This window comes from Amycolatopsis sp. NPDC003676, assembly GCF_053587275.1.
Genome location: NZ_JBSFNS010000024.1, coordinates 1 through 95,589, shown reverse-complemented (window position 1 = coordinate 95,589; position 95,589 = coordinate 1). Strand labels below are relative to the sequence as shown.

Here is a 95,589-nt window from a genome sequence, read left to right as displayed (position 1 = left end):
GTCGGCATGCAGGGCGCGGCCGAGCGCGAGAAGCTGCCGCAGGTCGGTGACCTGGCCGAGGCGTTCGGCGAACGGCGCGACCCTGGCCTGCGTCGCGGCGAGGCACGCGGCCTGCAGCAGGTCGTGGACGGTGCCGAAGTGGTAGAAGACCAGCGCCTGGTTGACCCCGGCGGCGGCCGCGATGCTCCGCGCCGTGGTTCCGGTGAGTCCGTGCGTGCGGATCGTCTCGATCGTGCCGTCGATCAGGCGTTGTCGGGTGTCGGCCACGGCTTCACCGTAGAGGCCCCGACAGCCGGCGACGGACGGCGCCCGGGTGCGGCAGCCGCTCCGGCGGGCCGGCGGGCAGGTACTCGAAATGCCACCACTCGTTGTCGTACACCCGATACAGGTGATGGCGCGCGCCATGCCGCTCCAGCCAGCGCGACCCCTCGAAAGGCCGCACGTCCAAGGCGGTCCCCGCGACGTGCCGGGACTCGTCCGGCGGCAGCGCCCGCAGCCGGGCCGCCGCCGGCGACCCGCTCCGGCGGACCTCCGCGGCGAACAAGCGTTCCTGTTCCCCGGCGTCCCGGTGTCCAGAGGTGAGTCCGATGAGTTCCCCGTCGTGCCATAACGCCTGCGTGCGCGCCGCGATGAACGCGGCACGGGTTGACGGCGTCAGGCCGGTGAGATCCTCGGCGGGAAAACGGACCGCCAAGGCCCATTGGCAGGCCGTACGCCGAGCCCGCCGCGGCGTGAGCACGAACGCCACCGGCAGCAGCGCCACGGCCAGCATCCGGGTAATCACCTTGTACCAACGATCACGGCGGTGTGCCCAACCGCGATCAGGACAGACGCTGGCCATTGCTACCCCCACTCCGGTCGCGCACCCGACCGCCAGCCCGCTTTTGAGCAGTTGCTCAAACCAGAGCATAGACGAGATTTGAGCAACTGCTCAAGCGGTCTTGTCGCTTGACTGTGAGGCCCGTCCGATGGGGCGCAACGCCGCCCCGGTTATGGCGTGATGAGACGTTCGGCGGGGTTACGAGTGGTGTGCATGTCCCAGCAGAGCTGAGCGACGTCGTCCGGTTCCATCGGTGACGCGTCCTCGGGCATGCCTGGCGTGCCGAGGAGCCATGCGCCGAGGGCGACGCAGCCGACGTAGATGCCTTTGTCGGCCAGCGTGCCGTTGAGGTTGAGCGCCCAGTTGCGGAGGGCGGCACCCGCGGCGCCCGAGCTGGCGGCCCACGCTGTCGGCGTGACCGCGCTGGCACCGATGGTGTACAGCACCGTGCCGGTTCCGGCCGCCAGCATCGCAGGCAGCACGGCACGGGTCGCGGTGATCGCGCCGTAGCAGCAGGCCTCGATCTGCGGCCGCAGATTCTCCGCGGTCACGTCCAGCACTCCGGTCATCCCGCCGTCGCCGACCCGTACGTACGGCGCGGAGTACTGCAACACGTCGATTCCGCCGAACTGTGTCGCAGCACTGTTCAGGGCGTCGGTCAACACGGAGCGATCGGTGACGTCGGCGGGAAACCCGGCCGCGGCGACCCCCTCGGCCGCCAGTTTCCGGGTGAGATCGCCGAGGTGTTCCCCGGAGCGGGCGATCAGCGCGACGTCGAAGCCGCGACCGCCGAACACCCTGCCGAGCGACAGGCCAAGGCGTGTTCCGGCCGCGACAAGAGCGATGGTGGGCATTTCGTTTCTCCTTGCCTCTGTGTTCGTCCGCCGACCAGGCGAGCGGAACGACGTTCACCCCAGCACCGCCGGGCGGGGCACGTCCAAGACCGACCGGGCCGGGATCGATAACCTGAAGAAATGGACGCGCTGGAAACGCGGGAACTGGCGTACTTCTCGACGGTGGCCGACGAGTTGCATTTCGGCCGCGCCGCCGTCCGCCTCGGCATCACGCAGCCCGCGCTGTCGAAGGCGATCCGGCAACTCGAACGCCGCCTTGGCGTCAGCCTGTTCGACCGCACCAGTCGCGCGGTCACGCTGACCGAGGCCGGTCAGGTGCTCGCCCGCGAGGCGCCCGCGGCGCTGGAGGCGGTCATCGCCGCGACCGTGCGGACGCAGCGGGCCGGCACCCCTCGCCTGGTCCTGGCCATGAAACCCGGCGGCGACGCCGGCCTGCTTCCGGCCCTCATCACGGCCTATGAACGCGAACGAGGCGTGCTGCCGATCGAGGTGGTCTTCGGCGCCGACCGCGCACGCATGCTGCGCGAAGGCCAGGCCGACGCGGCGCTCCTGTACACGCCACCCGACGACCTGCGCGGTCTGGACACCGAAACGTTGCTGTGCGAAGCAGCGGTCGCCGTGCTGCCCGCGTCTCACCCAAGCGCACACCGGGCAGAACTGTGCATGGCCGATCTCGCGGGCGAAAACCTGCACCAGCATCCCTCCGGCACCGGCGCGCAGAGCAGCATCAGCGAACTGATGCACCTCATCGCACTGGGCCGCAAGGTCGCCGTGCTGCCCGAGTCGCTGACCAAACCCCTCCGCGACGACCTGGCCGCCATTCCCGTGACTGACCTCCCGTCAAGCGTTCTCGCGCTCGCTTGGCCCGCGCACAGCACATCCCCTTCTGTCGCAGCTCTCGCCCGAGCTGCCGGAAGCGTTGCGCAGCAACAGGTCCGCTACGAAATCTAGGCCACGCCCATCGACTCGCCCTCGAACAGCGACCGCGAACCCACGCCCCGGTGTCGCCTGCACCTGGTCCCGCACTTCAGAACAAGCACGGCCTGATGGCTCGCGACCGGCGATCTTCCGCCGGGGCGCGGAGCAGCTCTAGGCTTGGCCGAGGTAGCGTGGCGGGTCGGCACTATTGGGGCGGGTCGGCATGAAAAGCGTTGGCCAAGAAGAGTTGGGGACCGTGCGCCTGCGGTGGGCGGGCGTGCTTGTGTGCGTCACCGGCGTCGCGCTGTTGAGAGCCGCTGACACCGCGCCCGTCCGACCCTCTCCGCGCCCGGCTCCCGCAGCGGCTGTCTCGTCGGGTATGCGACTAGGGACGGCCTGCACAACGACCCGTTGAAGCCATCCATCCGCAGCGAGCTCAAGCGGACTGCCGTCCCAGTACGTTCTCCGGCACCGGCAACGCCGCATGTGACGGGTACGAGGCGACTGTCAAGTCCTGCCTACGTGTTCGCCCTTGACGGCAATGCTCCAGCAAGCACGATCGACGCTCAGGCGTGCGGGCACTCGCAGCAGCTGACTTGGCGAAGCGGACCGACGTCATCGCCGCGTTCGCGGCGCTCCTCGGGGCCATGGTTGCGGCAGGCGGGGGAGGGGCGTGGCCTGGTGCGCGTATGCAGCCGAGTCGGGCCAGCTCAAGGAGCTGAAGAATCGTGTCGGAGAGTGGACCGGCCAGGCATCGAAATCTCTTGATCTGCATGACGTCGAGAAGCTTCTTGCCATCCTGGTCGACATCGAGTACGCGGCAGCATCATTGCGACGGTCTTCAGGGCCAGGAATGTGGCCCAGTCTGGGACTCCGCGCTTTCCTTCAATCCGTGACGGTGAGTCATTCGATGGCGTGAGCCGTGCTTCCTGGATTTGCTTGGCCTGATCAGCGTGGCGTTCTTCGGTTGATTTGTAAAGTGTCTCGGACGAGCCTTTGCGGCACGTCTTGACAGTCCGCCGCTCAGCGCGGACGGTGAGGTTGGCCGACTATCGGCCGGAATCCCGTTCCTCGTGTGGGATAATTCGGAGGTCAACGAATGCAGTCGAGAGATCTGGCCATGCCCGCCTTTCGCGGTGCGCCTGTCTCCGGGGTGACGCACCAGCGGTCGGCCGCAGTCACCGTGCGGCTGGTCGCGATAAACCCGGAGCGCTTCAGCATGGCGCTCGCCTACCTGGCAGCCACTGTGGATCGGCACTTCCGGGGCGCCGCGATTGTGGAGCAGTTCGTCTACGACAGCGAGGACATGCGGCACCGCGGATTCGATGTCGCGCTGGCTGTCTCGGACATTCTCCAGGATTCCCCGGACTTCGTCGGGTTGTCCTGGTACTCCTGGAACGACAGCCTGGTCCGGCACATCGCCCGGCTGGTCAGGGAATTGCTGCCGGACACCACGTTGATCATCGGCGGTCCTCAGACCAGGACCGTGTTCGAGGCCGATCTCGCCGCGTTGCCCGTGGGCACGGTATTGGTGTTCGGCGAGGGCGAACACACCATCTGCCAGGTCATCGACGGCGTCCTGGAGCACGGCGGCGAGGTCGGTGAGCTGCCGGTGGGCAGCGGCCTGGTCACCGCGGGCGGCATCCGCCGAGGCGGCTCTCGCACGGCGGCGCTGCATCCGCGGACGCTGCCGTCACCCATTCTCACCGGTCATCTCCGGGAGCCGTCCGGAAATCGGCTTCCGTCTTATTCTACTACCCGCGGGTGTGTTTTCCGTTGTTCGTTCTGCGCGTGGCACGACGGCCTCGGCGAACGGTTGTTCCCGCTCGACCAGGTGCTGGCCGAACTGGACTTGATCGCTGCCAGAAATTACGAGATGGTGTGGTTCACCGACACTATCTTCGGCCGAGATGCAGAACGCGGCCGAGCCATCCTGGAGCATTTGTCCGGCTGGGGCGGACGGACGAAGTTCGGCTTCGAGATGCATGCCCAGTTCCTCGATCCGGACCTTGTGGACGACCTGGCGAAACTGCCGATCGACTTCGCCGCGATCGGTGTGCAGTCACTCGCTCCGGGAGTGCTGAGATTGTCCAAACGCAGCCCGAAGACACAGAAGCTGCACGACGCGATCGAGCTGATGTACACGCGAATGCCCGACCGGAGCGTGATTCACATCGATCTGATCTTCGGGATGCCGGAACAGACCCTGGACGACTGTGTGCAATCCGTCGCCGAATTGCTGGCGCGGTACCCGGACGCGACGTTGTTCTGCTCGATGCTCCAGCTCATCCCGGGCACGGCTTTCGAGCACTACCGCAGGGAACCGGGCTGGATCTGTCTCCCTCCGGAAGGCGACTACGAGGTCGTCAAGACCCCGACGTTGAGCGATGAGGACCTGCTCCGGATACGGGATCTCCTGGTCGGCTTGGACGCGATGTGGCTCGGCCGCCGGGATGACAACGCCGGTCTGCGGCTGAGCGCGGAACAAGCCGAATCCGTTGGGCACGCGTTGCGGGGCACCCGGTTCCACTCCTGCCCGACCGCGTACCGGCAGGGCCTGATGTCCTGGAAGGACGTGGAAAAGCCCGGGCAGGACCTGATCCGGTCCTACACCTGACCGAGACCGGCCGGCAGGATCGGCAGCACGAGGTGGGACGGGTGCGTCCGGCTGTGGTGCACCTGGTTCACCGCTCGGCCCCGAGGGTTCAGGTCGAACCGGGGGAAGTTGCTGCCGGCCACTTCCAGCCGGATCCGGTGACCGCGGCGGAACACCGCCGCGGTCGGCCCCACGTCGATCCGGACCTCGTGGACACGGCCTGGCGTCAGCGGGCGCGGGTCGGTCAGCGAGTCGCGGAACCGGGCTCGGACGATGCCGTCGCAAAGGATCTCGGCGCGGCCATCCGGCCAGACGTCCACGAGCTTGGCGGTGAAGTCAGTGTCCACAATGGACGAGGAAGCGTACAGCACCAGTGTCACCGGGCCGATCACCGTCACCGGTTCGACCAGCCTGGCCGTCGTGTAGCAGAGGACGTCCGGGCGCGCTTCGATCACGCGCTGGTCCATCGGCCCGCAGTCGGCGCCGGTGAGCATTCCGGCCGTCAGCGTGGATCCGCCGCACGTGGGAACCGGGTCGCCGGGATCGTGCCGGAACGTGTCAGCGGGTTCGTCCGAAGGCGCCGCGGTGGTCAGCCCGCCCTCCGCGAGTCCCGCGGAACCCTTGCTGTGCAAGAAGAACCGGGCGGGCGTGCTCTCCGGCGGCGGCCAGTCGGCGAAGCCGTGCCACTGGTCGATGCCCATGACGAACAGCAGCACGGGCGGGCCGCCGGACGGCGGGCCGTACCGCAGGTGCTCGTCGAACCAGCCAAGGTGCAGGCCGGTGAGATCGACGGCTTCCTCTCCCGCCCGCGGGCCGTAGCTCCGTTGCGGGAAAGAACCGGACATCATGCAGTGGGACCACGGGCCGACGACCAGCTTCTGCGGAACTCCTTGCCGGCGCATCCCCGCGTAATTGGCGATCGTGCCGGCGACGAAGATGTCGTACCAGCCGCTGATGTTCAATGCCGGCGCCCGGACGTCGGTGTAGCGGTCGCGGACCGAGGTTGCCCGCCAATAGCTGTCGTAGGACGGATGGGCCGACCACTCGCGGTAAAAGGGCGCGACGCGATCGAGCAGGTCCGACAATGGCCCGGGATCCCGGTAGGCGTCGTCGATCCGCGCCACGGCCCGCTCGACGGCAGCTCGAAGGCCGGGGTCGGACAGCGGCGGCAGCGCGAGGTCCGCGAGCACCCAGCGCAGGCAGAAGCCGAGCTGGAAAGCGCCGCCCTGATAGGTCCAGCCCTCGTAGAAGTCGCTGGACGTCGCGTGCGGGGCGATCGCGCGCAGACCGGTCGAACCGCTCGCCGCGGCCTGCCACTGCACGGCCCCTTCGTACGAACTGCCGACCATCCCGACCGCGTCGCCAGCCCACGACTGCTTGCCGATCCACTCCACTGTGTCGTGCCCGTCGGCGGCCTCGTCCCGGTAGGGCCGGAACACGCCGGGCGAGTCCCAGCGCCCGCGGACGTCCTGCACGAGGAGGTTGTAGCCGGCGTCGACGATCCGTCCGAGATCGGCCGGACTGCCCGGCGGGTACACGGACTTGCCGTAGGGCGTGCGCCGCAGCAGGGTGGGCAGCGGCCCGCGACTGTCCATTCGGTACAGATCGGCGCGCAGGGCAGTACCGTCCCGCATGGGTATGCGCAGGTCGCGCTCGACGCGCATGAGTTCCTCCGGAAGTCCCCCGCGGAGCCCGTCGTCCGCTGACGTCCGAACGTAACATCGCTGCCGGGATGCCGCCCAGAGGCGAACATGCCTTGACACGTCGTTGAATCCGGCGTTGTGACAGGTGCCGGAGCAGTCGTTTTCCATGCTTGGCTGCCCGGCTGAGGGCGAACCAGGAGCGGAGGTTCGCGCCAGTAGGAACAACCGGGTGCGATCGACGCTTCAGAGTCGGCTGACGAGGTGCGATCCCTTGGCGCTGGACACGAAGCGGGCACCGGCTCGGCTGCGCCGATCGCGCCAGGCCGTCCTGCCGGGCGGACCGTTGATCCGGCCAGGCGCGGCCGGAGACGGAGCATCGGCGGGGAGCGCGGTGAATGCGATGTGCAGGGGCAAGCTTTCGGCCCGGCTGGTCAAAGCTCTGCCTCGATCCGGATCATCCCCGACGGTTCATGCCCGAAAGGCCGCGGAGATTCTCAGACCTCCGAATCCAGGCCGCAGCGGACCGCCATTCGTCCCGCGCGGCCCAGGTTTCCCGTTCGCGTCGGCGAAGACGATCGTTGGCGAGTGGTTGCGCGGATCGCCGTTGTGCGGTCGGCGAAAAGCGGGACAGGCCAGTCGCTCCGGCTGCGCCGTATCGGTGTCCGCCGCAGCGACGATGGCGGCTCTCGCGGCTCCGGTCGCGAGGACTGCGGAGATGACCACCCGCGCCGATGACCCGCGAGCACGCTAGCCGCGTGGCCGGATCGACTGATAACGTTCGTTTTTCCGGGCTAGAACGCGAAACAGGGGATTTGCATGCGCTCGTTTCTCGGACGGATCAGTTTCTTCTGCGCGGCGATGATGGGCGCGGCTGTGGTTTCCGCGGTGCCCGCGGGAACCACCGAGGGAGCGGTGCAGGGATTGGGCGACCTGATTCACGGCTGGGAAGTCCAGTCGAGCGCGGTCGCGACCGAACCCGGGGAAACAGTGTCGCGGCCGGAATACTCCACTGCCGGATGGCTGCCGATTTCTCAGCCGGAGACGGTGATGGCGGCCCTGCTGGAAAACGGCAAGTATCCGGACATTTTCAAGTCCGCCAATCTCGCGAAGGTTCCCGCCGGGCAATTCCAGGCGAACTGGTGGTATCGCGACGAGGTGACCGTGCACCCCGCACCGGGCACGCACCAGTTCCTGGTGATGCACGGGGTGCTCGGCCGGGCCAACCTGTGGGTCAACGGCAGGAAAGTAGCGGACCAGACCCAATTGCAGGGTGCGTACTCACGACTCGAGTACGACCTCACGCCATTGCTGCGCGACGGCCGGAACGTCATCGCACTCGACGTTTTCCGCAATGACAGCGAAAGCGAGTTCGACGAGTCGTCGAGTGGCGAAAACCGGCCGCGTCAGCTGACGCTCGACATGGTCGACTGGAATCCGCGCGCACCGGACTACTGGACTGGAATGCAGTTCGCGCCCGAGTTGGTGGAAGACGGCGCCGTGTCGGTACGCAATGCGCATGTGTTGCAGAACAACGCGTCCGACCTGCGCTGGTCGGACCTGACCGTCAAGGTGGACCTGCGCAACAACACCGGTGCCGACCAGACGATCAACCTGTCCGCCGCCATCTCCGGGCCGGGCGCACTCCTGCTGAGCCGTCGGGAGGTGACGATACCCGCGCACACCACGCGGGCGGTATCTCTCCCGACCAGCCGGCTGCAGCATCCCAAGGTGTGGTGGCCGTACCAGATGGGTGCGCAACCCATGTACCGCATGGAGGTTCTCGCGCGCTCCGGTTCGTCGATCGCCGACAGGCAATCGGAAGATTTCGCCGTTCGCACGGTCACCTCCGCCCTGACGCCCGTCGTCGCGGGCAAGACGCTGGCACCGCGGGGGTATCGCCAGTTCGCGGTCAACGGCGTGCCGTTCGTGGTCCGCGGCGGCGGCTGGTCGCAGGACATGTTCCTGCGCTACTCCGCGAAGAACACCCAGGACCAGCTGGGCTACATCACGGCCATGGGGCTGAACGCCATTCGATTCGAAGGCAACTTCCCGCCGGACGACATGTTCCGGCAGATGGACCGCATGGGCATACTGGCCATGCCGGGCTGGCAGTGCTGTGACAAGTGGGAGCATCCGGGCTGGGACGACGTCATCCGGGCCAGCGCCGCCAATCAGGCGGCGAACGTGGCCGCCCGGCTGCGGGACCACCCGAGCGTTCTCGCGTTCCTCCAGGGGAGCGACAACGAGCCCGACCCCGGCAAGGAAGCGATCTTCCTCGACGGATTCAGGGCGGCGGACTGGTCTGTTCCCCAGATCGCGTCGGCCGAGTACAAGGCTTCCGCCCAGCTCGGGCAGGCCGGTGCGAAGGAGGGGCCGTACAACTTCGCGCCGCCTTCGTACTGGTGGAACAGCGGTCCTGTGATGAACAAGGGCGACGACTACACCAACGCCGGAGGCGCGTTCGGGTTCAATACCGAGTCCAGTCCCGGATCGACGATCCCCACACTCGACTCCCTCAACCGGTTCCTCGCCCCGGCCGAGCAGAAAGACGTGTGGGACACCAGTTCGACGAACGGGCGGACCAGCGGACCGGACATCTTCCACACGAGCCGATTCAACCCTTACACGGCTGTCGGCCGGCTGGGAAAGTACAACACCGCGCTGTGGAACCGTTACGGGCACTGGACGGACATGGCCTCGTATCAGCGGATCGCCCAAGCCGGCGGATACGAGGTGACCCGCGCGCAATTCGAGGCATACCTGGGCCACTCGAAGGACCCGGCCAATCCCAGCACGGGGTTGATCTACTGGCAGATGAACAAGGCCTGGCCGTCTTTGCAATGGGAACTCTACGGATACGACTTCGACCAGCCCGGCGTGTATTTCGGTGCGCAGAAGGCGAACGAACCCGTGCACGTCATGTACGCCTATGACGACGGTTCGGTGAAGGTGGCGAACCTGACCGGGCAGACGCAGACCGGGCTGCGGGCCACCGCGGAGGTCATCGACGTCAACGGCACGGTGCGGGATTCCCGGCAGGCCGTGGTCCCCGCCGTGTCGACGCAGGACGTGCTGACTGTGCTCAAGCCGACGGTGCCCGCGGACGTGTCGTCCACGTACTTTCTCAGACTGGTGCTGAGCCAGGGCGACCGCGTGGTGAGCCGGAACGTGTACTGGCTGTCGGCCAAGCCCGACCAGGTCGACTACGCCAAGACGATCGGCGACCCGGGAGGCGCCGAGTTCCAGCCCGGCGGCTACGCCGACCTGACCGGGTTGCGGGATCTGAGACCGGCGCAGGTCAACGTCGGCGCACAGACCCGGGAGGACGGTGCTGACCTCGTGACGACTGTGACGGTGCGCAACGTGTCGGGCCGGGCGAGCGTGGGATTCATGCTGCGGGCGGATGTCCGCCGAGGCGCCGGCGGCCGCCTCCAGACCGGCGACAACCAGGTCCTGCCGATCCAATGGAGCCAGAACGACCTGACTCTGTGGCCAGGCGAGGTCCAGACGATCACCGCCCGGTATTCGGCCAGGCAACTGCGGGGTGCGCGGCCCGTGGTGACTTTGGCCGGGTGGAACGTCGCCGAAGTCGTGGTCGCGGGATGACGCGGCGCCGATAGGCACCGGCCGCGTTTGTGCAACTGCGGAGAGGCCGCAGTTGCACAAACGGGAGCCGAGCAGTCACGACGATCCGGCTGGGCCGCGCCGGGTCTCCGAACGGAGGGGTCTGAAGTGGACGAGCGGAAAGCCGTGCCGATCGGGATCCGGATAGGCGTTCTCGCCGGCAGGCATCCCGAATCCCCGGCGGTCATCAGCGTCGCCCGTGATGGCACGGAACAGGTCCTGGCCTGGTCGATGCTCGAGCGGCGGAGCAACGTCGCGGCGAGACTGCTGGCGCGGCAGGGGGTGGACGGCCGATCCCTGGTCGCGCTTCTGCTGCCGGCGGGCCTGAACCACGTGATCGCCACCGTCGCGGTGTGGAAACTGGGCGGTGTCGTGCTGTCGTTGGACCCGGACGCCACCGACACCGAAATCGCCGCCCTGCTCGAGACGGCGAGACCCGCGTTCGTCGTCTCCGATTCGGCGACCGACGCGTTTCAGGGCGTGCACGTCATCCGGCCGGACCAGCTGCGATCGGAGGCGGCTTCGGCGGATCCGTTGCCAGACCAGGGAATCCCGCGCTCGGCGCACGCGACCGGAGGCAGCACTGGCAGGCCGCGGATCATCCTTCGCGACTCAGCGTGGATGTACGGCCGAGAAGTGACCGCGTCGGCCCGCGAGCTCAGCACGGGCGTGCGGGTCGGCCAGACGCAACTCGTGATGCTGCCTCTGCACCACGGGGGATTCACGAAGCTGTACAACGGCCTCGCGCTCGACCACAAAATCGTCCTGATGGAACGGTTCGCACCGAAGCTGGCCGCGGAGCTGATCGTGCGGCACCGCGTGGCGTACTTCGTCACGGTGCCGGTCTGGATGCGCAGGTTGCTGGCCGTGCCTGGGTTCGACGCCATGGATCTGAGCAGCGTCACCACGGTCCACCAGAGTGCGGCCGGTTGTCCGGACGACCTCAAACTCGCCTGGTTCAAGGCTTTCCCGCCGGAGACCCTCCACGAGGGATACGGCGGTCAGGAACGGATCGGCACGGTGTGGATCCGCGGCGACGAATGGCTCAGGCACCGGGGCAGCGTGGGCAGGCCGGACGGATGCCGAGTCCGGATCTACCTCGACGACGGCGAACTGGCGGCCGCCGGCGAGACGGGCGAGATCTTCCTCAAGACACGGGGAGCCGGGCAGCCGACCTACTTCGGCCCCGGCCCGAGGCTGCCGGAACGGGACGGCTACCTGAGCCTCGGCGACGCGGGTTTCCTCGACGACGACGGATATCTGCACGTGGTCGGCCGCCGCGCGGAGATGATCAACGTCGGCGGAGTGAAGGTCTACCCGGCAGAGGTCGAGCACGTGCTGCTGGGGCACGAGGGCGTCGCGGACGCGGCGGTCGTCCACCGCGACCACGCGTACCTGGGGCAAGCGGTGCACGCAGTGGTGGTTCCCGTCCAGGAGAATCGCCCGCCGACCCCGTTGGACCTGAGCGACCACTGCCGCGGCCGGCTTTCCGCCGCGAAGGTTCCCGTCTCGTACGAATTCGTGTCCCAGCTCGGCTACAGCGATGCAGGCAAGTTGCGTCGCCAGGCGCTGTCTCCCGACGTGCGCCGCACTTGAGCTCGCCGGAACAAGCGAAGTAGCCTGACGCGCGATGCCGCCGGCCCCGCCGGTGAAGATCGCTGCGGCGCGGTATCCGAGATGTGGCGGGGTCCGGATGCGCCCGCCGCACTGCCGTCGACCGGCAGCACCGGACAGAACGTTCGTGGATCACCCGCCGAGTGCGGCTGCCGACGATTTCAAGGACGGACATGACCGAACTGACCGAGCAGCTTTCCGCCGAGCTGAGCACTGCCCTCACCACGGAGGCGATGGCGGTGCAACGGTACACATACTTCGCCCGGATCGCGGAGATCGAAGGGCACCGCGAGATAGCCCAGCTGTTCACCGAACTCGCGGAGACCACGTCGTGCGTGGCGCACGGCCACCTGGATTTGCTGCAGCCCATCGCCGATCCCGCCACCGCCCAGCCGATCGGCGACACCCGGCTGAACCTGGCGTCGGCGCTGGCCGGCGGCCTGCGAGACGCGGACGAGCACTACCCGAGACGGACCGCGGCGGCCCACGCCGCCGGGTGCGCCGATGTCGCCAGCTGGCTGACCAGCCTGGCGGCGCTGAAACACACCCACGTGGCCAGGATCAACGACGCGCTGGCGACCGTCACCGCGGTGGCCGGCCAGGGGAGCGCGACGGAATGACGACCGAGCGGGTATTCGAGCACGAGCGGGCAGCCGCTTACGACGCCTCCTCCATCGTGATCTTCTCGGGGCTGTCGGCGGTACGGCGCAATCCGTCGATGTACGTCGGCTCGACCGGCGCGGAAGGTCTGCACCAGCTCGTTTCCGAACTCGTCGACAACGCGGTCGACGAGTGCACTGCCGGCTATTGCCGGAACCTGTCGGTGATTCTGCACGAGGACGGGTCCTGCACGGTCGAGGACGACGGCAGGGGCATCCCCGTCGATTCGCATCCCCGCACCGGGAAACCCGCTTGCGAAGTCGTGCTCACCACGCTGCACAGCGGCGGGAAATTCGGCGGTGTGACGTACCGGGAGACGGCCGGCCTGCACGGCGTCGGGCTGAGCTGCGTCAACGCTCTGTCGGAGTGGTTGCGGCTCGATATCTGGCGGGACGGTGCGCATCACCGGCAACGCTTCAGCCGCGGCGAGCCGGTCCAGCCGCTGACCGTCGGCGGACCGTCGGCCAAGCGCGGCACGCGCATCCGGTTTCGGCCCGACCCGGGGATCTTCCGCGATCCGGTGCTGTCCGCCGAGGCTGTCGAGCGGAGGCTGGCGGAGATCGCCTTCCTCCACCCGGACCTCTCGGTCGGCCTCACCGACGAGCGCACCGGCGAGACACAGGTCATCCGCAACACCGGCGGCGTGCGCGGGTTCGTCGAGCACCTCAACCGGGACGAGACGACCGTGCACCCGGAACCGGTCACGGTGGCCGGCCGGAACGCGGAGTGGGAGTTCGAAGTCGCCTTCCAGTGGACCGAGGGCTACGCAGAACAGATCCGCAGCTTCGTCAACACGGTCGCGACCGATCAGGGCGGTTCGCATGTGGACGGTCTCCGGGCCGCGCTGGCGTCGGCCGTCACCGGGTTCGCCGCCGAGTGCGGGATGCTCGACACGGCATCCGGTGAGACCGTGACGACGATGGACGTCCTGGAAGGACTGTGCGCCGTGCTCGCGGTCCGGATGCGGGACCCGAAGTTCGACGGGCAGACCAAGAAACGGCTGCAGAGCCCCGAAGCGTTCCAGTTCGTGCGCGACGGCGCGCAGCGTGGCCTGGCCGCCCGGCTGGCGGCCGACGAGAGTCTCGGCAGGACGGTCGCGGGCCGGGTCCTGGACGCGACCCGTGCCCGGCTGGCCGCCCGGCTGGCCGGCCGCACCGCGCGCTTCCAGCAGCGTGAGCTGAAGATCGACTACGACGTGTACCGCAGGCAGTTCGGCATCCGCTCCCGCGACTGGCACGACTCCTGCTCGTGGATCACCGACGAAGGGCTGTTGGCGGCGCACGCGAAGTTGTACGACGTCGAACCAGACTCCCGGATGCTCGACGTGTGCTGCGGAAGCGGAGTCGTCGGGGACGCCTTCCGCGGCAAGGCGGGCGAGACGGTCGGCCTCGACATCACGCCGGAGATGGTCAAGCTGGCCGCCCAACGGCTCGACCGGGTCCGCCTGGGCACCGTGTACGACTTGCCCTTCCAGGACGGCGAATTCGACATCGTGGTCAACCGCGAGGTGCTGCACCTGCTGCCCCGGCCGGAGCAGCCCCTCGCCGAGATCCACCGGGTGCTGCGGCCGGGCGGGCAGTTCGTCGTCGGCCAGATCATGCCCTACTCCGACGTGGACGCCTTCTGGATGTACCGGATCTTCAAGAAGAAGCAGCCGCTGCTGTTCCAGATGTTCCGCGAACAGGACTTCCGGCAGCTGCTGCTGGACGCCGGGTTCGTCGACCTGCGGATGGAGGAGTACTTCCTGGTCGAGTCGATCGACAAATGGATCGACACCCACGAGACGACCGCTGCCAACCGCCTGGAGATCTACCGGTTGTTCTACGAGGCGCCCCTGGAAGTGCGGCAGGCCCATCCGTTCGAGGTGCTGCCGGACGGCTCGGTGCGCGACCAGTGGCGATGGTGCGTCTACTCCGCGAGGAAACGCGGCTGACGTGACGGTCCAACCCGGCGCCGGCCCGGCCCTCGGCGACGATCTGAGCTCCCGGCTGCGCGTGCTGCGGGCCGCGCGGGGGCCGGCGATCCCCGATTTCCGGGAGCGGGTGCAGGAGCTGATCGTCGTCGCGTCCAGTTCCCGAGGCGGGTCCAGCATGGTCGCCGAGACCCTGCGGGCGTGCCGGTCGCTCATCCACCTGCGCGCTGAGATCAACCCCTTCCTTCGGCTCGCGGGCTTGGCCTCGGCCGGCGACTCCGACCAGCTCACGGCGGCGGACTTCTGGTCGCTGTCCGACCAGGAGCGGGCCGACCTCGCCGACGGACTTGCGCTCGACGCGGGCTGCGCGTCGAGCGCGGTCGAGAGCGACGAGCGGTTCGCGTTGGACGTGGCGTGGCGGTTCGTCGTCCAATGGCCCGAACTCGCCGTCGATCCTCTGCTGGTGGCGCGGACCGCCGCGGCCGAACTGGCTGCCTGCCGCGCGCCGGACGGCGGGCACGACGACGCGAGGTTCCAGCTCCGGTTGCTCGACGCGCTCGCCCGGCAAGGCGTGACGGTGAACCCGCACTTCTACGACCTGCCGCGAGCCGCGCTGCGCGGCCGGGGATTCCCGGTGCCGTCCGGCGCGCCCGGCGGGCAGCTGATCGAAGAGCCGCCGTTCGTGCTGACCAAGCCGTGGCACTGGGCGGACGCCGCCGATGTCTCCGCGAAACCGTTGGTGATCAAGACCCCCAGCAACGCGTACCGGATGGGTTTTCTGCGAGCGTTGTTCCCGCAGGCGCGGATTCGCGTGCTGCACATCGTTCGCAACCCGGGCGCCGCGATCAACGGGCTCTACGACGGCTGGCGATACGGCGGTTTCCACGCGCATCGCATGTCCCCGCCGCTGCGCATCGGCGGATACGACGACAGCGAGTGGTGGAAGTTCGACTTGCCGCCGGGGTGGCGGGACTACACGGCCGCTCCGCTGCTCCGGGTCTGCGGGTTTCAGTGGCTCTCAGCGCACCGTGCCGTGCTGGCCGACGCCGCCGCGAACAGGCGGGACCGTCTGGTGGTGCGGTTCGAGGACCTGATCCGCGGCCCGCACAGCCGGGTCGCGGCCTTCGAGCGGATCGCCGGCTGGCTGGGGGTGCCGTTCGACACGGAGTTCCAGCGGACGGTCACAGCCGGCATCGAACCCGTGGTGGCCACCGCCCCGCCCGGTCCGAACCGGTGGCGCGCGCGGGAGGAAGCGATCACCCAGGCGATGGGGGCGGATGTGATGGCGATGGCGCACCAGCTGGATTACCTCGATGTCGGCAGCTGGATCTGAGCGACGCCGGATCGTCAGTCGACGAACTCGTTTGTCGCGTCATGGTGATGCGGCAGACAGTAAGGCGGCTCCAGCAGAGTCCGCTGGGCGGGCGTCAGCGAGGCGCGCAACTCGTCGGACCAGTCGAGGTAGACCCGGCTCCACGCCAGGTGGCCCGGCGCGTACTTGAACAGCAGGGTCCGCCGCTCGTGTTCGGCGAACCACGGGTGAGTGCCGTGCAGCAACGCGTTGTTGAACACGACGACGTCGCCGGCCCGCAATTCCACGTGGTGCACGCTTTCGTGCCGGTGGTCCCATCCGGTCGGAGCGGGGAAGTTGCTCTTGTGACTGCCGGGAACACAGACGAAACCGCCTTGTCCGGCGCCCATGTCGGTCAACGCCCAGCTGACGGTGACGATGCCGCTCGACATCCGGCCGTTCCGGAACGTGTAGAACTCGGACTGGTCGTGTGCCTCGCACGCGCCGCCGTGCAACGGCAGGCCGCTTGTGCCGGAACGCATCCTGATGCCGTAGTAGCGGTCCAGCCGCATCCGCTTCTCGAACAGATCGGTCAGCAGGGGGTGCACGGCCGGGTGGTCGAGCAGCTCGCGGAACGCCGCCGACCAGGCCAGGTAGCCGGAGAACAGCTGCCCGGCGAAGTCGTCGCCGGGCACGGGCAGCCGCTGCTCGTCGATCGCCCGGTTGAGCTCGGCGAGCGTGTCCGCGTCCAACGCTCGCCGGACGACGATGAAGCCCTGCAGATCGAACAGGTACCGCTGCTCATCGGTGAACACTGTGGACTCCGTTCTCCTGTTGTCACGCGGAAACGAGTTCTTCGGCGCACTGCTTGCCGCGCATCACCGCGTCGTCTGAGTTGATGTAGCGCCACTCGCCGAACCGGCCGGCGCACAACACTCCATAGCGTTCCAGAGTTTCGGTGATGTGCTTCCTGGCCGCCGAGGCGTTGAGCGTCTGGATCGGGTAGGCGCGGTCGACGGAGACGGTACTCCGGGCTGACGGCCGTACGCCCCGGTCGACGATTCCCATGTCGCCGACAGCGGTTCGCACTTGTTCGGCCAGGTCGGCGCCGTCGAGCGGTTTGTAGTCGGAGTAGGAGATTTCGGCCTGCACCGCGAACCGGCCGGAGGCCCGCAGGCGCGCGGACGAATTGGAATTGAGAACCAGCTTGTGGAAGCAGACATCCGGATCGGCGGAGTAGATCCGGTGGAACGTCGAGTAGTCGCCTCCGTCGAACACCAGGTTCACCAGTTTCAAGGAATTCCAGCGCAGTTCGGCCGCGGCCTGACGACAGCAGTCGGGCAGATCCGCGCACCTGCGGACGAGTTCGTCGAGCGGCATCGTCGACACCAGCCGGTCCCAGTCCAGCCGCACCCCGTTCTGGGTCACCAGGGTGCGGTGGCGCAGGTCGACGGTGCGCACCTCGTGGCCGGGACGGACCCGGTGGCCGATCTTGTCCGCGATGCCCGCGAACAACTCGAAGAAACCGCCCGCGGCCGGGTAGCGGACGGTGGCGTTGGGGAATGAGCGGAAGTCCTGCGGGCGCAACGCGCCGGCGACGATGGCGGCGGCGTCTGGCGTGACCACGCGGCCGGCCGTCCAGGCGGTGGCGATGTCGGACAGCGGGTGTGCCCAGACCTTCTCGTTGTACGGACGCAGGAAGTGCGAGGCGATGCCGGTGCCGAACGACGTCTCGATCCAGTCCAGCATGGACTGCGGCGTGCTGGGCGGCCGCCGGGCGGCCTCGAACAGCCCGGCGAGGCAGTCCTGGACCACGTCCGACGGCAGGCCGTGCAGGTGGCTCTGGAACGGATAGCGGACGAACGTGCCGTGCGAGTACACCCATGCCTGCCGCGGCTGCTGGTGGATTCCGGGGCGGCACCACTGATCCAGCAGTTCGCGGACGTACTCGTGCTTGGTGAAGAACGCGTGCCCGCCGAGGTCGAACACCGCGCCGCCGAGCTCGAACGACCGGCAGAGGCCGCCGGTCCCGGCGGCCGATTCCAGCACCAGGAATTCGCGATCGGTCCGGTCGAGGTGGAAGGCGGTGCTCAGCCCGGCCGGGCCGGCGCCCACGATGATGATCACGTGTCGGTCTCCAGACGGTGGGGCAACACGGCGCGCTCGGCGAAGAGCGGCGCTACGGCGTCGCTGATTGTGGTCGACACGGGAACCCGCTGGCTACCATCGGCGAACTTGCTTCGCACGGCTCCGCCGCGGTCGGCGGACGGAGACCACAGTGGACAATCGAGTTGGGCGAGGGGGCCGTGGTGCGGGTGCTCGTGACAGGTGCGGCGGGGTTCATCGGCAGCACGCTTGCCGACCAGTTGCTGCGTGACGGCCATGAGGTCGTCGGAGTGGACTGCTTCACCGACTACTACGACCCCGAGCGCAAACGTGCCCACATCGCCGGCGCGTTGCGCCACCGCGCGTTCGAACTCCGGGACGAGGATCTGGCCGGTTGCGGGCTGGCCGCGGCGCTGCGGGGCGTGGACGTGGTCTACCACCTGGCCGGCCAGCCGGGTGTGCACGGGTCATGGGGGAGCGGGTTCTTGTCGTACCAGCAGCGGAACATCCACGTGACCCAGCTCCTGCTGGAAGCCTCGACGGCATCGGGCGTCGAGCGTTTCGTGTACGCGTCGAGTTCTTCGGTCTACGGGGAGATCGACCTGCCTTCGGTGACCGAGAGTTCGCCGACCGTGCCACTGAGCCCTTATGGGGTAACGAAACTGGCGGCCGAACAACTTTGCCGCCTGTACGCACGGGAACGCGGCGTGCCGGTGGTGGCACTTCGCTACTTCACGGTGTACGGCCCCAGGCAACGCCCCGACATGGCCGCGTCACGGTTGATCGCGGCAGCGCTTTCCGGCGGGACGTTCCGGCTGTTCGGCGACGGCAGCCAGGTCCGCGACTTCACGTATGTCGATGACGTGGTGGCGGGCACGATCGCCGCCGGCACGGTGCCGCTCCCGGCTGGCACGGTGCTGAATCTCGCCGGCGGCGAGCCAGTTTCTCTCAATCGGGTGATCGAGGTGATCGGGACGGTCGCGGGCCGGGAACCGGCGGTGCACGCGGCCGGTGCGCGCTACGGCGACGTCACGCACACCGGAGGTGTCACCGCGCGGGCGCGGGAGCTCTTGGGCTGGTCGCCGCGAACCAGTTTGGCCCAGGGTCTGCGGAAGCAGGCCGACTGGATGTCGGAACTGCTGCGCAGTTCGCCGCCGATCGTGCGGTGACCGCGCGACGGTCGAACGGCGTCGGTTTCGACTGCCGAGGCAAGCCGCCGGTGCTTCGGGACTGCTAGGTTCGCCCCATGGATCTGCAGCGGCGGGACTACGAACGGCTCAAGCGCGCGGCGGGCGCGGATGTGGTGCGCGCGAACCTGATCACCGGTCGCGGATACACCCAGAACCGTCGGATGATCATCGAATTGGCCAGTGGCGCCACCCTGTTCGCCAAGCAGGCGACCGACGCCGCGAGCGCCGCGTGGTTGCGGACCGAGTACTCGGCGTACCGCCACCTGCGCGGCTCCTTCCTGCCGGAGCTGCTCGGCTGGGACGACGACGGCGAGTTTCCGGTTCTGCTGCTGCAAGACTTGTCCGACGCGCACTGGCCGCCGCCCTGGGACGCCGGGATGGTCGACGCGGTGCTGGCTGTGCTGGAGGAGGTGGCTGCTCATCCGGTCTTCCCCGGGCTGTCGCCGGTGCGCGAGACCGGCTTCGTACAGGCGCCCTGGGCGGAGGTCGCCGACGATCCGCGACCGCTGCTCGGCTTGGAACTCTGCAGCGAGCAGTGGCTGGAAAAGGCTTTGCCGGTGTTGCTGGACGTCGCGCATCCGGATCTGGCCGCCGGAAACGCGCTGGTGCATCTGGACGTTCGCAGCGACAACCTGTGCTTCCCGGCCGGCCGGACCGTGTTGTTCGACTGGAATCTCGCTGCGGTCGGCAATCCGGAGTTCGACGTCGCGTTCTGGCTGCCGAGCCTGAGGCTGGAGGGCGGACCGCGGCCCGAGGAGGCGGCCGCGGTGAGTCCCGGGGTGGCGGCTCTGGTGGCAGGGTTCTTCGCCAGCAAGGCCGGACTGCCCGTCATCCCGCACGCCCCCCGGGTCCGCGATATTCAGCGACGCCAGCTGGAAGTCGCGTTGCCGTGGGCGGCGCGTGCCCTCGAACTCCCTCCTCCGGACGGCGCGGCCGCCGCCGGCTGAGGCGCCGGGCGCGGGTCCGATCGCGCCGGTGCTCGCCGTGCCGGACGGCTGTCGCCGGTGCCCTCGGGCGGAAGTTCTTCCGCCGCAAGGCGAACCCGCGTGCGACTTCGCGCCGCCGGGCCGGCCGGGTGTGCGCGACCTCGGTCCGGCGGCGCGGTCGCGGTTCAGGCCGGCGATTCCCAACCGAGCGGATGCTGTGCTCTGATACCGAGAGCCGGTTTATCTGGAAGGGAACCGATCTGTGCCAACGATCCCCGTATCTCGGCTCACTGACCTGACCGTCGGCGTTCTGACCGCGTCCGGTGCGACGCGGGAATCGGCCGGAGTGGTCGCGGACTCGCTCGTCGGCGCCGATCGGGCCGGCCATGGTTCGCACGGCGTGCTGAAGCTGCCGTCCTACGTGCGGGATATCCGGGCGGGCAAGCTCGATCCCCGCGCGACGCCGACGGTCGTGGGATCGACCGCGGCGACGGCGCGGATCGACGGCGAAGGCGGGTTCGGCCACCTGGCCGCTCGGGCCGCCGCGGATCTGGCGGTGCGCAACGCCCGCGGAACCGGGCTCGGCGCGGTGGCGGTGTCGCACGCCCATCACACCGGCCGTCTCGGCGGATGGTCGGAACGCATCGCCGCACAGGGGATGATCGGCATGCTGGCGGGTGCGGAAGGGCAGCCGCCGTACAAGGTGGTGCCGCACGGCGGCCGGGCCGGCGCGCTGGCGACCAATCCGGTCAGCTGGGCGGTTCCCCGGGGACCCGGCCGGCCGCCGGTGCTGCTCGATTTCGCCACCAGCATGGTTTCCATCGGCAAACTGCAGCTCGCCCGGACCGGCGACGAGTCGGTGCCGCCCGGTTCGGTGCTGGACGCGGAGGGCAGACCGGCCGCGGACGTCGAGGCTTTCTTCGACGGCGGTTTCCTCAGCTCTTTTGGTTCCTACAAAGGGTATTCGCTCGGAGTGGTCGCCGAACTGCTCGCACTGGGGCTGAGCGACGGCCAGCGTTTCGGCGGCGCCGTCAGGTCGAGTTGCCTGTTCGTCCTGGCGATCGACCCCGCGCCCTTCCGGCCGCTGGCCGATTTTTTCGCCCACGTCGGCCGGATCGGCGACCGGATCAAGGCCACGCCCGCGGCCGATGGCTCCGAGGTGCTGTTGCCCGGCGATCCGGAGGAGCGGACCAGGGCGAAGGGCGGCGACCACGTCACGGTGGCCGACGCGACCTGGCAGGCGTTGCGGCGGCTCGGCGCGGACGTCGGCGTGAGTGCACTGGCCGACTCGTGACGACGGCGGCCCACGAGACGATCGGCCGCATCGTCCGCGAGATCGGGACCGAAGTGGTGTTCGGACTGATGGGCCGGGCGAACATGCGGATGCTGGCCGTCATGGAAGACCACGGCGTGCGGTACGTCGCGGCACGCCACGAGACGGCCGCGGTGGCCATGGCCGATGCCTACGCCAGGGCCACCGGACGGCTTGGCGTGTGTTCCGTGACGCTCGGGCCGGGCTTCACCCACTGCCTGACCGGTCTGGTCGAAGCCGCCCGTGCCGGTACGCCTTTGCTCCTCCTGGCAGGGGCCGCCCCGAGCGGGAGCGAGCACAGTGGACAGTACGTCGACCAGGGGGCGGTGTGCGCTGCCCTCGGCGTCGCCTGGCTGAACCTTGCTCGTGCGAGCGACCTTCGCGAGGTCGCGAAGAACGCGGTCCGGCAGGGCCGTCCCATCGCGGTCATGGTTGCCCCCGACCTGGAGCCGGCCGTCGACGCCGATGTCTTCGCCTCCGCCTGCGGGCCACCGGAACCCGCCGTCGCCGGCGCGGTCGGGATTGTCGCGGACATGCTCGCCGACGCGGCGCGACCGGTCGTGCTGGCGGGCAGAGGGGCGCTGGACGCCGGGCCGCAGCTGGTGACGCTCGCTGACCGGGTGGGCGCCCTGCTCGCCACCACGTTGCCCGCAGCGGGTTTGTTCGCCGGCCACCCGTTCGATCTCGGCACCATAGGAGTGCACGGCACTCCCGCGGCGGCCGAGCTGCTCGCGGAAGCCGACGTCCTGATGGCGTTCGGGACGAGTATCAGCCGTTTCACCACCTGCGGCGGCCACTTGTTCCCCGCGCTCAAGCACATCGTGCGCTGTGACACCACAGCCGCGGCACGCGTGTACGCGCCAGTGACGGAAACGATCGTGGGTGATGCGGCAGCTGTCGCGCGCGCTGTCGGAGAAGCATTGCCCGGCGGCGGAGCCTGCTCGGCCGGGTATCGGGCGGGTGGCGTCCGGGCGAGGATCGCGGCCGGTCGTGGTCCGATCGAAGGCGATCTCGGCAGCCCCGGCGTGTTCGTCGACCCGCGCAAGGCTCTCGAGTGGCTCGACCAACGGCTGCCCGAGGCGACTGCGATCGTGCCGGAGCCCAGCCATGCCAGCGGTTACGCGCTGGAGCACCTGCGCCCGCGATTCGCCCGCGGCACCGTGAGCTTGTTCGACTTCCAGTCCATCGGTCTGGGCCTGGCCGCCGCAGTCGGGGTCGCCGCGGCGTTCCCCGAGCACGTCACGGTCGCGGTGGCGGGCGACGGCGGCGTGCTGATGGCGTTGGGCGAACTGGAGACCATGGTCCGGTATCGGCTTCCGGTGCTGCTGGTCGTGCTCAACGACGCGGCCTACGGCACGGAAGTGCGGGAGCTCCAGCTGCGCGGCGAGCCGATCGCAGCCGCCACTTTCCCGGAGACGGACTTCGCCGGAACCGCGCGGGCGTTGGGCGCCTCGGGGACGACGGTTCGAGACCTGGCGGACCTCTCGGCGGTCGAACCCTGGCTGAACGATCCGGCCGGGCCGTTCGTGGTGGACTGCCGGATCGACCCGCGGCACCCGGCCGCCTGGTTCACCGCCGCGATCGGCCAGCCGGACGGATTCTTGCGAGCGCCACGGCTCGGTTTCGACCGGCCGGCGGCCGTGGGGAACGGTGGTGCGCCGTGAACATCCTGCTCGCCGGCCGGCTGGGCCGGTACGCCGACCGGGTCCTGGCCATGTCCGAGCGCGGGCACCGGCTGGTCTACTGCACGTTGCCCGCGCCGACGCAGAAGCCGCTGCCCGACGACCTGAAAGACGATTCGATCCCGCGCTACGTCCTGTCGCCGGGAACGGCGGGCAGGCGCGTGGCGCGGCTCGTGGACGAGTACGACATCGACGTGGTCTACAGCATGAAAAACGTCTGGGACGGCTCGCTCGAATTGACCGGCGAGATGCTCGACGCGGGCGTCGGAAACGTCGTACGGCACTACAAGGAGCATTTCTGCTGTCCGTCGGAACTGGAACGCCGCAGTCTCACCGAGACCGCCGGCCAGATCTACATCAACGAGGAATCGCTGGCCTACTTCCGGGACGTCTACGGCGTCGACCCCGCCACCGCGCACGTACTGGAGACCGATTTCCTGCCGGCCAGGTACGTCGGCGAAGACTTCCGGCCGAAGCTGTACGACACCGACGGCCGGCCGCATCTGCTCGTCGCGGGCGGCGTCTCGGCGACTGGCGGGCGGACCGATATCCGGGAGCTCTGCGCTACGATGATCAGGCGCGAAGTCCACGTGCACATCTACGGGGCGAAGTTCGTCGGCCCCAACGAACTCGGCGTGTGGAGCGTTGACCACGCCGAGGCGCGGGCCGCGTACGACTCGCTCACCGCTTCCGGCTACGTGCACCTGCACGGCCACGTCGATCCGCCGCGGTTCGTCGCCGAATGGTCCGGATACGATGCCGGGCTGTTGCACGTCGCCGCTTCCGGGGGGCACGAGGAACCGTTCCAGCGGATGAACCATCCGAACAGGGTTTCGCCTTATGTCGCCGCCGGTTTGCCGCTCGCCCAGCAGGACGGCAGGCAGGCGAGCGTCCGCCGCATGGTCGAGCGCGCCGGGATCGGCCTGGTCTACCGGACCTTCGACGACCTCGCCGACCAGCTGGAAGACCGGGCCGAACTGGCGAGGGCGAGCGAACGCGTCCGCGCGGCCCGGCCCGCTTTCACCTACGAGTTCCACTTGGACGAGTTGCTGGACATACTCGCGCGGTATGCCGGATAGCCCACGCAGACGGGAGGAACGCCATGGCTTCGGGCGACAGTCATTACGATCACGTCGTCTTCGTGTCCGTCGACACCATGCGCAGCGATGCCATCGGGGCCAACCCGATACCGCTGTGGCCCACGAAACACCCATCCGCCCGGCCGGTGAAAACCACGGTGCTGGACGAGCTGGCGGGCAGCGGGAGTTTCTTCCCCAACATGATCAGCGCGGCCCCGTACACGGCGGCGTCCCACGCGACGATCTTCACCGGCCAGTACCCGCTGCGCAACGGCCTGCACGAGTTCTACAACGGATCGCTGCGCGCGCCGACAGTGTTCACCTACGGCAGGCGGGCCGGCCGGCGCACGGTGATGAAAGTGGACTTCCCGATCATCCTCGGCCCGGAGCTCGGATTCACCCGCGACGTCGACGTGTACCTGAGCGAGGAGGACGACCAATTCATCGACGCCGTCGTCAGTGCGCGGTCCACCGTGGCCCTCGCGCATTTCGGCGGTGTGCACGTGCCGTACGGCTTCCACAACACCAGGTTCGGCGGCGACGCGTACCGGAAGAAGACGGCCGAGCTGGACGCGATGGTGCCCGCGGCCGTGCCGTTCGCGGATCTGCTGGTCGAAAGCTACCGCGACGCCGAGGACACCGAACTGCTCGTGCGTTACAAGCGGGCGACCCAGTACCTGCATTCGGAACAGCGGTACGACGAGCTGTTCCAGCTCTACCTCGACGGCGTGGAGCACTTCCTGACCACCCGGCTCGAGCCGTTCCTGGCGCGGCTGACCGAACGCGTGGCCGCGACCGGCCGATCCTTGCTGCTGGTGCTGTTCGCCGACCACGGCGAGGAGTTCGACGAGTATTCGAACGGGCACTTCAACTCGATGGCCGAGGGAGTCCTGCGGGTCCCGTTGATCATTTCGGGCGACGGGATCGGCCCGGCGGTGCATCTCGACCGGATCCGGACGGCCGACATCGCGCCCACCGTGATGGAGCTGGCGGGCATCACCGCTTCGGCGACGGGCTTGTTCGACGGTCAGTCCCTGGCGCCGGTGGTGCGAGGGGAAGCGGTTCTGCCCGGGGACGCCGCCGCGCTGGCCGAGGCGTACACGTCCGACCTGAACGAATTCGTGGCGTTCCAACGGGAACAGCTGAGCGGCCAGGCGCCGGGCCCGCTGGCCCATGTCCTCGTCGGGCACGCGGCATACCTGGGCGACCGGCGGGTGGTCCGGCTGACGCAGCAGTACCTGGACATGTTCCGGCAGATGAAGCCGACGAACACGGTGTGGGTGGAACAGTTCGGCGAAGGCCGGCTCCCGGTTCAGGTTCCGCACGCCGATCCGGCGCCGTTGCTGGCCATGCTCGACGATTACCGGACCGCGCTGGCGCCGCCGGCCGAGGTGCCGGTCACCGCGGGCATGCGTGACCAGCTTCGGGCGCTCGGGTACCGAGTGTGATGTCCGCCAGCACGCTGGGCGGCGACGGATGGCGGCCACGCGTCGGCGGGCACGCCGACGACGTGGCGGGCGGACGCGTCTGGGCGGCTTGCGGATACCGGTCGGAAGTGTCCCGGCTTCGCGAGGTGCTGCTCGCTCGGCCGCCGGACACCATCGAGGGCATCACCGACCCAGCCCGTTTCCTGATGGCCGAACGCGTTGACCTCATGGCGTTGCGCGCGCAGGCCGCCGGGTTGGCGGAGGTGTACACGGCGCTGGGGGTCACCGTGCACATGGCGGTCCCGTCGCCGGACGCGCCGCCGAACGTGATCTTCATGCGCGATCTGTTCCTCGCGACGCCACAGGGGGCGATCCTGGCCAGGACGGCCGCCGAGCAGCGGCGCGGCGAGGAACGCCATGCCTGCGCCGCACTCGCCGGCTTGGGTGTGCCGATCCTCCGGACGCCCACGGGCACGGCGACGTTCGAAGGGGCCGACGCGCTGTGGGCCGACGAGCGAACTGTGCTTGTCGGACACGGGTTCCGGACGAATCTCGAAGGCGTGCGGGTGGTCCGGGACGTGCTGCGCGAGCAAGGGGTCGACGTCATCGCGGTGCCGCTCGGCAAAGGCGTGCAGCACCTCCTCGGCTCCGTGGTGTTCATCGACCGGGATCTGGCCGCCGTGCACGCCGCCGCGGCCGGGCCGCGGCTGCGCGCCGAGCTGACGGCCAGGGGCTACGAGACGCTGGAGTTCCCGCCCGACGAGGAGCTGACCGCCGGGCGGGGGATGAACGTGGTGACGATCGCGCCGCGCGAGGTCCTGATGCCCGCCGGCTGCCCCGGCATCCGGGACCGGCTGGAGCGGGCCGGGATCCGGACGCACACGGCGGACGTCGGCGAGTACGTCAAGGCGGCCGGAGGGGTCGGCTGCCTCACCGGAATCCTGCGGCGAGACTGAGGTCCGTGCCGTTTTCGGCTTCGATGCCCTCGCGGGCCAGTTCGCCGAGAACGCGCCGGGCCGTGCCCTCGGCCTGCCGCGGATCGGTGATCGCCTGCGGCAGCATCGCCATCCGCTCCACCAGCTTCTCCAGCCGGAAGTTCGAACGGGGATCCCGCCACGGCACGAGCGGCGTCTCGTAGTCCTTCTGCCACAGCAGGTGGACCGCGTGGTCGCTGTTCCACCGGATGTCGTCGAGCGCTTCCCGCCAGAGCTGCCGCGCGGCTTGGATGTCCATGCCCACGTGCCGCCAGGAGTAGTCCGGGTCGTCCGGGTCGTCCACGCGCAGTTCGAGTGCTTCGGCGTCCTGCCACACCGGCATCGTCTCGTCCTGCAGCGAGAAGATGCTCAACGTGAAGTGGCCGCTGAAATCGTCACGCAGGAACGAGCGGGTGGCGTCGAAGTCCTCAGGCGTCTCGCCCGGGTAGCCGATGATGTACGAGACGCGGTACCCCAGCTCGCTGGCCGACAGCAGCTCGAACGCGCGCCGGTTGGCTTCGGCGGTGACCTGTTTCTTCATCAGCTTGAGCACTTTGTCGCTCATCGACTCGAAGCCGATCGAGAGCCACCGGCAGTGCGCGGCGAGCAACCGCTCCACCGTGCTCGCTTCCTTGATGGCATTGGCCCGGGAAAAGGCTTCCCAGCCGATCCGCACGTCCGGCAGCAGGTCGAGCAGTTCGCGCAGCCGCGTCGGCGGCACCGTGAAGGTGGAGTCCGACGCCCGGATGTGCTTGGCTCCGTTCTCGTCGCGGTATCTCGCCCAGTCGTGTGCGATCTTGTGCGCGGATTTGTAGCGCCACTTCGGCGACGCGGCGGGGAAGGAGCAGAACTTGCAGCTGAACGGACAGCCCCGCATGGACTCGTAGGGCACGATGGTGCGTGCGCCGTGCATCGCGGGCGACGGATGGCGTTCCAGGTCGATGTACCGGAACTCGTTGTGGGCGATCGCGCCGCTGTCCGTGCGGACCACGAGGTTGGGGACATCGCGCCAGTCGTACCGTCCGTCGATCGCGCGGAGCACCAAGGGAAGCGCCTCTTCGGCGTCGCCGCGCACGACGCTGTGCACCTCCGGGTGCGCGGCCATGATCGGCAGGTACTTCAGGTTGCTGTACTGCCCGCCCAGCACGATCGGCACGCCGGGGTAGCGGGCCGCGGCCCAGTTGACCGCCCGGGACATCGACCTGCGGTCCCAGATGAACGTGGTGGACAGGAGGATCAGGTTGACGTCGGACGGGCCGGAGCGCGGCTCGGCCGTACCCGCCCACACTCCCGACAGGTCGAACGACTCGTAGTCGGCGCCGGCCGCGTCCAGCACGGACTCGAGCGTGGTCGTGGTCAGGTGGGGCACCTCGGCGGCGGTGATCCCGGACAGGCCGTCGATCCGCAGCGACGTCGATCCCCTGCCGAGCGAGCGCCGCAGCAGCGGGTACGTCCGGCCGCCGTGCCGGAACCGCAGCCGCTCCAGGGTCAGGCCGCCGTAGTACCGCCCGGCGAGCGATGCCGCCGAATCCGGGGAGAACAGGGAACCGCGCAGGACGTCTTCGCTCTTGAACGCCGGTCCGAGTCCGGAAAGCAGTAATGCGGTCATCAGCTGTCTCCATATTTGATCGATTACCGTGCCGCACGGTACTGATGGGGCGAGGATTCCGGCAAGTAAACGAGGTGTGGTCCGGTGAATGTGAACGACGACGAAGAGGTGCTGGTGCTGACCAGATGGCAGGCCACGTGGCCATCCGACGATCCGCACGCGAATTTCAAATCCGAGGTGGTCGCCTACGGCCTGCTCGATCCGCTGGTCACCATTCGCGGAATGTCGCGCAATCTCGGCATACCGGTCGGGGCCATCGCTCGGTACGTGCTGGCCAGGTGGGCGACCGGAGGAAGCGGAGGCCTGCTTGAACTCGGCCCGGTGATGGTCCACCGGCTGTGGGAGCCGATCGGCCGCGCCGAGGACGCGGGCACCGACGAGCAGCGGCTGGCGGCCTACCACCAGCTTCGCCAAATGATCGCCTGGCTGAAACTGCCACTGGATGATCCCGCTATTTATCCGGCGGACCAGCGGGAGCGGTGAAACGTGGCCACGAAAACGTCGGGACCGCCCGTCGCTGACCGCGCTTCCGTTTTCCGGGCGTTGTTCGCCAGCGCAATAGGCAGCGCGATAGAATGGTATGATTTCTATCTTTATTCGACGGCGACCACGCTCGTGCTCGCGCCGCTGTTCTTTCCGATCGGTTCGTCGGGCGCGGGCGCCATGGCCTCGTTCGCGACTTACGCCGCCGGATTCGTCGCCCGGCCGCTCGGGGGCTTCCTCGCCGGGCACTTCGGCGACCGGATCGGCCGCAAGTCGATGCTCGTGCTCACGCTCATGGTGATGGGCGCCGCGACGTTCGCGGTCGGCCTGTTGCCGACGTACGACCAGATCGGCATCCTCGCGCCGGCGATCCTGGTGCTCCTGCGGGTGCTGCAGGGCATCGGCATCGGCGGCGAGTGGGGCGGCGGCGTGCTGCTGGCTGTGGAGAACGCGCCGCCCGGCCGGCGGGCGTGGTACAGCAGCTGGCCGCTGATCGGCTTTCCGCTGGGGCTCATGGCGAGCACCCTGTCCTTCGCCGCGGTCGCCACGTTGCCCGCGGCCGACCTGATGGGCTGGGGCTGGCGGATCCCGTTCCTGTTGTCGTGCCTGCTGGTCGCGCTCGGGATCTACGTGCGGGTCGGGATCGTCGAGACACCCGAGTTCACCGCCGTGAAGAACGGTTCGGGCGTGTCCCGCATTCCGTTGTGGGACGTGCTGCGGGGACACTCCCGCGCGATGGCGTGCGGGATGTTCGCCGCGCTCGGTGTCGGGAGCGTCGTGTCGTTCTTCACGGTCTTCCTGCCTTCCTCCTCCTACGCCGCTGACGCGGGCACGCGATCCTCTGTCCTCACCGGCCTGGTGATCGGCGCGGCGGTCCAGTGCGTCACGGTGCCGCTCTACACGCGGTGGTCGGATCGGCGCGGCCGCAAGCCGGTGATGGTCTGGGGCTTTCTGGTCACCGCGGTGACCGCGGTCCCGGCGGTGGGCTGGCTGGGGTCCAAGGACACCGTGCTGACCACGATCAGCTACGTGCTGGCGATGGCTGTCGGGCACGCGGCGGCGTACAGCAGCCTCGCGGCATTCCTGATCGACGTGTTCCCGGTACGGGTTCGGTATTCGGCGTTGGCGTTGACCTACCAACTTGGCGCGACCATCTCCAGCTTCCTGCCGCTGGCGGCCACTGTCGTCGCCGGCGGGCCGCGGGCGACCGGCGCGACGGTCTGGCTGTTCGCGGGCGTGGCGGCGGTGGCGTCGCTGGGCGTGGTCCTCATGCCCCGGCCAGGACGGGAGGCTCAGCCCGGCGGCCCACCGGGCTGAGCGGGGCGGCCGGCCCCGGCGCCGGCCGTCGGTTCTTGGTCCGCCGGGCAACCGGGCGCCAGGTCAGCCGCCCTGCTGGACCATCGCCACCCGTTCCAAGCCACAGCCGGTGACCAGCGTCTGTTCCCTGCGGTCGCTGAGGAGCTTCGCCGTCCAGTCCACCAGGCCCCCGTCGGCCACCTCCATCTTCTCGTCGCCGAACCCGGTGAACACCTTGTAGGACAGCCCGGTGTAGTAGGGCTCCCGGCCCTGCGGCCGCGCGTCTCCGATCACGACGGCCAGATCCGGCGCCCCGCTCACTCGCGCGGATACGCGCTCGGCCAGGACACGGGCCCCCGCGGCCGGCGGATCCAACCGGATGGTGATCGCACGCGCCCCCGCCGCTCGCAAGACGGCCACGACGAAGAGGAGGTGAGCGCATATCTGTTCGTGCCCGAACCGCGAACCGGAACCGCGGCGGCCCGCGCTGATCATGCCGAACAGCTGGAAGTGAATCGTGATCGCGCGGCCGCCGTCCACGCGGATCACCCGGGCCACCCGCTGGGAAGCGGCCAGCCGGACGACGTTCTCGTCCCGCGTTCCGGTGCGCCGGGCGGCCGCGGCCAGCGCCAGCCCCACCGTCGGGTCGGCGGACACCTCGCTGGCGCGGCTGGTGGCGACGACTCTCGACTGGCCGATCGAGGTCACCGCCGAATGCGCGCCGAACGGCAGGATCGGCGCCAGCGACAGCACTTCGAAATCCTGGGGCAGTTTGCCGAACAGCAGGTCCTCCGCCGCCCGCAGCGCGGGCAGCGGCATCCGGTCGTCGGTGGAGAACCCGCGTTCCTGGTAATCGCGCAGGACCCGGGACGCGGTGACCCTGCCGGACCTGACCCGGAGCGCCTCGGTGAGCAACGCGGTCAGATCGGTACCGGACAACTCGTGCGCCAGCAGCGAAAGAACCGTGTCGTTGCCGGATCGACGGAGAACTCGCGATACCGCAGGACCATCATTGGCCGGTGTGTTGGGCATAGTGCATTATGGCGTGACGAGCCATCGCGCCGTAGCCGTCCGGGTCGGGTTGCCGGCGGCGGCGAGACGGCCGCGGGATCGGCGAGGTCGTGCCGGGACGTTCTCGGTCGGACTGCGTTCTGGAGGAGCCATGGTTTCGTGGCCGGCGGAATTCGACAGTTTGCTCCGCAGGCACTGCCGCCACGCCGACGCGGACGTGGAAATCACCGGGGACACCACGTTGTCGATGCTGGGCATGGATTCGCTGGAAATCGTGGAATTCATCCTCGGCATCGAAGAGACATTTCAGCTGACCGTTCCGGAGGAACTGCTGACACCGGAGGTTTTCGCGACGACGGCGACCGTATGGACCGCCATCGCGCCACTGGTTCCGGCTGGAAGCGGGCCGGTTCCCGGTGTTCCGCCGGCGCCGCCGCGCGGCGGATGACTGCTCGCGGGGGACAGGCTCGGGGAGAAGAGCGGGCCCGGGCGGCGTCCGCGGCGCCCTCACTCGCCGGGGAGCCGATCGACCCGGGCGTCCGGCTCTCGGACGACCGTCGCCAGTGCGGTCCGGAAGTCGTCGGCCAGCTTGACGATGGTCTCCCGGCGGAACAGCGCGGAATTGTATTGGACGACACCGGATCCGCCGCCGCCGTTCACCTCGAAACTGGGATTCTCCCGCTGGAAGACCGCCCGCCGCAGGGGATCCGCGGCGACGCTGAACTCCTGGCTGACCAGGTCGCCGCGATCGAAGCCGAATGACCGCAGCCGGTAGGGCAGCTCGGGTCGTGGTGGTGCGGGCCGTCGTGCCACGCCGAGCGTGAGAGATGCCTGGCCGATGGCGAAGGGGGGACAGGGGCCCGCCGAAAGCCGCCCGGGCTCCAGATGTTCGACCAGCCGGTGGTAGGAGCACTGCTGCCTCGTCGCCTGGCGCAGCGCCCCGGTGGTCCGCGCGAGCAGATCGGAGCACAGTGCCGTGCCGGTCACGGTGAAATCGACGAACACCACGTTCGGGAAGTAGCCGATCATGGCCGCCGTTTCGGAGTCGGTGCGGCCGTTGAGCAACGTGCTGATCGTGAGACGGGACTGGCCGGTCCGACGGAACAGAATCGCCGCGTAGGCGCTGAGCATCACGGCGAGCACGCTCGACCTGCGCCGCAGCGCCATCGCGCGCAGTTGCGCGAGCAGTTCCGGCGGCAGCTCGAAATCGTGGACCTCGTACCGGAACCGGTTCACGCTCGTGCGCGGCTGATCGGTACGCAGGTCCAGCGGGGGCGGGGTGTCCGGTATGACGCGGCGCCAGTGCTGGAGTCTGGCCGGATCGGCCGCTTCGGCGCGCTGCCGCCGTGCCCAGCCCAGGTAGCCCAGCTCGCTGGACGGCAGCTCGGCGCGGCTGTCCTCGCGGACGCGCCGGTAGAAGTCGTGGAGTTGCGTGAAGAACGTGATGAGTGACGTGCCGTCGGTCATCAGGAAAGGAAAGGCCAGGAGGAGCACGTGGTCGTCGGGGGACAAGCGGACGAGCCGCGCTCGCGTGACCGGTCCGGTGCGCAGATCGAACGGCTCGTCGTCGTCCGCCAGCGCCAGTCGCCTGGCGGCCCGCTCCGCCTCGGCCGTCGAGTGTCCGCCGAGATCCACTGTGGTGAGCGTCGTCGCGTCGGCGGCTGGTCGTTGGCCGCTGTCCCACTCGTATCCGGTCAGGACGGAGCGCAGGACCGGGTGCAGGTGAACCACGCCGCGGAGCGCCCGATCGAGTGCGTCCGCGTCCAGTGGCCCTTCCCATCGCACCGCCGTGGTGAGGTTGAGGAAGGTGGCCCCCGGATTCTCCGGGTTGAGGAGGCGCATGTGCTCCCAGAGGTGTTCTTGGGGCGGCGCCAGCGGGAAAGTCTCCGCGGCTCTGGCCGAAGTGTGCACGATGTGTTCCTGTCGTTCGGGGTTGACGCCGGCTTTGGCGTCAATTCGCGGCTTGCGGGAAACCCGCTTCCGATCGTCGCGACCGCCGTGCCCCGCCGGGACGACTGCCGATGCGGGCGCCGGTCGTACGCTCTGATGGTGTGTGAACATTCGAAAAACGGTCTTCAGAATACGATCTTTGCTTTGCCGAGTGTGCCGCCGTCCGGTTTCCGCACCCCGGGTGCCGGTGGCCGAGGGCGGTCCGGGCTCATTCGGAGCGCGGGTCCCGGGCTGATCGGCCAGTCCGGCGGAAATCAATCGCTAATCGCCCTGAACAGTTGTCGAAGCAGCGGAGTCCGGTCAGCGGAACATTGCTTGGACTGGTTCCGCAAAACACTATCAGCGGGGATGAGAATGTCGGACGTACCGATCAATGGGACAGTCAAGGGGGGCGAGGCTATCGTCGAATAAACGACGTCTCCGGGTTGACTGCGTGATTTTCCTGCACTAAACTCTGCGGACGGGTAATTGTTGTCCGGGAGGCTTGGTCGAGACAATATCCGGGGGAGGGGATTATCGGCCTTGCGCTATCGAATCGCCGCTTTGCGGGTGTGCTCTGCTCAGTCCGAACTGAAACTGGGGATCGCATACAGTGAGTGATATTGAAATAAACGATTCCTCGCCGGAAACTTCTTTAGAAGGATCCGCTGTCGTCCTGGTTCCCGTCGACTCCCTGCTCGTCTCCGACTCGCCCCGGCTCGCCGGCGAGAATGCCGACCACATCCGTCTCCTCGCCGAGTCGGACGATCCGCTCCCGCCGATAGTGGTCCACCGGCGGACGATGCGGGTCATCGACGGGATGCACCGGCTGCGCGCCGCGGTCCTCGGCGGCAGGGACACCGTGGCGGTCAGATTCTTCGACGGCGACAGTGACGAGGCTTTCGTTCTGGCGGTTCGGGAAAACACCACCCACGGCCTGCCCCTCACCGCGGCGGACCGCGCGGCCGCGGCCGAACGCATCCTGCGGTCCCACGTGCAGTGGTCCGATCGCGCGATCGCCGCTGTGGCCGGGATTTCCGCCAAGACGGTGGCGACGATCCGGGCGCGGGAAACCGCCGGGATCCCGCAGCTGCACGCCCGGGTGGGGCGGGACGGGAAGGTCCGTCCGCTCGATCAGTCGGAGGGGCGCATCCGGGCGGTCGAATTGATCCGGCAGAACCCCGAGATCAAACTCCGCGAGCTCGCCAAAGGCGCCGGGGTGTCCGTCGGCACCGCTCGTGACGTGCGCGAACGGCTTCGCCGCGGTGACGATCCGGTGCCGCCGCGGCTGCGCGAAGGGCTGCACAAACATCTCCGGGCGGCTGAGGAGCCGGGGGCGGGCAAGGACGGCAAAGGACAGGTTTTCGATTTCGCGGCGGCCGTTTCGAATCTGCGAAACGATCCGTCGCTCCGTTTTACCGAAGGCGGTCGGGTATTGCTGCGGCTGCTCGATCTGCATACGGCGAGGGTGGCGCAGCTGTCCGAGCTCGCCAACACCGTGCCCTCGCACTGGGTGAACCTGGTCGCCGAAGTCGCGGGAGAGTGCGCTCAAGCTTGGCAGGAGTTCGCTGTTCAGCTCAAACAACGCCAGGAAGCGCTGGCGTGACTCGCTGATCGCACAAGCGTACGGAGGACCGGTGAACGTCCCCGCGGAGCTGGCTCGCACGGGCGGCCACGCCGGTGTGTACCTGTCTTTTCCCGAGTGCGTGACAGGCGACCAGGTATCCGTCGACGAGTTGCCGGACGACAGCGTCCGCCGGGAACTTCAGCTGCTGCGGGAACAGTGCGTGGGCCATTGCCGGGTCAGTGCCCGGCCGCTGCTGGAACTGGCGGCGGAAAGCGCCTCGGGGACGTGGCTGCGGGCCGGTCGTCCGCCGCTCGACTCGGTGGTGTTCTGCACGGACACCTCGTTCGACGGCGGTGTGAGCGGTGCGCTGGGCGACCTCCTCGGCCGGCTCGGCGCACCCGTCGGCTCCGCACTGGCCGTCGGCGGTTCCGGCTGCGGCAATTTGGGCCCGGGCCTGGCCACCGCGAGGAATCTCATCCAGGCGAACGGTGCTTCGGCCGTTCTGCTGGTCACTGCCGACGCGGTCGGCGACGGCGCCCGCTATCTGCCCAGTTCCACGACGGTGCTCAGCGATGGGGCGGCGGCATGCCTCGTCACGAGCGAACCGGCGGGGAAGTCGTTCAAGGTCCTCGGCCTCGCTTCTTCCTTCCACGCCGACAAAGGGGCTCCGTCCGGACTGGTCAACGCAAAGGGGATCGTGGCACTGGTCCGGCGGGCCGTGGCGGGTGCGTTCGCGGAGCTGCCGGTCAGCGCGGAGAGCTGCCGGTTCCTGCTGACCGGCCACTACGGACGGACCACGTGCGCGCTGCTGGCGCTCGCGGCGAGGGTCGATCCGAAGAACGTCTACCGCCCGCTCGCTGACGAAATGGGGCATTGCTTCGCCGCGGACGTGCTGGCCGGGCTCGGCCGGCTGGCACAGGATCCCGCGGGCGAGCCGGGTGACGTGGTGCTGCTGGTCACCACCGGCTCACGCTCCTGCACTGCGGTCGTGGCCATGCTGACCGAGGCGCCGGAGTAAAGCCCTCGACGGACTCAGCCGGCCCCGGCGGGCTGTTCCGGGGGAACGGCCGGCTTGCGGGGCGGCACCAGCGGGGTGGCGTCGCGTTCGTTCGGGTCGGCGAGCAGGTCGTAGGCATCCACCTGACTGCCGTCGACCTGCCAGACGACCTTGGTCCGGGAGTCGCCGGTGTCGAGCCGGACCGCCGCGAGCGACTCGATGTCCGGGTAGTCGCCCGCTGTCCGCCGTTCCTCCGGATAGCGGGTTTCGCAGTATGCCGGGCGGCCAGGGCTTTCCGGCGCGGCGAACAGCGAGGTCAGCGACTGGCCGTCGGAGGCGGGGGCGAGCAGGCCGGTCAGCTCGAGCACGGTGGGCATGATGTCCACCAGCCGGACCTGGCTGTGCACGTCGCCGACGGCGGGCACCCCCGGCCCGGTGAAGATCAACGGCACGTGCTGGGTGGTGTCGAAGAGCAGGCAGCCGTGTCCTTCTTCGTACGGGTGGCCGAGGCTCCCCGCGTGGTCGTTGGGATACCAGCCCGCGAGGTCCTCGCCGTGGTCGGAGAAGCACACGACAAGCATCGACTCCAGCGGATGCCCGAGTTGGCCGAGCCGGTCCAGCAGCCGCCCGGCGTAGTGGTCGGAGTACGCCACTTCTCCTTCGTACGGGTTGTCGACCTGCACGCCGACGTCCTCCGGCGGCTCGTACGGCCAGTGCGCGTCGAAGAAATGCGCGAACAGGAAGAACGGCTCGGTCTGCCGGGCCGCCCAATCGGAGGCGCGGTCGGCCACCATCGGCGCCCGTTTGAGTGCCAGGCCCCGCATCTTCACGTCGTTGACGGTGAGCGGGTCGGAGCCGTCCGGCAGCCGGGGTATCTCGTCGTCGTAGAAGCCGAATCCGCGGTCGATGCCGTACCAGGTGTTGAGGCCCGGACAGGACACCACCGCGCCGGTGGCGTACCCCGCGTCCCGCAACAGTTCCGCCAAGGTCGGGACGTCGGCGCGCAGCCGCTCCCGAAGCAGATGACGGATGCCGTGGTTCGGCGGTTGCAGTCCGGTGAACACGCTCGCGTGGCTGATCGGGGTCAGCGGCGACGAGGAGATCGCCTGGCGGAATGTCGCCCCGCCCTGTCGAAGCCGTTGCACGGTAGGCATTCGGCCGGAAAGCGCGACGTCGGCACGCACCGTGTCGAGCGAGATGAACAGGATGTTCGGAGATCGCATCCACAGCTCCCCAGAATGGCCGGACAAGCGAGGGTCACGTCGATCGTGCGGGCACGATTTCACGGCGGTGGTTCGGCGTGAAGTGCCGGCATGCCTGTGCCGCGCCAATGGATGCCGGCGTGCCCCAGCGTGTGCGGATCGAGGTGGTTGCGCGTGTCGACGAGGACACGGCCGCGCATCGCCCCGGCGAGCCGGGGCCAGTCGAGCGCGCGGAACTCGGGCCAGTCGGTCAGCAGCACGAGGACGACGGCCCCGGCGGCGGCGCGGTAGGCGTCTTCGGTGATCCGGACGACCCCGTCCAGGTCGGGCCACGGTCTGGTGAGCGCGGGGTCGTACCCGGTCAGCTCGGCTCCGGCCGCGTGCAGCAACGCCGCGATCGCCAGTGCCGGCGAGTCGCGGAGGTCGTCGGTTCCCGCTTTGAAACACAGGCCGAGCAGTCCGATCCGGGTGCCGCGCAGCGAACCGCCCGCGGCGTGGCGCACCTTGGACACGATCAGCTTCTGGTGGTGCCGGTTGATGTCGACGGTGGCGCGGAGCAACGGGAAATCGAACCCGGCCGAGGCGGACATCCGCATCAGTGCGTTGACGTCCTTGGGCAGGCACGAACCGCCGTAGCCCGGCCCCGGGCGGAGGAACTCCTGGCCGATGCGGAGGTCGAGCCCGATCCCCCTGGTGACGGCTTCGATGTTCGCGCCCATCCGCTCGCACAGCTCGGCGATGGCGTTGACGTAGGAGAGTTTCATGGCCAGGAAACAATTGGCCGCGTACTTCACCATTTCGGCGCTGGCCGGATCGGTGATCACGGTGGGGACATCCAGCGCGGCGTAGAGCACGGCGACCTTCGCGGCGGCGTCCGCGTGCTCGGCGCCGAGCACCACGCGGTCGGGGCGGAGGAAGTCCGCCACCGCGGTTCCCTCGCGCAGGAATTCGGGATTGCTCACCACCGCGAGATCGTGGCGGTTCAGCAGGCCGGCCACGCGTGCGGCGGTGCCGACCGGGACGGTGGATTTGATCGCCACCACGCAGCCGGGCGGGAGCAGCTGCCCGATCTCGCCGACTACGGATTCGATCGCACTGGTGTCGGCCGCCTTGCCGTCGGCCATGGGCGTGGGCAGGCACAGCAGAACGACGTCCACCGGGCCGGCGACGGCGGCCGCCGCGCCGGCGACGAAGGCCAACCGGTCCGCGTCCAGTCCTTCGCGGACGAGATCGGGCAGGCCGGGTTCCGCGATCGACACTTCGCCCTCGTGGAGCCGTTTGACCTTGGTCGCGTTGATGTCGGCGCAGATGACCTGGTGGCCCAGCGAGGCAAGGCAGGCGCTCGTGGTCAACCCGACGTACCCGGCCCCGATGACGGCCACTCGCCTGTGGACCACGCGCTCACCTGCCCAAGGGTCTCGGATGGAATGACGCCCGCGATGGCATGGGGTTTCGTGCGGAAAAGCGCCCGTCGGCGGCCCGCCTTGTTTCCGCGCATCGCCCGCGGGCCGCGTCATTCAGCGGGGAAGACACGACAGCGGTGAAGTTTTTCGCCGGAATGGTAACGCGGATTTCGTGGTCGAGGTCAAGGAGAACGCGACCCGGGTCGTCCCGATTTCCCGCGGACCGCGGGCGGCGGTCGGACGAGTAGTGCGGCCCGGCGCGTTCAACTGCCGAATTCCGCAGTTGCACATCCGGGCGGGCGGACGGAAGTCGTGATCTGGCAGGCGTTCGGGCCGGTCCGATCGTTGACGCCGAGGGCGAGCGCGCCCAGGCTGGGCAGGAGTTCGCGCCGCCGCCCGAATGTCGGCGGGCGCGTCGGCGCATCTCGTTGACCGCTTTTGTCGCGCGCCCGGAAAAAGGGGGATCAATGGTCGGCAAGTCTCTGGATCTCAACCTCTACACGAATGCCGATGACACGGTGGACCAGCGGTACATGGCCCAGATGCGCGCGCAGGACGAAGAACCTGTCAGCACGGACAGTTCGTTGCCGCGATTCACCCTCGTCGTCGGCCCGTCCCCGTTCACCATGCCGCGCGGGTGGGAATTCTTTCTCACGTCTCCCTACGAGGGCGCGACGTACATCTCGACGGTGCTGCACAACGCGGGATACCCGGTGCGGATCGTGGATGTCCGGTACGCGCTCGATCCGCTCAAATCCGCGTACGACCAGATCGTCGGCCAGACCGACGTTCTGGGGATCTGCACGTTCGAGGACAACTTCCCGTTCTGCCGGGAACTGATGGACCAGGTGCGGGCGGCGGCGCCGGAGGTACCGATCATCTGCGGCGGTTCCCTGGTGACCTCGGCGCCGTCGATTTTCATGGAGCACACGGCCTGCGACGTCGCGGTGATCAGCGAGGGCGAGATCACCATCCTGGAGTTGATGGAAAGCTACGCCGCCGGCCGGTGGGCCACGGACCTGCCGAACATCCGCGGGATCTGCTACCGGTCGCCGGACGGCGGGACGAAGCGGACCAGGCCGCGCGGTCAGATGATGGACCTCGACGCGTTGCCCCGGATGCGGCTGGACCTGTGGCCGCAGGCGCACAGTCCGATGGGCCTGCAGCCGCAGATCATCTCGTCCTACAGCCGCGGCTGCAAGATGGACTGTTCGTTCTGCTATCGGACGACCCCGCAGGTGCGGGCGAAATCGCCGGAGAAGATGGACCGGGACCTGGCGTGGCTCAAGAGCGAGTACGGCATCGAGTTCAGTTTCTTCGTGGATCTGACATTCAGCTCCCACCGCGGTCAGACCATCGAGATGTGCGATGTCATCAAGGACCACGACATCCGGTGGACCTGCCTCACCCGGTGTGCGGACATGGACGCGCCGCGGGCGAACGCGATGCGCGACGCGGGGGCTGACATCATCCTGTACGGCGTGGAATCCCTCGGGAAGGAGGTGTTGCGCGAAGCGAGGAAGGGCAGCAGCGAGAACCTCACCGTCCGTGCCATGCGGACCACCTTCGACGCGGGAGTGCGGTTCGGTTCGCTGCTGATCGTGGGACTGGCCAACGAAAGCGAAGAATCGCTGGACGACATGGTCCGGTTCGCGGAGACCTACAACCACGTGACGCGGGTGAAGTACCTGTCCGCGATGCCCGGCACGACTGTGTACCAGCAGGCGATTTCGTCGGGCCTGATCCGCTCGGAGATCGACCACCTCAACTGGCTGTCGGTCGAACAGGCGCTGCACGAGGACGAGTTCCTCAACGTCAGCGGCCTGCCGGAGAAGGTGTGCCGCGACGCGTACAAGCGCGTCTACGACGCGTACCAGCCGGGTCCGGTCATGGAGTTCAAGCACTTCCCCGAAAACTTCCAGTACTTCCATCCCCAGCCGAACGACGGGCTGGAGCGTTCGACCAGCTACGCGGGCAAGTCCTGGCGGGCGGCCTGGAGTTCGGCGGCGGGGCGGTTGGCGCCTGGTTCGGAACGCTTCACTCTGGACAAGGTCGGAAATCCGGAAGTAGCGGCCGCTGGGAGCAGCCTCATGGCTTGCGGCGCGAAGTCGATGTCGTGACGGACGCGAGGTCGTCGAGCCCGATCTTCATCATCGGTACGGAACGATCGGGCTCGAACCTGCTGCGGCTGATGCTCAACTCGCACTCCCGGATCGCCATTCCGCATCCGCCGCACTTCATGCGGTACCTGGCTCCCCTCGCGCACACCTACGGCGATCTGGCTTCGGAGGCCAATCGGCGCGTGCTCGTGCGGGACGCGCTGACCCTGCTCCGGCGGCACATCCACCCCTGGCCGCGACCGATCGACCGCGAACGGGTGGTCCGTCGCGCGAGTCCCAGTCTGTTCGGCGTGGTGGCCGCGATCTACGAGGAGTTCCGGCTCGGCGAGGGCAAGCCTCGCTGGGGCTGCAAGAGCACCTTCATGGTCGACCACGTGGCGGAGGTGCTCGCCGAGTACCCGGACGCGCTGTTCGTCTGGCTGGTGCGTGATCCGTGCGACGTGGCATCGTCGGCGAAACGCGCGGTCTTCGGGTACTGCAGTCCCTTCCGGATGGCACAGCTGTGGAACGCGCAGCAGAACCGTGCCGCCGCGGCGCTCAGCGCATGGGGACCGGAGGTGCTGCATTTGGTCCGGTACGAGGATCTGGTCACCAGTCCGGCCACGGAGGTTGCCCGGCTCTGCGCGTTCATCGGCGAACAGGTCGAGCCCGCGATGCTGGTCCCGCAACGGTCGCCGGAGGCCGGCCGGGCCGCTGGCCTCTCGGAGTCCTGGCGCAGCACCAGGGGACCCATCTCGGCCAAGTTCATCGGTGGCAGCCGACGCGGACTGACCGCGCGAGAACGGCTTCAGGTGGACAGCGTGACCATGGACTTGAAGAAGAAGTTCGGATACGACGTGGACCCGAACGCCGCGCTGGTGCGCCGGCCCAGCGGTGTCGAAACTGCCGTCCGCGGTGCGCTGTCGCGCGTTCGCGTGGAATACCGGTCGCTGCGCAAGGACAAGAACTGCGCACTCCGCTGGGTCAGGGATGCGACGGTGCTCTGGTTGGCGCTCAAGAGCAAGGCACGGCACAAGCTCGCAGCTGCGTGGAGGGCGGAATGAGTATCGAGAACGACGCGGTCGTCGATCATTTCACGAACCGCGCACCCACCTACGACCGGTCGAGCTCGTGGTGCACGGACGACGCACTCGGCGAGGTGGTGCTTCGTGCCGCCGCGCCGACGAGCGCGAGTCACGTGCTCGATGTCGCCTGCGGCACCGGTCTGGTGTCCCGGTTGTTCCACGGGCGGGTCGCCAAGGTGATCGGGGCGGACATCACCGCGGAGATGGCGGAACAGGCCAAGCCGAGACTGGACGAGCTCGTCGTCGCCCCGGCCGAGACGTTGCCGTTCCCGGCGGGGAGCTTCGACGTGGTCGTGTGCCGGCAGGGAATCCAGTTCATGACGCTGCCCGACGCGACGCGCGAGATGGTGCGTGTGCTCAAGCCCGGCGGCCGGCTCGTCCTGGTCAACCTCTGCGCGTACGGGCCCGCGGACCGGGACGAGTACTTCGAAATCCTGCGGCTGCGCAACCCGGTCCGCCGGCACTTCTTCCTGCCGGAGGATCTGCGCGCGCTGCTGCGGGAGTCCGGCTGCGCGGAGGTTTCGCTGGAGCGCTACGTCTCGGTCGAGAACGTCGACGTCTGGTCGGACAACGGCGCCATCGCCGAATCCCGCAGAGAGGCGATCCGGCGTGTCTACCGCGGCGCCAGCGAGGAGTTTCGCCGCCTGCACGCCGTACAAGAGGAAGACGGTTCCTTTGTGGACCACATGCTCTTCCTCGTGGCGGCCGGCACGAAACGTTGAGGTCCGCGGATCATGGCGAACGCGGTCGAAGACCTGGCGTCGACGAACGGGCCGGCCGAGGTGTACCTCTCGTTCGTCGAGTACACGGTAGGGACCGAGGTGCCCATCGGCGACCTGTCGGACGAAGCAGTCGCCCGGGAACTCGACACCCTGCGGGACCAAGGTGTGCGCACCAGCAGGGTCGCTGAACGCTCGCTGCTCGAAATGGCCGCGGAAAGCGCGTCGAGGACATGCCGGAGTGCGGGCGGCGCAGCGGTCGATTCAGTGGTTTTCAGCACGGAGACGCTGTTTGGCCGCGGGGTGAGCGAAGCACTGAGCGAATTTCTGGTGCGGCTCGGAACGCCGCTGACTCCGGCGTTGGCGGTGGGCGGAGCCGGGATCGGCGATGCGGGCCCTGGGCTCGCGACGGCGAGGAACCTCATCCGGGCCGAGGGCGCCTCGTCCGTTCTGCTCGTCACCGCCGACGCGGTCGCCGCGGGCAGTCGCTATCTGACGAGCGGCACGACAGTGCTGAGCGACGGAGCGGCGGCGTGTCTGCTCACTCGGGAGCCGGCGGAACGGTCGTTCAAGGTCCTCGGACTCGCCCCGAGCCGCCGCACGGACAATACGGCCGGTGCGGAGGCTGCCGCCGGCTTGGTCGGGCGGGCGGTGTCGAACGCGTTCGACGGGCTGCCGATCGACGTCGGCGACTGCCGGTACCTGCTGACCGGCCACTACGGCCGCGACGTGTGGCAGCTGGTGGCCTCGGCCGCGAACGTCGGTCCGGAGAACGTCTACCGGCCGCTTGCGGACGAGGTGGGTCATTGCTTCGCCGTGGACGTGCTGGCCGGTCTCGGCCGGCTGGCTGAGGATCGCACCAGCGCGGCCGGCGACGTGGTCCTGCTCGTCACGACCGGGCCGCGGTCCTGTACGGCGGTCGTCGCGATGCTGATGGAGTCATGAGTGTGAACACGGATGTCTACGAAAAGGTTCTGACCATCGTGCGGCAGGTGGCGCGCGACCCGGCGGTCGACCCCGCCGCGTCGTTCGAACAGCTGGGGGTCGGCTCCATGGAACTCGTGCACATCGTCGAACTCGTGCGCAGCGAATGCGGCACCGACGTGTGGATCGACGACGCCTTCGACGCAGCCGACGTCGCTTCGTTCGCGCGGCTGGCGGCTGGCCAGGCACTTCGCGGGGCTGGCGGGGATTCTCGCGCGTGATTCCCGGCCGGCGGCCGGGAATCAGTCCTTCGCGGACGTTTCCGGTCCGGCGAGCGACCCGGGAGTCTCCAGGTTGTTCTTGATCGACTTGAGGAAGCCGACCGCGTCGCGGCCGTTGACCACGCGGTGGTCGAACGCGATTCCCAGGTGGACGAACCGGCGTTGGCGAAGCTCGCCCTCGGAAAGCGCCACCTCGGACATCGGGCTGCCGAGGGAAACCATGCAGATGTGTCCTGGATGGACGATCGGCTGGGCGAACACCACTTCGGCATCGGCGTCGGTGTTGATCGAAACGGCGATGGTGCTGCCCTCGAAGTCCCGCTGCTGGAACGATTTCCGCATTGCCTTCACCCGAAGCTGCATGAGCCGAGCGGCGATATCGGCGAGCGAGGCGCTGTTCGCGTCGCGCACGACGGGGACGTAGAGTCCGTCGCCCGTGTCGATGGTGACCCCGACGTGCGCCGCTTCCGACAGCGACAGCGTGTGTTCCCCGGTCAGCGTGGCGAAGAAGGCCGGGAATGCCGCATGCGCTTCCCCGATCGCCTTGACCACCAGTTCGGGGAGCCCGATGGCGAGGCCGCGTTCGCCGAGTCGTTGCCGCAGGTCTTCGGCGGCGTCGAGGTGCACACGCACCACCGTGAACGCGGCGGGAATGGTGCGGTGGGCCAGGCTGACGACTTCGGCGATCTGCCGCTGCGCGCGGGACAGCCGTGTCGGCGGGGCCGGCGCTTCCCCGTCGGACAGGAGCTCCGCGACGTCTGATCTCCGGATGATTTTCCTGCCCAGCGCCGCCAGCGCGTGCTGCGGGACGCCGGCCTTCTCGACGAGCTCCCGCGCCGAATTGGTGATGACGAAATCCAGCGAGCGAGCGGCGGGAGCCGAGCCGCCGGCGGTGCGAGCGGCACGTTCTTCGGCGGTGTCGAAGTGGTACGCGATCGCCTCGTCGACGGCGAAATCGGCGGCCTCGGCCACGATGTGGTGCAGCACCCCGGCGTGGCTGCTCTCGATGACCTCGACGGACTTCGAGGTCTCGATCTCGGCGATGGGCTGGTGTGCCCGCACTTCGGCGCCGTCGCCGGCAAGCCAGGTCAGCAAGGTGTACGTGACGTCGTTGGAGTTGAGCTGTGGCACACGTATCTCACGCATCGAGCACCTTCTCGATCGCCGCTTGGATGTCGGCGTCCTGGATCAGGACCTGTCGCTCCAGATGCCTGGCCGCCGGGACGATCTCGGCGGCCGAAGCGACCACGACGACCGGGTGTGCCAGGTCTCGCCAGATCCGCTCGTGCAGAACCCGGGCCACCTCGGCGCCCCAGCCGCCGCCGGCGGGTCCCTCTTCGGCGACGCACACCCTGCCGGCCCGTCGGAGCAGGGGGAGCAGCGGTTCGGGGTCGAACGGGTACAGCCGCGAGGGCACGATGACCTGGCTGTGGCGCTCAGACTCCAGGAACACCGAACGCGCGGCGGTCATCGCGCGATCGGCCAGGCCGCCGGCGGCGATCACCACGACGTCGGCGATGTGCGGTTCGTCGATGTACACCTGGGCGTGGTTGTGGTCGAGGAGCCGGACCTCGAACAGGTCGTCCACCCTGCGGCGGTGCCGGGTCCGCCGTCCGTACAGGGTCTTGTCCTCGAAGAACACGCAGGGCTCGCCCGCGTCCAGCATCCTGGTGAAGGTGCTGAGGTTGTCGTGGAACGGGGACATCTCGTAGACCTGCAGGTGGGGGATCCCGATGAAGTGCTTCTGCGGGCTCTGACTGTGCGTCGCGCCGTATCCCCGCCCGCCGCCGCTCGCGCACCTCACCACGAGGTGCATGGGAACGGTCCTGCCGTACATCGACACCGATTTGGAAGCGAAGTTGAGCAGCTGGTCGAAAGCCTGGGCGAGGAAGTCGGCGAACATGACCTCGACGATCGGCCGGTTGCCGCAGAGTGCCAGTCCGCCCGCGACGCCCGTGATCCCGGCTTCGCTGATCGGCGTGGTGATGGTCCGGCGGGGAAACCGCGTGGACAGGCCTCTGGTGGCCTTGAACGCGCCGCCGTAGGGGTCCGCGATGTCCTCGCCGAGCACGTAGATCCGGGGATCGCGGTCGAGCAGCGTGTGCAAGGCGGAGTTGAGGTCTTCGACGACCCGGGTCACGTCCCGCTCCAAACGGCCGGGGCAGCGGCCTGGACCTGGCCGAGAATCGTCGTGAACCGTTCGCGCTGCTGTCGTTCGACTGTCGCCCACTGTTCCGGGAAGGCGTCGCGGTAACGTGCGGACCAGTCCCGGGCCCAGAGATCAGCCACCGTCTCGGCGTCGCGCGTGTCGTCGCCTTTGCTGTGCGGACCGAGCCGTTGCGTCTCGAACTCGATGACGATCGGCCGGTGGGACTCGCGAACAGCGGAGATCAGGGGCTCGACCTGTTCTCTGACGGCCGCCACGTCCTGCGTGCGGACCGCCGCGTGGCCGATGCCGAAGGCCGCGGCGCGGTCGGCGATCGAACCGGCCGTGTGGGATCGGCTCGGGGTCGACTGGGCGATCCCGTTGTTCTCGACGACGACGACGAGCGGGACGTTCCACAGCGAGGCCATGTTCAGCCCTTCGTAGACCGAACCCTGTGCCCAGGTGCCGTCCCCGACGAACACCGCGACCACCTGGTTTTCCCCGTTGTCCCGTGCGTGCAAAGCGATGCCGACCGCGACGGGCAGGCTGTGGCCTTGCACCCCGGTGGAGAGGTAGTTGCGCCGGTGCAAGTGCTGGCTGCCGCCGACTCCGTTGCAGACGCCGCCCGCGCGGCCCATGAGCTCCGCCAGAAGTCCTTCGGGGTCGTCATGCCGCGCGAGGTAGTGCCCGTGGCCCCGATGGTTGCTCACCACGTAGTCGTCACGTAACGAGCGGGCCAGTGCGACGGGAATGTATTCCTGACCGAGGCACGTGTGGGTGGTCCCGTGCAGTTCTCCGTTCGAGAAGAGTTCGAGCAAGCCGAGTTCGAACTGCCGGATCAGCAGCAGACTGCGCAGGTCTTCGTCGGACAGGCACTGCGGCGGGGCGTCGAGCGCGTGGGTTCCGTCGCCCGGGCGGCGGGTCGTCGTCATCGAACGCTCGCCGTCGCCGCGGCCGTGGAAAGCAGGCCCGTCCGTGCGGCCTCGTCGATCTCGTCCCAGGGGCTCGTCCCGTGCCGGAACCCGTTCGGGCGCGGGCGGAATCGGGTCCCGCGCATCCGCCGCCCGATCGGCTTGGCCCGGCCCCCGATGAGCCGCAGCTCGGAGCGATCGGCCTCGCGCGCGACGGTGAGCAGTTCGAGCCCGACGAGCAGATCGCGGATCCGTGCGCAGCCGGCCCCGTCGCGGGCGGGGGAGGCCACGACCTCGTAGCCGCCGTCCTGCGGCTGGGCGATCCAGCCTGGTCGTCGGCGGAGGTGTTCGAACGCTGGGCGGGGGATCGAGCAGTACAGAGTGAGAATGGAGAACCCGCGGCTCTCGTCCCGGCCGAAGATCGTGCCGGTGAACCACACCATGCCGCTCATCACCTCGCCCTCGCCGAATAAGGGATCGTGTCTTCGGGCAGTGCCCGCGGTTCGCGCTCGAAGACCGTGCGGGTTTCCGGCCCGCCCATCACCAGAGCGGCGTCGGGGACGAGCTGCGCCACCGAGACGGCTACGTGCTGGACAAAACCGTGGTTCCGCGTGTGCCACGACAGCCCGGCGTCCGGCTCGGTGAGCATGACCTCGGCCAACGGCAACGCAGAGTCCACGAGGCACTCGGTGAGAACCGCAGCGAGGCACCCGTTTCCGGGTCGAACGCCGCCGCCCGCCGGGGCAGGCTCGGGGGGTCTTGGCGTACGACAAGGGTGTGCCGGGCCGGCTGCCGCTAGTGAGCATGCCCTCTCCAGGGTGCTTTCGGGTCGTGGGGCGGATACGTCCGAACGCGGTGGATCACGTCAGGCTTCTGCCATGAGCAGGTTTGTCCAGCTCGAGGTTTCCGCTGCGGTCCGAGGGACGTCGAGCAGGCCGCACATCTCCCACCACCCGGCGAAATAGCGCGACCTCTCGGTCACCGAGACCCCGGCGAAGCGGTTCGTGAGCCTCTTGCCCACCATGGTGAACCGGGCGCAGGCGTCTTCGAGCGCTTCGCCCCGCAGCGCCGCGGAAGGCGCCTGGTGGTCGCTCTGGAAGAAGACGAGACGTTCGTCGGCGGCGGCTTCGTAGAATTCGGACTCGACGTTCTCGTCGGCGCAGACGAACTGGAAAAGTGCGCCGGAACCGACGATCTCGATCGGGATCTCGTTGCGCGCGAGGACATCTCGTGCGTGTTCGATGAACCGGCCGCCGTTTTCCGCGATGCCGCGTTGCACCTCGCCGCCGGCCATCAGCCGCAACGTTTCTTCGGCGGCGGCGAGCGCCGTGGGCTCGAAGAAAGAGGTGAAGGTCATTCGGTCCAGCGAAGCGAGCAGCCCGGGGTCGCCGCCCACAGCGCAGAGGGGGTGCCCGTTGGCGAGGCCCTTGGAGACGACCCAGACGTCCGGGCGCAGCACGTCGTCGCCGACGAACAGGCCGGGGCGATAGCGGAGACCGGACTTCACCTCGTCGAGGATGACCTTCACCCCGTGCCGGGTCGTGTGCTCCCGCAGCCGCCTGAACCAGCTCTCGCGGAAGTAGATCGGCTCGACCGAAACCACAACGGCCGCGATCGAGTCGCCGTACCGCGCCAGCAGGGTCTCCAGCAGCGGCAGGTCGTAGTAGAAATCGATCACTCCGCTCGGGTTCGGCGCACCGGCCGTTTCCGGCGCGGCCCACATGGGGTCGTAGCCGTGGTAACCGGCACTGAGGACGAATGGGCGCGCTGTTTCCTTCTGGACCGCGCAGACCGCCGCCCGGACACCTGCCGTGCCGGATCGGAAGAGGCCCATCACCGTGCCGCCGCACAACCGTTGGAGCTGCTGGAGAACTGCGTCGACGGACGGGTTCCAGCCGGTGGTCGTGCCATGGTCGCCGCGTGCCGCGCGGGTGACCGCGTCGGCGACGGAGCGGTGCCCGTGTCCGAGGAGGACGGACCCGCGGGCGTTGTCGAAATCGAGCCAGGAATCGCCGTTCGGGTCGAAAACCATCGCGCCGTGCCCGCGAACCAGCCGAAGCGGGCCGCCCTCCTTGGTGCGCGGATGAATCGGGTTCTGCGCGAGCAACGGCTGGTTCATGTGCTCTCCGTTTCTCCGTGGCAGCGCTTGTTCCGGCCGAGACGAGCGAAGAGGAATCAGGCGAGCCACTCGGATTCCGGCCGCCGGCGACAACTCTTGTCAGCCGATCACCTCGCTGTCAACATGGGCCGCGGCTCTTCGATTTGGTGCTGGCAAACAATGTGCCGAGCAGGAGGCGGACGTCTTGCGCTACCCGGTCGACTCAGGCAGGCCGCGATGAGCGCGGCCGAGCCGTGCCGCCTCGCACCGCAACAGGAGCACATCTGGGAGTACCTCAGGTTCCTCAATCCCGCCGATCCGGGTTCGACGTACCTCACGATCGCCGAGGCGGTGCGGATCCACGGCGCGATGGACGTCGCCGCGTTCCGGTCGGCGTTCGCGATGGTGTTCGGCAGGCACGACATCCTCCGCGCCGCCCTGAGTTCGCTGGGCGACTCGCCGCTTCTGGTTTGGCCCGAAGACGTGCGCTTCGAGGTGCCGTTCGACGACCTGCGCGGGCTTTCCGGGGCCGAGCAGCGGTCCGTGCTGGACAAGGCCCATGCCGACCTGGACGAAGCGTCGTTCGACCTGCTGACCGGTCCGCTGGTGCGAGCGCGGGTGTTCCGGGTGGACACCGAAGAGCACGTGGTGATGATCGCCTGCCAGCACCTGGTCATGGACGGCTGGTCGGCGGATCTGTTCTGGCGAGAGCTCTTCTGGTGCTACCGGGACGCGCTCGCCCAGCGGCCCTGTACGCTCGCGCGGCCGATGATGCAGTACCGCGACTTCGCGGATGCGCAATGGCTCAGGTTCCCGGAGGGGCGACGCACCGGTTCGCACTGGGCGGATCAGCTCGGCGGGGTGCCGCCACCGCTGGCCCTTCCGACCGACCGGCCTCGGTCGGGACTTCGTTCGTGGCGCTACGCCTTGCACGAGTTCACGTTTTCCGACGACTTGAAGACCGAGCTGGCGGCAGCGAGTTTGCGTTGGCGCGTAACGCCGTTCGTGGTGGTGCTCGCGGCGTACCACACGCTGTTGTTCCGGCTGACCGGCGAAACCGACCTGACCACCGGATCGGTGATGTCCACCCGTGACGACCCGCGGGCCGCGCACATGCTCGGCCTCTGCACGAACGTCGTGTTCCTGCGGGCACGGGCTTCGCCGGGGTGGACGTTCGCGGATCTGGTCCGGCACCTGTGGGGCGTCACCGGATCCGCGTACCGAAACGAGGCACCGTACAGCAGTATCGCGGCGGAGTTGTGGCCGGGCTTCCAGGCTGCCAGGCCCTGGCCCCCGCAGGCCGTCTTCCAGTCGTGGTTCCAGTTCGACGTGCCCGCTCGAGCCTTCGACGCCAGCCCGTTCCGGGTCGCCAGGTTCACCCGCACCGCCAAGGCGATGCTCACCCGGGTCTACGAGATCACCGACGAACGGCAGCGTCCCCTGTGGGAACGGGAAAATCCCACGTTCGAGTTCGATGCGACCGGCTCGGCGGGTGTGGTTCAGTACAACGAAAGCCTGTTCCGGCCGGAGACCGTCGCCGGCATGACCGCGGATCTGCAGGCGATCCTGCGGGCCGGCCTGCGCCGTCCGGACACGGCCATGGCCGACCTCCCGTCGGCGCGCTGACCTGGTCACCGACCGGGCGGGTCCGCCGGCCGGGCGCGCTGGACGATTCGCCACATGCCACCGGCGGTGGACAGGTTCGACCAGGTCAGCTCGTGGTCGGCGAAGGTGATCCGGTAGGCGCTTTCGATCGCGGTGATCAGCTCGATCGCCTTCGCCGAGGTGAGCCCGAGGTGCACGAGCTGTTCGTCCGGGCCGAGCCGGTCACCGGGGCGCAGCAAGGTGAGGTGGGACAGCACGATCCGTTCGAAGTCCGCGTCCCAGGCGCTGTCCATGGTCAGCTTCCCGTCCCTTCGTAGCGGGCCAGCCCCGCCTTCCAGACCTTCAGGCTCAGCACGACGACCGCCGTCGCCGCGACCGGCGGTCCGATCACGAGCAGCCACCCGGGCAGGCCGTCGTCATGGTGCAGCAACAGGCGCGACGGGTAGTAGTTGACGAAGGCGAACGGCAGCAGCGTCGAGATCAGACGCAGGAACCACGAGCCGAAGATGTGCGCCGGGTAGTGCTGGACGATTTCCTGGAGCTCGTGCGTGCCGGACAGAAAGACATTCGAACGCATGGTCCAGAACGCGAGACTGCACAACGCCAGGGTCACGCCGGCGAGCACAGCGGCTCCGCCCAGGACGGCGAGGACCAGGTAGGCGATCCTGGCCGCCGACCACGGCAGGCCGAGCCGGTCGGCCGCCAGCACCACGCCGAACGCGCCGAGCAGGATGTGGGTGACGTCCTTGAAGTTCACCTTCTGCCCGAGGACCTGCACCAGCACCGGCACCGGGCGGACGAGCATCTGGTCGAGAGTGCCGTCCTGGACCATGGTCTCGAGCGCGGCCAGGTGCGACGTGAACAGGCACTGCACGCCGAGCGCCGTGAGGAACATCGAGTACAGGAACACCACGTCCCAGATGGTCCAGCCGCCCAGGCTGACGAAAGTCCGCAGCAGCACGCCCAGCAGCAGCAGGTCGATCACGTTGAGCAGGACGATCCCGACCGACAGCAGCCAGGTGTCCGCCCGGTAGGCCCGTTGGCTACGCACCGCGAGACGCAGGTAGAGCCCGTACTGCCGCAGCACTCGGCCGGCTTCGCCCATCGGCTACCCTCCCTGCACGGCGAGCCTGCGGTGGCTCCCGCGCCAGGCCAAGGCGATCAGACCGATGCCTGCCCCGGTCCAAAGCGCCTGCAGCCCCAGGTCGCGCCACGCGTCGCCATCCCGCACGAAGCCGATGTAGACCGACAGCGGGGTGAAGAAGACGGCGCGGAACGGCAGCCACATCGTGAGCTCGGCCAGCCACCGCGGGTACAACCACAACGGGATCCAGACGCCGGAAAGCATCGTGATGACCGCGTGGTAGACGACCATCAGCCCGTACAGGTTCATCGTGCGCATGACGAGCATGCCGACCAGGAAGTTCAGGCAGAACATCAGGACGAAGGCGAGCACGATGCCGATCGCGAACTGAACGCCGGCGAGCGCGCTCGCCGGAGCGGCCACGTCGAACGCGATCGAGGCCGCCGCGGCGGCCGGCAGCACCACCAAACCCAGTACCGCCAACGATTCGCCGACCCACAGGCAGAACAGCTGGTAGGGCAGGGACATCGGCCGGAGCAGGTCGCCGGTGATCAGTCCCGTCCGGACCCGCTTGGCGATGTGGAAGTGCGGTCCGTCCCACCAGCCGAGCAGTTCGCCGAGGACAGCGGAGATTACGCCGTAGGCGACCATGCTGCTCGTCGGCACTGGGAAATTCCCGGGGGACGCCGCGTACAGCACCAACCAGACCGTGCAGACGGCGAACATCTTGACCAGCGTGTTGACCAGGTGCATCCAGTACCCGGCGGGGTAGGCCAGCCTGCGGTTCAGTCCCTGGCGGCCGAACGCCGTCAGCAGGACCAGCCAGCGTGGGCACCGGATGCCGGCCGCCGGGTTCACCGGGTGGTTCCGACCGCGCGGGGCTTGGCGCCGTCGTCGTAGATCTGCCGGACGATGTCCTCGATCCGGGGTTCCTCGACGGTGAAGTCACGGACCGGGTAGTGCCGCATCACGTGGCTGGTCACCTCGGTGATCGGCATGTCGGCGCGCCGGAAGCGGACGCGAACCGTCGCGTCGTCCTCCCGCTCGGCCAACGCGCCGGGGACGGTGATTTCCCCCGCTGCTTCCGGAGCTAGCTTCACCCGGATGGTCGTGTACGGCGCGAACCGGGCGACGGTTTCCGCGAGAGTTCCCTCGAACAGCTTGCCGCCGTGGTCAATCAGCACGATGCGGTCGCTGAGCAGTTCGATGTCCCGCAGGTCATGGGTGGTCAGCAGGATCGTGACCCCGGTGTCGTCGCACACCTGCCGGACGAATTCGCGCAGCCGGGTCTTGGCCGCGATGTCCAGCCCGATCGTCGGCTCGTCCAGGAACAGGGCTCGCGGCCGGTGGATGAAGGCCGCCGCGAGATCGGCGCGCACGCGTTGGCCGAGACTCAGCTGCCGCACGGGGGTGGCGAGGAATTCGGCCAACCCGAGAACCTCGGTCACGGTGTCCATGACGTCGGCGAAATCCTTGGCGGAAATGTCGTAGACGCGTCGCAGCAACCGGAATGTGTCGATGACCGGGATGTCCCACCACAGCGTGGTCTTCTGGCCGAACACGACGCCTAGTTCGTGCGCGACCTTCGCCCGATTGCGAAAGGGATCGAGACCGGCGACCCGCACCGATCCGGCGGTAGGAGCGAGAATGCCGCAGAGGCATTTCATGGTGGTCGACTTGCCCGCGCCGTTGGCGCCGAGCAGGCCGACGATCGTGCCCTCGGCGACGTCGAACGACAGTCCTGCCACTGCTTCGCGGTCGTCCCACGCGCGTCGGAACAGATTCCGGATCGGCCCCGAGCGCTCGTCCCGGCGACGGACGCGGAACCGCTTCGTCAGATCTCGTACCTCGACAGTGTTCATTTCCCCATTCCGCTGCCTCGTGTGCCGAGCCGGCGTGTCCGACCGAACGGGCTGATTCGCTCGGGCGTGCCATGTAATCAGAGCGGTGAAGCGGCTGTCCAACATGCCAGAGTTCACCCCGCGGAACGCGGGAACGTTGTCATCACACCGATGCGTCTAGCCCCGCCGACCGCCGGCCGGGGAGCCGGTTTCGCCGTCAGCCGCGCGGAATCGCGTCGACGCGCACCGCCGCGGATTCGATGTCCGCGATCAGACCGTCCAGGGCCGTCAGGCATTCCTCGATGGAGCAGACGTCCGCGCGCAGGCGCAATTCCGGATTCTCCGGTTCCTCATAGGGATCGTCGAATCCCGTCAGCCCGGTGATCTCGCCTGCCCGGGCGCGGGCGTAGAGCCCCTTGACGTCCCGATCGACGCAAGTTCGCAGCTCGGCGTCGACAAAGACCTCAGCGAAGGGGATCCCCGCCGCTTCGTGTTCCGATCTGACGTGATCGCGCGCCTGCCGGTAGGGCGCGATGACCGGGACGAGCGCCAGCACACCGTGCTCCGCGAACATCCGGGCCAGGCTGCCGATCCGCCGCACGTTGGAGATCCGGTCGGCCTTGGAGAACCCGAGTTCGGGGAAGAAGGCGGCTCGGATCACATCCCCGTCGAGTACCTGTACTCGCCGCCGGCGCCGGACGCGCTCGGCGTACGCCGCGGCCAGAGTGGACTTGCCGGCACTGGGCAGACCGGTGAACCAGATAGACGCCGTCACCGCCGGCTCTCCTTTCCTTCGCTGGGAAAAACACCGGCCGCGATGTCACTCGCTCGGATCTTCGTAAGGCACGGCAAGGAATCCGCGATGCCGTCAGCCTGCTCGTTCACGCCCGCAGCGTAAGGGATTGGCGACCGAGTGCACGACCGATCAGTGTCCCGGGCCGGGCACGTTGAAATGCGTCCCGTCGGCTTCCGGCTCCGCCTGAGCGCAAGCGGTGGAGGAATGTCTGGCCCGTGCTGGCGGCGGGCCTCCGAACAGGTGACGTTGAACTGCGGAGGTTGTATTCAACCTAGGGAGCTAAGCAGAGTTCCGCTTTGACTTCCCAGGGGCCTAGGATGATGTTGTCGACGCAGCTGGTTCTGCGGGTCTTGATGACCGATCCGTCGAGGAAGCATTACGGTCTTCAAATTCGCACCGAAGCGGGGCTTCCCGGCGGCACGATTCATCCGATCCTGGCCCGGCTGGAAAGGGTTGGCTGGTTGTCCAGCCGAGGGGAGACGGTCGACACTCGCGAGGAGGGCAGGCCGCGGCGCCGGTACTACCGCGTTGATCCGGCAGCGATCGGGATGGTCCAAGCGGCTCTGTCGCGCGCGGAAGCTTCTGCGCGGATTGTGGATCCTTTGTGCCCGCGTCTTTCCGGCGGTGCGTCATGAGCATCATCGATCACTGGCGGCCAGGCCGATGAACACCCCGCCACGGCACTGCCTGGCGGGGTTCTTCATGCCGCCGACATCGGCACGCGCAATGCCTCGCTCCTCGGCATTTTCCGTGCCGCGCAACACAGCCCTCGCGCGTCCCCGGCGATCTCGGCCATCGCCGCGCTTACCGTGTCCGGCACGGCGAGCGCCCTCGTATCGATCCTCGCTGTCTGGTAGTCCTTACCCACGGCGGTCCCCTTCCTCGGGTGTCCTTGGTCGTGGGGGACCGCCGCCTCAGAACCTCCACGACACCCGGGACAACCTCTGTGGCCATCTCGTATCGCAGGCTCGCCGCACTGCCGCACCTGCCGGCTCTCATGGCATGGTCCCAAGCTGGCCGGCTCTACCTGGCCAGTACCGGGATCGCGGTGTCCTTCCTGGTCGCCAGGTGGACCTCGTCCTATGCGATCGCTGGTGCGGTCGGCGGTGCCCTCGCTCTCGGCCAGGCGGTGGCCGGACCGCTGCATGGACGGGCTGCCGACCGCGGTCCTGTGTACCGCGTGCTGGTGCGCACCAGCACGCGGTATGCGGCCGGACTGACGGCAATGGCCGTTCTGCCGGCGCTGCTCGGTGCGCCCGCCTGGCCGCTGCTTGTCGTGCTCGCGCTCGTGACGGGTGTCTTCCTGCCGCCGGTCACCCAGATCTCGCGGATGGTCTGGCCCAGGGTGTCCAAGGGGGCCGACACGGAGGCCCTGTACAGCCTGGACGCCTCGTTCCAAGAGGTGAACTACGTCATCGGTCCGGTGCTGACCTCCGCGGCGGTCGCGGTATGGAGCCCCTCGGTCGCACTGGTCGCCATCGCGGCCGTCGCGGTGCTCGGGAGCTGCGGGTTCGCGCGGGTGCTGCGCCGGACCTCGCTTGACCTCCCGCTGACTTCGGCGCCTGGGACGACAAGGCATCGGAGGCTGCCGCTGGCCAACCGAAACATGCTGGTCTGCCTGGCAGCGGCTCTGGCTTTGGTCATCGCCCTGTACTCGACGGACTTGCTGATCGTCGCGTGGGCCAGGAATCAGAACGCGCCACTGCTCGCTGGTGTGCTGGGCGCGGTCTGGGCGATCGGTTCGCTGATCGGCGGATTATACGTCGGGCGCCTGGCCGGTCGGCCGCTGCTGACGCTGCGGCTCGCCCTCGCGGCGGTTGGCATCGCTGCTTTGGTCGCGGTGCTTCCTCCCGTGCTCATGCCGTCGAGCCCCGTCCTGGTGGCCGCGGTGCTGATGATGGGCGGCACGGCGGTCGCACCGTCGCTGGCCGCCATCACGTCCCGGGTCGGCGAACAGGTTCCCGAGGATCGCAAGGGCGAGGCGTTCGGCTGGCTGGCTACCGCCGTCACGTCCGGCACCACTATCGCCCTGCCGCTGTCCGGCGTGGTCTTGGACCAGCACGGGCCGGCGGCAGCCGCTGGAGCTGCCGCCGTGTTCGCGGCGCTGGCGGCACTGATCAGCGTTTTCCTGCGAGGAACGCCATGACGGCCGCCCGCGTGTCCGGGTGGCGCAACAGTTCGTCACGACCGCACTCCACAGTGATGTCACCGCCCGCGACCTCCCGCGAGGTCACCCGAAGCGTGCGGGCGACCCGATCAGGCTGACCGGCGCCCGAAGCGGCAACCAGGTGGGTCAACCACTCCAGGCACGCCTCGGTGAGCTGGCTTGAGAGATCGTCGACGGTGGCAGGGTCGCAGCCGTCGGCGATCAGAGTGTGGGACACCCGGCGCTGCAGATCGGCCCTCACGGCAGCGACAAACCTTGTCGGAGCGTCGACCGCACGGCACAGTTCGGCGATCTCGTCCTCGGTGGCATCGACACCGAGTTGGCGCACGGCATCCCGATACGCGTCGAGAACAGTCACGGCGGTGACAGGCTCAGCGTCGAACAGCACCAGCGGTGGCTGGATCGACAACTCGGCGACGAGCCGTACCGCCAGCGGCGCGGACGCGCAGTAGGCGAGTACGGCGTCAACACGGCCTGGTGGCTTGCGGGACAACAGGTCTGTGACGTACCCGGGGCAGTCGGTCGCCGTGGGCAGCGGCGCGATCAGCAGGTTGGTCACCTCGGGCAGCCCGAGGTCGTCGATCCGCGCCTGCGCGCGGTAGCCGGGGTAGTCCAGGGCAAGCAGCACCGTGGCTCCTCTCAGGTCCAGGGAAACCTGGTGGGCCGTAGCGGGTGCCCGGGCAGCGGCACTCGCCCGCCGCCCGACGTCAGCGCGGCCCAGTCCAGCTCGGCGCCACGCCGGTACAGCTCGGCAAGTGAGTTGTTGTCGTATTGGGAAAGCCAGAACGAACCGGGCAGCGTCCGCTTGCCGGCGCCAGCCAGCACCGGGCCGGACGCGATCTCCACGAAGTCTTGGCTGCCCAACGCTCGCAGCGCCTGGTCGAACAGCACCGGCAGCCGAGCATGCCGGGCGACGAATTCCGGGCCGGGTGTCCACCCCGCGGGCAGCAGTTCGCCGTCGACCGCCGTGGACAGTGGCACTCGCAACGGCTGCCAGCGCGCGCGGGCCGCCACCGCGGCAAGTTCATCTAGCACCGGATCGAGCAGCCGGGAATGGAACGCCCTGTCCACGGCCAGCCGGCGGTGGCTAATGCCGATCTCGTCCAGCGCTGCTTCGGCGCGAGCAATGGCGTCCGGACGCCCGGACAGCACATGGGTATTCGGACCGTTAGCGGCGGCGAGATCAGTGCCGGTCGCCACCGACATATCGATCGTGTCGTCGAGGGATGCGGACACCGCGAGCATCAAACCCGGCTCGGTCGCCCGCATCAGTCGATCACGCGCCGCCACCAACCGCAGTCCGTCGGACAGGCTGAGCGCGCCCGCAACGCACAGCGCGGTGAGCTCGCCGAGGCTGTGGCCCACGACGCAGTCCGGTGCGACCCCAGCCGCGAGCCAGGTACGGGCCAGCGCGACCTGGAAGGCGAAGTGGGCAACCTGCGGTCGGTCCAGGAGCGCCTCGCACTCGGCGATCACGGCGCGAAACGCCGGGAAACGGCTGTAGTCCGCCGGATGCGGGACTTCGGCGCCTTGGCCGCTGAACACGAACGTGAGCGATCCGAGCCTCGGCGGCCGCGAGAAATCCGCCCGGTCGAGGGCGCTGACCAGCCCGGCCGCGTCTCGACCGGACACCGCCACGCGCCACGGCCGGTGCGGGCGACCGGCCCCGAGCGTCGCGGCGACATCCACAACCCTGACCGCGGGCCGGGCGACGAGCGTGTCACGCAACCGCTGTGTCAGCAGCGTCAGAGAATCCTCGTCGTCGGCGCTGATCGCCACCAGCACGTCGCCGTCCGAAGTCCGGTCCGACCGCCGTGGGGACTGTTCGAGCACGACATGGGCGTTGGTACCGCCGAAACCCAGCGCGCTGACCCCAGCGCGCAGCGGTGTGCCATCCGACTTCCACCGTGCACACTCCGTCGAGAGGTAGAAGGGGCTCCGTTCCCACGGCAGTGCCGGATTTGGTCGAGTCGTCCCCACGACCGGCACGAGCTCCGAGTGCCGCAACATCAGCACGGTCTTGATCAGGCCCGCCATGCCGGCACACGTGTCCAGGTGGCCGACCGACGACTTCACCGACCCCAGCGCACAGAAACCGGTGTGCCCGTCGTCTGCCAGCGCCCGCGACAGCGCCTCGAACTCGACGGGATCACCAACCGACGTCCCTGTGCCGTGCGCCTCGATGTGTCCAATGGTGTTTGGCTCGACGCCGGCGCGGGCCATTGCGGCGCGCACCACGTCGGCGTGCCCGCGCACCGACGGCGCGGTGAACCCGGGCTTGTCACGACCGTCGTTGTTGATCGCCGACCCGATGATCACCGCGTGCACGGTGTCGCCGTCGGCCAGCGCGCGGTCGAGCCGTTTGAGCAGGACAACCCCGACGCCGTCGCCACCGACTACGCCGTCGGACTCGGCGTCGAAGACCCGGCAGCGGCCTGTGGGCGACAGTATGTACCCAGGGCTGTGCACATACCGGGGATTCGGGGTGTAGCGGACCGCCGCCGCTCCAGCGAGGGCAAGGTCGCAGTCCCCGGTCAGCACCGCCTGGACAGCGAGGTGCACCGCGACAAGCGAGGTCGAGCAGGCAGTCTGCACAGTGACCGCAGGACCGGTCAGCCCGAGCCGGTAAGCCACTCTCGTCGCCAGGAAGTCCGCCTGCCCGCCGATCAGGTCCATGATCGCCTCGACGGGGTCGTCGGTGTGGGCGGCCCGCGAGAAGTACGGCGGCTGCGGTCCGTAGAGGTTCATTCCGCAGCCCGCGTAGACACCGACGCGCACGTCGTCGCGGGCGGCCGCGTGGCCGCCATCCTCCAGCGCGAGATGGCAGTGTTCCAGCAGCAGCCGGTGCGCGGGGTCGGTGCGCTCGGCCTCGTCCGGGGTGATGCCGAAGAAGCCCGCGTCGAAGGCGTCGACGCCGGTCAACGGGACACCGACGGAGCACACGCCTGCGCGCAGGTTCCGCCAGAACGCCTCGACGTCGGCGGCGCCGGGGAACCTCGAGGCCATACCGACCACGGCCACTCGATTGTCGGTGGCCGCGGCCGGCTGCCCGGCCAGGACTTTCGGCGACTCGCCCGCGAGATGCCTTGCCAGCGCGGTGATCGTGGAATGCTCGACGAGTTCGTGTGCTGCGATTCGTCTGGCCAGCGCCCGTTCGATCCTGACCTTGACCCTGGTCAGCATCAGCGAGGTCAGGCCCAGCTCCTGCCACGGAGTGTCCGGGTCGGCCGGACCGCGGAGCACAGCGGCCACCGCGTCGGCGACCGCTCGCAGTTCGGCGCTCACCGCCGTGCCTCGAATCGGCTAGCCACGGCCCGAATCGTGGGTTCCCGCAGGAATTCCTCGATGGGTGGCGCGCCGCCAAGCTCGATCCGCATCCGTTCCAGCAGACGCACCAGCGCCAGCGAATTGCCGCCGACGTCGAAAAACGTCCGGTCGACTGGGACGCTGTCCAGCTCGAGCTCGGCGCACCAGATGCGGTGCAGCGCCAGTTCGGTCACGGTTCGCGGCGTTGCACCCGCCGGGAGCGCCGCCTCCGCCCGGGTGAGCCGGTGGCGGTCCAGCTTTCCGTTCGGTCCCAACGGGATCGCGTCGACCCGCAGCCACCGCTGCGGCACGAGGTAGGCCGGAAGCGTGTCGCTGAGCCGAGACCGCAGCACGCCGACCCAGTCCTCGACGGGCTCGCGCAGCACGACATAGGCCACCAACGCTGGGCCTGCGGTCCGGTCCTCCACCAGCACCGCTGCGTCGGCGACCTCGGGCAGGCCGCTCAGCACAGTCCGCACCTCGCCTGGCTCGACCCGATAACCCCTGATCTTCACCTGGTCGTCGAGCCGGCCCTGGTAGGCCAGTACCCCGGCATTGTCCAGCCGGACGAGGTCGCCAGTGCGGTAGAAGCGCTGCCCCGACCGGACGACGAACCGCTCATCGGTGCGGGCAGGGTCGCCGAGATAGCCCGCTGCGACGGCCTCGCCGCCGATGAGCAGCTCGCCGGGCACTCCGACCGGCACCGGCCGGCTGTCGCGATCGACCACCCGCAACACCACGTTGTCGATCGAACGCCCGATCGGCGGGGACGCCGGGCCGGCCGGGTCGACGCGATGCGACGTGACGATGATCGAAGCCTCGGTCGGTCCGTACTGGTTGTACAGCACCAGATGTGGGTTCGTGTCGAGGAACCGGCGCATGGGCGGCAGCAGCGTCAGCGGCTCGCCCGCCACGAACACCTCGCGCAGCTCGGGCAGCTTCGGTGCGCTGTCCACGAGATGGGCGAAGGGCGTCACCGGCAGGCACAGTCGCTGTACGCCGTGCCGGCGCAGGTGGTCTGCGAGTGCCGAGGGATCGAGCCGCACCGCGTCGTCAACCAGTACAAGCGTCGCCCCGGAGGCCAACGTCGTGAAGATCTCCTGCACGCTCACGTCGAAGCCGGGGGACGTCCACTGGAGCGTGGTCAGCGGCTGGTGCAGGCGCTGCTGCCAGCAGACCAGGTTGACTGGTCCGCGGTGCGGCACCGCGACTGCTTTCGGCGCGCCCGCCGAGCCGGACGTATAGACACAGTAGGCGATCGAGTCGGGGTAGGCCGCGACCTCGGGCGCCGTTTCCGGCAGGTCGTCATCAGTCCTCGTGTCGGTGACGACCAGCCGGGCGCGGCTATCGCTGACCATCAGCTGCCGCCGGCCGGCCGGCAGCGCGGGATCGACGGGTACGTAGGCAGCACCGCACTTGAGTACCGCGAGCAGCGCGGCGATCAAGCCGGGACCGCGTGGCAGGCTCACCGCGACCAAGTCTCCGGGCACCACGCCCTCGCGGATCAGCTGATGGGACAAGCGGTTTGCGAAAGCCGTCAACTCCGCGTAGGTGATCCGGCAGTTGTCACCGAGCAACGCGACCGCGCCCGGCGTGCGCGCCGCCTGTTGGTCGACAAGCTCGTGCAGGCAGGCAGACTCGACTGCAGTGACCGCTCCGTCCAACGCCGACAACAGATCCAGGTCGCCGTCAATCACAGTGCCGACGGTCGACAATGGCGACGTCGGCTGCCGCAGCGCACCACGCAGCAGATCCTCCAGGTACTCCAGCAGCCGCAGCACTGTTACGCGGTCGAACAGGTCGGTGTCGTACTCCACCGTGACGCCGATGCTGTCCTGGCGCGCGGTCAGATAGACGGTCAGGTCGAACGGCGCCTGCTCGCGTGGCACATCCAGCACGGACGTGGTCAGCCGCTCGTCGCCGAAGGTGACCGCGCTCTGCTCCTCGTACTCCACGAGCACGGTGAACAGCGGGTTCGCCCCAGCGACCCGATCCGGGCAGACTGCGTCCACCACGACGTCGAACGGCACATCGCAGTGGTCGATCGCGTCGCTGAGCCGGTCACGGGTCCGGCGTGCCAACTCCGCCAGACTGGGGTCGCCGGACAGATCCTGCCGGACCGCGACCGTCTCCACGAACATGCCGACCATGTCCTCGGTTCCGGGCGGGCGGAGGCTCACCGCCGTGCCAAGCACGAAATCGTCCTGGCTGGCGAAGCGGCCAAGCACCGCGCCGAGCGCGCCGAACAGGGTCATGAAGGCCGAGCAGCCACTGCCGCGGCTGAACGCTCGGATCTGCCTGGCCAACTCGGCGTCCAGGCCGCGGCTGACGCTGGCGCCCCGACGGCACGCGTCACCGGTCCGAGGCCGGTCGGTCGGCAGTTGCAGCGGAGGGGCGTCCCGCAGTTCCCGCCGCCAGAACTCGACGTCACCGAGCCGCTCCTCGAACATCCACTGCGGATCGATCGGCGGCAGGTCGTCAGAGGCGCCGCGGTAGAACGCGGCTAGGTCCCGGCACAGCACAGAGGTCGACGCCGAGTCGAACACAATGTGGTGCGCGGTCAGGCAGAGCAGGTGTCGGTCCGGACCGAGCGCCCCGATGCTCGCGTGCAGCAGCGGCCCAGCAGCCAGGTCGAGCTCGACATCCGCGTGAGCGTCCCGCAGCGCGAGCACGGCCTGTTCCACGTTCTGGCCGTGGACGTCGACCAGCGGGCAGTCCAGCACCACCGAGCCGTGCACGACCTGGCAAAGCACGTCGTCGACCTCACGGAACGTCGTACGCAACTGCGGGTGCCGGCGCACCACTCGATTCAGCGCCATACGCAGCGCCGGCACGTCCAGCGGGCCGTCCAACAGCAGCGCCTTCGGCTCGTAGTGCACCCGCCTGCCGGGGTGCATCCGGTCCATCAGCCACATCCGGCGCTGTGCCGGCGATGCCGGACGCAGTTCGGGACCGACGCAGTCGTCCTTCAGCGCGGACAACTCCGGCAGAGCGGCCAGCATCCGGTCGCCGGGCAGCCCGAAGTCGACGAAGCAGCCGATCTCGTCCGCCCCGGCGGCCACCAGCGCGTCCAGCACCGGGCGGACATCGCGGGGGCTCCCGATCAGCGCCCGCTCCCGGCAGTACCGCTCGTAGGCGCGTTCGAGCAGGAAGTCGACGTCCTCGGTGGGCGTGTCAGACAGGTCCACGTCGACACCCAGGCTGTTCATCACGTTGTCGAACAGCGACAGCGAGGACCTCAGATAGGCGGTGAAGGGCCGGAACGCCTCGGCGCGGACCTGTGCGGTGTCCGCACCGAGATAGGTGTGCACCAGCACCACGACCCGACCCTCGTCGGGGTCGAGCCCGACCTCCGCCCTCGTCCTGCGGTACAGCGTGATGTTCTCCGCGAGGTCGGACGCGTCCTGCTGCATCAGATTGGTCAGTACGCCCAGCCCGCACCTGGCCGCCTGCACGTAACTGTCCGGATTGGACAGTACTGCCATGAACAGCGGCGGCAACGGCTGCACCGGCTTGGGGAATAGACTCACCTCGATCGGTTTGCCGTCACCGGAGGTCGCCGGCACCGACTGGCCCGACCACAACCGCCGGACGATCTCCAGCCGCTGGAACATCACTTCGCGCTGGTGGCCGAAGTTCTCCGGGGCGAGCGCGAAGTCGTTGGCGTGCCAGCCGCTGGCCACGCACAGTCCCGTCCGGCCGCCGGACAGGTTGTCCACGACCGACCACTCCTCGGCGACCCGGATCGGGTCGTGCAGCGGCAACACCACCGAACCTGCGTGCAGCCGGACCCTGGAGGTACGGGTGGCGATCGCCGCGGCCAGCACCGACGGATTCGGGAACAAGCTGCCGAACGGGTGGAAGTGGCGCTCCGGCAGCCACACCGCGTGGAAGCCGTTGGCGTCGGCGAACTCCGCGGCGGCGATCAGGTCGTGGTAACCCCGCTGTCCGCCCTCGCCGTCGTAGGAGCCGAAGAAGTACAGGCTGAATTCGACTAGGCCGGCCGGCGCCTGCTCGTCGGGCTCGGTCGCGCCCAGCCGACGGGCAAGCGCCCGAGGGGTCGCGGACGGCTCGAACAGTTCGCGTACTGGTACCCGGACGCCGAACCGGTCGTGCAGCTTGCGGGTCAGCGCCAGCAGGCAGAGCGAGTCCCCGCCGAGGTCGAGGAAGCTCGTGTCGGGTTCAGCTGACTCGAATGGGATGCCGAACTGGGCCGCAGTCATCTCGCGCACGGCGTGCAGCACGTGGTTCATGATTGACTCCTGTTCAGCTCGACCTGCGCCAGAACGCGCCGAGGCCGTCGATGTCCTCGATCTCGTCGTGCACGGCGTTGCGCTCGCGCCAGTCGTGTACAGCCTTGCGGCACACCGGGATGTGATAGTCGTCCACGATCACGAAGCCGCCTGCGGACAGCTTCGGATAGAGCGAGTCCAACGTCTGGACCGTCGAGTCGTACAGGTCGCTGTCCAGCCGCAACACGGCCAGCCGCTCGATCGGCGCGGTCGGCAGCGTTTCGTGGAACCAGCCAGGCAGAAACCGGACCTGGTCGTCCAGCAGCCCGTAACGGGCGAAGTTGCCGCGGACGGTCGGCAGGTCGACGGCAATCACGTCGTTGTAGCGGTAGGCGGCCAACTCGCGGTCGCCCGGGTGGCTGTCCTCGTCGGCGACCGGCATGCCCCGGAAGGAGTCCGCGGCCCACACCACCCGGTCGGTGACTCCGTGCGCCCGCAGCACGGCCCGCATCAGGATGCAGGCACCACCGCGCCAGACGCCGGTCTCGATCAAGTCGCCTGGCACCCCGTCGGACAGGACCTGCTCCACGCAGTGCTGGAGATTGTCCATTCGGCGCATGCCGATCATCGAGTGGGCCACGCTCGGCCAGTCCACGCCGAGCCGACGGTTGAGCTCGTCGTAGGCGGTGGCGCTCGCCCAACTCGCCGGGATCGGCGGATCCTGGTAAATGGTGTTGGTCAACACGTTTTTGATCAAGTCAAGGTAAAGTTCGGTCATGGCTCCTCCGCACCTGGTCGGCCAGCAACGCCGCGAGCTCGCGGACCGTCGGCCGGGCAAGGAAATCCGACAGCGGGACGGCGACCGGGTACCTGCCGCGCAGCCTGGCCAGCACCAGTGCCGCCGACAGTGAGCTGCCGCCCAGATCAGGCAGGCTCTGGTCGCGGCCGGTCACCGCACGGCCGGTCACCTCGGCGAAGGCGGCGGCGACCGCCTGCTCGGCCGCGCTGGACGGGGGGTCGCCGTGCGCGGTGGGCGGCGGCGGGTCGGGCAGCCGGGAGCGGTCGATCTTGCCGTTGGAGGACAACGGGATCGCCGCGACTGGGACCAGGCGCGCCGGCACCATGAATGCGGGCAACCGTTCGGCGAGGAACTCCTGTACCCCGGCGGTCCGGCCGACAACGTAGCCGACAAGGAAGCGCTGTCCTCCCGACTCCTTCGCGGCGACCGCACACGAGGCGACCGAGGGATGCTGGGACAGCACCGCCTCCACCTCGCCGGGCTCCACCCGGTAACCCATGATCTTGACCTGGTCGTCGGCCCGCCCCAGGTATATCAACTCGCCGTCGTCGCCCTCGCGCACCAGGTCACCAGTCCGGTAGGCAGGCGCGTCCGCCCAGTCCACCGGCACGAACCGGCTCGCGGTCCGCACCGGGTCACGACGGTAGCCGGCGGCCACACCGACGCCGGCCAGCCACAACTCGTCGTCGACGATCCGAGCAGTCATGCCAGGGACGGGACGTCCGATCGGTGGCGACGCCGGCCACTCGGCGGCCGGCCGGGTGAGCGTGTGGAAGGTCGCCACATGGGTTTCGGCGGGACCGTAGTGATTGTGCAGCCGGCAGGCCGGCAGCATCGTGAACAGCTGTCGCACGGCGGGAGTGATCCTCAGCGCCTCTCCGGCCGCCGCGACCTCACGCAATGACAACGGAACCCGGTCGCCGCCGACTACGAGCTCGGCCAGGGCGGCGAGTGCTGCCGGGGACAGGAACAGACGTTGGATCATCCAGTCGTTGATCAGCTCGGCGACCCGCGCGATGTCGCTACGGTCGGCGTCACCTGGCAGGTACAGGGCACCGCCGCTCGCCCATGCCGTGAACACCTCCTGCACGAAGACGTCGAAACCCAGTGGTGCGAACTGCAACGTCCGCAGCGGCTCAGGCGAAGTGCTGGCTAACGTCCACTCGACGAGGTTGTCCAGGCATCGGTGCGGCATCTCGATCGCCTTGGGCGTACCGGACGACCCGGACGTGAATACCACGTAAGCCAGGTCGTCACGCCCGACGGGTTCCGCCGGCCCAGCTGTCAGCCGTAGGCCGGTGGCGACCGTAACCCGAGGGCGGCACACATCCGCCATGTGCTGGAGCCGTGCCTGCGGATAACCGGGATCCGCCACGCAGAAGGCCGCGCCAGACAGCATCGATCCCAGGACGGCAACCGCGAGTTCAGCTGTCCGGCCGAGACGCACCAGCACGACGTCACCCCGGCGAACTCCCTGTGCTGCAAGGCGTTCGGCCATCTCCGCGGCCCGCCGCCACAGTGCGGCCCTAGTCACCGTTTCCGCAGTGGTGACCACCGCCGGCCGCGTTGGCCCCTCGGCCACCAAGTCCCGTATCAGAGCCAGAACTCGCGACACGTCAGGCACCTCCCGTTCGATGGTTGTCGCGACGGCAACGCTGCCAGCGGCTCCTGCTTCCGCCGTTCTCTCGGCTTCGAACGCGGGGAAAACGCGAGAACCGACACAAGACGGGCCGCCCGAGATGCGTGACCCCATCGGCGGATCCCGCTTTGGAAATGTGCAGAGTGTCAGTTCTGGACGAACGATCGCCGCGGCGCGAGCGCGGCAATAAGCGCCCCGCTATCCGACCATCCTGGACAGCCTGAGGTACAGGATCATGGTCGGCCTTGCAGGACCTTGTCAACGTCGAAGCTCCCTGATTCCGGTGCCATGGGGTGCGCGGTTCACCCAAGTCCGTGGCCCAGTACTTCCGAAACTGCTGAGTCGCAAAGTAGCGAAGTTATAGCTCGGTTCTGGCTCGTCAGCCCGGCCAGTCGAGCGGTCCGATGCACCCCTGGTTGAACGAATCCTTGGCTTTGCCATGGGCGAGCACCCGATCGGCGTATTGATCATCAATCGGACTTTGTCTTAACGTCAGATGTATTCTGAGATGTCGGTGAATTCAGGAATTGACAGATTTGATCACAGTGTGTCGTTGCGACTTCGTCATGTCGGCGGAATTTGCAAAGAGTCAAATAACGGACGAGGTTGCATTTTGGCTTTGCTCCCTGGCGATTACCCGCGAATTGCTGATGCGGGCCCCGGGCACGTTCGGTTGCTTGCGGAATCAGAGGCCGCGTTGCCTCCGATACTCGTCCAGCGCTCCACGCTGAAGGTTGTCGACGGGATGCATCGGCTTCGGGCTGCGCTGCTGCGCGGTGAGTCGGAGAGCCGATCAGATCGGGAGGCGGCGAACCGCGGCCGGTCCGCTCTGCCGGAAGCCCCGGTCGTCACTCGCGTGGGGGCGGATGGACGAATGCGCCCGGTCGACGCGGCCGAGGGGAGGCCTCGAGCGGCTGAGATCCTCTCGGCCAGGCCGGAGGCGTCCTTGCGCGAGGCTGCCAGGGCTTCAGGCATCGCTGTCGGTACAGCGCGTGATGTACGAGAACGCATGGGACGCGGAGAGGATCCGATACCTGTGCGCCAGCAGAGGGGTTGCGACCGTCTCCGCGCGGCATCGATGGCAAGAAAGGGTCGCGTGTCCGTGCGACCAGCTGGCCCAAAGGACTACCTGGCGATACTTCATGTGTTGAAGCGTGATCCGTCGCTGCGGTTCACTGACGCCGGCTGCGGCGTCTTGCGATGGTTGGACGTCCACGCGATCGGATCCAACGATTGGGAAAACCTGGTGGGGAGGTTGCCGTCGCACTGCGCCACGGCCGTCGCGGATAGTGCACGGCATTGCGCTGCGGCCTGGAAGGAGTTGGCCGACCGGCTGGAACGGCGCGACCTGGATGCGCGGGATGAGCCTGCTTGATCTGCTGCGGTGATGTTTGGCTGAGCGGCGATCGTCGCGGCGGCATGAATTCTCATGGTTTGACAGTGCGTTCGCGTGTTTCTCCGAAATGTCGGAGCTGGGTGTTCAAGTGCGGATATCTCGCAGTTGAAAACTCGGCGAACTGGACGAGCTTCGAATCTACGCGGTTGATGTCAGTTGGTCAAAATTGGCCCGCCGGTTGCCGCGACGTCTCTTCGAATCATCTTGAGAGTAGTCGTCGCCTGACTTTTCTGTCCACCTCGGTCGGTTTGACTGCGAGTCCTGGTGGCGAGTTCATGGTGTTCCGGTCCCTGTCGGCGGGTGAGAGGTGTTCATTGAGATCGAGGTCGAAGATCGTCTTCGAAAGGATTTGTTCACCGAACTGTTCGTAGAGGCGGCAGCGGAAGACCTGAAGATCGACGACAGTTTGCGTGCGATGCACGGCCTGGGTTCTCTGGGTTTCGCTGAACTTCGGGTTCAGGGTGAGGATCTCTTCAATGTCCGCATCAGTGACGACGAATTCACGCCTGAGAACTTCTCGGCGCTTCGTTCGGTAGCAGACCTCGTGCGGCGACTCCAGGCGCAGAGCGGTCATGAGTGAAACCATCGCTCCGGACGTGATGCGCGGATTGCGTGCCGACCGCCGTCTGCACTTCGACCACTACGGATATCGGCCTCCGTTCGCGTCATTGGGCGGAGAAGGCATCCGGCAGAGACTCGTACGGATGGAAGATCCCGGCGCAGGTACGGTGCACGAGGTGCTGGATGCAAGCGGCGGCTATGCGAGCGCATGTCTCGGCGCGGCTCGGCCAGTGCAACTGACGGACGAGATCGGCTCGATCGAGAGGTCTCTGCTGCTCGTGGAGCTGTTCGGCGACGGCGGCCTGCTGTCCGGGCACTGCGGTTCGGGGGAGTACCACGTGAGCGGTCGCAGTTCCGGCTCCGAGGGAATGGAACTGGCTCTTCGGCTGGTGCTTGTGCCGCGAATCAGCCGACGGACCCTGCGCCCGTCGGCCGAGCGCGGAGGTTGCGATCTGATTCTTGCGTTCGAAGGAGCGCGGCACGGCCGGACCGGTGGTCTGGTGCTCCTGCTCAACCGGCGGCATTTCCAGGCTGGGCTTCCCTCGCTGGCCCGTTGCCCTCCCCAAGCAACCCTGGGATCGCTCGACCGTGCCAGCCTTGCCTCGCCACGTTCTCGTACCGGGCGCGCGGCGCGCAGCCAACGGACGAGCCTGGATGACGTTCCCGTGGTGCCGCCAGCTGGGCTGGGTCTCGTCGCTGCCCACGCTGCCTCCTGCTCTGTTCGACGATCTGACCGCACTCAACGACTGGTTCGGCCGGGTGGTCCTGGAAGACCTCCCGGTGGTGCCGGTCCGGTATCGCTCCGGCGAGATCTTTGCCCGGGAGAAACGGCTTGACGAGCTGGAGCGGACCACCCTGTTCGGCCCTGGCCGGTTGAATCTCGCGATGCTGGGCCTGCCGGAGGCTCGCACCTCCGGTTCCGGCTGCGGCCGTGGGAACCGGTCCGGATGTGCTCGTCGTGGAGAACAGCGATACGTATGGGGTGGCGGTGGAGCAGCTCCGCGGCAGCGCGGAACACGGCATCGGTGCCGTCGTCTGGGGTTCCGGCAAGACCTTTCCGGCGCAGGTCCCTTCGCTCGAGGTCGACGTGGCCGGACAGGGGCCGCTGTGCGGGATTGCTTGGTACTGGGGCGATTACGACCCGATCGGAACCGCTACGGCAGTGGCGGCGGCCCGCGCGGCCGGCGGGATCGAGGTCCTGCCCGGCCACGGGACTGTGGGCGGAGATGGCCCGGTTCCCCGTGCAGGAAGCGGGCACCCTCGACTGGTCCGCGGCGGTCGGCGAGGAGTGGTTAAGGCCGGAGGTATGGGCCAGCTGTCCTACGTCCGGGCCGCGGGCGGCCGGATCGCGCAGGAACTGGTCCCGGCGGAAGCCGTTGCCGCGTGGGTCGCCGGTCTCTCGGCTGGTCCACGCGGCTAGGCGAGTTCCTCGCCGGCAGGAGCGGTCAGTTCCGAGGATGGTCAGGAAGTGCTGCGTCGCTTTGCTTTTCGCGGGAAGCGCACATCGTCGACGACGGGATCGAGGTAGCGATCGTCGATCCCGCGCCCACACGCTCGAGTCCCCGTCGCACGCCGAGTTCATCCGGGTTCGCCAAGCCCTCTACGACGCCATCGCGCGGCCGAGGCGGACACCGCGGGGGCGTTGTCCCGTCGTTCCCTGGTCGAGTCGGTGTTCAGCGATATCCAGGCAAGCGCGTGGTACAGAGGGCTGTTCACGAGACGGGTGTTCATGGTCAGCGACTCGGCGAGCCGGTGTACTGCCGCGGTTGCGGCGCGCTTGTCGAGGCCGGAGTCTGCCTCGGGCTGCGCGGTGGCGACCTAGAATCGGTCTGATGCTGGGCGTAGCTCACGGTCGGGATCTAGCCAGTTTGCGCAGGTGAGGACGCTGGCGTTCACGAGTTCGGTGCTCACTCGCGCGGTGTACAGGCCGCGGTCGCTCAGGGCTTGGGTGTCCATTTGCGCACTTCGGCGGCAACTGGGTGGCTCCGTGAGGCCTGTGTGCGTGCTGGGCAATCCATTCACGTGTGGTCGTGACGTGCGAGTGGTTGTCTAGACGGGGATCCGCGGAGGATGCGCTCGGCGTCGCCGACTTGCTCGTACGCGCGGTCGAGCACCTGTTGCATCTCCGACCGCGGGCGCAGGTCCGGCTTTTGGTGCCAGGACGCGACCGTGCGGACGCCGATGCCTAGGTGCGCGGCGAAACCCTCATCGCTCATTCGGAGAGCGGCTTGCAGCGCTGATGCGGTGCGGCCCGTCCATTCGTCGGCCGGATTCGTCGGCGCGCGCATTCCGAATTCGAAGCTGCATTAGTCGTGCACTGCTCATGCACTGGCGGTGCATGGGAACGGTCGCCGTTTCGGCCTTGAATTCGGGGTATGGAAATCACCTGGTTCATCAGCCCGAAGCCCAAGCCGTCACCGCTTCTTCTGCACGTGGTCGACAACCGTCGCCAGGCTGGTCTGGACATCGTCCAGCCGGTCGAAGATCTCGTCCAAGCGCTGCTCCAGCGCGTCAAGACGGGACGAGAGTTCGCCGCCGTCGTCGGCCGGTTCGTCGGGGTGCGGCGGCGTGCGGTTCTGCAGCACGGCCTGCAGATGCTGCGGGTGCCAGCCGAGCGTGGTCGAGAGGGCTTCGAGCGTGCGCGCGCTCCGTCGGCGCTCGACCGTGTGGTGCTGCAGCTCGCGCACGATCGCCTGCGACACGTGCGACCGCTCGGCCAGCTCGCGCTGTCGCCAGCCGAGTTCGTGCACGCGCATGTCGATCGCCTTCGCGACCGCCGCCCAATCCTCCGACACCTATTCCTCCGCACTCCGGCTCAGCGCCGAGATTAGCGCGTCATTGCGCTTTCCTCACAGCGCGTAGCGGGTGCGCCGCAGCGCGTCGAATACTTATGACCTTCTGGCTCGGTTGGGCGGTTTGGGTTCTCGATGCGATGCCTTGCTGGGCGCGCCCGGCGAGGGGAGAGGCTTCATGACCGTACGTCTCGGTCGGGCCATGCCGGGCTTCGCTTACTTGGAAACTGAGGTTTCGGCGGTGCTGCGCATGCTCGCAGCGGACAGCCAGCGTGTGGAATGTTGCTCAGCCGGGCACCGGGAAGGAGGCGTCAGCGCGCGTAGGTCCCTTCGAATGGCCTGCCGGCCAGAGGGGCGTCCCAGTAAGGCGGGAGTTCTCGTGGACTACGGGAGAGGCTTGGCAGAGTTTGGCTGCGAACCAGATTCCGAAGACCTGCGGATTTGCAGGGTGTGATCCACATGTCGATAACATATGAGGATATCATGCGAGGTCCCTGATGGTGTTTCGGACCCCCCTGAAAATGGGGCCCCGACCGTCGTATACTCTCTTCATCAGCAAGTCCGAGTGGCGGAATGGCAGACGCGCTAGCTTGAGGTGCTAGTGTCCTTAACGGACGTGGGGGTTCAAGTCCCCCCTCGGACACCAAAACTGGTGAGATTTCCCCAAGTCTCGCAGCAGCCGATCACCCAGCACAAGGGTGGTCGGCTTTCCTCGTTGGCCAGCCTTGCCGCAGCCGTCGGGCGGTGGTCAGCGTGACCGCTGTGGTGCCGCCGCTCATCCCCGGAGCTGAGTCAGCTGGGTCTCTCGCGACGTTGACTCCGGACGCTGAACGGCTCCCTTTGCCCGCTGCACCGGCTCCGGCTCGCCAGACGGAGCTGGTCTACGCGCTGTCCCGCCTCGACGCTTCCGGACGGCTGTCCGCGACCACGGTGCTGGCGCAGCTCCGGTGGCGGACCTCGATCCGGCTCGCCGCCACCGTCGTCGGGACATCCGTAGTGTTCCGTCCGGATCGGCACGGGGTGTTCGCCCTGGATCCCAAGCGGAAAGTCGTCGTCCCGCTGCTGCTTCGCCGCCCGTGCCGTCTGCGCGCCGGTGATCAGGCGTTGCTGGTCGCGGACATCCGGGAGAACCTCCTGGTGGTCCACCCGACGGCTGCTCTGGACAAGATCGTGCTCGCGCGGCACGCCTCCCTGATCGGAGGCACTGGCGATGACCACTAGCCAGGTCGAACTCGACGCAGCCCGGCTTCTGCTCTCGAAAATGGGCCTCACTCCGGCAGACCTGCTCAACCAGCCGGGACCTGCGGCCGAGATTCCGACGTTCTCCGTCTACATCCCTATCGTGGCGCGCTCGGTGTCTGCGGCCACGGCACGTTCCTACTCCAGCTACTGGGCGCAGGTCGAGGCAGCGTGGGGCGGTCGGCGGATCGACGAGCCCACGCCGTCTGAGATCAAGGCGCTCGCCGAGCGATCCCGGGCGACAGCGTTGGTGCGGAGCAACTCCCGCGGCGGTCGCTACGCCATGGAGAACTTCATCGCCGCGCTGCGCTGCCTCTACCGCCACGCCGTCGACGACGAGCTGCTCACCGAGCTTCAGAACCCCGCGCTCAAAGTCGCGAAACCTCGCCGGTTGCCCTCCCCGAGGCGAGCACTGACCGCGGACGAACTCACCGAGATCAACATCGTCGCCGCCGAGACCGGCGACGATCCCGATCTCGACACGCTCCTGCTGAGGCTCCACACCGAGACTGCCGGTCGCCGGGGCGGCGCGCTCAGTCTCCGGCCCCGAGACCTCGACTCCGACGAGTGTCTCGTCTACCTCAGGGAGAAGGAAGGCTCCAGCCGGTTCCAGCCCGTGTCCCCGACGCTGATGGGGCTCCTTGTCGACCACGGCACGCAGCGCGGCGCGACGCATCCCGACGGGCAACTGCTGCGGTATCGCAGCGGTGAACCGATCATCAAACGCCGCTACGACCACCTGTGGAAGCGGGCCGGGCAGCATCTGCCGTTCGTGCGCAACCAGAACGTCTCCACCCACTGGCTCCGCCACACCACGCTCACCTGGGTCGAGCGCCGCTTCGGCTACGGCATCGCCCACGCCTACGCAGGGCATTTCGATTCCTCCGACAACGCCACCGTCACCTACATCAAAGCCTCGATCCACGACGTCGCCACGGCGTTGTCCGTTCTGACGGGCGAGCCGCATCCCCTGGCGCACCGGCATGTTCCAGGAGGTATGTCATGACCCGGACTCCGCGATGGACTGCCTCGCTCGCGGTGCAGTGCGCCTGCACCGCGCTCGTCGCGCTCGGTGCCGCCTACGCCTCCTACCGCCACGGACGCACCTTCGCGCTCCGCTTTGGCGCTGACCAGGCCACCGCCGCGATCTGGCCGCTGATCGTCGACGGTCTCCTCGTCATCGCGACCGTCGAACTCTGGAAGCGCACGGTTGATACCGGCCGCCGGACCGCGTGGTCAGCCTTCGCGTTCGGGATCTCGCTCTCGCTTTGCGCCAACATCGGAGCAGCCGAGAACCTCACCGTCCTCAGCGTCATCATCGCCGCGAGCCCGCCCGTCGCGCTCCTCCTCGCGGTAGAGCTGTTCAACCGGGCTTTGCAACGCAGCTGTGCAGTCCAGGACGAGACCACCGAGACGTCCGCCGAGACAGCGGTGCCCGACCCGGAGAACGCGTCCGAGATCAAGGGACTGACAGCCGAGCAACGAATGTGGCAGTACTTCGTGCACGAACACGCGCGCGGACGCACACCGTCCGGCGCGGAACTTGACCGCGTCGCGAACACCCATAACTACGGACGGCGCATCCTGCGCGACTGGAGAGCAACCGGTCGTATCGGCCAATTGGAGCATGAACCGGAGCGGCCAAAAATCCTGGCCGCCTGATTGTTGGGAGATCCACGCATGGACGCGGACGGGACCACAGAGGGTGGACCCCGTCCGCGTCGATTTGGCTACTGTGCGTGTTTCGTCAGTTGTCGCCACAATTCAGTCGCGGGTCCGGTACAGCGGGCTGGTAAGGCAGTCTCGGCAGGCGTCCCCGGTCGTCTCCTGCCACGGCGGGGAGCGGTCTCGAGGGGGCTAGGGCCGAAGGCCTCGGCACCCTCCTGCGGTTGGCCATGGAAGAGGCGTTGTAGTGCGATGCTCGAGTCGGGATGCTCCACCGAGGTTGTGCGTCGGCAGTGGCCGAGTTGTCACGCACCCGGACGCACGTGGCCGGATCGGGGCTGCGAGGTCCAGCACCTGTGGCGATAGCGATTCCATAGCTATCGCTGCGCTTGTCTCGGCGATGTCCCCCAGATCTCGCCTGCGGAGAAAGGCTCGCGGTGGGCGAGTGGGTGGAGTTCTCCAGCCAGCGTTGCGAGGGCGGTGGCGACGTCGTGAATCGTGGCTTTGACATAGGTGGCGGTGCTGGTCGCGTGAGCCGGGCTGGTTTGGGTGGAGTGTCCGGCGTAGGCCTGGGCGGTGGCGTAGCCGAAGTTGCGTTCGACCCAGGTGAGGGTGGTGTGGCGGAGCCAGTGTGTGGTGATGCCGTGGCGGGCGATCCAAGGCTCCACGCGGCCGATGCGGTTCCAGAGGCTGTCGTAGCGGCGTCGGGTGATCGGTTTTCCGTTGCGGTAGCGCAGCAATGGTGTGTCGGGGGTTTCGGCGGGGCGGTGACTGGCGTGGTCGAGCAGGGCGTGCATGAGGGTGGGGGAGACGGGCTGCCAGCGGGTTGTCTCGCCTTTTTCCTTAAGCAGGACGAGGTATTGGTGGGGGTCGAGGCAGGGTTCGGTGAGGGCGAGTGCGCCTCCGCGGCGGCAGGCGGTTTCCGTGTGGAGTCGGAGAAGGAGGCTGTCGAGGTGGGGGTCGGTGCCGCCGGTTGCGGCCGCACCGTTGATGGCGTGGAGTTCGGTGTTGGTGAGTGCGCGGCGGGGCGAGGGGTGACGTCGTGGTTTGGCGATGTGGGCGGCTGGGTTGTCGGGGTGGGTGATGATGCGGTCGAGTTCGGCGTGGCGGTAGAGGCATCGTGCCGCGGCGACGAAGTGTTCGGCGGCGCTGGTTCCGCCGCGGGAGTTGCGGCGGACCTGCGCTTCGGCTTTGACGTGGCCGGCCAGGTGCAGGAATTCGGTCGGGGTCGGCTCGGCGATCGGCCGGTCGGGCCATACGTCGAGCAGGATGTTCCAGTAGGGCTGGTACGTGCGGCGGGCTCCTGGCGTGACGGCGCGCGCGACACGCGGAATGTAGTCCGCGAAGGTCGGGCCTGGACAAGGCGACGTCGTTGTACTGCTGAGGAGTTGTTCCGCTGAGACACCGAGTTTGTCGATGACGAGGTGTGCGGCGGCGAGGGCTGCGTCGGCCGTCATCGCGGGATCGAGTCCAAGCCTGAGCAGAGGTGGGTGCTGACCATGACGGCAAGGGCACTTTGGGCGTGCGCGAGCAGGAGGTCGTATGCGGGTGCTGCGGCGAGGAGCATGGTGTCGCCGGGTCGTATGCCGATCGCTTGTCTTGCTGAGTGCGGTAGCAGGACGAATTGGTTGCTGCGCACGGGATGGGTTCCGTGCGGTGTCCGGGTGAGGACGAGGGTGTCGGGGAGCGCGGTGATGTCCAGGTGGTCGCCGACGGACCAGCCGAGGTTGGTAAGCAGCGTGCGGGCGGAGATCCGGCCGGACCGGTCGATGTGGCCCAGCGCGTATGCCATGGATGTATCGGGCTCCGACCGGATGATTGCCAGGGGCAACGGTTCTTGCTGGACCAACGTTCTGGCACTTGGCAGGGCAAGCGCTCTGACGATCTGTTCTGCCGTCAGTTCTCGACCGGTCACCAGGTCCTCCGCAGCCGCAATCAGGGGTGTGCCAAGGCACGCAATCTGACCGGGGAACTCATGCGGCGGTCATCGGCGCTGGGCTGATTCCCGCTGTGAGAGTTCGAATCCCCGGGAGGCATCCCTGAGAACACACGGTTCTCTCAGGCTTCTGAGCTGCGGTTTTCGCAGTGGAGGTGATGAGCTGCCATCGGGTGCACCGGGGTGAGCCGGCTTGACGACAGAGTTGATGCACGACAGCGCAGCCGAGCATCCGAACGGATCAATAGTTCGAAGAGGCCAGTCATGGTCCTTGCGGGTGGAATGTGGTGCGACGGGTTTGGTGGCCCGACGGGTTGCTGACGCTGGCGACAGCGGAGTTGTGGCGGGATCAACGGGGCAGCGGACGTCCGTTGGCGTGGGCAGCGTTCCTGTTCGGGATTTCGTTGTCGTTGTGCGCGAATATCGGTGCGGTTCCGTCGTTCGGGGTGACGGTGGCGGAAGTCAGGGGTAAAGCCGAGGATGCAGGGGATAGTCAGGCACGGACGCAGCCCTCACCCGAATCGGCTGAGCTGGAGCGCGATTTGAGCGTTGACCAGCGAATGTGGCTGCCGCTGTCAGCGGGAGGCAGCCTGGGGCGCCGCCCGTCTGGTGGGGAGTTGGATCGGGGCGGACGACCCAACGCGGTTGCCCGATCGCCAGCGGCCGCGGATACGTGTGGTGAGCTTGTGCGTGCCGATCCATGAGTGCGGCGCGCGGTTGAGGGCAGCGACTGAGCTTCTGGCGTGACCTGCCGACTACGGTTTGGGCAGCCACACAGCGACTTCGGCAAGGGCGTCGAGCACGCTGTCGTCGACGCGGCCTCCGATAGCCTCCGTTCTAGCAAGGACGACCTTGGTGCCATCGCGGTGCGATTGAAGTGATGGCCGGTGAGATCAACCCCGGCGAGGCCGAGCAGCGCGCCGGCGAGCGGAGCGATGTCACCGCTGCCCTGAACCGCTTCGACATTGGCGTACTGGCGCGGCACCACCGCCAGCAGCCGAGTGGTGAGCAGCAATTCGAGTTCGCGCCGCGCGCGGAGGCTCGCCGCGGGGTCTCCGCGCGCGGCGGTTCGGGGAGGTCGAAGCCCTTGGCGGCCGGCACCTGCTGGCCCGCCTCGCTCGCGAGGCGCGGGCTGCCGCCCACCCGCAACACGCTCGAGGACTGCGTATACCGCTAGCGTGCAGGAAGATCCATGCCATGACGCCCGACTCCCGATTCCGGCTCGTCCCGATGCGCCCGCGCGACCCGGACGAAGCCGGGCGCGCCGCGTCCACCTTGGAGCTGTTCTTCGACCTCGTCTTCGTGGTCGCCGTGAGCATCGCCGCCGCGCAGTTGCACCATGCGCTCGGCGAGGGGCACGTGCTCGACGGGATCGGCAACTACTGCGTCGTGTTCTTCGGGATCTGGTGGGCCTGGATGAACTTCACCTGGTTCGCCACCTCGTTCGACACCGACGACTGGCTGTACCGGGTCTTCACGATCGTGCAGATGGGCGGCGTGCTCGTCCTCGCCTCCGGCATCGGTCCGGCGTTCGAGCACGGCGACTATTCGGTGCTGATCCTCGCCTACGTCGTGATGCGCTTCGCGCTCGTGGCCCAGTGGCTGCGCGCGTCGCGATCAGGCGGGCCCGCCCGCCGGGCGACGCTCATCTACGCGGCGGGCATCACCCTGGTCCAGCTGCTGTGGCTGGCTTCGCTGCTGCTTCCGGCCGGGATGTTCACGGTCGCGCTGATCGTGCTCGTCGTCGCGGAAATCGCCGTGCCGATCGTCGCCGAGCGCACCGGGTCCACGCCCTGGCACCCGCATCACATCACCGAACGGTACGGCTTGTTCACGCTCATCCTCCTCGGCGAAAGCCTGCTCGCCTCTGCCAACGCGATCATCGAAGCCCTTCGCGACACCGAATCGCCCGGAGAACTCATCGGCATCGCCGTGCTGACTCTCGTCGCGACGGCGGCGTTGTGGTGGATCTACTTCTGGCCGCCGCATCACCGCGCCATCAAGGGTTTCGCGAGTTCGCTGGCCTACGGGTACGGGCACTTCTTCATCTTCGCCGCCGCGGGAGCGTTTTCCGCCGGTATCGAGGTCGAGATCGACGTCCTCACCGGACACAGTGCGCTGCATCAGCCCGGCGCGTCTTTCGCCTACACTGTTCCGCTCGCGGTCTTCGTGCTCGGCATCTGGGCTCTCGCGATCCGGCCGCACGCCGACCGGGTCGTCAACGCCGTCCTGCCGTTGGCCGGGCTGCTGGTCCTGGTGGACCCTTTCATTCCGGTCCCGTTCGCGCTCACGGCCGCGATCCTCGCCGGAGCGGTCGTGGTCCTCGTCTGGCGGCGGCCGCTCGACGGCCAGGAGGTCTGACGGCCGCGGCGGGGTTCAGTCGAAGACCACAACGCTGCGCGCGGTTTCGCCTTTCCCGAGCTTCGCGTATCCGTCGTTGACCTGGTCCAGCGTGATTGTCTCGGAGACGAGGTCGTCCAGGTTCAGCCTGCCTTGCCGGTAGAGCCGCGCGTAGAGCGGGATGTCGATCTCCGCCACGGTCGCGCCCATGAACACTCCGCTCAGTTTCTTGTTGCCGCGCAGCAAGTCATCGGCAGTGAGCGCGGCCCCGGTCCCCGGCTTCATCTTGCCGACGACGTACGTCGAACCGCCGCGGCCGGTGATGTCGGTCGCCTGCCGAACGGTCTGCGGCAGCCCGACGACCTCGAAGGCGTAGTCGACACCGCCCTTGCCGACGATTTCCCGGACGCGGTCGGCGAGATCGGCCTCTTCGGCCGGGTTGACGACCTCGGTGGCGCCGAAGGTGCGGGCGAGTTCGAGCTTGGCCGGCTGGAGGTCGATCGCGATCACGTGGCTCGCCCCGGAGATCGCGGCTCCTTGCACGACGTTGAGGCCGACCCCGCCGCAGCCGATCACGGCGACGGTGTCCCCGAACTTCACCCGGGCGGCGTTCTTGACGGCCCCGACGCCGGTGATGACGCCGCAGCCGAGCAGCGCGGCCCGGTCGAAGGGGAGGGCCTTGTCGACCGGGACGAGATTGCGCTCGTGCACCAGGATCTTTTCCGCGAAGCCGCCGATGTCGCCGATCTGGGTGACGGTCCTGCCGTCCAGCGAATACCGCGGCCGCTCGTTCGGTCCGCGCCGGATCGCGCCGGGGTTGGCGCAGTTCGTCGGGACACCGAGCACGCAGTCGGCGCAGGCGCCGCAGCTCGAGATCAGGTTGGCGACGACGTGATCGCCCGCCTTCACTCCGGTGACGTCCGCGCCGGTCGATTCCACGACGCCGGCGACCTCGTGGCCGAGGACCAGCGGCAGCGGCCACCCGAAGTCCGTGTTCATCGTGTGGAGGTCGCTGTGGCACAGCCCGCTGGCCTTGACCTTGACCACGACCTCGCGCGGCATCGGCTCGTCGAGCTCGATCTCGCGGATCTCGAGAGGCTTGCCCACCTCGACCATGACGGCCGCTCTCATCGGATGTCTCCTGTCTCTTCGATCGGGTGTGCTCAGCGGGCGGGCCAGGGCAGGTCCGCGGGAATGCCGATGCTGTTGATCTCGACGAACTCGTCGAACCCTTCGAGACCCAGCTCGTAACCGAGCCCGCTGTCCTTCACCCCGCCGAACGGCGCGGCGAGCCCGGCCGGGCATCCGTTGACCTCTGTCATGCCGGTCTCCATGCGGGCGGCGAACTTCGCGGCGCGCATCGGATCGGCGGAGAACACCGCGCCGCTGAGGCCGTAGCGGGAGTCGTTGGCGATCGCCAGCGCCTCTTCCTCGGTGTCGTACTCGAGCACCGAGACCACCGGACCGAAGACCTCCTCCTGGGCGATGTGCATCGAGGGAGCGACGCCGGTGAAGACGGTCGGCTCCACGAACCAGCCGGTGTCCAGCCCCTTCGGACGGCCGCCGCCGACGATCGGCACGGCTCCTTCGCGCACCGCCGCGGCGATCATGCCCTCGACGCGTTCACGGTGTGCCGCGCTCACGAGGGGGCCGAAGTAGACCTCCGGGTCGAGCGGATCGCCGATCTTGAGCGCACTGATCTTCGCCGCCAGCGCGTCGACGAATCGGCCGGAGACGTTTCGGGGAAGCACGATCCTCGTTTTGGCGGTGCAGACCTCGCCGTTGCTGCGCAGCGCCGCGTGCAGCACGGTGTCGACGGTCGACTCCACGTCGACGTCGTCGAGCAGCACGGAGGCGGACTTGCCGCCGAGCTCGAGGGTCACGGGGCGCAGCAGCCCGGCGCATACCGCGGCGATGCTCTTGCCCACGCCGGTCGATCCGGTGAAGGAGATCGTGTCGACCCCCGGATGAGAAACCAGGTGCTCGCTGGCAGGCCGGTCCCCGGACACGATGTTCAGCACGCCCGCGGGCAGACCTGCCCTCTGGGTCATCTCCGCGAAGAGGTACTGGTTCAAGGGTGCGTCGGGAGCGGACTTGACCACGACGGTGCATCCGGCCAGCAGCGCCGGGGCGAGCTTCATGACGGTGATCAGATGGGGTGCGTTCCACGGAACGATCGCGCCGAGCACGCCGGCGGGACGGCGGTGCACGAGGGCACGGCCGGACGGGGCCTCTCGGATTTCCTCGAACGGGTAGCTCTGGGCGAGTTCCGTCATCTGGTCGACGATCAGCCGGGGACGCCGGGCCTGGATGGGCACCGAATGCTGGATCGGCGTGCCCATCTCCGCGGACACGAGCTCGGCCATCGTCGCTTCGTTCGCCTGCATCTCGGCGCTGAGCCTGCGCATGACAGCCGAGCGCTCGGCCAGCGACATCCGCGGCCATGGGCCCTTGTCGAAGGCTTCGCGGGCTGCCGCGACGGCCCGGTCGATGTCGGCTTCGACGCCCATGGGCACCGTCGCGACGGGCTTTTCGGTGTAGGGGGAGAGCACGGTCAGCTTCTCGCCCGTGGACGGGGCGACCCATTCGCCGCCGATGAACAGGCTGTCGTAGCGGCCTTGCCACATGATGTCCGTTTCCTTTCCTGTCTTCAGGTGTCTGGTCGAAGCCGCCCGTCAGGTCAGCGCGCCGGGGTCTGTGCCGCGGCGAGCGTCTCCAGGGCGGCGACGGCGTCGCGCAGCCGTCCGAGCGCCGCGGTGGTGTCCTCGGAGGTCGTTCCTTCCGCGTCGCCTGGCTGCGCGGCGCTCACTGGGGCCCGTGCGATGGCGTCGAGGTCGCGCGAGGCAGCCTCGACGCGGGACGTGACTGCTGTGCGTTCCTCGACGTTCCAGGCGGGAGCGAGCGCGGAGAGGGCCGCGATCTGTCGCCGTACGCTCGTCACCGCGTCGATGGCCGGGTCGAGGGCGTCGTTTTCCCAGCGGCCGTGCCGGTCGCGAGGTTCGAGACGGGCGCCACGGGCCGCCGCGGTGAACTCCAGCGCAGTCAGTCGGGTGCGCACCACTGCGTGACCGGCTGCGAGCCGGTGCGTCTCGTCGTCCGCCGCCCAGAGGAGCACAAGTGCGTCGATCTGCCGCGCGGTCGCCTCCGCCCACTCGGCGAGCCGCTCGGTGAGCAGGCGCCGGTGCCACGTGGGAGCGAGGAGATAGGCGGCGAACGCGAGCAGGCAGCCGATGATCGTGTCGAGGCCGCGAGTGGTCGCGCCGAGCGGGCCAGGAGTCAGCGAGCCGATCCAGGCGACCACCCAGAACATCGTGTACGGCTGACCACAGCTGCGGAACGCCAGGTAACCGCAGAACAGCAGGAGCAGCACGACGGCGTGCAGAGCCGGGACGTAGGGCAAGAAGGACAGCGCCACGCCGGCGACCGCGCCCGCGACGGTGCCGAGGGAACGTCCGATGCCGCGCGCGAAGGTGGAGCCGTAGTCCGGGAACACGATCAGCGCCGCCGCGACGACCACCCAGAAACCGTGCCCGGCAAGGAAAGCCGCCGATCCCAGCCAGGAGCCCACCGCCATGCCGGCCACCTGCGCGACGACGCAGACGATCGCCAGGCGAAGCGCGTGGTGCAGGATCGGAGAGCCCCAGCGCAGCTCGTCCGCGATCAGTTCGAAGGAACTCGGCGTGTGCCGCTCGTCGGAGGCAGGGGCAACCTGCTCGCCCGCGGCAAGCCGAGTCGCGGCGTCCACCGCACGCGCCACGGCGCGCTGGAGTTCGCTGCTCGGCTCACCCGGCCACGCGACCGCGAGAGGGGAGCCGCCGGTACGTCTGCGCGAAACCGCTGAAGCAATGGCGACCAGTTGGCGAGCCGACGCCTCCTGCCAACGGGCCGATTCGTCGTCCGCGCGATTGCCGAGCGCGCGCATCAATTGCCCGATTTCCTCGCCGCGTACCACCAGCTGCGTGAGCCGGTCGAGCTCGCGGTGGCTGCTCCACCGCAGCAATGCCAGGCTTCGGTCGGCGGCCAGGAGAGCGGAGTCCCCGGCGCCGCCGGACGCGATCGCCCGGTAGAAGCCCGCGACGGCACCGCGCTGCGCCGAGTGCTGGGACTCGTATGGGGGAAGCAGCTGTGCGAGGTTCATGATCGCGAACCCCACGGCGAAGAACGCGACGACCTGGCCCGTGCTCGCCGTCAGCTCCGCCGAGATCTCGGCGAACGCCAAGAAAACGATGGTGACGACCGTCAGGCGCATGCTGATTCCGATCGCGACGGCGCGCAGGAGCCCGGAAACCAGGAAGAGCACGAAGACAGCCGCCAGGATCAGCGCCCAGTTCCCGGAAACCAGCACCCCGAGCCCGGCGGCGGCGATCTGCGCGGCGCTGGTCGCGAGCGTCGCGGCGATGCGGGACCGGTTGTGCGGCATGACCGCGGCGATCGTGCCCAGGAACGCGCCCACGACGACCAGCAGCTGTTGCTCCGGGTCGTGCAGGAGATATCCGACGACCGTCGCGATCAGCATGCCGACCGCGACCCGCGTCAGCTTGAGCGGGTCCTGGAACGGTTTGCCCGGCTGCATGCCGCGCCGGGCGGCGTCCCGGAAAGCAACCCAGTCCATGTTCGAAACACCTTTGCTTGAAAGCCGAGAGCGCGGCGGGTCAATCGCCCGCGCTCTCGCCGAGGTTGTCGTGGATGCGCGACAGCAGCCGCCAGGCGGTCTTGCGGCCGGTGCCCTCGATGCCGGACGTCAGGCCGCTCAGCCACTGCTCGACGAGCGGGAGAACGTCCTTTACGCGCTGTTCGCCGTCCGGTGTGATCGTCAAGGTCTGCACCCGGCGGTCGGCCTCGTCGCTGCCGCGGACGACGAACCCGCGCTTGACGAGTCCGTCGATCAGGCCGGTGACGGTCGCCCGCTTGACTTCCAGCTCCTCGGACAGTCGTGCGGGCGTGATCCCCGGCGCCTCGCCCACCGCGAGAAGAGCGGCGAAACGGCCGCCCGACAGGTCGTGCCGGACGAGCAGTTCGTTGTAGGCGTCGTCGATCCGCCGCGCTGTCGCCAGCAGGCCCATCGCGAACTCCGCTTGCCCGCTGCCGTCGAGACGACGCAGCAGCAGCCCTTGCCTCGGTCCGAGCATCGCATCCATAGCCGCCATACTATCAGGTGCCTAACTACTTTGCCGCGCTGTGCCGCGCCGGGGCCGCCGAAACCGCTACCAGACCGGCCGGTCGCCGTCGGTGCCCGGCTTGTCGACGCCGAGGTTCTCGCGAACGTGCTTCTCCGGATGGGCCACGATGTCGGCGACGAGCGCTGCGACGCTCTTGCGCGACACTGTGGTGCCCTTGAACGGTTCGTCGCGCCGGGTGACCTCGTAGGAGACCTCGTCGGTGTCGGAGAGCCAGGCTGGGCGCAGCACCGTGTAATCCAGCGACGAGGCTTCGATCGCGTCGGATGCCGCCGCGTAGGTGTCCAGTGTGGCGGCCCCGATGGTGGTGCGGTTCCAACGGCCGAACGCGCCGGGGACTTCCTGGTAGATGCCCAGCGCGGTCACGAAGACGAGGCGATTGACGCCCTCGGCTTCCATGACCGCGACGATGGCCCGCGCCTGCTCGTCGATGGCACCGGCGAGGTTCGCGTAGACGATGTCTTGCCCGCGCACCGCTTTCGCGAGTGCTGCGCGGTCTCTCGCGTCGCCCTCGATCACCGTCGCTTCATCGGGGACGTTGTCGATGCGGCTCTTGTCACGGGCGAACAGCGTGAGCGCGGCACCCTGCTCTGCCAGCATGCCGATCGCCCACGAGGCGATCTGTCCGGACGCGCCGAGCACGAGAACGTTGGTCATGCGGATTCCCTTCCTGGTGCGGGCATCGACGGGTCAACCAGCGAACCGGGGCGCCCGCCGGGCCTCGAAAGCAGCGACGCCCTCGGCCGGGTCGGGCCCGGCCATCGCCCGCACGACGGCTTCGCGTTCAAGCCGCAGCCCGCTTCCGAGCGGTTCGTCCAAGGCTGTGCGGCAGAGGCTCTTCATCGCGGTCAGAGCGGGCCTGCTGCGCGTGGCGAGTGTTTCGCAGTATCCGCGCGCCGCTGCGGCCAGTTCGGCGGCGGGCACTACGTAGCTGGCCAGACCCCACTGCGTCGCGGTCCGGGCGTCGATCCGGCGTCCGGAATACATCAGGTCCAGTGCGCGGTTCGGCCCGACGACGCGGGGGAGTCGCTGGGTCGCGCCCCACGCCGGGACCAGCCCGTACTGCACGTGCTGGTCGCCGAAGCGGGCGTTGTCGGCGGCGAAGACCACGTCGCAGCAGAGGATCAGCTCCAGTCCGCCGGCCAGGACCAAACCTTGGCAGGCGGCCACGACCGGGAGCGGGCTGTTCGCCAGCCGGGCCAGCGTGGCGTGCGCGAGCCGCAGGAATCGTTCCAGCGCGGGGGAATCGCCGAGCATCGTCTTGGCTTCGGCGAGATCCCCGCCGGTGCAGAAGTGGTCGCCGCTCGCGCACAGCAGAACGGCCCGCACCCCGGATCCCGGCCGCTCGAACTCGTCCAGCCCGGCTGCCATCTCGGCGAAATCGGTGCGGCGCAGGGCATTGAACTTGCCCGGCCGGTTCAGCTCCAGCACTCCGACCGCGCCGGCGCGCGTGACGGCGACCATCAGGAGTCCGTTGCCGTGCCGCCGCGCCCGGCGCGAGCCATGCTGCCGCAGAGGACGGACGGCGGATGGGCGGGTGCGGAGTGCGTCGGGCCGGTGGCGGGATTTCTGCTGGGGGACATGCGAGCAACCTAAACAGCTGTTTCTTCGCGAGCAATGCGAAATTTCGAAAGCGGTGATTCGGGATGGCGAAAGTCCGGTGTCCGGGTTTCAGCTTTCCGCCAGCCTTGATTGCCTGCGACGGCCATCTAGGCCAGTTCCGGGTGCCTGGCTGTCCGGTTCCTCGGGCAGCCAGGCACCGCGTACGCCGGTCAGACAGCCTGAGCGGCGGAGCCGGACTGTGCGGTTGACGTTTTCGTGCTCAGCCGGGGAAGTTCCCGCAGCAGCAACCCGGCGACAACGGAAATCAGTGCCGCCCCGCCGTTGTAGATCGCCACCGTCGTCCAACTGCCGCTCGACTTGAACAAGGCCGCCGAGATCAACGGTGCGAACGAGCCGCCCAGCACCGCGCCAAGGCCGTAGGACACCGCCAGCGCGCTGTAGCGGATCGAAGGCGGGAAGGCGAGCGCGAAGAACGTCGGCTCGGCGGCGGAGTTCGCGCTTACGGCCATGAACAGCAGCACGAAACCGGCGACCATCGGCAGGTAACTGCCGCTGCCCAGCAGCGGGTAGAACGCGAACGGGGTCAGCACCAGGGCGATCGCTGACACCACGAACACCTGCTTGCGGCCGAACCGGTCGGCCAGCAATCCGAACAGCGGGGTCGAGAACATGTACATCGCGGTCACGATGAGCAGCATCGACAGCAGCGTCGTCTTAGGCTGGTGCAGCACCGACGTGCCGTAGGTCAGCGAATACACCGTGACGACATAGAAATTGACGTGCGTGCCGAGGCAGCACAGCATCACCAGGATCATCGGGCGCCAGCCGCGCTTGACCGCGTCCGCGAGCGGGACCCGCTTGACCGCCTGCGCGTTCTCCACGCGGACGAACTCGGGGCTTTCGTCGAGCTTGACCCGGATGTACAGGCCGACCAGCACCAGGACCGCGCTCAGCAGGAACGGGATGCGCCAGCCCCAGGCGAGGAAGGCGTCGCCGGGGAGTTCGTTCAGCACCAGGAACAGCAGGTTCGCGAGCAGCAAGCCCCAGCCGGCACCGGAGTTGACGAACGCACCGGCCAGGCCGCGGCGTTTGTCGCCGGAGCTTTCCACGCTCATCACGAAGCCGCCGGCTTGTTCGCCGCCGAGGGCGAGGCCTTGGACCAAGCGGCAGAGCACGAGCAGGATGGGCGCGAGGATGCCGATCGTGCGGTAGGTCGGCAGCAGGCCGATCGCGAAAGTGCCCACGCCCATCAGCATCATGGTCAGGAACAGGACGCGTTTGCGGCCGACGCGGTCGCCGAGGTTGCCGAAGATCGCGGCGCCGATCGGGCGCATCACGAAGGCGATCGCGAACGTCGACAGCGACAGCAGGACCCCGGCGGCGGGGTCGACCTGCGGGAAGAACAGTTTTCCGAAGACCAGCGAGGCGGCGACCCCGTAGACCAGGAAGTCGTAGTACTCGACGGTGGTGCCGACCATGCTCGCCACGACGGCGCGGCGGCCGGAGCGGGCGCGGGCGGCGGGTTCCGGTGCGGACGGGGATTTCGGCGTCGTCATTGAACGCCCCTCTCCGAATGGGGTGCGGCGGACCGGGAAATGTGATCAAAATTGAGCCCCGAGCGGGGTCGCCGTAGCGTATGCAGGCCGTTCGGGGTAATCAATTCGGAGTTCCCGAAGCGCGGCTTCGGGTTTGCGAAATAGGTTTCCGCCCCGCGCGCGCGTAGCGTCGCGAGGATGGAAGACACGCACTCCGGACCGCTCAAGGGCGTGCGGATCGTCGAACTCGGCGGGGTCGGGCCGACGCCGTTCGCCTGCATGCTGCTGGCCGATCTCGGCGCCGAGGTGCTGCGCGTCGAACGCCCGCCCGGCTACGACGGCGGCGCGCCGATCGAACCCCGATTCGAGCTGATGAACCGGGGCCGCCGGGGCGTGCCGCTGGATCTCAAGAACCCGGATGCGGTTGCCGCCGTGCTGCGGATGGTCGAGCGGGCCGACGCGCTGGTCGAGGGGTTCCGTCCGGGCGTCGCGGAGAAGCTGGGGCTCGGGCCGGACGAATGTCTGGCCGCGAACCCGGCACTGGTGTACGGCCGGATGACCGGCTGGGGCCAGGACGGGCCGCTGGCCGCGGCCGCGGGCCATGACGTCAACTACGTGTCCCTGACCGGCGTCGTGCACTCGATCGGCGAGGCGGGAGGACCGCCCGTCATCCCGCTGAACCTGACCGGCGACTTCGGCGGCGGGTCGCTGTACCTGGCTCTCGGGGTGGTGTCCGCATTGCTGGAAAGTCGCGGTTCAGGCAAAGGGCAGGTGGTGGACGCGGCCATGGTGGACGGTTCGGCATCGCTGATGACTGCCTTCTACGGCTTCCGGGCGGCGGGCTACTGGACCGACGAGCGCGGCACGAACCGGCTCGATTCCGGCGCGCCCTGGTACCAGGTCTACGAGACCCAGGACGGCGGCTGGATCAGCCTCGCCGCGAATGAGACCCGTTTCTGGCGCAACACCCTGCGGATGCTCGGGCTCGCCGAGGACGAACTGCCCGGTCAGCACGACCGGCAGCGCTGGCCGGAAATGAAAAAGCGCTTCGCCGAGGTGTTCCGGACGAAGACGCGTAGCGAGTGGTGCGCGCTCGCCGAAGGGCAGGACGTGTGCCTCGCGCCGGTGCTGTCGATGGCGGAGGCTCCGCACCATCCGCATCTGCGGGCCCGAGGCACGTTCGTCGAGGTCGACGGCGTCGTGCAGCCCGGTCCCGCGCCGCGGTTCAGCCGCACGCCCGGGGCGATCCGGCGGCCGCCTGCCGCGCCGGGAGAGCACGCGGAGGAGGCGCTGGCCGACTGGGGCTTTTCCGCTGCGGAGACCGCGGCCCTGCGCGCCGGGTTCGGAAATCCCGAATCTCGCCTTCGGGAACCGTCAATTGGCTTTCCGGTCCGGCCGCATTAACCTGATGGAAACCGCGATGGGAGTACGAGAAAATGTGCGCGAATTTCCTCAACGAATCGCAGGCGGAATGGCTGAAGACCGTCAACGACTTCATGGACAACGAAATCACCGTCGAGTATGTCCGGAACTGCGACTTCGAACGGCAGTACCCGTACGAGGCCTATGACAAGATCGCGAAGCAGGGCTGGCTCGGCATCCTGATCCCGGAATCCGAGGGCGGCTCCGGCGGGGACATCTTCGACTACTCCCTGATGGCCGAGGGGCTCGGCAAGTTCGGCTTCGACTTCGCCTGCTCGGTGCTGGTGCCCACGTTCACCGCGATGAACATCATCAAGTACGGCACCGCGGAGCAGAAAGCCCGCTACGTCAAGCCGTTCATCGACGGCGAGATCCGGTTCTCCGTGTCGATCTCCGAGCCGGACGCCGGTTCGGACGCGGCCAACACCAAGACCCACGCGCGCCAGGACGAGAACGGCGACTGGATCGTCAGCGGCTCGAAGCTGTGGTGCAGCGGTGCGGCGGCGAAGGACACCGTCATCGCGATGCTCGTCCGCACCGACAAGAACGACAAGCACAACGGCCTGTCCGTGCTGCTGATCCCGAACGACACCCCGGGCCTGGACATCCGCAAGCTGCCCACGCTGTCCCGGCACGCCACCGGCACGACCGAGATCTTCCTCGACGAGGTCCGGGTCCCCGCGGACGCGCTGCTCGGCGAGGTCGGCCAGGGCTGGAAGATCATCACCGAACACCTTGAGCTGGAACGCTGCGCGGTCGCCGCGGCCTACACCGGCAACGCGCAGGAGGCGGTCAGCAACGCCAACCGCTACGCCCACCAGCGCACCCAGTTCGGCAAGCCGATCCGCGATTTCCAGGTGCTCAAGCACATGCTGGCGGAGAACCAGACGCGCGTCGACGCGGCCCGGCTGCTCTGCTACCGCGCCGCGCAGATGAAGGCCGAGAACCTGCCGGCCGCGCGCGAGACGTCGATGGCGAAGCTGTACGGCTCGGAAACCCTGAAGCAGTGCGCGCTCGACGGCATGCAGATCCTGGGCGGCTACGCGAACCTGCCCGAGGGCGACATGGAGCGCTACCTGCGCGAAAGCATCCAGTCGACGATCGGCGGCGGCACCTCGCAAATCCAGCGCACCATCATCGCGAAGTCGATGCGCCTGCCCGCCTGAACTGCTTTTCCTGAGGAGAGAAGATCAATGGGGATCAACAACCGCATCGACATGCCTTACGACGAGCTTGAGGTCGGCCAGGTCTTCCGCACCGGCGGGCGGACGATCACCGAGGCCGACGTCGTCAACTACTGCGCGCTGACCGGCAACTGGATCGAGATCCACTCCAACAAGCACTACGCGGAGCAGACCCGGTTCGGCAAGCGGCTGGTGCAGGGGTCGCTGACGTACTCGATCATGACCGGGCTGATCCAGTTCGGCCCGTCGATCCAGGCGAACTACGGGATCGACAACCTGCGCTACCTCAAGCCGGTCGCGATCGACGACACGATCTACGTGACCGCCGAGGTCACCGCGAAGAAGGAAAAGGACGACAAGTACGGCGTCACCACGTTCCTGATGAAGGCGCTCAACCAGGACGGCTACGTGGTGCAGCGCAGCGAGTGGAGCCTGCTGATGCTGCGCCGCCGCGACGACCTCGAAGCGCTGCTCGCGGCGTCCCTGCCGACGGAGAAGCAGCCGGAGAAGAAGTGAGCGCCGGCGAACCGGTCGCCGCGATCGTCGGGATGGGCGACGCGTACGCGTCGAAGGCCGACCGGAAAGACCCGCTGCAGCTGGCCACCGAGGCGACGATGGCCGCGCTGGCCGACGCCGGGATCGGCAAGCACCAGGTGGACGCGGTGTTCACCGGGCGCTCGCCGTGGGCGGACAAGCGGTCCCAGTGGAGCAACATCTTCATCTCCCATCTGCAGATGCCGGTGACGCTCAACAGCGAGATCACGCTGCACGGAGCCGGGCTGACGTCGACCATCGCGGTGGCGTCGCAGATGATCGCGGCGGGCGCGGCGGAGTATGTGCTGTGCGTGCAGAGCGATGCGACCGAGTTGTTCGTGGACGCGGTGGCGATGGGTTCGGAGGCCGATTCGGACCCGCAGTACGAAGTGCCGTACGGCCCGACCATTCCGTCTCTGTACGGGCAGGCCGCGTGCCGGTACTTCCACGAGTACGGGCTGACCGAGGAAGACCTCGCCGACGTCGCGATCGCCAACCAGCGCTGGGGCGCGCGGCATCCGCACGCGGCGAAGCGCAAGCACGGCGAGATCGACCGCGAGAAGGTGCTGTCGTCGCCGTACGTCGCCACGCCGCTGCGCCGGTGGATGTGCTCCACCTGGGGCGGTGGCACCGGCGGCGCGCTCGTAGTCACCTCCCCGGAGCGCGCGAAGGAAGCGCGCGACCCGGTCTGGGTGCACGGCTACGGTTCGGCGACGACGCACGAGTACCTCACCGACCGGATGAACATGCGGTCGGGCCGGTTCGCCGGGCTGGGCGAGTTCCCGAACCTCACGCACACCGCGACGGTCGAGGCCGCCCGCCAGGCGTTCACCCGATCCGGGCTCACTCCGTCCGATGTGGACATGCTGCAGCTGTCGGTGAACTTCGCGCACATGGGCCCGATCATCATGGAGGACCTGGGTTTCGCGAAGAAGGGTCACGGCATCGACGTGTACCGCGAGGGCCGCACCGGGGTCGACGGCGACCTGCCGACCGACACCAACGGCGGCTGGCTTTCCTTCGGGCAGCCGGGGATCTCGTGCAATATGGACAGTCTGGTCGAGGCGGTCCGGCAGTTGCGGGGGACCGCGCTGGGGCTGGCGCCGAAGCGGAAACCGCGCACGGTGCTGGTGCAGGGCGCGGGCGGAATGCTCGCCGCGGCGGGTGTGATGGTGTTGTCCGGCAACGACGCTGGGAGGCCGTGATGAGCGAGGACTGGCCGCAGCCGTACCGGCTGCCGGATGCCGAACCGTACTGGTCGGCGCTCGGCGAGGAACGGCTCACTTACCAGCGCTGCGGTTCGTGCGGCGAGGTCGTGTGGCCCGCGCACTCGTACTGTCCGCACTGCTCCGCCCGCTCGCTGGACTGGGAAGAGTCTCGGGGGCGCGGCACGGTGTGGTCCTACAGCACGATCACGCGCGGTCCGACGCCGGTGTGGGCGGCGATCGTGCCTTACACGGTCGGGTTCGTCGAACTGGCGGAGGGTTACCAGCTGTTCACCCAGATCGAAGCGGAACCGGACGCGATCGAGATCGGCATGCCGGTCGAGGTCCGCTTCGTGCGGCGCGGGGAGCAGACGCTCCCGGTGTTCGCCCCGGCAACGGAGGAATGACATGGCAGGCCCGCTCGACGGTGTGCGGATCCTGGACCTGACCTCGAACTTCATGGGGCCGTACGCGTCCCTGTTGCTCGCGGATCTCGGCGCCGACGTCGCGAAGGTGGAGTCCCCGGAAGGCGACACCACCCGCGGCGTCGGCCCGCGGCGAAATCCCGGGATGGCCGCGATTTTCCTGCACCTGAACCGGAACAAGCGCAGCCTCGTGCTCGATCTGAAGCATCCGGACGGCCGCGACGCGCTCGTCCGCATGATGCGCTCAGCCGACGTCCTGCTGCACAGCCTGCGCCCGGCGGCGATGGACCGGCTCGGACTGTCCTATGCGGACGCTCGCGAGATCAATCCGCGGCTGGTGTACTGCGGCTGCTTCGGGTTCGGCCAGAACGGCCCCTACGCGGCGAAACCGGCTTACGACGACCTGATCCAGGCAGCGGTGGGCATGCCGGTGGTGCAGAGCCGCGGACAGGGCGAACCCGCGTACGTCGCGACGGCGATCGCGGACCGGGTGGTCGGCATGGCGACCTCGTCGGCGGTCACCGCCGCGTTGTACTACCGGGAACGCACCGGGCACGGGCAGGAGGTGCAGGTGCCGATGTTCGAGACGTTCGCCCATTTCGCGATGGGCGACCACCTCTACGGGCACACCTTCGTGCCGCCGATCGGGGACTGGGGCTACGCGCGGATGCTGAACGCGGACCGCCGCCCGTACCGGACCCTCGACGGGTATCTGGGCGTCAACATCTACACCACCCGGCATTGGCAGCGGTTCTTCGCCGCGGTCGGGCGGTCGGACCTGGCCGAGGACCCGCGGTTCGCCGACATCCACGGCCGGACGGAGAACATCGGCGAGCTGTACGCGTTCCTGGCCGAGGTCTTCGCCACCCGGTCGACCGACGAGTGGCTGAAGGTGCTCACCGAGGCGGACATCCCGGTCATCCGGATGAACACGCCGGAGACGCTGCTGAGCGATCCGCACATGAGCGACATCGGGTTCTTCGCCGAGCAGGACCATCCCTCGGAGGGACGGCTGCGCACCATCGGCATTCCGCAGCAGTGGAGCGAAAGCGCTCCCGAGCTGCGGTACCCCGCGCCTCGGCTGGGCGAGCATTCGGCGGAGCTGCTGGGGGAGTTCGGGTTCGGCGAGGACGAGATCGGTGCGCTGGCCGCCTCGGGCGCTGCCGGGATCGGAGTGCGCGATGACGCGTGAGCTTCCCCTGAGCGGGATCGTCGTGGTGGAGCTGAGCGACAGCGCCTCGGCGCCGTTCGCCGGCAAGATCCTGGCCGAGCTGGGCGCCGAGGTGTGGAAGGTGGAGCGGCCGACCGGCGACTCCGCGCGCGGCTGGGGGCCGAGCGAGTGGAAGGGCGACGGGGCCGCGTTCCACGCGCTCAACCGCGGTCGCCGCTACCTCAGCCTCGACATCAAGGACCGTGAGCAGCTCGCCACGCTGCACCGGCTCATCGCCGAGCGGGCCGACGTTTTCCTGCACAACCTCCGGCCCGGCAGCGCGGCGAAGTACGGCCTCGACGCGGACAATCTGCGCGTGACGAAGCCGGAGCTGGTGCATTGCGAGATCGGCGCGTTCGGCAAGGCCGGGCCGCTGCGCGAACTGCCCGGCTACGACCCGCTGATGCAGGCGTTCTCCGGGATCATGGACATCACCGGGGAGCACGACGGCGGGCCGGTGCGCGCCGGGGTGTCCATTGTGGACTTCGGGACCGGCATGTGGGCGGTGATCGGCATCCTCGCGGCGCTCAACCGGCGGCACGTCAAGCACACCGGGGCCGCGGTGGACGCGTCGCTGCTGGAGACGGCGATCGCGTGGAACTCCGTCGGCATCGCCGGCTACGCGGCGGACGGATACCCCGGAAGCAGGCACGGTTCCGGCGTGGCGTTCATCGTCCCGCACCGCGCGTTCGCGGCTTCAGACGGCGCACTGATCGTCAGCTGCGCCAACGACCCGCTGTTCGCCCGGCTCTCCGCAGCGCTCGGGCACTCGGAATGGGCGGACGACCCGCGGTTCGCCACGAACGCCGCCAGGCTGGAGAACCGCGCCGAAATCGACCGGCTGATCGGCGAGCGGATCGCGAGCGGCACCCGCGCGCAGTGGCAGGACCGGTTGCAGGCGGCCGGGATTCCCTGCGCGCCGGTGCAGACGACCCCGGAGCTGGTCGGCCACGAGCAGACCCGGGAACTCGGCATCATCGGCGCAGCTGACGAGGGCGAGATCGGCGTCGTCGGGCTGCCCTTGTCCTTCGACGGCAGGCGTCCGCCGCCGCTGCCCGCGGTCCGCCCGATCGGCGCGGACAACGACCTGCTCGGCTCGGTGCTCCCGACCCGGGCCTGACCCGTCCCCGGACAGAAGTGGAAAGTGTCATGGCTGCGCCGTATTCGGAAAAGCAGTGGAGCGCGATCGAGTCCGCGCCTGTGGGCGAGGCTCGAGCGGTGCAGGAGGAGCGGTTGCGCGAGCAGTTGGCGTATGTGGCTGCGCGCAGCGTGTTCTATCAGGAGAAGTTCGCGGGGATCGACCTGGCGAAGGTGCGGACGGTCGAGGACCTGGCCGGATTGCCGTTCACGGAGAAGCAGGAGCTGCGCGAAAGCCTGGCCGCCGCACCGCCGCTGGGCGCGCACGCGGCGGCGAGCCCGGACGAGATCGTGCAGATCCAGGCCTCCTCGGGGACCACGGGCAGCCCGTCGTACGTCGGGCTGACCCGCGGCGACATCGAAACGTGGTGCGAGCTGGGCGCGCGGGCGCTGTACGCGAACGGGTTCCGGCCGGGCGACCGGTTGCTGCACGCGTTCGGGATGAGCAAGGGGTTCGTCGGCGGATTGCCGGTGGTGCAGATCCTGCAGCACATGGGCATCGTCGACATCCCCATCGGAGCCGAGGCCGGAGCCGAACGCCTGCTGCGCGTGCAGGCCGACCAGCGGCCCAACGCGCTGATCGGCACCCCGTACTTCCTCGCCTACCTCGCCGAACAAGCACCGGCGATCGTGGGCATGGACGCTCGTGATCTGGGCGTTCGCGCGATCAGCGTCGGCGGCGAACCCGGCGGCGGGCTGCCCGCGGTGCGGGAGAAGCTGGAATCGCTGTGGGGCGCGACCTCGCGGGAAATGCTCGGCGGCACCGACATCGCCTGCACCTACTGGGGCGAATGCGAGGCCGCGAACGGGATGCACTTCCTGTCGCCGGACCTGATGGTCGCCGAGTTGATCAACCCCGACACCGGCGAGCAGATCGTTCCGGTCGAGGGCGCGCAGGGCGAACTGGTGTACACCGCGCTGCGCAGGCAGGCGTCGCCGCTGGTGCGGTTCCGCACCCGCGACCACGTGATCGTGACCGGCACGGACTGCGCGTGCGGGAGGACCGGATACACGGTGCGGTGCATCGGGAGGACCGACGACATGTTGATCGTCCGCGGGATCAACGTGTTCCCGTCGGCGATCAAGCAGCTGGTGGCGGAACTGGCCCCGGTCACCACCGGCGAGATGCGCATCCGCGCGGACTTCGAGGGGCATTCCACGCAGAAGCCGCTGCCGCTCGTGGTCGAACACGCGACTGGGTTGCCTGCGGAGAAACAGGCTGAACTCCGGACCTCCCTGGAAAGCCGGATCCGGTCCGCGCTGAACGTGAAAACCGCCGTCACGCTGGTCCCGGACGGCACTTTGAAGCGTCCTGACCACGTGAAAGTCAACCTCGTGGAACGGGTGCCCGCGCAGACCGCGTGATAGAGGTAGAGCGTGAGCGCGTTCAACAGGCTGCACCTGATCCGGCAGGTCGACCTCCTCACCCTGCGGCTGTTCCTGTCCGCGGTCGAGGAGAAGCAGATCGGGCTGGCCGCGATCCGGGAGAACGTCTCGGCGTCGACGGCGACGAAACGGATCCACGATCTCGAGGCCATCGCCGGCATCGAACTGCTGGACCGCGGCCCGCGCGGCGTGGTGCCGACGCCCGCGGGCGCGGTGCTGGCGCGGCACGTGCGGAAGATCTTCGGCAGTCTCGAGGACATCCGGTCGGAAATCGCGGCGTTCACCGAAGGAATGCAGGGAGATCTGACCATCGCTTCGGCGAGGTCGATCTTCGCGCCGTTTCTCGCCCGGGAACTCGGTGAATTCTACCGGCAATACCCGCAGGTCCGGTTGATCGTCCACGAAATCGAAAACCGGGAAATCGTGCAAGAGGTCGCGCGCGGCGAAGCGGATCTCGGCGTGTTCGCCGCGGCGCACGAACTCGACCTGACCGGCGTGGATGTCACGCCGTACCGCCGCGACCGGATCGTGGTGGCGCTGCCGCGCGGGCACCGGTTCGCCGACCGGCTGAGCGTGACGTTCGCGGAGCTGCTGCCGGAGCCCCTGATCGCGGTGGGCCCGATGGCGGGCGCGTTCCGGGCCGCGGCGCGCCGGCTGGGCGAGGAGTTCGAGCCGGCGTTCACCGTGCGCAGCGGCGAGGTCGCGCTGAGCCTGGTCCAGGCCGGGCTCGGGGTCGCGGCGCAGCCGGAGTGCATGGTGCCGCGGGAGTTCCTCGACCGGGTCGCGGTGGTCGAACTCGCCGAACCGTGGGCGGAGCGGAAAATCCACCTCGCGACCGCCGCGGGCCGCCGTCCGGGGCCGGCGTGCCGGGCGCTGATCGAGCAGCTGCTGGACCGGCCCGTCGACGAACCTCCGGTCTCGTGACAGCCCGCCTTCCAGCCGCGGCGCCCCTGGCTGGTTCCTGCCACCATCACCTCGGCCTGCCGGACATCCAGCGCGCGGCGGGCGTCGGCGATCTGTTCGAC

83 protein-coding genes and 1 tRNA gene are annotated in these 95,589 nt (G+C 68.5%); 45 read left to right on the top strand and 39 right to left on the bottom strand.

Going from position 1 to position 95,589, the window contains the following annotated elements:
- From ACWDNU_RS17325 to ACWDNU_RS17315, 3 genes are all read right to left on the bottom strand, one after another.
- Positions 1-267: TetR family transcriptional regulator (locus ACWDNU_RS17325; protein ID WP_449669586.1), on the bottom strand; the 267-nt coding region annotated here is incomplete at its 3' end.
- 4 nt (positions 268-271) lie between these two features.
- Entirely contained in the window at positions 272-772 is a 501-nt protein-coding gene (locus ACWDNU_RS17320) for a D-alanyl-D-alanine carboxypeptidase family protein (RefSeq protein ID WP_449669585.1), read from the bottom strand.
- 218 nt (positions 773-990) lie between these two features.
- Positions 991-1,674 (bottom strand): SDR family NAD(P)-dependent oxidoreductase, encoded by a 684-nt coding sequence (locus tag ACWDNU_RS17315; RefSeq protein WP_449669584.1) that lies wholly within the window; start codon positions 1,672-1,674, stop codon positions 991-993.
- Positions 1,675-1,794: 120 nt separating this feature from the next.
- On the opposite strand from ACWDNU_RS17315, the gene ACWDNU_RS17310 reads away from it, so the two are divergent.
- Positions 1,795-2,625, top strand: coding sequence for a LysR family transcriptional regulator (locus ACWDNU_RS17310; RefSeq protein ID WP_449669583.1), 831 nt, complete (start codon positions 1,795-1,797; stop codon positions 2,623-2,625).
- Between the two features lie 1,066 nt (positions 2,626-3,691).
- Entirely contained in the window at positions 3,692-5,209 is a 1,518-nt protein-coding gene (locus ACWDNU_RS17305) for a B12-binding domain-containing radical SAM protein (RefSeq protein WP_449669582.1), read from the top strand.
- Here ACWDNU_RS17305 and ACWDNU_RS17300 read toward each other — a convergent pair.
- Positions 5,200-6,852, bottom strand: coding sequence for a CocE/NonD family hydrolase (locus ACWDNU_RS17300; RefSeq protein WP_449669581.1), 1,653 nt, complete (start codon positions 6,850-6,852; stop codon positions 5,200-5,202). The two genes, ACWDNU_RS17305 and ACWDNU_RS17300, sit on opposite strands and share 10 nt — an antisense overlap.
- Before the next feature lie 795 nt (positions 6,853-7,647).
- Between ACWDNU_RS17300 and ACWDNU_RS17295 the strand changes: the two genes are divergently transcribed.
- From ACWDNU_RS17295 to ACWDNU_RS17275, 5 genes are all read left to right on the top strand, one after another.
- The gene (locus ACWDNU_RS17295; protein WP_449669580.1) at positions 7,648-10,437 is read left to right on the top strand and encodes a glycosyl hydrolase 2 galactose-binding domain-containing protein; all 2,790 of its coding nucleotides are present in this window, start codon (positions 7,648-7,650) and stop codon (positions 10,435-10,437) included.
- 126 nt (positions 10,438-10,563) lie between these two features.
- Positions 10,564-12,051 carry a class I adenylate-forming enzyme family protein gene (locus tag ACWDNU_RS17290; RefSeq protein ID WP_449669579.1) on the top strand — a complete coding sequence of 496 codons (1,488 nt, stop codon included), beginning with the start codon at positions 10,564-10,566 and terminating at the stop codon, positions 12,049-12,051.
- A 191-nt stretch (positions 12,052-12,242) separates the two neighbouring features.
- Positions 12,243-12,689, top strand: a complete 447-nt coding sequence (locus ACWDNU_RS17285; protein ID WP_449669578.1) for a rubrerythrin family protein — start codon at positions 12,243-12,245, stop codon at positions 12,687-12,689.
- The gene (locus ACWDNU_RS17280) at positions 12,686-14,662 is read left to right on the top strand and encodes a methyltransferase domain-containing protein (protein WP_449669577.1); all 1,977 of its coding nucleotides are present in this window, start codon (positions 12,686-12,688) and stop codon (positions 14,660-14,662) included. The genes ACWDNU_RS17285 and ACWDNU_RS17280 overlap by 4 nt, the downstream gene beginning before the upstream one ends.
- 1 nt (position 14,663) lies before the next feature.
- Complete coding sequence (locus tag ACWDNU_RS17275) at positions 14,664-15,974, top strand: hypothetical protein (protein WP_449669576.1); 1,311 nt, start codon at positions 14,664-14,666, stop codon at positions 15,972-15,974.
- A 14-nt stretch (positions 15,975-15,988) separates the two neighbouring features.
- Here ACWDNU_RS17275 and ACWDNU_RS17270 read toward each other — a convergent pair whose 3' ends face one another.
- Positions 15,989-16,747, bottom strand: coding sequence for a phytanoyl-CoA dioxygenase family protein (locus ACWDNU_RS17270; protein ID WP_449669575.1), 759 nt, complete (start codon positions 16,745-16,747; stop codon positions 15,989-15,991).
- Positions 16,748-16,769: 22 nt separating this feature from the next.
- Positions 16,770-18,059, bottom strand: coding sequence for a protoporphyrinogen/coproporphyrinogen oxidase (locus ACWDNU_RS17265; RefSeq protein ID WP_449669574.1), 1,290 nt, complete (start codon positions 18,057-18,059; stop codon positions 16,770-16,772).
- A gap of 182 nt (positions 18,060-18,241) precedes the next feature.
- Here ACWDNU_RS17265 and ACWDNU_RS17260 point away from each other — a divergent pair, with 182 nt between their 5' ends.
- The 7 genes from ACWDNU_RS17260 (at position 18,242) to ACWDNU_RS17230 (ending at position 26,610) form a co-directional block, all read left to right on the top strand.
- On the top strand, positions 18,242-19,207 hold the full coding sequence (locus ACWDNU_RS17260) for an NAD-dependent epimerase/dehydratase family protein (RefSeq protein ID WP_449669573.1): 966 nt from the start codon (positions 18,242-18,244) through the stop codon (positions 19,205-19,207).
- A gap of 77 nt (positions 19,208-19,284) precedes the next feature.
- Entirely contained in the window at positions 19,285-20,175 is an 891-nt protein-coding gene (locus tag ACWDNU_RS17255; protein ID WP_449669572.1) for a phosphotransferase, read from the top strand.
- Between the two features lie 241 nt (positions 20,176-20,416).
- Positions 20,417-21,448 carry an Ldh family oxidoreductase gene (locus ACWDNU_RS17250; RefSeq protein ID WP_449669571.1) on the top strand — a complete coding sequence of 344 codons (1,032 nt, stop codon included), beginning with the start codon at positions 20,417-20,419 and terminating at the stop codon, positions 21,446-21,448.
- The gene (locus tag ACWDNU_RS17245; protein WP_449669570.1) at positions 21,445-23,130 is read left to right on the top strand and encodes a thiamine pyrophosphate-binding protein; all 1,686 of its coding nucleotides are present in this window, start codon (positions 21,445-21,447) and stop codon (positions 23,128-23,130) included. Before ACWDNU_RS17250 ends, ACWDNU_RS17245 begins: the two co-directional genes overlap by 4 nt.
- On the top strand, positions 23,127-24,227 hold the full coding sequence (locus ACWDNU_RS17240) for a hypothetical protein (RefSeq protein WP_449669569.1): 1,101 nt from the start codon (positions 23,127-23,129) through the stop codon (positions 24,225-24,227). The genes ACWDNU_RS17245 and ACWDNU_RS17240 overlap by 4 nt, the downstream gene beginning before the upstream one ends.
- A 23-nt stretch (positions 24,228-24,250) precedes the next feature.
- Positions 24,251-25,675: a sulfatase-like hydrolase/transferase gene (locus ACWDNU_RS17235; protein ID WP_449669568.1), complete on the top strand. Its 1,425-nt coding sequence runs from the start codon at positions 24,251-24,253 to the stop codon at positions 25,673-25,675.
- Complete coding sequence (locus ACWDNU_RS17230; RefSeq protein ID WP_449669567.1) at positions 25,675-26,610, top strand: dimethylarginine dimethylaminohydrolase family protein; 936 nt, start codon at positions 25,675-25,677, stop codon at positions 26,608-26,610. Before ACWDNU_RS17235 ends, ACWDNU_RS17230 begins: the two co-directional genes overlap by 1 nt.
- On the opposite strand, the gene ACWDNU_RS17225 is transcribed toward ACWDNU_RS17230, so the two are convergent.
- Positions 26,585-28,237, bottom strand: a complete 1,653-nt coding sequence (locus ACWDNU_RS17225) for a B12-binding domain-containing radical SAM protein (protein WP_449669566.1) — start codon at positions 28,235-28,237, stop codon at positions 26,585-26,587. The two genes, ACWDNU_RS17230 and ACWDNU_RS17225, sit on opposite strands and share 26 nt — an antisense overlap.
- 84 nt (positions 28,238-28,321) lie before the next feature.
- Here ACWDNU_RS17225 and ACWDNU_RS17220 point away from each other — a divergent pair, with 84 nt between their 5' ends.
- Both ACWDNU_RS17220 and ACWDNU_RS17215 read left to right on the top strand, forming a co-directional pair.
- On the top strand, positions 28,322-28,720 hold the full coding sequence (locus tag ACWDNU_RS17220; RefSeq protein ID WP_449669565.1) for a DUF6027 family protein: 399 nt from the start codon (positions 28,322-28,324) through the stop codon (positions 28,718-28,720).
- A 3-nt stretch (positions 28,721-28,723) separates the two neighbouring features.
- Positions 28,724-30,037, top strand: coding sequence for an MFS transporter (locus ACWDNU_RS17215; protein WP_449669564.1), 1,314 nt, complete (start codon positions 28,724-28,726; stop codon positions 30,035-30,037).
- A gap of 63 nt (positions 30,038-30,100) precedes the next feature.
- Here the strand turns inward: ACWDNU_RS17215 and ACWDNU_RS17210 are convergent, their stop codons facing one another.
- Positions 30,101-31,048: a hypothetical protein gene (locus ACWDNU_RS17210; RefSeq protein ID WP_449669563.1), complete on the bottom strand. Its 948-nt coding sequence runs from the start codon at positions 31,046-31,048 to the stop codon at positions 30,101-30,103.
- 130 nt (positions 31,049-31,178) lie between these two features.
- Between ACWDNU_RS17210 and ACWDNU_RS17205 the strand changes: the two genes are divergently transcribed.
- Positions 31,179-31,475, top strand: coding sequence for a phosphopantetheine-binding protein (locus tag ACWDNU_RS17205; RefSeq protein ID WP_449669562.1), 297 nt, complete (start codon positions 31,179-31,181; stop codon positions 31,473-31,475).
- A 59-nt stretch (positions 31,476-31,534) separates the two neighbouring features.
- Here the strand turns inward: ACWDNU_RS17205 and ACWDNU_RS17200 are convergent, their stop codons facing one another.
- Both ACWDNU_RS17200 and ACWDNU_RS17195 read right to left on the bottom strand, forming a co-directional pair.
- Positions 31,535-32,938, bottom strand: coding sequence for a condensation domain-containing protein (locus ACWDNU_RS17200; RefSeq protein ID WP_449669561.1), 1,404 nt, complete (start codon positions 32,936-32,938; stop codon positions 31,535-31,537).
- 673 nt (positions 32,939-33,611) lie between these two features.
- Positions 33,612-33,749 carry a hypothetical protein gene (locus tag ACWDNU_RS17195; RefSeq protein WP_449669560.1) on the bottom strand — a complete coding sequence of 46 codons (138 nt, stop codon included), beginning with the start codon at positions 33,747-33,749 and terminating at the stop codon, positions 33,612-33,614.
- Positions 33,750-33,758: 9 nt separating this feature from the next.
- On the opposite strand from ACWDNU_RS17195, the gene ACWDNU_RS17190 reads away from it, so the two are divergent.
- Complete coding sequence (locus ACWDNU_RS17190; RefSeq protein WP_449669559.1) at positions 33,759-34,562, top strand: hypothetical protein; 804 nt, start codon at positions 33,759-33,761, stop codon at positions 34,560-34,562.
- 31 nt (positions 34,563-34,593) lie between these two features.
- Positions 34,594-35,541: a hypothetical protein gene (locus ACWDNU_RS17185; RefSeq protein WP_449669558.1), complete on the top strand. Its 948-nt coding sequence runs from the start codon at positions 34,594-34,596 to the stop codon at positions 35,539-35,541.
- Positions 35,542-35,555: 14 nt separating this feature from the next.
- Here the strand turns inward: ACWDNU_RS17185 and ACWDNU_RS17180 are convergent, their stop codons facing one another.
- Together ACWDNU_RS17180 and ACWDNU_RS17175 are read right to left on the bottom strand one after the other, a co-directional pair.
- Positions 35,556-36,743 (bottom strand): sulfatase, encoded by a 1,188-nt coding sequence (locus tag ACWDNU_RS17180; protein ID WP_449669557.1) that lies wholly within the window; start codon positions 36,741-36,743, stop codon positions 35,556-35,558.
- A gap of 59 nt (positions 36,744-36,802) precedes the next feature.
- Positions 36,803-38,119: a UDP-glucose dehydrogenase family protein gene (locus tag ACWDNU_RS17175; RefSeq protein ID WP_449669556.1), complete on the bottom strand. Its 1,317-nt coding sequence runs from the start codon at positions 38,117-38,119 to the stop codon at positions 36,803-36,805.
- Between the two features lie 473 nt (positions 38,120-38,592).
- Here ACWDNU_RS17175 and ACWDNU_RS17170 point away from each other — a divergent pair, with 473 nt between their 5' ends.
- From ACWDNU_RS17170 to ACWDNU_RS17150, 5 genes are read left to right on the top strand one after another with little or no spacing between them, the layout of a single operon-like run.
- Positions 38,593-40,245, top strand: coding sequence for a B12-binding domain-containing radical SAM protein (locus ACWDNU_RS17170; protein WP_449669555.1), 1,653 nt, complete (start codon positions 38,593-38,595; stop codon positions 40,243-40,245).
- Positions 40,221-41,288, top strand: coding sequence for a sulfotransferase family protein (locus ACWDNU_RS17165; protein ID WP_449669554.1), 1,068 nt, complete (start codon positions 40,221-40,223; stop codon positions 41,286-41,288). The genes ACWDNU_RS17170 and ACWDNU_RS17165 overlap by 25 nt, the downstream gene beginning before the upstream one ends.
- Positions 41,285-42,031 (top strand): class I SAM-dependent methyltransferase, encoded by a 747-nt coding sequence (locus ACWDNU_RS17160; protein ID WP_449669553.1) that lies wholly within the window; start codon positions 41,285-41,287, stop codon positions 42,029-42,031. The genes ACWDNU_RS17165 and ACWDNU_RS17160 overlap by 4 nt, the downstream gene beginning before the upstream one ends.
- A gap of 12 nt (positions 42,032-42,043) precedes the next feature.
- On the top strand, positions 42,044-42,973 hold the full coding sequence (locus ACWDNU_RS17155) for a hypothetical protein (RefSeq protein WP_449669552.1): 930 nt from the start codon (positions 42,044-42,046) through the stop codon (positions 42,971-42,973).
- Positions 42,970-43,233, top strand: coding sequence for a phosphopantetheine-binding protein (locus ACWDNU_RS17150; protein WP_449669551.1), 264 nt, complete (start codon positions 42,970-42,972; stop codon positions 43,231-43,233). Before ACWDNU_RS17155 ends, ACWDNU_RS17150 begins: the two co-directional genes overlap by 4 nt.
- A gap of 21 nt (positions 43,234-43,254) precedes the next feature.
- On the opposite strand, the gene ACWDNU_RS17145 is transcribed toward ACWDNU_RS17150, so the two are convergent.
- The 6 genes from ACWDNU_RS17145 to ACWDNU_RS17120 form a co-directional block, all read right to left on the bottom strand.
- The gene (locus tag ACWDNU_RS17145) at positions 43,255-44,379 is read right to left on the bottom strand and encodes a 2-oxo acid dehydrogenase subunit E2 (RefSeq protein WP_449669550.1); all 1,125 of its coding nucleotides are present in this window, start codon (positions 44,377-44,379) and stop codon (positions 43,255-43,257) included.
- Positions 44,372-45,373: an alpha-ketoacid dehydrogenase subunit beta gene (locus tag ACWDNU_RS17140; protein WP_449669549.1), complete on the bottom strand. Its 1,002-nt coding sequence runs from the start codon at positions 45,371-45,373 to the stop codon at positions 44,372-44,374. Before ACWDNU_RS17140 ends, ACWDNU_RS17145 begins: the two co-directional genes overlap by 8 nt.
- Positions 45,370-46,311 (bottom strand): thiamine pyrophosphate-dependent dehydrogenase E1 component subunit alpha, encoded by a 942-nt coding sequence (locus tag ACWDNU_RS17135; protein WP_449669548.1) that lies wholly within the window; start codon positions 46,309-46,311, stop codon positions 45,370-45,372. Before ACWDNU_RS17135 ends, ACWDNU_RS17140 begins: the two co-directional genes overlap by 4 nt.
- Positions 46,308-46,742, bottom strand: coding sequence for a hypothetical protein (locus ACWDNU_RS17130; RefSeq protein WP_449669547.1), 435 nt, complete (start codon positions 46,740-46,742; stop codon positions 46,308-46,310). Before ACWDNU_RS17130 ends, ACWDNU_RS17135 begins: the two co-directional genes overlap by 4 nt.
- Positions 46,742-46,969 carry a hypothetical protein gene (locus ACWDNU_RS17125; RefSeq protein ID WP_449669546.1) on the bottom strand — a complete coding sequence of 76 codons (228 nt, stop codon included), beginning with the start codon at positions 46,967-46,969 and terminating at the stop codon, positions 46,742-46,744. The genes ACWDNU_RS17130 and ACWDNU_RS17125 overlap by 1 nt, the downstream gene beginning before the upstream one ends.
- A 186-nt stretch (positions 46,970-47,155) precedes the next feature.
- Positions 47,156-48,409, bottom strand: coding sequence for an aminotransferase class III-fold pyridoxal phosphate-dependent enzyme (locus ACWDNU_RS17120; RefSeq protein ID WP_449669545.1), 1,254 nt, complete (start codon positions 48,407-48,409; stop codon positions 47,156-47,158).
- A 216-nt stretch (positions 48,410-48,625) separates the two neighbouring features.
- On the opposite strand from ACWDNU_RS17120, the gene ACWDNU_RS17115 reads away from it, so the two are divergent.
- Positions 48,626-50,014, top strand: a complete 1,389-nt coding sequence (locus ACWDNU_RS17115) for a condensation domain-containing protein (RefSeq protein WP_449669544.1) — start codon at positions 48,626-48,628, stop codon at positions 50,012-50,014.
- A 5-nt stretch (positions 50,015-50,019) separates the two neighbouring features.
- On the opposite strand, the gene ACWDNU_RS17110 is transcribed toward ACWDNU_RS17115, so the two are convergent.
- The 5 genes from ACWDNU_RS17110 to cysC form a co-directional block, all read right to left on the bottom strand.
- A complete protein-coding gene (locus ACWDNU_RS17110; protein ID WP_449669543.1) occupies positions 50,020-50,286 on the bottom strand; it encodes an acyl carrier protein in 267 nt (88 codons plus the stop codon).
- A gap of 2 nt (positions 50,287-50,288) precedes the next feature.
- A complete protein-coding gene (locus tag ACWDNU_RS17105) occupies positions 50,289-51,098 on the bottom strand; it encodes an ABC transporter permease (RefSeq protein ID WP_449669542.1) in 810 nt (269 codons plus the stop codon).
- Positions 51,099-51,101: 3 nt separating this feature from the next.
- Positions 51,102-51,935, bottom strand: coding sequence for an ABC transporter permease (locus ACWDNU_RS17100; RefSeq protein WP_449669541.1), 834 nt, complete (start codon positions 51,933-51,935; stop codon positions 51,102-51,104).
- A complete protein-coding gene (locus ACWDNU_RS17095) occupies positions 51,932-52,939 on the bottom strand; it encodes an ABC transporter ATP-binding protein (RefSeq protein ID WP_449669540.1) in 1,008 nt (335 codons plus the stop codon). Before ACWDNU_RS17095 ends, ACWDNU_RS17100 begins: the two co-directional genes overlap by 4 nt.
- Before the next feature lie 196 nt (positions 52,940-53,135).
- On the bottom strand, positions 53,136-53,693 hold the full coding sequence (cysC, locus tag ACWDNU_RS17090; protein ID WP_449669539.1) for an adenylyl-sulfate kinase: 558 nt from the start codon (positions 53,691-53,693) through the stop codon (positions 53,136-53,138).
- 338 nt (positions 53,694-54,031) lie between these two features.
- Between cysC and ACWDNU_RS17085 the strand changes: the two genes are divergently transcribed.
- The gene (locus ACWDNU_RS17085; RefSeq protein ID WP_449669538.1) at positions 54,032-54,349 is read left to right on the top strand and encodes a PadR family transcriptional regulator; all 318 of its coding nucleotides are present in this window, start codon (positions 54,032-54,034) and stop codon (positions 54,347-54,349) included.
- Positions 54,350-54,660: 311 nt separating this feature from the next.
- Positions 54,661-55,860 (top strand): MFS transporter, encoded by a 1,200-nt coding sequence (locus ACWDNU_RS17080; RefSeq protein WP_449669537.1) that lies wholly within the window; start codon positions 54,661-54,663, stop codon positions 55,858-55,860.
- Here ACWDNU_RS17080 and ACWDNU_RS17075 read toward each other — a convergent pair.
- The 5 genes from ACWDNU_RS17075 to ACWDNU_RS17055 are packed head-to-tail and all read right to left on the bottom strand — an operon-like array spanning position 55,832 to position 65,971.
- Entirely contained in the window at positions 55,832-56,509 is a 678-nt protein-coding gene (locus ACWDNU_RS17075) for a hypothetical protein (protein WP_449669536.1), read from the bottom strand. The two genes, ACWDNU_RS17080 and ACWDNU_RS17075, sit on opposite strands and share 29 nt — an antisense overlap.
- 11 nt (positions 56,510-56,520) lie before the next feature.
- Positions 56,521-59,166 carry a type I polyketide synthase gene (locus tag ACWDNU_RS17070; protein WP_449669535.1) on the bottom strand — a complete coding sequence of 882 codons (2,646 nt, stop codon included), beginning with the start codon at positions 59,164-59,166 and terminating at the stop codon, positions 56,521-56,523.
- Positions 59,163-63,440, bottom strand: coding sequence for a MupA/Atu3671 family FMN-dependent luciferase-like monooxygenase (locus ACWDNU_RS17065; RefSeq protein WP_449669534.1), 4,278 nt, complete (start codon positions 63,438-63,440; stop codon positions 59,163-59,165). The genes ACWDNU_RS17070 and ACWDNU_RS17065 overlap by 4 nt, the downstream gene beginning before the upstream one ends.
- A 13-nt stretch (positions 63,441-63,453) precedes the next feature.
- A complete protein-coding gene (locus ACWDNU_RS17060) occupies positions 63,454-64,197 on the bottom strand; it encodes a TylF/MycF family methyltransferase (RefSeq protein ID WP_449669533.1) in 744 nt (247 codons plus the stop codon).
- Positions 64,178-65,971: a non-ribosomal peptide synthetase gene (locus ACWDNU_RS17055; RefSeq protein WP_449669532.1), complete on the bottom strand. Its 1,794-nt coding sequence runs from the start codon at positions 65,969-65,971 to the stop codon at positions 64,178-64,180. The genes ACWDNU_RS17060 and ACWDNU_RS17055 overlap by 20 nt, the downstream gene beginning before the upstream one ends.
- A 1,697-nt stretch (positions 65,972-67,668) precedes the next feature.
- Here ACWDNU_RS17055 and ACWDNU_RS17050 point away from each other — a divergent pair.
- The 3 genes from ACWDNU_RS17050 to ACWDNU_RS17040 all read left to right on the top strand — a co-directional run bounded on the left by ACWDNU_RS17050 (position 67,669) and on the right by ACWDNU_RS17040 (position 69,234).
- Entirely contained in the window at positions 67,669-67,833 is a 165-nt protein-coding gene (locus ACWDNU_RS17050) for a hypothetical protein (RefSeq protein WP_449669587.1), read from the top strand.
- Positions 67,826-68,650 carry a hypothetical protein gene (locus ACWDNU_RS17045; protein ID WP_449669531.1) on the top strand — a complete coding sequence of 275 codons (825 nt, stop codon included), beginning with the start codon at positions 67,826-67,828 and terminating at the stop codon, positions 68,648-68,650. The genes ACWDNU_RS17050 and ACWDNU_RS17045 overlap by 8 nt, the downstream gene beginning before the upstream one ends.
- 95 nt (positions 68,651-68,745) lie before the next feature.
- A complete protein-coding gene (locus tag ACWDNU_RS17040; protein WP_449669530.1) occupies positions 68,746-69,234 on the top strand; it encodes a hypothetical protein in 489 nt (162 codons plus the stop codon).
- Between the two features lie 598 nt (positions 69,235-69,832).
- Here ACWDNU_RS17040 and ACWDNU_RS17035 read toward each other — a convergent pair.
- Both ACWDNU_RS17035 and ACWDNU_RS17030 read right to left on the bottom strand, forming a co-directional pair.
- Positions 69,833-70,030: a hypothetical protein gene (locus tag ACWDNU_RS17035; RefSeq protein WP_449669529.1), complete on the bottom strand. Its 198-nt coding sequence runs from the start codon at positions 70,028-70,030 to the stop codon at positions 69,833-69,835.
- A gap of 198 nt (positions 70,031-70,228) precedes the next feature.
- A complete protein-coding gene (locus ACWDNU_RS17030; RefSeq protein ID WP_378397757.1) occupies positions 70,229-70,609 on the bottom strand; it encodes a helix-turn-helix transcriptional regulator in 381 nt (126 codons plus the stop codon).
- A gap of 556 nt (positions 70,610-71,165) precedes the next feature.
- Here ACWDNU_RS17030 and ACWDNU_RS17025 point away from each other — a divergent pair.
- From ACWDNU_RS17025 to ACWDNU_RS17010, 4 genes are all read left to right on the top strand, one after another.
- Positions 71,166-71,252: transfer RNA gene (locus ACWDNU_RS17025), tRNA-Leu, on the top strand.
- Between the two features lie 107 nt (positions 71,253-71,359).
- Complete coding sequence (locus tag ACWDNU_RS17020; RefSeq protein WP_449669528.1) at positions 71,360-71,827, top strand: hypothetical protein; 468 nt, start codon at positions 71,360-71,362, stop codon at positions 71,825-71,827.
- Complete coding sequence (locus tag ACWDNU_RS17015; RefSeq protein ID WP_449669527.1) at positions 71,817-72,851, top strand: tyrosine-type recombinase/integrase; 1,035 nt, start codon at positions 71,817-71,819, stop codon at positions 72,849-72,851. The genes ACWDNU_RS17020 and ACWDNU_RS17015 overlap by 11 nt, the downstream gene beginning before the upstream one ends.
- Positions 72,848-73,507 carry a DUF2637 domain-containing protein gene (locus ACWDNU_RS17010; RefSeq protein WP_449669526.1) on the top strand — a complete coding sequence of 220 codons (660 nt, stop codon included), beginning with the start codon at positions 72,848-72,850 and terminating at the stop codon, positions 73,505-73,507. The genes ACWDNU_RS17015 and ACWDNU_RS17010 overlap by 4 nt, the downstream gene beginning before the upstream one ends.
- 380 nt (positions 73,508-73,887) lie before the next feature.
- Here ACWDNU_RS17010 and ACWDNU_RS17005 read toward each other — a convergent pair whose 3' ends face one another.
- Positions 73,888-74,967, bottom strand: a complete 1,080-nt coding sequence (locus tag ACWDNU_RS17005) for a tyrosine-type recombinase/integrase (RefSeq protein WP_449669525.1) — start codon at positions 74,965-74,967, stop codon at positions 73,888-73,890.
- Positions 74,964-75,302: a hypothetical protein gene (locus ACWDNU_RS17000; protein ID WP_449669524.1), complete on the bottom strand. Its 339-nt coding sequence runs from the start codon at positions 75,300-75,302 to the stop codon at positions 74,964-74,966. Before ACWDNU_RS17000 ends, ACWDNU_RS17005 begins: the two co-directional genes overlap by 4 nt.
- Before the next feature lie 1,024 nt (positions 75,303-76,326).
- On the opposite strand from ACWDNU_RS17000, the gene ACWDNU_RS16995 reads away from it, so the two are divergent.
- Positions 76,327-76,623, top strand: a complete 297-nt coding sequence (locus ACWDNU_RS16995; protein ID WP_370937546.1) for a hypothetical protein — start codon at positions 76,327-76,329, stop codon at positions 76,621-76,623.
- A 20-nt stretch (positions 76,624-76,643) separates the two neighbouring features.
- Positions 76,644-77,807 carry a low temperature requirement protein A gene (locus ACWDNU_RS16990; protein WP_378314395.1) on the top strand — a complete coding sequence of 388 codons (1,164 nt, stop codon included), beginning with the start codon at positions 76,644-76,646 and terminating at the stop codon, positions 77,805-77,807.
- A gap of 15 nt (positions 77,808-77,822) precedes the next feature.
- Here ACWDNU_RS16990 and ACWDNU_RS16985 read toward each other — a convergent pair whose 3' ends face one another.
- The 7 genes from ACWDNU_RS16985 to ACWDNU_RS16955 form a co-directional block, all read right to left on the bottom strand.
- Complete coding sequence (locus tag ACWDNU_RS16985; RefSeq protein WP_370937544.1) at positions 77,823-78,917, bottom strand: Zn-dependent alcohol dehydrogenase; 1,095 nt, start codon at positions 78,915-78,917, stop codon at positions 77,823-77,825.
- Between the two features lie 32 nt (positions 78,918-78,949).
- A complete protein-coding gene (locus ACWDNU_RS16980; protein WP_449669523.1) occupies positions 78,950-80,413 on the bottom strand; it encodes an aldehyde dehydrogenase in 1,464 nt (487 codons plus the stop codon).
- A gap of 53 nt (positions 80,414-80,466) precedes the next feature.
- A complete protein-coding gene (locus ACWDNU_RS16975) occupies positions 80,467-82,398 on the bottom strand; it encodes an FUSC family protein (protein ID WP_449669522.1) in 1,932 nt (643 codons plus the stop codon).
- Positions 82,399-82,438: 40 nt separating this feature from the next.
- Positions 82,439-82,924, bottom strand: a complete 486-nt coding sequence (locus tag ACWDNU_RS16970) for a MarR family winged helix-turn-helix transcriptional regulator (protein WP_449669521.1) — start codon at positions 82,922-82,924, stop codon at positions 82,439-82,441.
- Positions 82,925-82,990: 66 nt separating this feature from the next.
- A complete protein-coding gene (locus tag ACWDNU_RS16965) occupies positions 82,991-83,620 on the bottom strand; it encodes an NAD(P)H-binding protein (protein WP_370937540.1) in 630 nt (209 codons plus the stop codon).
- 33 nt (positions 83,621-83,653) lie between these two features.
- Positions 83,654-84,427: an enoyl-CoA hydratase/isomerase family protein gene (locus tag ACWDNU_RS16960; RefSeq protein WP_449669520.1), complete on the bottom strand. Its 774-nt coding sequence runs from the start codon at positions 84,425-84,427 to the stop codon at positions 83,654-83,656.
- A 308-nt stretch (positions 84,428-84,735) separates the two neighbouring features.
- Positions 84,736-86,082, bottom strand: a complete 1,347-nt coding sequence (locus ACWDNU_RS16955) for an MFS transporter (protein WP_449669519.1) — start codon at positions 86,080-86,082, stop codon at positions 84,736-84,738.
- Between the two features lie 177 nt (positions 86,083-86,259).
- On the opposite strand from ACWDNU_RS16955, the gene ACWDNU_RS16950 reads away from it, so the two are divergent.
- The 9 genes from ACWDNU_RS16950 to ACWDNU_RS16910 are packed head-to-tail and all read left to right on the top strand — an operon-like array spanning position 86,260 to position 95,488.
- Positions 86,260-87,465: a CaiB/BaiF CoA transferase family protein gene (locus tag ACWDNU_RS16950; RefSeq protein ID WP_449669518.1), complete on the top strand. Its 1,206-nt coding sequence runs from the start codon at positions 86,260-86,262 to the stop codon at positions 87,463-87,465.
- Between the two features lie 32 nt (positions 87,466-87,497).
- A complete protein-coding gene (locus tag ACWDNU_RS16945; RefSeq protein ID WP_378399283.1) occupies positions 87,498-88,649 on the top strand; it encodes an acyl-CoA dehydrogenase family protein in 1,152 nt (383 codons plus the stop codon).
- A gap of 27 nt (positions 88,650-88,676) precedes the next feature.
- Positions 88,677-89,183 carry a MaoC family dehydratase gene (locus ACWDNU_RS16940; RefSeq protein WP_449669517.1) on the top strand — a complete coding sequence of 169 codons (507 nt, stop codon included), beginning with the start codon at positions 88,677-88,679 and terminating at the stop codon, positions 89,181-89,183.
- A complete protein-coding gene (locus ACWDNU_RS16935) occupies positions 89,180-90,406 on the top strand; it encodes a thiolase family protein (RefSeq protein ID WP_449669516.1) in 1,227 nt (408 codons plus the stop codon). The genes ACWDNU_RS16940 and ACWDNU_RS16935 overlap by 4 nt, the downstream gene beginning before the upstream one ends.
- Entirely contained in the window at positions 90,406-90,813 is a 408-nt protein-coding gene (locus ACWDNU_RS16930; protein ID WP_449669515.1) for a Zn-ribbon domain-containing OB-fold protein, read from the top strand. The genes ACWDNU_RS16935 and ACWDNU_RS16930 overlap by 1 nt, the downstream gene beginning before the upstream one ends.
- Position 90,814: 1 nt before the next feature.
- Complete coding sequence (locus ACWDNU_RS16925; RefSeq protein ID WP_449669514.1) at positions 90,815-92,023, top strand: CaiB/BaiF CoA transferase family protein; 1,209 nt, start codon at positions 90,815-90,817, stop codon at positions 92,021-92,023.
- Positions 92,013-93,161 carry a CaiB/BaiF CoA transferase family protein gene (locus tag ACWDNU_RS16920; RefSeq protein ID WP_449669513.1) on the top strand — a complete coding sequence of 383 codons (1,149 nt, stop codon included), beginning with the start codon at positions 92,013-92,015 and terminating at the stop codon, positions 93,159-93,161. The genes ACWDNU_RS16925 and ACWDNU_RS16920 overlap by 11 nt, the downstream gene beginning before the upstream one ends.
- Positions 93,162-93,190: 29 nt before the next feature.
- The gene (locus ACWDNU_RS16915) at positions 93,191-94,543 is read left to right on the top strand and encodes a phenylacetate--CoA ligase family protein (protein WP_449669512.1); all 1,353 of its coding nucleotides are present in this window, start codon (positions 93,191-93,193) and stop codon (positions 94,541-94,543) included.
- A gap of 12 nt (positions 94,544-94,555) precedes the next feature.
- Entirely contained in the window at positions 94,556-95,488 is a 933-nt protein-coding gene (locus ACWDNU_RS16910) for a LysR family transcriptional regulator (protein WP_370937529.1), read from the top strand.
- The last annotated feature ends 101 nt before the right edge of the window (positions 95,489-95,589 follow it).

Excerpts from the sequence above, each read along its gene's own strand:
- ACWDNU_RS17310 (WP_449669583.1), top strand. The coding sequence starts at position 1,795 with ATGGACGCGCTGGAAACGCGGGAACTGGCGTACTTCTCGACGGTGGCC.
- ACWDNU_RS17095 (WP_449669540.1), bottom strand. The coding sequence starts at position 52,939 with ATGAACACTGTCGAGGTACGAGATCTGACGAAGCGGTTCCGCGTCCGT.
- ACWDNU_RS16990 (WP_378314395.1), top strand. The coding sequence starts at position 76,644 with ATGACGCCCGACTCCCGATTCCGGCTCGTCCCGATGCGCCCGCGCGAC.
- ACWDNU_RS16985 (WP_370937544.1), bottom strand. The coding sequence starts at position 78,917 with ATGAGAGCGGCCGTCATGGTCGAGGTGGGCAAGCCTCTCGAGATCCGC.
- ACWDNU_RS17235 (WP_449669568.1), top strand. The coding sequence starts at position 24,251 with ATGGCTTCGGGCGACAGTCATTACGATCACGTCGTCTTCGTGTCCGTC.
- ACWDNU_RS17035 (WP_449669529.1), bottom strand. The coding sequence starts at position 70,030 with ATGAGCGATGAGGGTTTCGCCGCGCACCTAGGCATCGGCGTCCGCACG.
- ACWDNU_RS17210 (WP_449669563.1), bottom strand. The coding sequence starts at position 31,048 with ATGCCCAACACACCGGCCAATGATGGTCCTGCGGTATCGCGAGTTCTC.
- ACWDNU_RS17320 (WP_449669585.1), bottom strand. The coding sequence starts at position 772 with ATGCTGGCCGTGGCGCTGCTGCCGGTGGCGTTCGTGCTCACGCCGCGG.
- ACWDNU_RS16995 (WP_370937546.1), top strand. The coding sequence starts at position 76,327 with ATGGCCGGTGAGATCAACCCCGGCGAGGCCGAGCAGCGCGCCGGCGAG.
- ACWDNU_RS17110 (WP_449669543.1), bottom strand. The coding sequence starts at position 50,286 with ATGGACAGCGCCTGGGACGCGGACTTCGAACGGATCGTGCTGTCCCAC.
- ACWDNU_RS17000 (WP_449669524.1), bottom strand. The coding sequence starts at position 75,302 with ATGGCATACGCGCTGGGCCACATCGACCGGTCCGGCCGGATCTCCGCC.
- ACWDNU_RS17160 (WP_449669553.1), top strand. The coding sequence starts at position 41,285 with ATGAGTATCGAGAACGACGCGGTCGTCGATCATTTCACGAACCGCGCA.
- ACWDNU_RS16970 (WP_449669521.1), bottom strand. The coding sequence starts at position 82,924 with ATGGATGCGATGCTCGGACCGAGGCAAGGGCTGCTGCTGCGTCGTCTC.
- ACWDNU_RS17130 (WP_449669547.1), bottom strand. The coding sequence starts at position 46,742 with ATGAGCGGCATGGTGTGGTTCACCGGCACGATCTTCGGCCGGGACGAG.
- ACWDNU_RS17315 (WP_449669584.1), bottom strand. The coding sequence starts at position 1,674 with ATGCCCACCATCGCTCTTGTCGCGGCCGGAACACGCCTTGGCCTGTCG.
- ACWDNU_RS16955 (WP_449669519.1), bottom strand. The coding sequence starts at position 86,082 with ATGACGACGCCGAAATCCCCGTCCGCACCGGAACCCGCCGCCCGCGCC.
- ACWDNU_RS17005 (WP_449669525.1), bottom strand. The coding sequence starts at position 74,967 with ATGACGGCCGACGCAGCCCTCGCCGCCGCACACCTCGTCATCGACAAA.
- ACWDNU_RS16915 (WP_449669512.1), top strand. The coding sequence starts at position 93,191 with ATGGCTGCGCCGTATTCGGAAAAGCAGTGGAGCGCGATCGAGTCCGCG.
- ACWDNU_RS16945 (WP_378399283.1), top strand. The coding sequence starts at position 87,498 with ATGTGCGCGAATTTCCTCAACGAATCGCAGGCGGAATGGCTGAAGACC.
- ACWDNU_RS17230 (WP_449669567.1), top strand. The coding sequence starts at position 25,675 with ATGTCCGCCAGCACGCTGGGCGGCGACGGATGGCGGCCACGCGTCGGC.
- ACWDNU_RS17255 (WP_449669572.1), top strand. The coding sequence starts at position 19,285 with ATGGATCTGCAGCGGCGGGACTACGAACGGCTCAAGCGCGCGGCGGGC.
- ACWDNU_RS17300 (WP_449669581.1), bottom strand. The coding sequence starts at position 6,852 with ATGCGCGTCGAGCGCGACCTGCGCATACCCATGCGGGACGGTACTGCC.
- ACWDNU_RS16925 (WP_449669514.1), top strand. The coding sequence starts at position 90,815 with ATGGCAGGCCCGCTCGACGGTGTGCGGATCCTGGACCTGACCTCGAAC.
- ACWDNU_RS17135 (WP_449669548.1), bottom strand. The coding sequence starts at position 46,311 with ATGACGACGACCCGCCGCCCGGGCGACGGAACCCACGCGCTCGACGCC.
- ACWDNU_RS17145 (WP_449669550.1), bottom strand. The coding sequence starts at position 44,379 with ATGCGTGAGATACGTGTGCCACAGCTCAACTCCAACGACGTCACGTAC.
- ACWDNU_RS17295 (WP_449669580.1), top strand. The coding sequence starts at position 7,648 with ATGCGCTCGTTTCTCGGACGGATCAGTTTCTTCTGCGCGGCGATGATG.
- ACWDNU_RS16930 (WP_449669515.1), top strand. The coding sequence starts at position 90,406 with ATGAGCGAGGACTGGCCGCAGCCGTACCGGCTGCCGGATGCCGAACCG.
- ACWDNU_RS17155 (WP_449669552.1), top strand. The coding sequence starts at position 42,044 with ATGGCGAACGCGGTCGAAGACCTGGCGTCGACGAACGGGCCGGCCGAG.
- ACWDNU_RS17060 (WP_449669533.1), bottom strand. The coding sequence starts at position 64,197 with ATGACCGAACTTTACCTTGACTTGATCAAAAACGTGTTGACCAACACC.
- ACWDNU_RS16960 (WP_449669520.1), bottom strand. The coding sequence starts at position 84,427 with ATGGTCGCCGTCACGCGCGCCGGCGCGGTCGGAGTGCTGGAGCTGAAC.
- ACWDNU_RS16975 (WP_449669522.1), bottom strand. The coding sequence starts at position 82,398 with ATGGACTGGGTTGCTTTCCGGGACGCCGCCCGGCGCGGCATGCAGCCG.
- ACWDNU_RS17065 (WP_449669534.1), bottom strand. The coding sequence starts at position 63,440 with ATGAACCACGTGCTGCACGCCGTGCGCGAGATGACTGCGGCCCAGTTC.
- ACWDNU_RS16980 (WP_449669523.1), bottom strand. The coding sequence starts at position 80,413 with ATGTGGCAAGGCCGCTACGACAGCCTGTTCATCGGCGGCGAATGGGTC.
- ACWDNU_RS17170 (WP_449669555.1), top strand. The coding sequence starts at position 38,593 with ATGGTCGGCAAGTCTCTGGATCTCAACCTCTACACGAATGCCGATGAC.
- ACWDNU_RS17105 (WP_449669542.1), bottom strand. The coding sequence starts at position 51,098 with ATGGGCGAAGCCGGCCGAGTGCTGCGGCAGTACGGGCTCTACCTGCGT.
- ACWDNU_RS17120 (WP_449669545.1), bottom strand. The coding sequence starts at position 48,409 with ATGAACCAGCCGTTGCTCGCGCAGAACCCGATTCATCCGCGCACCAAG.
- ACWDNU_RS16950 (WP_449669518.1), top strand. The coding sequence starts at position 86,260 with ATGGAAGACACGCACTCCGGACCGCTCAAGGGCGTGCGGATCGTCGAA.
- ACWDNU_RS17055 (WP_449669532.1), bottom strand. The coding sequence starts at position 65,971 with ATGGGGTCACGCATCTCGGGCGGCCCGTCTTGTGTCGGTTCTCGCGTT.
- ACWDNU_RS16965 (WP_370937540.1), bottom strand. The coding sequence starts at position 83,620 with ATGACCAACGTTCTCGTGCTCGGCGCGTCCGGACAGATCGCCTCGTGG.
- ACWDNU_RS17190 (WP_449669559.1), top strand. The coding sequence starts at position 33,759 with ATGCGGGTCATCGACGGGATGCACCGGCTGCGCGCCGCGGTCCTCGGC.
- ACWDNU_RS17180 (WP_449669557.1), bottom strand. The coding sequence starts at position 36,743 with ATGCGATCTCCGAACATCCTGTTCATCTCGCTCGACACGGTGCGTGCC.
- ACWDNU_RS17010 (WP_449669526.1), top strand. The coding sequence starts at position 72,848 with ATGACCCGGACTCCGCGATGGACTGCCTCGCTCGCGGTGCAGTGCGCC.
- ACWDNU_RS17050 (WP_449669587.1), top strand. The coding sequence starts at position 67,669 with ATGCACGGCCTGGGTTCTCTGGGTTTCGCTGAACTTCGGGTTCAGGGT.
- ACWDNU_RS17305 (WP_449669582.1), top strand. The coding sequence starts at position 3,692 with ATGCAGTCGAGAGATCTGGCCATGCCCGCCTTTCGCGGTGCGCCTGTC.
- ACWDNU_RS17085 (WP_449669538.1), top strand. The coding sequence starts at position 54,032 with ATGATGTTGTCGACGCAGCTGGTTCTGCGGGTCTTGATGACCGATCCG.
- ACWDNU_RS17045 (WP_449669531.1), top strand. The coding sequence starts at position 67,826 with ATGAGTGAAACCATCGCTCCGGACGTGATGCGCGGATTGCGTGCCGAC.
- ACWDNU_RS17225 (WP_449669566.1), bottom strand. The coding sequence starts at position 28,237 with ATGACCGCATTACTGCTTTCCGGACTCGGACCGGCGTTCAAGAGCGAA.
- ACWDNU_RS16920 (WP_449669513.1), top strand. The coding sequence starts at position 92,013 with ATGACGCGTGAGCTTCCCCTGAGCGGGATCGTCGTGGTGGAGCTGAGC.
- ACWDNU_RS17280 (WP_449669577.1), top strand. The coding sequence starts at position 12,686 with ATGACGACCGAGCGGGTATTCGAGCACGAGCGGGCAGCCGCTTACGAC.
- ACWDNU_RS17205 (WP_449669562.1), top strand. The coding sequence starts at position 31,179 with ATGGTTTCGTGGCCGGCGGAATTCGACAGTTTGCTCCGCAGGCACTGC.
- ACWDNU_RS17015 (WP_449669527.1), top strand. The coding sequence starts at position 71,817 with ATGACCACTAGCCAGGTCGAACTCGACGCAGCCCGGCTTCTGCTCTCG.
- ACWDNU_RS17115 (WP_449669544.1), top strand. The coding sequence starts at position 48,626 with ATGAGCGCGGCCGAGCCGTGCCGCCTCGCACCGCAACAGGAGCACATC.
- ACWDNU_RS17150 (WP_449669551.1), top strand. The coding sequence starts at position 42,970 with ATGAGTGTGAACACGGATGTCTACGAAAAGGTTCTGACCATCGTGCGG.
- ACWDNU_RS17285 (WP_449669578.1), top strand. The coding sequence starts at position 12,243 with ATGACCGAACTGACCGAGCAGCTTTCCGCCGAGCTGAGCACTGCCCTC.
- ACWDNU_RS16940 (WP_449669517.1), top strand. The coding sequence starts at position 88,677 with ATGGGGATCAACAACCGCATCGACATGCCTTACGACGAGCTTGAGGTC.